This is a genomic window from Streptomyces sp. NPDC019396, assembly GCF_040632375.1.
Classification (GTDB): domain Bacteria; phylum Actinomycetota; class Actinomycetes; order Streptomycetales; family Streptomycetaceae; genus Streptomyces.
Genome location: NZ_JBEYBS010000006.1, coordinates 1 through 112,321, shown reverse-complemented (window position 1 = coordinate 112,321; position 112,321 = coordinate 1). Strand labels below are relative to the sequence as shown.

General features: G+C 70.7%; 104 protein-coding genes, 1 pseudogene and 1 riboswitch (1 of these 106 cut by a window edge). Of the genes and pseudogenes, 50 read left to right on the top strand and 55 right to left on the bottom strand.

From position 1 onward, the window contains the following. On the bottom strand, positions 1 to 553 hold the 5' portion of the coding sequence (locus tag ABZ532_RS09025; RefSeq protein WP_361280606.1) for an SGNH/GDSL hydrolase family protein. Its footprint begins 239 nt before the window's first position; 553 of the gene's 792 nt are visible here — the first part of the coding sequence; its start codon is at positions 551 to 553; its stop codon lies off the left edge, out of view. Between the two features lie 187 nt (positions 554 to 740). Then, a complete protein-coding gene (locus tag ABZ532_RS09020; RefSeq protein WP_361280605.1) occupies positions 741 to 1,715 on the bottom strand; it encodes a LysM peptidoglycan-binding domain-containing M23 family metallopeptidase in 975 nt (324 codons plus the stop codon). A gap of 4 nt (positions 1,716 to 1,719) precedes the next feature. Beyond that, positions 1,720 to 1,873, bottom strand: a riboswitch (cyclic di-AMP (ydaO/yuaA leader). A 408-nt stretch (positions 1,874 to 2,281) separates the two neighbouring features. On the opposite strand from ABZ532_RS09020, the gene ABZ532_RS09015 reads away from it, so the two are divergent. Next, the gene (locus tag ABZ532_RS09015) at positions 2,282 to 3,097 is read left to right on the top strand and encodes a tyrosine-protein phosphatase (protein ID WP_361280604.1); all 816 of its coding nucleotides are present in this window, start codon (positions 2,282 to 2,284) and stop codon (positions 3,095 to 3,097) included. 21 nt (positions 3,098 to 3,118) lie between these two features. Here ABZ532_RS09015 and ABZ532_RS09010 read toward each other — a convergent pair whose 3' ends face one another. The 17 genes from ABZ532_RS09010 to ABZ532_RS08930 form a co-directional block, all read right to left on the bottom strand. Continuing rightward, the gene (locus ABZ532_RS09010) at positions 3,119 to 3,259 is read right to left on the bottom strand and encodes a DUF6126 family protein (protein ID WP_361280603.1); all 141 of its coding nucleotides are present in this window, start codon (positions 3,257 to 3,259) and stop codon (positions 3,119 to 3,121) included. Between the two features lie 10 nt (positions 3,260 to 3,269). Next, positions 3,270 to 3,875 carry an XRE family transcriptional regulator gene (locus ABZ532_RS09005; RefSeq protein ID WP_361280602.1) on the bottom strand — a complete coding sequence of 202 codons (606 nt, stop codon included), beginning with the start codon at positions 3,873 to 3,875 and terminating at the stop codon, positions 3,270 to 3,272. A 72-nt stretch (positions 3,876 to 3,947) separates the two neighbouring features. Further along, positions 3,948 to 5,333, bottom strand: coding sequence for an aspartate aminotransferase family protein (locus ABZ532_RS09000; protein WP_361280601.1), 1,386 nt, complete (start codon positions 5,331 to 5,333; stop codon positions 3,948 to 3,950). A gap of 26 nt (positions 5,334 to 5,359) precedes the next feature. Then, positions 5,360 to 6,379: an adenosyl-hopene transferase HpnH gene (gene hpnH, locus ABZ532_RS08995; RefSeq protein WP_361280600.1), complete on the bottom strand. Its 1,020-nt coding sequence runs from the start codon at positions 6,377 to 6,379 to the stop codon at positions 5,360 to 5,362. Between the two features lie 5 nt (positions 6,380 to 6,384). Further along, positions 6,385 to 7,005 carry a 1-hydroxy-2-methyl-2-butenyl 4-diphosphate reductase gene (locus ABZ532_RS08990; protein WP_361280796.1) on the bottom strand — a complete coding sequence of 207 codons (621 nt, stop codon included), beginning with the start codon at positions 7,003 to 7,005 and terminating at the stop codon, positions 6,385 to 6,387. Between the two features lie 92 nt (positions 7,006 to 7,097). Continuing rightward, positions 7,098 to 9,146 carry a squalene--hopene cyclase gene (shc, locus tag ABZ532_RS08985; RefSeq protein WP_361280599.1) on the bottom strand — a complete coding sequence of 683 codons (2,049 nt, stop codon included), beginning with the start codon at positions 9,144 to 9,146 and terminating at the stop codon, positions 7,098 to 7,100. A gap of 197 nt (positions 9,147 to 9,343) precedes the next feature. Next, complete coding sequence (locus tag ABZ532_RS08980) at positions 9,344 to 10,444, bottom strand: polyprenyl synthetase family protein (protein ID WP_361280597.1); 1,101 nt, start codon at positions 10,442 to 10,444, stop codon at positions 9,344 to 9,346. Further along, positions 10,441 to 11,832 carry a hydroxysqualene dehydroxylase HpnE gene (gene hpnE, locus ABZ532_RS08975; RefSeq protein WP_361280595.1) on the bottom strand — a complete coding sequence of 464 codons (1,392 nt, stop codon included), beginning with the start codon at positions 11,830 to 11,832 and terminating at the stop codon, positions 10,441 to 10,443. The genes ABZ532_RS08980 and hpnE overlap by 4 nt, the downstream gene beginning before the upstream one ends. Positions 11,833 to 12,142: 310 nt before the next feature. Further along, the gene (gene hpnD, locus ABZ532_RS08970; RefSeq protein ID WP_361280594.1) at positions 12,143 to 13,075 is read right to left on the bottom strand and encodes a presqualene diphosphate synthase HpnD; all 933 of its coding nucleotides are present in this window, start codon (positions 13,073 to 13,075) and stop codon (positions 12,143 to 12,145) included. A gap of 26 nt (positions 13,076 to 13,101) precedes the next feature. Continuing rightward, positions 13,102 to 14,040, bottom strand: a complete 939-nt coding sequence (gene hpnC / locus ABZ532_RS08965; protein ID WP_361280593.1) for a squalene synthase HpnC — start codon at positions 14,038 to 14,040, stop codon at positions 13,102 to 13,104. 321 nt (positions 14,041 to 14,361) lie between these two features. Next, positions 14,362 to 15,156 (bottom strand): ABC transporter ATP-binding protein, encoded by a 795-nt coding sequence (locus tag ABZ532_RS08960; protein ID WP_361280592.1) that lies wholly within the window; start codon positions 15,154 to 15,156, stop codon positions 14,362 to 14,364. Beyond that, complete coding sequence (locus tag ABZ532_RS08955; protein WP_361280591.1) at positions 15,149 to 16,078, bottom strand: ABC transporter permease; 930 nt, start codon at positions 16,076 to 16,078, stop codon at positions 15,149 to 15,151. Before ABZ532_RS08955 ends, ABZ532_RS08960 begins: the two co-directional genes overlap by 8 nt. A gap of 95 nt (positions 16,079 to 16,173) precedes the next feature. Next, entirely contained in the window at positions 16,174 to 17,052 is an 879-nt protein-coding gene (locus ABZ532_RS08950; RefSeq protein ID WP_361280794.1) for a glycosyltransferase, read from the bottom strand. 16 nt (positions 17,053 to 17,068) lie between these two features. Next, the gene (locus ABZ532_RS08945) at positions 17,069 to 17,848 is read right to left on the bottom strand and encodes a CDP-alcohol phosphatidyltransferase family protein (RefSeq protein ID WP_361280590.1); all 780 of its coding nucleotides are present in this window, start codon (positions 17,846 to 17,848) and stop codon (positions 17,069 to 17,071) included. Continuing rightward, positions 17,826 to 18,890, bottom strand: coding sequence for an iron-containing alcohol dehydrogenase family protein (locus tag ABZ532_RS08940; RefSeq protein WP_361280588.1), 1,065 nt, complete (start codon positions 18,888 to 18,890; stop codon positions 17,826 to 17,828). The genes ABZ532_RS08945 and ABZ532_RS08940 overlap by 23 nt, the downstream gene beginning before the upstream one ends. Beyond that, entirely contained in the window at positions 18,878 to 19,615 is a 738-nt protein-coding gene (locus tag ABZ532_RS08935; protein ID WP_361280586.1) for a phosphocholine cytidylyltransferase family protein, read from the bottom strand. Before ABZ532_RS08935 ends, ABZ532_RS08940 begins: the two co-directional genes overlap by 13 nt. Next, positions 19,612 to 21,519 carry a DUF5941 domain-containing protein gene (locus ABZ532_RS08930; RefSeq protein WP_361280793.1) on the bottom strand — a complete coding sequence of 636 codons (1,908 nt, stop codon included), beginning with the start codon at positions 21,517 to 21,519 and terminating at the stop codon, positions 19,612 to 19,614. Before ABZ532_RS08930 ends, ABZ532_RS08935 begins: the two co-directional genes overlap by 4 nt. Positions 21,520 to 21,743: 224 nt before the next feature. On the opposite strand from ABZ532_RS08930, the gene galE reads away from it, so the two are divergent. The 4 genes and pseudogenes from galE to idi all read left to right on the top strand — a co-directional run bounded on the left by galE (position 21,744) and on the right by idi (position 25,155). Continuing rightward, positions 21,744 to 22,727, top strand: a complete 984-nt coding sequence (galE, locus tag ABZ532_RS08925) for a UDP-glucose 4-epimerase GalE (protein WP_361280585.1) — start codon at positions 21,744 to 21,746, stop codon at positions 22,725 to 22,727. 169 nt (positions 22,728 to 22,896) lie between these two features. Further along, positions 22,897 to 23,835 carry a cation diffusion facilitator family transporter gene (locus tag ABZ532_RS08920; protein WP_361280582.1) on the top strand — a complete coding sequence of 313 codons (939 nt, stop codon included), beginning with the start codon at positions 22,897 to 22,899 and terminating at the stop codon, positions 23,833 to 23,835. Positions 23,836 to 23,935: 100 nt separating this feature from the next. Continuing rightward, a pseudogene (locus ABZ532_RS08915) lies at positions 23,936 to 24,427 on the top strand (N-acetyltransferase); the annotation flags it as partial. Positions 24,428 to 24,561: 134 nt separating this feature from the next. Beyond that, entirely contained in the window at positions 24,562 to 25,155 is a 594-nt protein-coding gene (idi, locus tag ABZ532_RS08910; protein ID WP_361280581.1) for an isopentenyl-diphosphate Delta-isomerase, read from the top strand. Here idi and ABZ532_RS08905 read toward each other — a convergent pair. Further along, positions 25,130 to 25,615 (bottom strand): ATP-binding protein, encoded by a 486-nt coding sequence (locus tag ABZ532_RS08905; protein ID WP_361280580.1) that lies wholly within the window; start codon positions 25,613 to 25,615, stop codon positions 25,130 to 25,132. The genes idi and ABZ532_RS08905 overlap by 26 nt on opposite strands. Positions 25,616 to 25,846: 231 nt before the next feature. Between ABZ532_RS08905 and ABZ532_RS08900 the strand changes: the two genes are divergently transcribed. Then, positions 25,847 to 26,620, top strand: coding sequence for an enoyl-CoA hydratase/isomerase family protein (locus tag ABZ532_RS08900; RefSeq protein ID WP_361280579.1), 774 nt, complete (start codon positions 25,847 to 25,849; stop codon positions 26,618 to 26,620). A gap of 102 nt (positions 26,621 to 26,722) precedes the next feature. Here ABZ532_RS08900 and ABZ532_RS08895 read toward each other — a convergent pair whose 3' ends face one another. Then, the gene (locus ABZ532_RS08895; RefSeq protein WP_361280577.1) at positions 26,723 to 27,367 is read right to left on the bottom strand and encodes a DJ-1/PfpI family protein; all 645 of its coding nucleotides are present in this window, start codon (positions 27,365 to 27,367) and stop codon (positions 26,723 to 26,725) included. Positions 27,368 to 27,421: 54 nt separating this feature from the next. Beyond that, the gene (locus ABZ532_RS08890; protein ID WP_361280575.1) at positions 27,422 to 28,465 is read right to left on the bottom strand and encodes a GlxA family transcriptional regulator; all 1,044 of its coding nucleotides are present in this window, start codon (positions 28,463 to 28,465) and stop codon (positions 27,422 to 27,424) included. 110 nt (positions 28,466 to 28,575) lie between these two features. On the opposite strand from ABZ532_RS08890, the gene ABZ532_RS08885 reads away from it, so the two are divergent. Both ABZ532_RS08885 and ABZ532_RS08880 read left to right on the top strand, forming a co-directional pair. After that, on the top strand, positions 28,576 to 29,439 hold the full coding sequence (locus ABZ532_RS08885; protein WP_361280574.1) for a hypothetical protein: 864 nt from the start codon (positions 28,576 to 28,578) through the stop codon (positions 29,437 to 29,439). 147 nt (positions 29,440 to 29,586) lie between these two features. Next, positions 29,587 to 31,995 carry a Tex family protein gene (locus ABZ532_RS08880; protein ID WP_361280573.1) on the top strand — a complete coding sequence of 803 codons (2,409 nt, stop codon included), beginning with the start codon at positions 29,587 to 29,589 and terminating at the stop codon, positions 31,993 to 31,995. Positions 31,996 to 32,254: 259 nt separating this feature from the next. Here ABZ532_RS08880 and ABZ532_RS08875 read toward each other — a convergent pair whose 3' ends face one another. From ABZ532_RS08875 to ABZ532_RS08865, 3 genes are all read right to left on the bottom strand, one after another. Further along, the gene (locus ABZ532_RS08875; protein ID WP_361280571.1) at positions 32,255 to 32,656 is read right to left on the bottom strand and encodes a hypothetical protein; all 402 of its coding nucleotides are present in this window, start codon (positions 32,654 to 32,656) and stop codon (positions 32,255 to 32,257) included. Next, positions 32,656 to 34,293, bottom strand: a complete 1,638-nt coding sequence (locus ABZ532_RS08870) for an ABC-F family ATP-binding cassette domain-containing protein (RefSeq protein ID WP_361280570.1) — start codon at positions 34,291 to 34,293, stop codon at positions 32,656 to 32,658. The genes ABZ532_RS08875 and ABZ532_RS08870 overlap by 1 nt, the downstream gene beginning before the upstream one ends. Positions 34,294 to 34,442: 149 nt before the next feature. Continuing rightward, on the bottom strand, positions 34,443 to 35,801 hold the full coding sequence (locus ABZ532_RS08865; protein WP_361280569.1) for a M14 family metallocarboxypeptidase: 1,359 nt from the start codon (positions 35,799 to 35,801) through the stop codon (positions 34,443 to 34,445). Positions 35,802 to 36,114: 313 nt separating this feature from the next. Here ABZ532_RS08865 and ABZ532_RS08860 point away from each other — a divergent pair, with 313 nt between their 5' ends. Beyond that, a complete protein-coding gene (locus ABZ532_RS08860; RefSeq protein WP_361280568.1) occupies positions 36,115 to 37,632 on the top strand; it encodes a M1 family metallopeptidase in 1,518 nt (505 codons plus the stop codon). A gap of 312 nt (positions 37,633 to 37,944) precedes the next feature. Here ABZ532_RS08860 and ABZ532_RS08855 read toward each other — a convergent pair whose 3' ends face one another. Beyond that, complete coding sequence (locus ABZ532_RS08855) at positions 37,945 to 38,808, bottom strand: oxygenase MpaB family protein (protein WP_361280567.1); 864 nt, start codon at positions 38,806 to 38,808, stop codon at positions 37,945 to 37,947. A gap of 248 nt (positions 38,809 to 39,056) precedes the next feature. Between ABZ532_RS08855 and sph the strand changes: the two genes are divergently transcribed. Beyond that, positions 39,057 to 40,049 (top strand): sphingomyelin phosphodiesterase, encoded by a 993-nt coding sequence (gene sph / locus ABZ532_RS08850; protein WP_361280566.1) that lies wholly within the window; start codon positions 39,057 to 39,059, stop codon positions 40,047 to 40,049. A gap of 91 nt (positions 40,050 to 40,140) precedes the next feature. Here sph and ABZ532_RS08845 read toward each other — a convergent pair whose 3' ends face one another. The 3 genes from ABZ532_RS08845 to ABZ532_RS08835 all read right to left on the bottom strand — a co-directional run bounded on the left by ABZ532_RS08845 (position 40,141) and on the right by ABZ532_RS08835 (position 42,153). After that, the gene (locus ABZ532_RS08845; RefSeq protein ID WP_361280564.1) at positions 40,141 to 40,602 is read right to left on the bottom strand and encodes a hypothetical protein; all 462 of its coding nucleotides are present in this window, start codon (positions 40,600 to 40,602) and stop codon (positions 40,141 to 40,143) included. A gap of 61 nt (positions 40,603 to 40,663) precedes the next feature. Continuing rightward, complete coding sequence (locus ABZ532_RS08840; RefSeq protein WP_361280563.1) at positions 40,664 to 41,143, bottom strand: macro domain-containing protein; 480 nt, start codon at positions 41,141 to 41,143, stop codon at positions 40,664 to 40,666. Between the two features lie 188 nt (positions 41,144 to 41,331). Beyond that, complete coding sequence (locus ABZ532_RS08835) at positions 41,332 to 42,153, bottom strand: class I SAM-dependent methyltransferase (protein WP_361280562.1); 822 nt, start codon at positions 42,151 to 42,153, stop codon at positions 41,332 to 41,334. Between the two features lie 273 nt (positions 42,154 to 42,426). On the opposite strand from ABZ532_RS08835, the gene ABZ532_RS08830 reads away from it, so the two are divergent. The 3 genes from ABZ532_RS08830 (at position 42,427) to ABZ532_RS08820 (ending at position 44,486) form a co-directional block, all read left to right on the top strand. Beyond that, a complete protein-coding gene (locus tag ABZ532_RS08830; protein WP_361280560.1) occupies positions 42,427 to 42,804 on the top strand; it encodes a VOC family protein in 378 nt (125 codons plus the stop codon). Positions 42,805 to 43,079: 275 nt separating this feature from the next. Then, entirely contained in the window at positions 43,080 to 43,853 is a 774-nt protein-coding gene (locus ABZ532_RS08825) for a MerR family transcriptional regulator (protein ID WP_361280559.1), read from the top strand. Between the two features lie 54 nt (positions 43,854 to 43,907). After that, a complete protein-coding gene (locus ABZ532_RS08820) occupies positions 43,908 to 44,486 on the top strand; it encodes a hypothetical protein (protein ID WP_361280558.1) in 579 nt (192 codons plus the stop codon). A 77-nt stretch (positions 44,487 to 44,563) separates the two neighbouring features. Here ABZ532_RS08820 and ABZ532_RS08815 read toward each other — a convergent pair whose 3' ends face one another. The 5 genes from ABZ532_RS08815 to ABZ532_RS08795 all read right to left on the bottom strand — a co-directional run bounded on the left by ABZ532_RS08815 (position 44,564) and on the right by ABZ532_RS08795 (position 51,028). Beyond that, positions 44,564 to 46,744 carry a 3-hydroxyacyl-CoA dehydrogenase NAD-binding domain-containing protein gene (locus ABZ532_RS08815; protein ID WP_361280557.1) on the bottom strand — a complete coding sequence of 727 codons (2,181 nt, stop codon included), beginning with the start codon at positions 46,742 to 46,744 and terminating at the stop codon, positions 44,564 to 44,566. Positions 46,745 to 46,794: 50 nt separating this feature from the next. Then, positions 46,795 to 48,009 carry an acetyl-CoA C-acetyltransferase gene (locus ABZ532_RS08810; protein WP_361280556.1) on the bottom strand — a complete coding sequence of 405 codons (1,215 nt, stop codon included), beginning with the start codon at positions 48,007 to 48,009 and terminating at the stop codon, positions 46,795 to 46,797. A gap of 126 nt (positions 48,010 to 48,135) precedes the next feature. Then, positions 48,136 to 49,278, bottom strand: a complete 1,143-nt coding sequence (locus ABZ532_RS08805) for an acyl-CoA dehydrogenase family protein (protein ID WP_361280555.1) — start codon at positions 49,276 to 49,278, stop codon at positions 48,136 to 48,138. A gap of 88 nt (positions 49,279 to 49,366) precedes the next feature. Next, positions 49,367 to 50,515, bottom strand: coding sequence for a CaiB/BaiF CoA-transferase family protein (locus tag ABZ532_RS08800; protein ID WP_361280553.1), 1,149 nt, complete (start codon positions 50,513 to 50,515; stop codon positions 49,367 to 49,369). A 126-nt stretch (positions 50,516 to 50,641) separates the two neighbouring features. Continuing rightward, the gene (locus tag ABZ532_RS08795; protein ID WP_361280551.1) at positions 50,642 to 51,028 is read right to left on the bottom strand and encodes an MmcQ/YjbR family DNA-binding protein; all 387 of its coding nucleotides are present in this window, start codon (positions 51,026 to 51,028) and stop codon (positions 50,642 to 50,644) included. 143 nt (positions 51,029 to 51,171) lie between these two features. On the opposite strand from ABZ532_RS08795, the gene ABZ532_RS08790 reads away from it, so the two are divergent. Both ABZ532_RS08790 and ABZ532_RS08785 read left to right on the top strand, forming a co-directional pair. After that, positions 51,172 to 52,362, top strand: a complete 1,191-nt coding sequence (locus tag ABZ532_RS08790; protein ID WP_361280550.1) for a saccharopine dehydrogenase NADP-binding domain-containing protein — start codon at positions 51,172 to 51,174, stop codon at positions 52,360 to 52,362. A gap of 67 nt (positions 52,363 to 52,429) precedes the next feature. Next, complete coding sequence (locus tag ABZ532_RS08785; RefSeq protein ID WP_361280548.1) at positions 52,430 to 52,921, top strand: GNAT family N-acetyltransferase; 492 nt, start codon at positions 52,430 to 52,432, stop codon at positions 52,919 to 52,921. 3 nt (positions 52,922 to 52,924) lie between these two features. On the opposite strand, the gene ABZ532_RS08780 is transcribed toward ABZ532_RS08785, so the two are convergent. After that, positions 52,925 to 53,605 carry an endonuclease V gene (locus ABZ532_RS08780; RefSeq protein WP_361280547.1) on the bottom strand — a complete coding sequence of 227 codons (681 nt, stop codon included), beginning with the start codon at positions 53,603 to 53,605 and terminating at the stop codon, positions 52,925 to 52,927. A gap of 174 nt (positions 53,606 to 53,779) precedes the next feature. On the opposite strand from ABZ532_RS08780, the gene ABZ532_RS08775 reads away from it, so the two are divergent. After that, on the top strand, positions 53,780 to 54,085 hold the full coding sequence (locus ABZ532_RS08775; RefSeq protein WP_361280546.1) for a YciI family protein: 306 nt from the start codon (positions 53,780 to 53,782) through the stop codon (positions 54,083 to 54,085). Positions 54,086 to 54,268: 183 nt separating this feature from the next. On the opposite strand, the gene ABZ532_RS08770 is transcribed toward ABZ532_RS08775, so the two are convergent. Then, entirely contained in the window at positions 54,269 to 55,390 is a 1,122-nt protein-coding gene (locus ABZ532_RS08770) for an oxidoreductase (protein ID WP_361280545.1), read from the bottom strand. Positions 55,391 to 55,571: 181 nt separating this feature from the next. Between ABZ532_RS08770 and ABZ532_RS08765 the strand changes: the two genes are divergently transcribed. From ABZ532_RS08765 to ABZ532_RS08750, 4 genes are all read left to right on the top strand, one after another. Next, the gene (locus tag ABZ532_RS08765; protein WP_361280544.1) at positions 55,572 to 55,991 is read left to right on the top strand and encodes an SsgA family sporulation/cell division regulator; all 420 of its coding nucleotides are present in this window, start codon (positions 55,572 to 55,574) and stop codon (positions 55,989 to 55,991) included. Between the two features lie 272 nt (positions 55,992 to 56,263). Next, positions 56,264 to 57,904, top strand: coding sequence for an ATP-binding cassette domain-containing protein (locus ABZ532_RS08760; RefSeq protein ID WP_361280543.1), 1,641 nt, complete (start codon positions 56,264 to 56,266; stop codon positions 57,902 to 57,904). A 219-nt stretch (positions 57,905 to 58,123) separates the two neighbouring features. Continuing rightward, entirely contained in the window at positions 58,124 to 58,900 is a 777-nt protein-coding gene (gene ddaH, locus ABZ532_RS08755) for a dimethylargininase (RefSeq protein WP_361280542.1), read from the top strand. Between the two features lie 187 nt (positions 58,901 to 59,087). Continuing rightward, positions 59,088 to 60,062: an acyl-ACP desaturase gene (locus tag ABZ532_RS08750; protein ID WP_361280541.1), complete on the top strand. Its 975-nt coding sequence runs from the start codon at positions 59,088 to 59,090 to the stop codon at positions 60,060 to 60,062. Between the two features lie 24 nt (positions 60,063 to 60,086). Here ABZ532_RS08750 and ABZ532_RS08745 read toward each other — a convergent pair whose 3' ends face one another. Further along, on the bottom strand, positions 60,087 to 61,490 hold the full coding sequence (locus ABZ532_RS08745) for an SDR family NAD(P)-dependent oxidoreductase (RefSeq protein ID WP_361280539.1): 1,404 nt from the start codon (positions 61,488 to 61,490) through the stop codon (positions 60,087 to 60,089). A 55-nt stretch (positions 61,491 to 61,545) separates the two neighbouring features. After that, on the bottom strand, positions 61,546 to 61,845 hold the full coding sequence (locus tag ABZ532_RS08740) for a WhiB family transcriptional regulator (RefSeq protein ID WP_361280538.1): 300 nt from the start codon (positions 61,843 to 61,845) through the stop codon (positions 61,546 to 61,548). A 282-nt stretch (positions 61,846 to 62,127) separates the two neighbouring features. Between ABZ532_RS08740 and ABZ532_RS08735 the strand changes: the two genes are divergently transcribed. Further along, positions 62,128 to 62,616, top strand: coding sequence for a hypothetical protein (locus ABZ532_RS08735; RefSeq protein WP_361280537.1), 489 nt, complete (start codon positions 62,128 to 62,130; stop codon positions 62,614 to 62,616). Positions 62,617 to 62,640: 24 nt separating this feature from the next. Here the strand turns inward: ABZ532_RS08735 and ligD are convergent, their stop codons facing one another. After that, positions 62,641 to 63,651, bottom strand: coding sequence for a non-homologous end-joining DNA ligase (ligD, locus tag ABZ532_RS08730; RefSeq protein WP_361280536.1), 1,011 nt, complete (start codon positions 63,649 to 63,651; stop codon positions 62,641 to 62,643). A 61-nt stretch (positions 63,652 to 63,712) separates the two neighbouring features. On the opposite strand from ligD, the gene ABZ532_RS08725 reads away from it, so the two are divergent. Continuing rightward, complete coding sequence (locus ABZ532_RS08725; protein WP_361280535.1) at positions 63,713 to 64,780, top strand: ATP-dependent DNA ligase; 1,068 nt, start codon at positions 63,713 to 63,715, stop codon at positions 64,778 to 64,780. 168 nt (positions 64,781 to 64,948) lie between these two features. After that, the gene (locus ABZ532_RS08720) at positions 64,949 to 65,206 is read left to right on the top strand and encodes a hypothetical protein (RefSeq protein WP_361280534.1); all 258 of its coding nucleotides are present in this window, start codon (positions 64,949 to 64,951) and stop codon (positions 65,204 to 65,206) included. Here ABZ532_RS08720 and ABZ532_RS08715 read toward each other — a convergent pair. After that, positions 65,164 to 66,168, bottom strand: coding sequence for a helix-turn-helix domain-containing protein (locus ABZ532_RS08715; RefSeq protein ID WP_361280533.1), 1,005 nt, complete (start codon positions 66,166 to 66,168; stop codon positions 65,164 to 65,166). The two genes, ABZ532_RS08720 and ABZ532_RS08715, sit on opposite strands and share 43 nt — an antisense overlap. Before the next feature lie 184 nt (positions 66,169 to 66,352). On the opposite strand from ABZ532_RS08715, the gene ABZ532_RS08710 reads away from it, so the two are divergent. Next, entirely contained in the window at positions 66,353 to 66,802 is a 450-nt protein-coding gene (locus ABZ532_RS08710) for a hypothetical protein (RefSeq protein WP_361280531.1), read from the top strand. A gap of 8 nt (positions 66,803 to 66,810) precedes the next feature. Here the strand turns inward: ABZ532_RS08710 and ABZ532_RS08705 are convergent, their stop codons facing one another. Continuing rightward, positions 66,811 to 67,254 (bottom strand): YchJ family protein, encoded by a 444-nt coding sequence (locus ABZ532_RS08705; protein ID WP_361280530.1) that lies wholly within the window; start codon positions 67,252 to 67,254, stop codon positions 66,811 to 66,813. 95 nt (positions 67,255 to 67,349) lie between these two features. On the opposite strand from ABZ532_RS08705, the gene ABZ532_RS08700 reads away from it, so the two are divergent. The 10 genes from ABZ532_RS08700 to ABZ532_RS08655 all read left to right on the top strand — a co-directional run bounded on the left by ABZ532_RS08700 (position 67,350) and on the right by ABZ532_RS08655 (position 78,423). Then, on the top strand, positions 67,350 to 68,678 hold the full coding sequence (locus ABZ532_RS08700) for a 6-phospho-beta-glucosidase (protein ID WP_361280528.1): 1,329 nt from the start codon (positions 67,350 to 67,352) through the stop codon (positions 68,676 to 68,678). A gap of 11 nt (positions 68,679 to 68,689) precedes the next feature. Continuing rightward, positions 68,690 to 71,824 (top strand): glycoside hydrolase family 38 C-terminal domain-containing protein, encoded by a 3,135-nt coding sequence (locus tag ABZ532_RS08695; protein ID WP_361280527.1) that lies wholly within the window; start codon positions 68,690 to 68,692, stop codon positions 71,822 to 71,824. A 130-nt stretch (positions 71,825 to 71,954) separates the two neighbouring features. Beyond that, positions 71,955 to 72,614, top strand: a complete 660-nt coding sequence (locus tag ABZ532_RS08690) for a hypothetical protein (protein ID WP_361280525.1) — start codon at positions 71,955 to 71,957, stop codon at positions 72,612 to 72,614. Between the two features lie 73 nt (positions 72,615 to 72,687). Further along, a complete protein-coding gene (locus tag ABZ532_RS08685; protein WP_361280524.1) occupies positions 72,688 to 72,876 on the top strand; it encodes a hypothetical protein in 189 nt (62 codons plus the stop codon). 187 nt (positions 72,877 to 73,063) lie between these two features. Then, on the top strand, positions 73,064 to 74,128 hold the full coding sequence (locus ABZ532_RS08680; protein WP_361280523.1) for an NAD-dependent epimerase/dehydratase family protein: 1,065 nt from the start codon (positions 73,064 to 73,066) through the stop codon (positions 74,126 to 74,128). Further along, positions 74,125 to 74,874, top strand: a complete 750-nt coding sequence (locus ABZ532_RS08675; RefSeq protein ID WP_361280522.1) for a glycosyltransferase family 2 protein — start codon at positions 74,125 to 74,127, stop codon at positions 74,872 to 74,874. Before ABZ532_RS08680 ends, ABZ532_RS08675 begins: the two co-directional genes overlap by 4 nt. After that, entirely contained in the window at positions 74,871 to 75,506 is a 636-nt protein-coding gene (locus ABZ532_RS08670; protein WP_361280520.1) for a DUF2064 domain-containing protein, read from the top strand. Before ABZ532_RS08675 ends, ABZ532_RS08670 begins: the two co-directional genes overlap by 4 nt. Then, positions 75,503 to 76,243 (top strand): class I SAM-dependent methyltransferase, encoded by a 741-nt coding sequence (locus tag ABZ532_RS08665; RefSeq protein WP_361280519.1) that lies wholly within the window; start codon positions 75,503 to 75,505, stop codon positions 76,241 to 76,243. The genes ABZ532_RS08670 and ABZ532_RS08665 overlap by 4 nt, the downstream gene beginning before the upstream one ends. Then, positions 76,240 to 76,749, top strand: a complete 510-nt coding sequence (locus ABZ532_RS08660; protein ID WP_361280518.1) for a DUF664 domain-containing protein — start codon at positions 76,240 to 76,242, stop codon at positions 76,747 to 76,749. Before ABZ532_RS08665 ends, ABZ532_RS08660 begins: the two co-directional genes overlap by 4 nt. Before the next feature lie 93 nt (positions 76,750 to 76,842). Continuing rightward, the gene (locus ABZ532_RS08655) at positions 76,843 to 78,423 is read left to right on the top strand and encodes a glycosyltransferase 87 family protein (protein ID WP_361280517.1); all 1,581 of its coding nucleotides are present in this window, start codon (positions 76,843 to 76,845) and stop codon (positions 78,421 to 78,423) included. A gap of 30 nt (positions 78,424 to 78,453) precedes the next feature. Here the strand turns inward: ABZ532_RS08655 and ABZ532_RS08650 are convergent, their stop codons facing one another. The 3 genes from ABZ532_RS08650 to ABZ532_RS08640 form a co-directional block, all read right to left on the bottom strand. Continuing rightward, entirely contained in the window at positions 78,454 to 79,263 is an 810-nt protein-coding gene (locus tag ABZ532_RS08650) for an SAM-dependent methyltransferase (protein ID WP_361280516.1), read from the bottom strand. Positions 79,264 to 79,423: 160 nt separating this feature from the next. Further along, the gene (locus ABZ532_RS08645) at positions 79,424 to 79,660 is read right to left on the bottom strand and encodes a DUF397 domain-containing protein (RefSeq protein WP_361280515.1); all 237 of its coding nucleotides are present in this window, start codon (positions 79,658 to 79,660) and stop codon (positions 79,424 to 79,426) included. Further along, positions 79,661 to 80,521: a helix-turn-helix transcriptional regulator gene (locus ABZ532_RS08640; RefSeq protein ID WP_361280514.1), complete on the bottom strand. Its 861-nt coding sequence runs from the start codon at positions 80,519 to 80,521 to the stop codon at positions 79,661 to 79,663. Between the two features lie 418 nt (positions 80,522 to 80,939). Between ABZ532_RS08640 and ABZ532_RS08635 the strand changes: the two genes are divergently transcribed. The 4 genes from ABZ532_RS08635 (at position 80,940) to ABZ532_RS08620 (ending at position 84,721) form a co-directional block, all read left to right on the top strand. Beyond that, positions 80,940 to 81,287, top strand: coding sequence for a hypothetical protein (locus ABZ532_RS08635; RefSeq protein ID WP_361280792.1), 348 nt, complete (start codon positions 80,940 to 80,942; stop codon positions 81,285 to 81,287). A 143-nt stretch (positions 81,288 to 81,430) separates the two neighbouring features. Continuing rightward, positions 81,431 to 82,252, top strand: a complete 822-nt coding sequence (locus tag ABZ532_RS08630) for a metallophosphoesterase (RefSeq protein ID WP_361280513.1) — start codon at positions 81,431 to 81,433, stop codon at positions 82,250 to 82,252. Positions 82,253 to 82,544: 292 nt separating this feature from the next. After that, a complete protein-coding gene (locus tag ABZ532_RS08625; RefSeq protein WP_361280790.1) occupies positions 82,545 to 83,036 on the top strand; it encodes an NUDIX hydrolase in 492 nt (163 codons plus the stop codon). Positions 83,037 to 83,047: 11 nt separating this feature from the next. Further along, the gene (locus ABZ532_RS08620) at positions 83,048 to 84,721 is read left to right on the top strand and encodes a sigma-70 family RNA polymerase sigma factor (protein WP_361280511.1); all 1,674 of its coding nucleotides are present in this window, start codon (positions 83,048 to 83,050) and stop codon (positions 84,719 to 84,721) included. A gap of 71 nt (positions 84,722 to 84,792) precedes the next feature. Here the strand turns inward: ABZ532_RS08620 and ABZ532_RS08615 are convergent, their stop codons facing one another. Then, positions 84,793 to 85,992 (bottom strand): alpha/beta fold hydrolase, encoded by a 1,200-nt coding sequence (locus tag ABZ532_RS08615; protein ID WP_361280510.1) that lies wholly within the window; start codon positions 85,990 to 85,992, stop codon positions 84,793 to 84,795. A 622-nt stretch (positions 85,993 to 86,614) separates the two neighbouring features. Here ABZ532_RS08615 and ABZ532_RS08610 point away from each other — a divergent pair. From ABZ532_RS08610 to ABZ532_RS08595, 4 genes are all read left to right on the top strand, one after another. Then, complete coding sequence (locus ABZ532_RS08610) at positions 86,615 to 86,842, top strand: type A2 lantipeptide (RefSeq protein WP_361280789.1); 228 nt, start codon at positions 86,615 to 86,617, stop codon at positions 86,840 to 86,842. A 112-nt stretch (positions 86,843 to 86,954) separates the two neighbouring features. Then, entirely contained in the window at positions 86,955 to 87,803 is an 849-nt protein-coding gene (locus tag ABZ532_RS08605) for an HlyD family efflux transporter periplasmic adaptor subunit (protein WP_361280509.1), read from the top strand. After that, positions 87,800 to 90,028 (top strand): NHLP family bacteriocin export ABC transporter peptidase/permease/ATPase subunit, encoded by a 2,229-nt coding sequence (locus ABZ532_RS08600; protein WP_361280508.1) that lies wholly within the window; start codon positions 87,800 to 87,802, stop codon positions 90,026 to 90,028. The genes ABZ532_RS08605 and ABZ532_RS08600 overlap by 4 nt, the downstream gene beginning before the upstream one ends. A gap of 61 nt (positions 90,029 to 90,089) precedes the next feature. Further along, positions 90,090 to 92,963, top strand: a complete 2,874-nt coding sequence (locus ABZ532_RS08595; protein ID WP_361280788.1) for an NHLP bacteriocin export ABC transporter permease/ATPase subunit — start codon at positions 90,090 to 90,092, stop codon at positions 92,961 to 92,963. 69 nt (positions 92,964 to 93,032) lie between these two features. Here ABZ532_RS08595 and ABZ532_RS08590 read toward each other — a convergent pair whose 3' ends face one another. Then, positions 93,033 to 95,120 carry a hypothetical protein gene (locus tag ABZ532_RS08590; protein ID WP_361280507.1) on the bottom strand — a complete coding sequence of 696 codons (2,088 nt, stop codon included), beginning with the start codon at positions 95,118 to 95,120 and terminating at the stop codon, positions 93,033 to 93,035. 81 nt (positions 95,121 to 95,201) lie between these two features. Further along, a complete protein-coding gene (locus ABZ532_RS08585; protein WP_361280506.1) occupies positions 95,202 to 95,696 on the bottom strand; it encodes an ATP-binding protein in 495 nt (164 codons plus the stop codon). Between the two features lie 136 nt (positions 95,697 to 95,832). On the opposite strand from ABZ532_RS08585, the gene ABZ532_RS08580 reads away from it, so the two are divergent. From ABZ532_RS08580 to ABZ532_RS08570, 3 genes are all read left to right on the top strand, one after another. Beyond that, the gene (locus tag ABZ532_RS08580) at positions 95,833 to 97,134 is read left to right on the top strand and encodes a VWA domain-containing protein (protein ID WP_361280505.1); all 1,302 of its coding nucleotides are present in this window, start codon (positions 95,833 to 95,835) and stop codon (positions 97,132 to 97,134) included. Continuing rightward, positions 97,134 to 97,913: a hypothetical protein gene (locus ABZ532_RS08575; RefSeq protein WP_361280504.1), complete on the top strand. Its 780-nt coding sequence runs from the start codon at positions 97,134 to 97,136 to the stop codon at positions 97,911 to 97,913. The genes ABZ532_RS08580 and ABZ532_RS08575 overlap by 1 nt, the downstream gene beginning before the upstream one ends. Positions 97,914 to 98,002: 89 nt before the next feature. Further along, entirely contained in the window at positions 98,003 to 98,800 is a 798-nt protein-coding gene (locus ABZ532_RS08570) for an N-formylglutamate amidohydrolase (protein WP_361280503.1), read from the top strand. Here the strand turns inward: ABZ532_RS08570 and ABZ532_RS08565 are convergent. Further along, positions 98,710 to 100,188 carry an amidohydrolase family protein gene (locus tag ABZ532_RS08565; RefSeq protein ID WP_361280502.1) on the bottom strand — a complete coding sequence of 493 codons (1,479 nt, stop codon included), beginning with the start codon at positions 100,186 to 100,188 and terminating at the stop codon, positions 98,710 to 98,712. The genes ABZ532_RS08570 and ABZ532_RS08565 overlap by 91 nt on opposite strands. Before the next feature lie 206 nt (positions 100,189 to 100,394). On the opposite strand from ABZ532_RS08565, the gene ABZ532_RS08560 reads away from it, so the two are divergent. After that, entirely contained in the window at positions 100,395 to 100,661 is a 267-nt protein-coding gene (locus ABZ532_RS08560; protein WP_361280501.1) for an Atu4866 domain-containing protein, read from the top strand. Between the two features lie 31 nt (positions 100,662 to 100,692). Here ABZ532_RS08560 and ABZ532_RS08555 read toward each other — a convergent pair whose 3' ends face one another. Beyond that, positions 100,693 to 101,592: a helix-turn-helix transcriptional regulator gene (locus ABZ532_RS08555; RefSeq protein WP_361280500.1), complete on the bottom strand. Its 900-nt coding sequence runs from the start codon at positions 101,590 to 101,592 to the stop codon at positions 100,693 to 100,695. A gap of 105 nt (positions 101,593 to 101,697) precedes the next feature. Here ABZ532_RS08555 and ABZ532_RS08550 point away from each other — a divergent pair, with 105 nt between their 5' ends. Together ABZ532_RS08550 and ABZ532_RS08545 are read left to right on the top strand one after the other, a co-directional pair. Continuing rightward, positions 101,698 to 101,985, top strand: a complete 288-nt coding sequence (locus ABZ532_RS08550) for a ribosomal protein L7/L12 (RefSeq protein ID WP_361280499.1) — start codon at positions 101,698 to 101,700, stop codon at positions 101,983 to 101,985. Between the two features lie 278 nt (positions 101,986 to 102,263). Next, on the top strand, positions 102,264 to 103,826 hold the full coding sequence (locus tag ABZ532_RS08545) for a serine/threonine-protein kinase (RefSeq protein WP_361280498.1): 1,563 nt from the start codon (positions 102,264 to 102,266) through the stop codon (positions 103,824 to 103,826). A gap of 227 nt (positions 103,827 to 104,053) precedes the next feature. Here the strand turns inward: ABZ532_RS08545 and ABZ532_RS08540 are convergent, their stop codons facing one another. Both ABZ532_RS08540 and helR read right to left on the bottom strand, forming a co-directional pair. Beyond that, complete coding sequence (locus ABZ532_RS08540; protein WP_361280497.1) at positions 104,054 to 104,533, bottom strand: hypothetical protein; 480 nt, start codon at positions 104,531 to 104,533, stop codon at positions 104,054 to 104,056. Positions 104,534 to 104,907: 374 nt separating this feature from the next. Further along, on the bottom strand, positions 104,908 to 107,082 hold the full coding sequence (gene helR / locus ABZ532_RS08535) for an RNA polymerase recycling motor ATPase HelR (protein WP_361280496.1): 2,175 nt from the start codon (positions 107,080 to 107,082) through the stop codon (positions 104,908 to 104,910). A 339-nt stretch (positions 107,083 to 107,421) separates the two neighbouring features. On the opposite strand from helR, the gene ABZ532_RS08530 reads away from it, so the two are divergent. Further along, positions 107,422 to 108,081: an HAD-IA family hydrolase gene (locus ABZ532_RS08530; RefSeq protein ID WP_361280494.1), complete on the top strand. Its 660-nt coding sequence runs from the start codon at positions 107,422 to 107,424 to the stop codon at positions 108,079 to 108,081. Positions 108,082 to 108,109: 28 nt separating this feature from the next. Here ABZ532_RS08530 and ABZ532_RS08525 read toward each other — a convergent pair whose 3' ends face one another. From ABZ532_RS08525 to ABZ532_RS08510, 4 genes are all read right to left on the bottom strand, one after another. Then, positions 108,110 to 108,553, bottom strand: a complete 444-nt coding sequence (locus ABZ532_RS08525; protein ID WP_361280493.1) for a VOC family protein — start codon at positions 108,551 to 108,553, stop codon at positions 108,110 to 108,112. A gap of 318 nt (positions 108,554 to 108,871) precedes the next feature. Then, the gene (locus ABZ532_RS08520; protein ID WP_361280787.1) at positions 108,872 to 109,864 is read right to left on the bottom strand and encodes a Dyp-type peroxidase; all 993 of its coding nucleotides are present in this window, start codon (positions 109,862 to 109,864) and stop codon (positions 108,872 to 108,874) included. 227 nt (positions 109,865 to 110,091) lie between these two features. Beyond that, the gene (locus tag ABZ532_RS08515; protein WP_361280491.1) at positions 110,092 to 111,099 is read right to left on the bottom strand and encodes a DUF3710 domain-containing protein; all 1,008 of its coding nucleotides are present in this window, start codon (positions 111,097 to 111,099) and stop codon (positions 110,092 to 110,094) included. Further along, positions 111,062 to 111,628 (bottom strand): polymorphic toxin-type HINT domain-containing protein, encoded by a 567-nt coding sequence (locus tag ABZ532_RS08510; RefSeq protein ID WP_361280490.1) that lies wholly within the window; start codon positions 111,626 to 111,628, stop codon positions 111,062 to 111,064. Before ABZ532_RS08510 ends, ABZ532_RS08515 begins: the two co-directional genes overlap by 38 nt. A gap of 110 nt (positions 111,629 to 111,738) precedes the next feature. Between ABZ532_RS08510 and ABZ532_RS08505 the strand changes: the two genes are divergently transcribed. Beyond that, complete coding sequence (locus ABZ532_RS08505; protein ID WP_361280489.1) at positions 111,739 to 112,209, top strand: hypothetical protein; 471 nt, start codon at positions 111,739 to 111,741, stop codon at positions 112,207 to 112,209. Positions 112,210 to 112,321 lie beyond the last annotated feature (112 nt).

Here is a 112,321-nt window from a genome sequence, read left to right as displayed (position 1 = left end):
GGTGGAGGCGGTCATCGTCCCAGGCCCGGCGGTCCTGTACGGACCTGAGCGACCAGAGGTCCAGTACGGGGCAGCCGTGGCGGTCGGCGATGGCCCGTACGTGGGCGGTGTACGTAGCGATCTTGCCGCGCAGATGGCGGAGCACCGGCACCCCCCGGGTGTCGAATCCGGTGGTCACCATGACGGTGCCGACGGATGCGCGGAGGTCGGCCACTGCGCGTTCGAAGCGCTCGGCGACGTCGTCGGGGTCGGTGCCGGGCCGGATGATGTCGTTGCCCCCCGCGCAGAACGTCACCAGGTCGGGGGCGAGTTCCTTCGCCCGGGGAACCTGCTCCTCCACGATCTGGTCGAGCAGCCGGCCGCGTACGGCGAGGTTGGCGTAGCGGAAGGTGTGCTCCGGTACACGGTCGTCGAGCAGCACCGCGAGGCGGTCTGCCCAGCCGACGAACTGCTCGTCGGGCCCCGGATCCCCCACGCCCTCGGTGAAGCTGTCACCGATCGCCGCGTACGACCCGAATAGTGTGTCTGTTGTTGATCTCGAATCGTCTGCCACGTCACGACATCTTTCACCGCGCGAAGTGACCTACGCCACCGTAGGAGGGGTTGACGGGGCGTGACATAGACCACCGAGCCGGTTTCCGGCGGACGGGAATACCGGCGGCACACAGACGTCCGCCGCTCCCCGCGTCAGGTGGGGAGCGGCGGACGTCACTGACGTCACGTCAGTTGGAGGGAGTGGTTCAGAGGCTCACACCGTGCTGGCGGAGGTAGGCCAGCGGGTCGATGTCCGATCCGTAGTTCGGGGTGGTGCGGATCTCGAAGTGGAGGTGCGGACCGGTGGAGTTGCCGGTGGATCCGGAGAGGCCGATCTGCTGTCCGCCACTCACGCTCTGCCCGGCCGAGACGGAGAGGGAGGAGAGGTGGGCGTACTGGGAGTAGGTGCCGTCCGCGTGCCGGATGACGACCTGGTTGCCGTACGCGCCGGCCCATCCGGCCGAGGCGACGGTGCCGGGGCCGACGGACTTGACCGAGGTGCCGACGGAGGCGATGAAGTCGAGACCGGTGTGGTAGCCGCTGGACCACATGGCACCCGGGGTGCGGTAAGCGGTGCTGATGCCTCCGGCGACCGGAGCGGAGTAGAAGGACTCCTTGCTCTTCACGGACGGGGCCTCGGCAGCCGCGGGGGCGGCGGCCTCGACCTTGGCCTCGGCCTTGACCCTGGGGGCGGCCGGGGCGGCCTTGGGGGCATCGGCGGTACGGTCGGCCGACCGCGAGGCTCGCTCACTCTTCGCCGGCGCCTGGGCGGGGCGCTCGGTCGGCGGCGCGGCCTTCGCCGCGGTGCCGAGGGCGAGCTTCAGGCCCGGGTGGATCAGTGAGGGGTTCTCGCCGACGACCTCGCGGTTCTCGGCGTACAGCTTCTTCCAGCCGCCGCGGACTTGCTGCTCTTCGGCGATCTTGGACAGATAGTCGCCGGACACGACCGTGTAGGTCCTGGGCGGCTTCGCAGCGGCCACCGACTGCGGGGCGGCGGCCTGTCGGGCGACTGCGGCGGTGTGCTCGGCGGTGGCCGCGGGAGCGGACTTCCCCGTGGCGTGCGCCGCGCCTGCGGCGCCGATGAGCGGGAGTGCGATGGCGGCGCCACCGGTTCCCGCGGCGACGAATCCGCGAGCGAGCGGGCTGGTCTTGGGTCGGCGGTGCTTACCCCGTCCGGGCATGGCGAATTCCTCTCCGGCGCCTGCGAGGTGAGCTGTCGGGTTCGGGCTGGAGCTGCCCGGCCGTGCGATGGCACGGCTACACCCCGAGCCGTCCGGAATCCCGGGACGGCGACTTACCTGGGTCCCCCGCTCCTGCCACGCGTGGGTGTGTGCGGAATTCCGGACGGCGGCAGGATTCGGCGGTCCGACCGGATTGCGGCGACCGTAGGCGAGTCGGGCGAGCGGTACAAGCAGTCCTATTCGGTCGGCATTCACCCGTGCGATATCAACGGGGATTTTCCGGTCACCCTGCGTGGATTACGGATCTTTGATTGCCTTATACGCAAAGGGGTTTGATGGGGAGACACGGCAACGGACCGTCACGAATATGATCCCGCTCACGACGGGAATCCCATCTCATTCCTTACCGGTGCACCCTTCCCCAATTCATCAAATCGGACAGAACCGGCATTAACCTCAGACAGACCCACTTCGGGCAGGGTGATTTCCCGAGGAATCCATGTCGTATGGTCAGGTGCACGCCGTCGTCGGCGCGCGACGCCAACCGCAGACACGGAGGAGCCCCCGTGACGCAGCAGCTGCCCCAGGTCCCTTCGACCGAGCCCGAGCTCTCGGGCGTGCGCAACTTCCGGGACGTGGGCGGTCTGCCGACCGTGGACGGGCGCCGGGTGCGGCACGGCAGACTGTTCCGCAGCGGTCACCTCGCCCACGCCACCGCCGACGACGCGGTGTTCCTCGCGTCCCTGGGGCTCCACACGATCTTCGACTTCCGCAACGCGGCCGACCACAAGCTCGAGGGGGCCGACGTCGAGCTGCCCGGAGTGCGGAACGTGAACATCCCGCTCAGCGACCCCGCCGACGGCGCCGAGTTCTGGATGATGGTGCGCGACGGCAATCTCGAACAGCTGCGCTCGATCCTCGCCGACGGCAAGGCGGCCGGCCGGATGTCCGACTCGTACCGGAAGATGATCAAGGAGCGGACCGAGGAGCACAGCAGCGTGCTGCACTCCCTCGCCGAGGACAGTGTCCCCGCCCTGATGCACTGCGCCGCGGGCAAGGACCGCGCGGGCCTGTCGATCGCGATCTCCCTGCTCGCGGTGGGCGTCGAGCGGGACGCCATCGAGGCCGACTACCTGAAGTCGAACGATCCGCACCGCCGCTACAAGGTGCGCCGCAGCGACACCTCGTCCGCCGGCATGTCCCCCGAGGTCATGGACCTGCTCAACCCGCTCTTCGATGCCCGCGCGGAATACCTGGCGGCGGCCTTCGAGACCATCGAGGAGACCTGGGGCGGCCCCGAGCGCTATCTCTCCGAGGGGCTCGGCATCGCGCCCGAGACCCGGGAGCGGCTGCGCGACCGTCTGCTGGACGGCGCGGCCTGATACCTCCGCGCGCCCCCGGCCTCACTGCCCGCCGACCGTGAACAGCAGGTAGAGGAACGCCGCGAACAGGTGGCCCGCGACCAGGTAGGCGAACAGCCGGACGGCCAGGCCTAGCGGGAACTTCTGGTCGCTCGGCGAGGACTTCTCAAGTGCATCGGGCATGCGGGTCTCCTCAGGTGTGCGGTCGCGCGTGCGGATCGGGGCTCTGGAGCAGGGTGTGGACGAACAGCAGCTCGACCCCGCCTGGTGTGGCGGAGGCGATACGGTGCGGGGTGAGCGAGTCGAAGTGCGCGCTGTCCCCCGGGGCGAGCTCATGGACGGTGTCCCCGAGGCCCAGCCGGAGCCGGCCGTCCAGGACGTAGAGCCACTCCTCACCCGGATGGACCCGCACCAGATCACCCTGGGCCCCGTGGGGCACCCGCACCCGCAGGGCCTGCATGGCGCGGCCCCGGCCGCCGGCCTGCCGGTAGCTCCAGCCGTCGGCCTCAGCGGGTCCCATCCCGCCACCGCGGATGACGGAGTCGCGTTCCGGTGGGTGCTCACCGAGCAGCTCTGCGACGGTCGTGCCGTAGATCCTCGCGAGGGCGAGCAGCATCGGGAGCGAAGGCTGCCGATGGCCGGTCTCCAGCCGGGAGAGATGCGCGGGTGACAGGCACGCACGCCGGGCGGCTGCCTCCAGGGTGAGACCGCGGCGGCGGCGAAGGTCGCGCAGCCGCGGGGCCATATCGGGCAGCTCGCCCACCGGCTGCCCCGGAGGCTCTGAGGCGGAAGGACTCATGCGTCCATTGCGCCAGGATCTTCCCTCTGGGGCAAATTTCTTGCCTCAGAGGCAAAGCGGCTCCCGGGGACGCTAGCGCTGGGCCACAGCCTGCTTCACCAGCGTCCTGCCGAAGTCCCACATCAGCCCGCCGCCCCCGTGCGCCTCGTCCATCACGGCGGTGAACGCCGCAACGAACCGGTCGACCTCCGCCTCTCCGATGACCAGCGGTGGAATCAGCTTGATCACTTCCATATGGTCCCCGGAGACCTGGGTGAGGATCCGGTGCTTCTGGAGCAGCGGCACCACCACCATCTGCGCGAAGAGTCCCTTGCGCGCGGCTTGCAGCATGGTCCACCGGCCGCGCAGTCTCAGCGAGGACGGCCTGCCGAACTCGATGCCGATCATCAGGCCCCGGCCGCGGACCTCCTTCAGCAGCTCGTAGCGGTCCACGAGGGCGGTGAGCCGCGACTTCAGCAGTTCACCGATGGCCCTCGCGTTCGCGACGAGCTGCTCGTCCTCCAGGACCGCGAGCACCGCGAGCCCCGCGGCCATCGCCTGGGCGTTCGCGCCGAAGCTCGCCGAGTGCACCAGCACCCGGTCCATGGACGAGTAGACCTTCTTGAAGATCCAGTCCCTGCCGAGGGTGGCGCTGACCGGGACACAGCCGCCCGAGAGCGCCTTCGCCACACACACCAGATCGGGCTCCACCCCGGCTTCGTGCTGATACGCGTAGAAGTCCCCGGTCCTGCCGAGGCCGGTCTGCACCTCGTCCACGATCAGCAGGGCTCGGTGCCGGCGCAGCAGTTCCTGTGCGGCGGGCAGGAAACCGGGCGGGGCCTCGTGCACGCCCTTGCCCTGGATGGGCTCCACGACGAAGGCCGCCACGTCCCCGCGTCCCAGCTCCCGTTCCAGCGCGGCCAGATCGCCGAGCCCGACGGCCGTGTCGGGGAGCAGCGGGGCGAAGCCGTCGCGGAAGGCCGCCTCACCGTTGACCGAGAGGGAACCCGTGGTCAGCCCGTGGAAGGCATGGGCGCAGTACAGGACCCTGGGTCTGCCCGTGGCGTACCGGGCGAACTTCAGGGCCGTCTCGACGGCCTCCGTACCGCTGTTGCCGAAGTACACCCGGTCCAGGTGCGGGCTGTGCGCCAGCAGCTGCTCGGCCAGCAGCCCGGGAAGGGGTGAGCAGTCGAAGCGGGTGAGATCGGGGAGCGAGGCGTCGAGCACGTCGTGCAGGGCCTTGCGCACGACGGGGTGGTGCCGGCCGAGACCCATGACGCCGAAGCCGGCGAGCATGTCGAGGTAGTCGTTGCCGTCCGTGTCCCAGAAGTACGCGCCCTCACCGCGCTCGTACACCTTGTCGAAGCCGATGGTGCGGAGCATGCGCGGCAGCTGGTGGTTGAGATACCTGCCGTGCAGCTCGTAGCGTTCGCCGCCGCGCTCCGCGAGCAGGCGCCCGAGGTCGAACCCTTCGCTCATCGCCCGTACCCCTCGCTCTCTCCCCGTCAGCGGTTGCCGGACACCGTCTCCCGGGCGGCCCTCAACGACTCCTTGAGGGAGCCCATGGTGGCGAGTACCGCGGTCGGTTCATAGCCGCAGTGCGCCATGCAGTTGGCACAGCGCGGGTCCTTGCCCCGGCCGTACTTGCTCCAGTCGGTCTCCTCCACGAGCTGACGGTACGTCGGCACGTAGCCGTCGCTCATCAGATAGCACGGCCGCTGCCAGCCGAAGAGCGAGTAGTTCGGGATCGCCCATGCCGTGCACGGGAAGTCGACCCTGCCTTCGAGGAAGTCCAGGAATAGCGGTGAGTGGTTCAGCCGCCAGCGTCTCCGGTTGCCTCCGGCGAAGGCCTTCCGGAACAGCTCGCGGGTCTGCTCGACCCCGAGGAAGTGCTCCTGATCGGGTGCCTTCTCGTAGGCGTAGGCGGGCGAGATCATCATCTCGTCGACCTCGAGCTCGTCGTTGAGGTAGTTCAGCACCTCGATGACGGTCTGCGGGGTGTCGGTGTTGAAGAAGGTGGAGTTGGTGGTGACCCGGAAGCCGCGCTGCTTGGCCTCCTTGATGGCCGCCACGGCCTCGTCGAACACGCCCTCCTTGGCGACGGACTCGTCATGGCGCTCACGCAGCCCGTCGATGTGGACGGCGAAGGCGAAGAACGGGGACGGGGTGAATTCGTCCATCTTCTTGCGCAGCAGCATCGCGTTGGTGCACAGGAAGACGTACTTCTTCCTCTTGACCAACTGGCTCACGATCTCACTGATCTGAGGATGCATCAGCGGTTCACCACCGGCGATCGACACCATCGGCGCCCCGGACTCCAGCACGGCGCCGACCGCCTGCGCGACGGGCATGCGCTGCTTGAGCACGCCCGCCGGATGCTGGATCTTCCCGCATCCCTCGCACTTCAGATTGCATGCGAACAACGGCTCCAGCTCCACGATCAGCGGAAACTTCTCCCGCCTGCGGAGCTTCTGTTCGAAGAGGTAGGTCCCGACCCTGATGGATTGGCGGAGCGGCATGGCCATCTGGCTCACCTCCTGGGGAGCAGCGAAGAACGGTGCCATTCATGGAAAGCCGGAAGCACGGCACGCAGGACACGGATTGCCGATATTCCACCGCGGACCGTGCCGATGCGTACCAGTTCATGCTCTGGAGCGTCCACGACCACCCGGACGGCCGCAACGGGGCGCACGCCCGCGCTCAGAGCGCTGTGGAGCGTGGCGGCGGACTCCATGTCCGCCGCGATCGCCCCGGTGGCGGCCAGCGCCGTGCGCTCCTGGCCGCGCACCACGTGATCGGAACCGGTCAGCGGGCCGCAGTGGACGGTGCGACCGGGTACGGCACGGGACAGCTCCCGGACCAGCAGCTCGGCGCCGTCGCAGGTGGTGGCCCCCCAGGGGCCGCGGGTCTCGGCCGCCACCACCAGGTCGCCCGGGTGCATGCCCGGGACGAGCCCGGCGCAGAAGCCGGAGGCCAGGACCGCGGTGCCGGTGCCTCGCCGGTCGAGGAGCGCACGGCTGACGGCCCGCTGCGCGTTCGCCGGGCCCATACCCGTACGGAGTACGGTCACCGGTCCGGGCGCGCCGGCACGGCGTTTGCGTCCGCCGCGCAGGGCGAGCTGCTCGATGCCCAGCGCACAGGCGATCAGCAGCTCGGACGGCCCGCCGCCGGACTGCCCGCGCCCGGACTGATCGGCGGGGCCGGCGGGGGCGGTGCGGCCTGCGGAATCCGAGGCGTCCACGGTCAGACCCCGTTCCGGCGGGCCGAAGGCTCGCCGTGCACGTAGCGGCCGAGTGCGGTGAGCGGGAAGACCTGGCGGTAGAGGTGGTAGTTGATGGAGAAGTCCCAGGGGAAACCGGTGCCGGTGAAGTGCGGCTCGTCCCAGGAGCCGTCCGGGCGCTGGGTGTCGGTGAGGAAGGCGATGCCGCGCTCGGCCGCCTTGCCGTCCCGCTCCCCCGCGGCCAGCAGGGCCATCAGGGCCCATGCGGTCTGCGACGCGGTGGACACGCCCTTGCCGACGGACGCGGTGTCGCGGTAGGAGCGCAGATCCTCCCCCCAGCCGCCGTCCTCGTTCTGCACGGACTCGAGCCAGCGGACGGCACGCCGGATGGCGGGGTGCCCGGTGGGCAGACCCGCAGCGGTGAGCGCCGGTACGACCGAGCCCGTTCCGTAGAGGTAGTTGACGCCCCAGCGCCCGAACCACGCTCCGTTCGGCTCCTGTTCGGCGAGCAGCCATTCAAGGCCGGCGCGGGTACGGGGGTGGTGGGCGCGCCCCTCGTGGGCGAGCATCTCCACGACATGGGCGGTGACATCGGCGGACGGCGGGTCGATCACCTCGCCGAAGTCGCAGAACGGCAGCCGGTTGGGCAGCCCGCTGGTGTTGTCGGCGTCGAATGCCGCCCAGGCGCCGTTCTTCGACTGCATCCCGAGCGTCCAGTTGCCGGCTCGTGCGATCGCGGCCTCGACGCGCTCCGGATCAGGGTGCCTGACCCTGCGCAGGGCCAGGATGACCTCGGCGGTGTCGTCGATGTCGGGATAGTTGTCGTTGTGGAACTCGAACGCCCAGCCGCCAGGGGCGAGCCGGGGTTTGCGCACGGCCCAGTCGCCGCGTTTGACGACCTCCTCGGCGAGCATCCAGTCGGCGGCCTTCACCAGGGCCGGATGGTCGGGGGGCAGTCCGGCGTCGGCGAGGGCGATGGTGGCGAGGCAGGTGTCCCAGACCGGCGACTGGCAGGCCTCGATCATCCGCACGGGGCCACCCCCGTGGCCGCCCTCCCCCGGCGTTACGTCCTCCCGCCAGACGGCGAAGCGGTCGAGCGACTCGAGACCCGAGCGCATCACGGGATGCCGAAGGTCGTAGCCGAGCAGATGCAGCGCGATCAGCGAGTAGACGGCGGGCGGCTGGATACCGCCCCAGCAGCCGTCGTTCTCCTGCCGCTCGACGATCCAGCGCGCCGCGGCGTTCAACGCCGCACGCCGCAGGGGACGAAGGGCGACCTTGCGGTAGCCGTGCAGCACCTTGTCGAGGCGCTGGAAGACTCCGTCCCAACTCGCTGCGGGCGCAAGGGGCCTGGGCGGACTGGGGCAGCGGCGGTCGGTGTGCAGCTCATCGAGCGGGAACGGCGCGGGGCGCACGGGCCGCTTGGCGGAGACGATGGTGAGCGGGACGATGGTCTGCCGGGCCCAGCAGCCGAAGTCGTAGATGTTGAGCGGGAACCATGAGGGCAGGAAGATCAGTTCGGGCGGCAGTTCGGGCAGGTCCTCCCACTTCCACCAGCCGAAGAGCGCCAGCCAGATGCGGGTGAAGACCCGGCTCGCCGCGATCCCGCCCCGGGCACGGATCCAGGCCGCCGCACGGTCCATGTGCGGGTCACCGGGGCGGTCGCCCGCAAGGCGCAGCGCGACATAGGCCTCCACGGTGGCGGAGATCTCTCCGGGACCGCCGTGGAACGTGGCCCATGCGCCGTCGTCACGCTGCTTGCCGCGGATGAAGCGGGCCGTCGCAAGGGTGGTCTTCTCGTCCTGGACACCCAGGAACTGGCGGAGCATCAGATCCTCGGCGTCCATCGTGACATTGGTCTCGAGGTCGCCCTTCCACCAGCCCCCGGCGTCCTGGATGTCGAGCAGGTACTCCGCGGACCGCTGCGCCGCCCGCTCGGCGGCGAAGAGCGCATCGGCCCCTGGAGCAGGGTCGCCGGATGAGGGTGGGTCGGTAGGCGTGGAGGTCGGTTCGCTGGCCGCGGCTGCGCGGGGTACCGGGGCCCCGGAGCTTCCGTCGGTCGTCGCTGTCATGGCTTCCCCTTCGTGCAGTCGGATCTCTGCTGCTGCGGGTCTGCCGTCGGCCGGTGCCGTCAGGGGCACCGGCCGGCGACTGCGAGCTCATATGCGATTGAGGGTGATCATCTCTCGCGCGGTGTTCTCTCTCGCCTGATCGGCTCCGCGACCGGCCGTGTGACCGGCTGCGTGAGGGGCGCTCCGTACCGCTGTCGTCATCTCTTGCGTACGACCACGAAATCGGCGAGCGCGACGAGCTGCGCCCTGACCCGGTCCGGCATCTCGATACGGTCCAGCGCGCCCACCGCGATCGCGTGCTGCCTGCGGGCCTCGTCGGCGGTCCACTCGCGACCGCCGGCTTCCTCGATCAGAGCCGCCCTGGTGGCGAACTCCTCCTCGGAGAAGCTGTCGAAGTCGCTGCTCTTCGCGTCGGCGGCAAGCAGTTCGCCCAGCCGCTCGGACGCGGGGCCGCCCGCAGCGAGCGCGGCGACGACCGGCAGCGACTTCTTGCGCTGACGCAGGTCGCTCCAGGTCTGCTTGCCGGTCGACTCGGGGTCGCCCCAGATGCCGAGCAGGTCGTCCACGGCCTGGAAGGCGAGTCCGAGGTGGTAGCCGTAGGTCTCCAGGGTGTCGGCGGTGTGGTCGTCGGCGCCGCCGAGCACCGCGCCGATCGACACCGCGCAGGCGAGCAGCGCGCCGGTCTTGTTGCCCTCCATCTCCAGGCACTCCTCGACGGTGACCCGCTCGCGGTGCTCGAAGGAGATGTCCTGGGCCTGGCCGTCGATGAGCCCGCGGGTGGCCGCGGTCAGCCTGCGGGTGGCACGCCCCGCCTCGACCGTGCCGAGTTCCAGCAGGATCTCGTTGGCCAGTGCGAAGAGCGCGTCGCCGACCAGGATGGCCTGGGCCGGTCCGTGCACCTTCCACACCGTGTCGCGGTGGCGGCGCTGCTCGTCACCGTCCATCAGATCGTCGTGGAGCAGCGAGAAGTTGTGCACCAGTTCGACGGCGACGGCACCGGGAACACCGACTTCGGGGGCTGCCCCGGCCACCTCGGCGGACAGCAGCGCGAGGGCAGGCCTTACGGCCTTGCCGCCGTCGCCGTCGGCAGGGCGTCCTTGGGCGTCGATCCAGCCGAAGTGGTAGGCGGCGACGGTGTCCATGGGCTGCGCGAGCCGGTCCACGGCAGCGCGCAGCACCGGGGTGGACAGGGTCCGCCCGCGCTCGAGCAGCGCGGTGACGTCCACGGTGTCAACAGCCGGGTTCGCCGAGGGCGCAGTCGGCACTTTCTCTCCTCTGGTTCCAGTGCTCGGTGTCATGCCGCCTCCTTGAGCGGATGTTCATGGGGGCGGCCGAGATCGGTCAGCGCGGCGGCGGCGGCGCTGATACCGCTGCGCACAGCGCCTTCCATGGTCGCGGGCCAGCCGGTGGCGGTCCAGGAGCCGGCCAGGTACAGGCCGGATGCGCGGGTGCGCGCGGCGGGCCGTAGCCTGCCGACGCCTGGGGTGGGTGCGAAGGTGGCGGTGCGCTCCCGGGTGACGAAGAAGTCCCGCACCTCCGCGCCGTGCGCGGCGGGCAGCAGCCGTTCCAGCTCGGGCAGATAGCGTTCGCGCAGCGCGGTGACCGAGGCGTCGATCTCGTCGTGTGCGGCGGACTGGGAGAGGGCCAGATACTGGCCTTGGGCGAGTCCTGAGGCGTCCGTGCGGTCGAAGACCCACTGGATGGGACTGCCCAGTGCGGCGAAGAACGGCCGGCGCAGCACCTTGCGGTCGTAGACCACATGGATGTTGAGGATCGGTGCGGTGCCGATGTCGAGCAGCCGGTCCGGCTGGTCGAGGGTGCCTTCGGGCAGCAGGGCGTGCGTCTCGCGCTGGGGCACGGCCAGAACGACGGTGTCCGCGTCGAGACTCAGGGTGCCTGCTGTGACGTTCCAGCGGCCTTCCTCGGTGCGGATGACGGCACTGGCACGAGTACGTAGTTCGGTGCGCACGCCGGCGCAGTCGAGAGCCTTGCGGGTCAGCGTGTCATGGAGGTCACCGAGCGGGACCCTGGCCCAGCCGATGTCGGCGGCGCCCGGTGCGGAGAGCAGTCCGGTCTTGAACACCATCGCGGCGAGGCCCAGGGACGCGTGGTCCGCCGTGGCGTTGAGGGTCGCCACGCCGACGAGGTCCCACAGGGCCTCGATGGCACGCCGGGACTGGCCGTGCCGGCCGAGCCAGGTGGCGAAGTCAAGGGTGTCCAGGGCCGGGTCGGCGGGGTCGAGCCGCCCGAGCGCGAGCGCGGCCCGACCGACGGCCGCCCGCTCGGCGAGCGAGAGGTGCGGATACCCGGCCAGGCTGCCGGCGAGGTGCAGCGGCACGGGCAGCGCGGTGCGGCGCAGGTGCCCGAGGCGCGGGCGGCGTGGATCGGCGACATCGAGTACGGGGACGTCGAGCCGGTCCTGGAGCGGGGCCAGACGTGCGCCATCCACCCGGTCGAGGAACCAGCGGTAGGCGGTGCAGCACCGCAGATACACGTGCTGGCCGTTGTCGACGCTCAGCTCACCTCGCCGGAACGAGAACGCGAGACCGCCCAGGCGCGGCCTGTTCTCGACCAGGGTGACGCGCAGTCCCGAGTCGGCGAGCCGCAGGGCGGCGGTGACGCCCGCGAGTCCACCACCGACCACCACCGCATGCGGCTGTGCCGCCGCGGCGCCATGTGCCGTCATGGGCCCTCCCCGTCCTCGAAGCACGGGGGGTACGACCGCGATGCTCCGGCCCGCGTGTCCCCCGTCGTGGTTCCCCGCATCGCACTGGACAAAGACGCGGCGATATCGCGGAGGGTTGCACCCCGGTTACCGGTGTGCGGGGGACACGGTACACAACGAGCTACCCAGCGGGCACTGAGAGCACGGCCGTCACAGGGGTCACCGGGTTCACGGCGGGAGTGGCGGCCCCGGCGGCTCCCGGGGGGAAGGGATGCACGGGCACCACGGACGGCGCGGATGGTACGGGGCTGACCGGAAGCACGGGGCCGCATCAGGTGCGCCTCCTGACGGCCTGCGGCAGGACGCTCCGGGAGACATGCCGGGCGTCGAAACCCGACAGTCCACGGACGGCCACGAAGGCCTTCTCCCGGCCCGGCAGCGAGACCCGGCCACGCAGCACGGCCTCGGGGTCGCGCTCGATGCGGTCGAGCAGCCGCCGGTAGATCCCGGCCATGGCCGCCACACAGGCCCCGCTGCGCCGGTCGAGCATGGGCAGCAGCCGGTAGCCCTCCACGAACAGGCCCCGGGCACGCCGCACTTCGTAGTGCACGAGGCCGGCGAAGTCCGCGCCGTCGGGCGGCACCGGGCTGCTGAGGCCCGTGGAGCAGCCGAACTTGGCGAGGTCGTCGGAAGGCAGATAGGTGCGGCCGCCCGCCGCGTCCTCGCGGATGTCGCGGAGGATGTTGGTGAGCTGGAGAGCGAGCCCCAGCGTGTCGGCGTACTCGGATGCGCGGTCGGCGCCGCGCGCGCCGGGCTGCGTGCCGAACACACCGAGCGACAGCCGGCCGATGGCGCCCGCGACACACCGGCAGTAGACCTTGAGGTCGTCCCAGGTCTCATAGGTCTCGCCGCGGACGTCCATGAGGACCCCGTCGATCAGCTCGTCCAGCCCGCCGAGCGGGATCGGGAAGCGGCGCGCCGCGTCGGCGAGCGCCACGGCCACCGGGTCGGTGTCGTCCTCGTCGACCTTGTCACCGCGGATCCTGCTGAGGAGTTCACGGGTCGACTCGAGCCGCTCGTGTTTCGCCGGCTCGCCGAGGCCGCCGTCACCGATGTCGTCGACCCGGCGGGAGAAGGCGTACAGCGCGGACATGGCCTGCCGCTTGTCCGGAGGCAACAGGCGGATCCCGTAGGCGAAGTTCCGTGCCTGCTGCCCGGTGACGGCCTCGCAGTAGCTGTACGCGGCCCGTACCGGCGCGGACATGGGCGGGTGTCCCTCCATGTTTCGGCTCACCCCTCTCTACTGGCTCTGCGCACGACAGCTGCCACTTCGCGCACGAGTCCCGCCCTGGTCGGTGCGGGTGGTCCGGGGAGTACGTCATACCCGGCCGCCTCGATCGCCGCGAGGGCGGCGCGCCCACCGCCCACGAATCCGGCGAGCAGCAGCCTGAGCCTGCCGTGCACGGAAGCCACGAGCGGAATGCCCTCGTCGAGCAGCCGCCCGGCGCGCCCGGCCTCGAACGCGACGAGCTCGCGCACCCGCTCGCTCGCGGTCGGCGCCGCGAGATCGGCCTCACTCACCCGGAACCGTTTCATGTCGTCGGCGGGGAGGTAGATCCGGTCGGCGGCCAGGTCCTCCGCGATGTCCTGCAGGTGTTCCACGATCTGGAGCGCAGTGCAGACGGTGTCGGACAGGCGGATCCGCTCGGGGCTGGTGGTGCCGGTGACGGCGAGCACGAGCCGGCCCACCGGATTCGCGGACAGGGCGCAGTAGGCGACGAGGTCCTCGTAGGTCTCGTAGCGGCTGACGAACTGGTCCTGGCGGTTTGCCTCGATCAGTCCGGTGAACGGCTCGGGGGTGAGCGCGTGGCGGCGGACGGTGGGCACCAGGGCCCGGAGCAGCGGATGACGCGGGGGGTCCCCGCCCTCCACGGAGCCGTCGCCGTCCCGGAAGACACGCCGCAGATCGGCCTCGAGGGCGTCCAGCATCATGATCCGGTCCTGGGCCTGCCCCGGGTCGAGGCCGAGGTGGGCGGCGTCCGCCCCACCGGGTACGAGGTCTCCGTCACCGATGTCGTCGACGAGCCGTGCGTAGCCGTACACGGCCATCAGATGGTCGCGCCAGGCCCGCGGGAGAAAGAAGGGGGCCACGGGAAAGTTCTCGTGGGCGGCCTTGTCCAGTGTGGTGCGCGGGGCGGCGTCGGGGCGCACCTGCCGGGTTCCCGTCACGTCGGGCTGCCCGCTGCGGGGACGGCGCCGTACACGCGGAGCTGGAGATCTTCCGTCATAGCCGTCACATCTCCCGTTCTACACTGCCGACCCAATACATCCTATTTCGGACACGCCGCCGTGAATCAGCACCGTTACAGCTTACGTTGTACAGCCCCCGACTCCGGGACGGGGTGCTGCGAGCGTCACAAGAACACTGCGATCCGCGACCAACCACCCCAGGGGGCACAGGAATTGACGGCTCTTTGAGCCACCGACCCGGTGCGGGGCCCCACCGGATCGCTCCGGTGGGGCCCCGCTGCCGTGCTCGCCCGACCGGGGCTACTTCCCGGTCTCCTTCTCGTACGCCTTGAGGACCTCGGCGGTCGGCCCGTCCATCAGCAGCTCGCCCTTCTCCAGCCACAGCACCCGGTCGCAGGTGTCCCGGATGGAGCCCAGGCTGTGGCTCACCAGGAAGACCGTGCCCGCATGCTCGCGCAGCTCGCGGATGCGCTCCTCCGAGCGGATCTGGAACTTGCGGTCACCGGTGGCCAGCGCCTCGTCGATCATGAGGACGTCGTGGTCCTTGGCGGCGGCGATGGCGAACCGCAGACGGGCACCCATACCGGAGGAGTACGTGCGCATCGGCAGCGTGATGAAGTCGCCCTTCTCGTTGATACCGGAGAAGTCGACGATGCCCTCGTAGCGCTCCCGCACCTCCTCGCGCGACATGCCCATGGCAAGACCACCGAGGATGACGTTGCGCTCACCGGTCAGATCGCCCATGAGCGCCGCGTTCACGCCCAGCAGGGACGGCTGGCCGTCGGTGTAGACCTTCCCGCTCTCCGTGGGCAGCAGTCCGGCGATGGCACGCAGCAGGGTCGACTTGCCGGAGCCGTTGGTGCCGATGAGCCCGATGGCCTCGCCTCGGTAGGCGGTGAAGGTGACACCGCGCACGGCGTGCACCTTGCGCACCCCGCGCGCCTCCTCGCGGTCGCGCTTGAGTATCCGGCTCAGCGCGGCGGTGGCACTGCCGCGCCCGCCGCTCGCGCCGTTGACGCGGTACACGATGTGGACGTCGTCGGCGATGACGGTGGGCACTCGTGCGCCACTCGGGGTCCTGATCTCGTCAGCCACGGCCGTACCGCTCCTCAGCCTTCCAGAAGTACACGAACCCGACGACGCCCAGCAGGACGGCCCAGGCCAGGGCCGCGAACCAGACGTGCGACGGCAGGTTCGACTTGTCGTACCCGTCGATCAGGGCGAACCGCATCAGGTCCATGTAGACGGCCGCCGGGTTGTACATCAGCACGTCGGCGATCCAGCTCGGCTTGCCCTTGAGCATCTCCTGGATCGAGAACATCACGCCGGAGCCGTACATCCAGGTACGCATGATGAACGGCATCAGCTGGGCCAGGTCGGGGGTGTTGCTGCCCCAGCGGGCCATGATCAGCGCGAGGCCGACGTTGAACACGAACTGGAGGGCGAGCGCCGGAATCACCAGCAGCCAGCTGAGCGAGGGGTAGCTGCCGAACGCGACCGCGACGAGCACCAGCACGATCATCGAGAACAACAGCTGCTGGAGCTGCTGGAGCGCGAAGGAGATGGGCAGCGAGGCACGCGGGAAGTGCAGGGCCCTCACCAGGCCCAGGTTTCCGGAGATCGCCCGTACGCCCGCCATCACCGAGGTCTGGGTGAAGGTGAACACGAACACACCCGTCACCAGGAACGGGATGTAGACCTCCTTCGACATCCCGCGCCCCGCGCCGAGGATGAGCCCGAAGATCAGGTAGTAGACGAACGCGTTGAGCAGCGGTGTCGCCACCTGCCACAGCTGGCCGAGCTTGGCCTGGCTGTACTGGGCCGTGAGCTTCGCCGACGAGAAGGCGAGGATGAAGTGGCGGCGGCCCCAGAGCTGCCTGACGTACTCGAAGAGCCCCGGTCGGGCACCGCTCACCGTGAGGCCGTACTTGGCGGCCAGCTCCGCCGGCTTCAGCCCGGCGTCGGGAGATGGCGGGGCGGCCGTCACGATCGCACCGTCATGGGTTGTGTCACTCACAAGTTGAAACTTTCGTGTTCAAGATGCGCGTCAGTTGGGGGCTCAGGTGGCGGCCAGGGCCCGGATCGCGCCCGATGCTCTCAGACCGCGGTCCGTCACACGACGGGTGGTCGGCCCAGCCTTGTCAGCCGCCATACCGTACGCCACTTCATGGGCCTGCGGGGCCCGCAGGGAGTCGTCCAGCCCTCCTTGAATCCACCGAACCACGCCTTGAGCGCCGACAGCGAGGGACGCCTGGCGAGTGTGAGAAGAATCCAGACACCGAGGTACAGCGGCACCAGCGGCGCGGGCAGATTGCGACGAGCCAGCCACACCCGGTTACGGGCCACCATGCGGTGGTAGACCGCATGCCGCGAGGGCGGGGTCGGCGGGTGGTTCAGCACCATGTCGGAGCGGTAGTCGATCATCCAGCCGGCATCCAGGGCCCGCCAGGCGAGGTCCGTCTCCTCATGGGCGTAGAAGAACTCGTCCGGGAGCCCTCCGACCTCGGCGATGACCTTGGTCCGGACGGCGTTGGCACCGCCCAGGAAGGTCGTCACCCGCGAGGAGCGCATCGGGTCGGACGCCCTCAGCCGCGGCACGTGGCGACGCTGGGTGGCACCGGTCTCCGGGTCGGCGATCCGGAAGCTGACGATGCCCAGGGCCGGGTCGTCGGTGAACGCCCGGCGGACCAGCTCCGCGGTGTCGTTGTTCGGCAGCAGACCGTCGTCGTCGAGGAAGAGCAGCGCGTCGACCTCCGTACCGGACGGCCCGAAGGCTTCGATACCCACGTTCCGCCCGCCCGGGATGCCCAGGTTCTCGGGCAGGTCCACGGTCCGTACGAAAGGGAAGTCGTCCACGCCGGTCACCGGAGCGCCGTTGCCGACCACGATCACCTCGACGGGGTCGCCCTCCTGCTTGGCGACGGAGTCCAGCAGGGCGCGCAGGTCGTCGGGCCGGTTGCCCATCGTGATGACGACCGCACCGAGTTTCATGCTGTTGGTCATACGCTCACCTCAGCCTGCTGGAGACGAGGATGGACACCAGGTGCAGCACCGTCTGGAGCAGCGCGATGGCGGCCAGCACGGCGACGCCGAGGCGGGAGAAGAACAGATCGCCCCGGATCTGGTCGGCGATGGCGAGCACCAGGATGAGCAGCGAGGCCTCGATGCCGAGTACCAGCCGGTGGAACTTCAGCGCGGCGGCCGCCCGGCGGGCGAGCGCCATCCCGGACGAGCGCGGCTCGGCCGCCGCGTCCTTCACCGGCTCCATCCCGGCCTGGTGCCGGGCCACCCCGACCAGGTCGGTCTCGGCCTTGATCAGGATGGCGCCGAGCGCCGCGAGAGTGCCGAGGAAGGCCCACAGCCAGTCGATCCCGCCGCCGCTCCACAGGTCAGCCGCGCGCAGGCCGAAACCGACCAGGACCGCGGCGTCGCACAGATAGGCACCGACCCGGTCCAGGTATACGCCGGACAGGGAGTACTGCTTCTTCCAGCGGGCGACCTCGCCGTCCACGCAGTCCAGCAGCAGGTAGAGCTGGACCATGACGACGCCGAGCACGGCGCCCCAGATGCCCGGCACCAGGAGGGCGGGCAGCGCCAGCACACCGGCGACGGTCATCAGATAGGTCAGCTGGTTCGGGGTGACCTTGGTGGTGACCAGCAGGCGGGTGATGCGCAGCGAGATCTCCCGCATGTAGAGGCGTCCGCCCCAGTGCTCGCCGCTGCGCCGGTCCTTCACACCCGCCGGGTGCACGACCGGGCGGAGCTCAGCTACGGATGGTCTTGGCATAGTCGGCGTACGCGTCCCTGATCTGGTCGGTGGACAGGTCGAGGTGCTCGAGGATGGTGAAGCGTCCAGGGCGGGTCTGCGGCGCGTACTCGACGGCGCGGACGAACTCCTCGGACGAGAAGCCCATCTCGTCGGGCAGCACCGGCAGCCCGTGCCGGCGGAGCACCTCGGCGAACAACGCGGACTGCTCATGGGCGCCGCGCAGGTGCATCGCGAAGGCGGCTCCGAGGCCGGCCTGCTCGCCGTGGCTGGCGGCCCGCGTGGGGTAGAGCAGGTCGAAGGCATGGCTGATCTCGTGGCAGGCCCCGGAGGAGGGACGCGAGTCGCCGCTGATCGACATGGCGATACCGGAGAGGACGAGCGCCTCGGCGAGCACCGTCAGGAACTCGTCGTCGCCGACGCCCCCGGGGTGGCGCAGCACGGCCTCGCCCGCGGTCCGGGCCATGGCGGCGGCCAGTCCGTCGACGGACTCCCCGGTGATCTTGTGGGAGAGCTCCCAGTCGGCGATCGCGGAGATGTTGGAGATCGCGTCACCGATGCCCGAGCGGACGAACCTGACCGGGGCCTCGCGCACCACGTCCAGGTCGATCACCATCGCGATCGGCGAGGGGACTCCGTACGAGCCACGCCCGTTGTCGTTGTCCAGGATGGAGATCGGCGAGCACAGACCGTCGTGGGCGAGGTTGGTGGCAACCGCCACCAGGGGCAGGCCGACCCGCGCCGCAGCGTACTTCGCCACGTCGATGATCTTGCCTCCGCCGAGACCGACTACCGCGTCGTAGCGGCGCTTGCCCTTGATCTCGTCGGCCAGCCTGACCGCCGAGTCGATGGTGCCGTCCGCGACCTCGTACCAGTCGGCGCCGGGCAGCACCGGGGCGAGCCGCTCGCGCAGCGCCTGGCCGGAGCCGTTGCTGATCGCGAACGCCAGCTCGCCCGACGCGGAGATCCGCTGGTCGGCCAGCAGGCCCGCCAGATCGTCCATCGCCCCGCAGCTGATGTCGACGACGACCGGCGAGGGAATGAGCCGGGTCAGTACTGGCACGCGATCTCACGGCCCTTCGCGAGGTCGTCGTGGTTGTCGATCTCGACCCACTTGACGTCACCGATCGGCGCCACGTCGATCGTGAAACCGCGGTTGACGAGCTCCTGGTAGCCGTCCTCGTAGTAGAGGTCGGGGTCGCGCTCGAAGGTGGTCCTCAGCGCGTCGGCGAGCTCTTCGGCGGCATCGGGCTCGATCAGGGTGACGCCGATGTACTCGCCCGTGGCGGTGGCCGGGTCCATCAGCTTGGTGATCCTCCGCACGCCCTCGCCGTCGGCGGTGATCACCTTCATCTCCTCGTCGGCGAGCTGCTTCACCGTGTCGAGGGCGAGGATGATCTTCTGGCCGCTGCCACGGGCGGCGAGCAGGGTGTGCTCCACGGAGACCGGGTGCACGGTGTCGCCGTTGGCGAGGATCACGCCCTGCTTCAGCACGTCACGGGCGCACCACAGGGAGTAGGCGTTGTTCCACTCCTCTGCCTTGTCGTTGTCGATCAGGGTGAGCTTCAGGCCGTAAGTGGCCTCCAGCTCGTCCTTGCGTGCGTACACGGCCTCCTTGCGGTAGCCGACGACGACGGCGACCTCGGTGAGGCCGATCTCATGGAAGTTCCGGAGCGTGAGGTCGAGGACCGACAGGTCCCCGTTCACGGGCACGAGGGCCTTCGGAAGCGTGTCGGTGTACGGACGCAGACGCCGTCCTGCACCGGCTGCCAGTACGAGGCCGATCATGCGGGTTCTCCTTCGTCATGTACGGCGGGTGCTCCGGCGGAGACCCAGAAGCGGATGGACTCCACGAGCACCACCAGGGCCACGACCACCGCGAGCACCGTGAGCGCGACGGTGAAGCCGGAGCCCTGCGCCACCAGTGCGGCGGCGAGGACCGACACCGCGAGTGTGCGGCCCTCGTGGCCGCCGATGGTACGCACCAGCCAGGCAGGCGGCGCGCCGGTGCCACCGCGGATGCGGTACACCGTGTCGTAGTGATGGTAGGCGACTGCCGCGACCAGCCCGAAAGCCGCAGGCAACGCCCCGTTCGCCTCGGACCGGGCGGCGAGCAGCAGGATCACGCCGTACTCGGTGGCCCGGAAGACCGGGGGAACGAGCCAGTCGAGGGCTCCCTTGAGAGGGCGGGCGACCGCGAGGCCCGAGGTCGCGACGTACAGCGCGGCCGCGGCGACCGGCCACCAGCTGCCGGGGGTGCTGAAGGCGGCGGCGCACACGACGACGGCGCCTCCGGCCGTGGCGATCAGCAGGGTCGCGATGCCGGGCAGGCCGCGCGCCACCCCCGCGAAGGCCGCCGCGAAGCTCTCGGCGAGCCGGCCTGAGTCGGCGAGGTCCGCGAGGGCCTGGGCGGCGCGGTCGGTCCTGGTCGCCTTGCGGGTCACCGAGCGGAGCACCCGGCCGGCGGTGGTGTACAGGGCGGCGAAGGAGCAGCCGACGAGCAGCGCGTAGAAGACGATCCGGGGCGTGGTCACCGCCGTCAGCACAGCGATCATGGCCCACCGCTCCCCGATCGGCAGCACGATCATGCGGCGTACCCAGACCGTCCAACCGACGCTGTCGAGCCGGTCCGAGAGCGCGGCCGTGGGACTGGTGTTGGCGGTCGCGTCGTGATTGGCCTCGTTGAACGAGAAGTCCACCACGTGCCGGCAGGTCTGGAGCACCATCGCGCCGAGGGCCAGGGCCCAGACGTCGTCCCCGTTCCTGGCGGATCCGAGGGCGAGGCCCGCGTAGAAGGCGTATTCCTTGGCCCGGTCGAAGGTGGCGTCGAGCCAGGCCCCCATCGTCGAGTACTTCAGGGCGTAGCGGGCGAGCTGTCCGTCCGTGCAGTCCAGGACGAAGGAGAAGAGAAGCAGGAAGCCGGCGGCGACATAGCCGCCCCGGGTGCCGGTGGCGGCGGCGCCCGCCGCTATCAGCGCGGTGATCAGCGAGGCCGTGGTGACCTGGTTGGGGGTCAGTCCGCGGCGGGCGCACCAGCGGGCGACGTAGCGCGAGTACGGGCTGATGCAGAAGGTGGTGAAGAAGCCGTCGCGGGACTTCACCGCCGTGCGCAGCCGTACGGCCTCGTCGTCCACGGCGGCGATCGCCTGGCGGGCCTCGTTGCGGGCCTGGGGGTCCTGCGGCACGGTCGAGACGAGCGAGCCGAGCTCGGGCCGGTGCGGGGTGACTCCCTCGGCGGCGAGCGCGTCGGCGATCCGGTCGGCGAGCACGACGGCCCGGTCCGTGGCGGGGTGTGCGGTGTCCGCCCCGGTGGCGGACGGGGCCTCGCCCGAGGACGCGGAGGTCTCCCCGGCCACCACGCGCGTGGCCTCGCCGGTGGACGCGGAGGTCTCCCCGGCCGCCGCGCGCAGGGCGCTCAGCAGCGCGGTACGCGCTTCCGGCTGGGCCGTCACCGCACCCGGCACGGCAGCGGCCGGGAAACGGGGGTCCGTCAGGCCGAGACGCAGGGCATGCACATGGCCGACGAGTCGCGGGTCCACGACGGCGACCCGTTCGCCTGCCGGGACGGCGGCGACGAGCGCTGCGGTTCCGTCGGCGCCGGAGGCGGTACGGACTTCGAAGCCCAGCGACCTCAGATCGCCTTCGAGCGGCGATCCGGGTACCGGCGTGCCGGTGAGGATGGCGGTCGACAGACGGACTCACTCCTTGGCGCTGATCGGTGAACGTGCACGGCGGCCCGGTACCCGGACGGCGGCATGTCGGCTGAGGCTATCGGATGCCCGGAATCCCGAGCTCACCGAGGTTTGGGTGCTGTGGGGCCGTCTAGACCCCACTCCCCTAGATCATCAACGATCGGCACCCCGACCGACAAACGCGCACGGTCGGGCCGGTGCGGCCGGGCCGTAGGGTGGCGGCCATGACATGGCTGATTACAGGTGGAGCGGGCTATATCGGGGCCCATGTGGCGGGCGCCATGGCCGCGGCCGGGGAGCAGGTCGTCGTACTCGACGACGTCTCGACCGGAATCCCGGGGCGGCTTCCCGACGGAGTGCCCCTGGTGCGAGCGTCGGTGCTGGAACGGGAGGCCCTCGACCGGGTGCTCGCCGAGCACGCGGTCACCGGTGTGGTGCATCTCGCGGCGAAGAAGCAGGTCGGGGAGTCCGTGGAGCAGCCGCTGCGCTACTACGCCGACAATGTGCACGGACTGACGGTGCTGCTCGATGCCGTGGTCGCCGCGGGCGTGCGGCGCTTCCTGTTCTCCTCGTCCGCCGCTGTATACGGGGTGCCCGACACGGAGCTCATCACGGAGGACACCCCGGCCGTGCCGATCAACCCGTACGGCGAGACCAAGCTCGCCGGTGAATGGCTGGTCAGGGCGGCCGGGCAGGCCCACGGGATCGCCACGGCCTGTCTGCGGTACTTCAATGTGGCGGGCACCGCCAGGCCCGAGCTCGCCGACACCGGGGTGTTCAACATCATTCCGATGTTCTTCGACCGGATCACCCGTGGTGAGGCTCCACGGATCTTCGGTGACGACTACCCGACCCCGGACGGCACCTGCATCCGCGACTACATCCATGTCGCGGACCTGGCCGACGCGCACCTGACGGTGGCCCGCCGGCTGACCGCGCAGCAGGGAGCGGGCGACCTCACCGTGAACGTCGGCCGCGGTGAGGGCGTCTCGGTCCGGGAGCTCGCCCGGCTGGTGGCCGAGGTGACGGGGCACGGCACCCCAGCGGTCGTGGCGCCGCGCAGGCCGGGTGACGCCGCGCAGGCCGTGGCCTCGGTCGAACGGATCGGCAGGGAGCTGGGCTGGACGGCCGGGCGCGGGGTGCGCGAGATGGTCGAGTCGGCCTGGGACGGCTGGCTGCTGCGCCACCCCGAAGCCGCCGCCCGCTGATGGTCACCACGCTCTGACCTGCGGACGTAACCGCAGGTCAGAGCATATGACAACGGTGTTCAACGTCGTGTTGCCCGATACCCCCCACCCGTAGTTCACTGGGCCCCGGCTGGCCAATCGGACAGATCACTCTCCGACTCATCCGACGACGACCCGGGAGGCTGCACTCATGGGGGCTGGGCACGACCACGGCCATACGCACGGCGCACCGCCGACAGGCACCGCGGCCGCCGCCTACAAGGGGCGGCTGCGGGTCGCGCTGGCGATCACGCTGAGCGTGATGACCCTGGAGATCGTGGGCGGGATCCTGGCCGACTCGCTGGCGCTGATCGCCGACGCCGCGCACATGGCCACGGACGGCCTGGGTCTTGCCATGTCACTGCTGGCGATCCATTTCGCCGCCCGCCCGGCCGACTCCCGGCGCACCTACGGCTTCGCCCGCGCCGAGATCCTCGCCGCGCTGGCCAACTGCCTGCTGCTGCTCGGCGTCGGCGGTTTCCTGCTGTACGAGGCGGTGCAGCGCTTCATCACCCCGGCCGAGACCAAGGGCGGGCTCGCCATCGCGTTCGCTCTCGTCGGCCTGATCGCCAACATGGTGTCGCTCTCCCTGCTGGTCCGCGGCCAGCGCGAGAGCCTCAATGTGCGCGGGGCCTATCTCGAGGTACTCGCGGACGCGCTCGGTTCGGTGACGGTGCTGGCCTCGTCGGCCGTCATCGTGGCCACCGGCTGGCAGTCGGCCGACCCGATCGCCTCGCTGGTGATCGGCCTGATGATCGTGCCAAGGACGGTCAAGCTGCTCAGGGAGACGCTGAACGTGCTGCTCGAAGCGGCGCCCAAGGACGTCGACATGGCGGAGGTACGCGAGCACATCAGGGCCCTGCCGGGTGTGGAGGACGTCCATGACCTGCACGCCTGGACCATCACCTCGGGAATGCCGGTGCTCTCGGCCCATGTGGTGGTCGCACAGGAGGTGCTCGACACGGTCGGCCACGAGAAGATGCTGCACGACCTCCAGGGTTGCCTCGGGTCCCACTTCGACGTCGAGCACTGCACGTTCCAGCTGGAGCCGGGGGGCCACGCGGAGCACGAGGCGAGGCTGTGCCACTGAAGGGCTCCGCGAGCGAGACCAGGACCGAACGCACAGGTGAAGGAGCGCATCCATCGTGACGCAGAGCGGTGTTCTCGACAACGGCGGCGGCTGGCGGGCACGCCCGGAGACGGCGGCCGACCGTCCGGCGGTCCGCGCCGTGAACGCGGAGGCGTTCCCGACCCGCGACGAGGCCGACCTCGTGGACGCGCTGCGCGAGGACGGCACGGCGTGGCTTCCCGGTCTCTCGTACGTGGCCGAGGCGCCGGACGGCTCGATCGCGGCGTACGCCCTCCTGACCCGTTGCCGTGTCGGGGACGCGCCCGCGCTCGCGCTGGCACCGTGTGCCACCGCGCCGCGGTTCCAGCGGCAGGGTGCGGGGTCCGTGGTGATCAAGGCACTGCTGGACGCGGCACGGGCTCGCGGGGAGCGTCTGGTCGTGGTGCTGGGCCATCCGGAGTTCTACCCCCGGTTCGGCTTCGCCCCGGCCTCACGGCTGGGTATCGCACCGGGGTTCGAGGTGCCCGACGAAGCGATGATGGCGCTGGTCCTGGACGGTTCCACCGACGTGCCGCGGGGCATGATCGAGTATCCCGAAGCCTTCGGGGTCTGATCCCCGTCCGTGCCCGCCGCGCGGCCGCGTGACGGGCTCGGACATGCCTCAAGAGCGGTGAAGTACGGACAAGCCGCTTTTTTACGGCAGACTGAGCTGGCCCCCAGGGCCGTGGACCGAAGCGAAGGATGGCTATGCCGACCACACCCGCCACCGCGGCGAACAGCTCGCCGAACGGCACGATGCAGCCGATCTTGCTCGAACTCGTCGACGAGAGCGGTCAGACCATCGGCACCGCGGAGAAGCTCTCCGCCCATCAGGCACCCGGTCAGCTGCACCGGGCCTTCTCGGTGTTCCTCTTCGACGAGCAAGGGCGGCTGCTGATCCAGCGCCGCGCCCTCGGGAAGTACCACTCCCCCGGTGTCTGGTCGAACACCTGCTGCGGGCACCCGTACCCGGGTGAGGCGCCGTTCACCGCCGCCGCCCGGCGCACCTTCGAGGAGCTGGGCGTGTCGCCTTCACTGATGGCGGAGGCGGGTACCGTCCGCTACAACCACCCGGACCCGGACTCCGGCCTGGTCGAGCAGGAGTACAACCACCTCTTCGTGGGCATGGTGCAGGCTTCGCTGCGCCCGGACCCGGAGGAGATCGGCGAGACGGCGTTCGTGAGCGCGGCGGAGCTGGCCGAGCGGCACGGCCGGGACACCTTCTCCGCGTGGTTCATGACGGTGCTGGACGCCGCACGCCCGGCGATCAAGGAGCTCACGGGTTCGGCCAGCGGCTGGTAGCCCACGGGTCGGGGGACTCCAGGGGCAGCATCGCCCAGATGACCTTCCCGCCGGTCGTGGTGTGCTCCACGTCGCAGCTGCCGCCCGCCTCGCGGGCGATCTCCCTGACAAGCAGCAGACCGCGGCCGCCGGTCTGCGCGTAGTCGGTCTCCAGCGCCCTGGGTCGGTACGGGTGGTTGTCCTCGACGGCCACCCTGATCCAGTCGGCGCCGATCGCCACCTCGACCGCGAGTTCGGGTGAGAGCAGGGCCGCGTGCCGTACGGCGTTGGTCACCAGCTCGGAGATGATAAGCAGCATTCCCTGGAGCAGTTCGTCCCGTACCGGCACGCCCTGGCGATGGATCAGATCACGGACGGCGTGCCGTGCCTGGGGCACGGACACCTCCACTGCCGGTGCGGTGAACCGCCAGACGCCTTCGTACGACAGTGACCGCGCCGGGACGCTCCCGGGGCTCTCCATAGTCCCGCACCCACCCTCGTGAATCGTGGTCAGGGAAAACCTGATCAGGCCCGCCGGGCTGGTCAGGGAACCTGTTGACCTGGCGTGTGCCACGAGTGTTGGGAACGGGTTGGTCCATACCGAGGCGCTGACGACAAGTAGACGGCTATCGATGAATTCCGACCGTGTCAGCCCGATCTTGTCGGTTGCCCGACCGATCCTGGCCAGGTGTCGCCCGATAGCATCCGGCCCATGGACCGAACGGAGCCGCAGCAGGGGCAGATCTCCGCGGAGGTGACGGACTCAGTCGCCACCGTCGTCATCGGCAACCCCGGCAAGCGCAACGCGATGACGGCCGCGATGTGGACCGCGCTGCCGACCGTACTCGAACGGCTCGCACAGGACCCCGGAGTGCGGGCGCTGGTGCTGACCGGCGCGGGGAGCACCTTCTGTGCCGGTGCGGACATCTCCTCGCTGCGCGCCCACTCACCCGGTGCGGACGAGGACCCGCAGAGTCTGGCCGTACGGGCCGAGGAGGCACTCGCCGCCTTCCCCAAGCCGACCATCGCGGCGGTGCGCGGGTACTGCGTGGGCGGTGGCTGCCAGCTGGCAGCCGCCTGCGATCTGAGGTTCGCCGGGGAGGGAGCCTCCTTCGGCATCACCCCGGCCAAGCTGGGGATCGTCTATCCGGCGTCTTCCACCCGGCGGCTGGTGGGCCTGGTCGGGCCGGCCACGGCGAAGTACCTGCTGTTCTCGGGCGAGTTGGTCGGATCCGAGCGGGCGCTGCGCACCGGCCTGGTGGACGAGGTGCTGCCCGAGGGCGAGCTGGGCAAGCGGGTCGCCGAGTTCACCCGCGTACTGGTGAGCCGGTCCCAGCTGACCCAGGCGGCGGCGAAGGAGTTCGCATCGGGGCGCACCGACCGGGACGCCCACTGGACCGCCCAGGCGCGCGCCAGCGGCGACTCCGCCGAGGGAATCGCCGCTTTCCTGGAACGCAGGCCGCCCCGGTTCACCTGGACGGTGTGACGAAACGGCCGGTTCCTGCGCGGCGTGCCGGCACGGACCGGGCGGCGCGCCGGCGGCCGCGAGTGCGGGTCGGTGTACCGGCCCGCTGCGCGGGTGTGGACGTCAGCCCGCTTCGACCACCGCCCGCCCCGGGCCGCCGCGCCAGTAGGCGACGACATCCGCTGGCGCCTTCTCGGGCGAGCCCGCGTCGTAGGGCGGCTGCGGGTCGTACTCGGTGAGCAGCTGCACGGTCTGGGCGACCTGGTCGCCCGCGATCCGGCCGAGCAGATGCAGCGCCATGTCGATACCGGAGGACACTCCGGCAGCGGTGACGTACTTGCCGTCGAAGACGACACGCTCGCCGGTCGGCCGCGCACCCAGTGCGCGCAGATCGTCGAGTGCCAGCCAGTGGCTGGTGGCCCGGCGCCCCTCGAGGAATCCGGCCGCTGCCAGGACGAGGGATCCGGTGCACACGGAGGTGGTCCACGTGCTGGTGGCGTCCACGGCCCGCAGCCAGTCGAGGACCGCGGGGTCCTTCATCGCGTCACGCGCTCCCGGGCCACCTGGTACGAGGACGAGGTCCGCGGCGGTCACCTCGGTGAGGTCCCGGTCGGCCACCAGGGTGAGGTTGTCCTGGTCGTTGCGCACCGGACCAGCGCTTTCGGCCACGAAGAGGGTCTTCGCGTCCGGCAGGCGGCTGAGCATCTCGAACGGGCCGACCGCGTCCAGGGCGGTGAAGCGGTCGTAGAGCAGGATGGCGATCTGCATGATGGGGGGGCTCCTCCATGTGTCGGTGTGCTGGTGCCGGTGTGTCGGTGGTGATCAGCGGTGGAACGCCCTCGTCGTGTGTGCGGTGCGCGGGGTGCTGAAGCGGCGGCGGTACTCGGCGGGCGCCGTCCCGATGGCCTTGACGAACGCGCGCCGCATCGTCTCCGGCGTTCCGTAGCCGCACGCGCGGGAGATCTGCTCGATACCCTCGTCCGTGTCTTCCAGGAGCCGACGGGCGTGCTCCAGCCGCACCCGGTCGACATAGTGCCCCGGGGTCGTACCGGTCTCCGCGCGGAACGCGCGGGCGAACTGACGGGGTGAGAGCCGGGCACGGGCGGCCAGGGCCTCGACCGACAGGTCGTCGTCGGGGTGCTCGGTGATCCACTGCTGTACGTCGCGCAACGGATCACGTCGGGCGGTCTGTGCGGCGAGCTGCGCGCTGAACTGCGCCTGGTTTCCCGGGCGGCGCAGGAACACCACCAGATGGCGGGCCACGGTCAGGGCGACGTCCCGGCCCAGGTCCTCCTCGACCAGCGCGAGGGCCAGGTCGATACCCGCGGTGACGCCGGCCGATGTGGCGATCCGCCCGTCCCGTACGAAGATCGGGTCCGGGTCGACAGCCACCCGTGGATGGTTGCGGGCGAGGTGGTCACAGACGGACCAGTGCGTGGTCGCGCGGTGCCCGTCCAGCAGCCCGGCCTCTGCCAGCAGCAGCGCACCACTGCACACGGAGACCAGCCGCGCCGCCGCGGGCGCGTGGACGCGCAGCCAGTCGACCAGCCGGGCGTCCGAGTGCCTGGTGCCCTCTCCTCCCGGGACGATCAGCGTGCCGGGCGGTCCGCCGTCGCCGAGAGCACAGTCGGGCACCAGAGTGAGCCCGCTGGAGGTACGGACGGGTGCACCGTCGAGGGAGGCGGTGCGGATGCGGTACGCGAACGCCGCGCCGGGAGCCTTGCCCGCGCCCGCGAAGACCTCCAGAGGGCCGGTGACATCAAGGCTCTGCACTCCGTCGAAGAGCACGACCAGCACGGTTCTCCGGATGTGATCCGGTTGATCGGGTTCGTCAGGTCGGCCGGGTTGGCCGGGTCGCTCGGGCATGTGTCCATGGTCGGCGCCGAGCCGTACGACCGCAATGACGAGAAGCCCACCTTTCCTGCCATGCACACCCTCCCTTCCGGTCATACCAACCAGTCGGTAGCCTGCGGTTCATGAGCTCTCTTCCCCCGCGCACGGGACGCCGCTGCGCCAGCGCCCTCAATTCGACGCACTCCATCGTGTACTTCTCGCCCGACCTCCCCGAGGCCTTCGCCGGGATCGGCATCGAGGACCGCAGCGCCGCCGCCCTCTCCGGGCGTGCCGCCGCGCTGGGCGCCGTCGGGCCCGGCACGGTCGCGGCTGCGTTCTCCAACTACAACCACGAGCTGCTGGCCCGTCACTTCCCCTCGGTGTGGGAGACCGCCTCCCCTGCCACCGTGCTGGCGGCCAGGCTGCGCACCGCCGACTCCACCCTGCGCAGGCTCCTCGGTGACGAGGGGGTCGAGTCCAAGGAGATGGCCGAGGCCGCGGGACTGGCGCTGCGCGCCGCCGAGGCGTGCACCCGCCACGCGCGCCCGCTCTACTCGGCGCACGCCGACCTGCCCGTACCGGACGAACCACACCTCGCCTACTGGCACGCGGCGACCCTGCTGCGCGAGCACCGCGGCGACGGGCATCTCGCCGTGCTGCTGTCGGCCGGACTGGACCCGCTGGAGGCCATGGCCAGCCACACCGCGACGGGCAAGGGCATGTCCCCCCGCTGGGCCCTCGCCACCCGCGGCTGGCGGCGCGACGACTGGGACGCGGCACAGGAGCGGCTGCGCGAGCGCGGGCTGCTCGGCGCCGACGGCGAACTGACCGCGGAAGGCAAGGCGTTGCGCGAGGAGCTGGAAAACGGGACCGACCGACTCGACGCAGCCCCGTACGAGCACCTCGGCCAGGCGTCCGTCGAACGCCTCACCGAGCTGGCCTACGGCTTCCTGGGCACTGCGGTCGCTGCCGGTGCGTTCCCCGCCGATCTGCTCGGCAAGGACTGACCTCCGGCCAGCGCGCCGGAGGGGGCACGCGACACGGCGCCCGGCCACCCGGCAGAATGCAGGCAAAGGGGTCGCGGTCCTGCGCCGCACGGACAGGACCGCGCGGCCCCCAGGCACAGCCAGCATCAGAAGGCGAGTCGGGAAACCGTGACGACGTCCATCGAAGGCAGGATCGCCGAGGAGCTCGGCGTACGCGAGCGGCAGGTGAGGGCGGCCGTCGAGCTGCTCGACGGCGGGTCCACCGTGCCGTTCATCGCGCGCTACCGCAAGGAAGCGACCGAGATGCTCGACGACGCGCAACTGCGCACGCTCGAGGAGCGGCTGCGGTATCTGCGGGAGCTCGAAGACCGGCGCACCGCGGTCCTGGAGTCCGTACGGGAGCAGGACAAGCTCACGGCCGAGCTCGAAGCGCAGATCCGGGCGGCCGACACCAAGGCCCGCCTCGAGGACATCTACCTGCCGTTCAAGCCCAAGCGGCGCACCAAGGCGCAGATCGCCCGCGAGGCCGGTCTGGAGCCGCTCGCCGACGGACTGCTCCGCGACCCGTCCGTCGAGCCGCTCGCCGCCGCCTCGGCGTTCGTCGACGCGGACAAGGGGGTCGCCGACCCGGCCGCCGCGCTGGACGGCGCCCGGGCCATCCTGACCGAACGCTTCTCCGAGGACGCGGACCTCATCGGAGAACTGCGCGAGCGGATGTGGACGCGTGGGCGGCTCGCGGCGAAGGTCCGCGAGGGCAAGGAGGAGGCGGGCGCCAAGTTCGCCGACTACTTCGACTTCGCCGAGCCGTTCGCCGAGCTCCCCTCACACCGGGTGCTGGCGATGCTGCGCGGTGAGAAGGAGGAGGTACTCGACCTGGTCCTGGAGCCCGAGGAGCCGTCGGACGAGCCCGGGCCCTCGACGTACGAGGGCATGGTCGCCCGCCGCTTCGACGTGGCCGACCGGGGCCGGCCGGCCGACAAGTGGCTCGCGGACACGGTTCGCTGGGCCTGGCGCACCCGGATCCTCGTGCATCTCGGCATCGATCTGCGGACGCGGCTGCGGACCGCTGCCGAGGACGAGGCGGTGCGGGTCTTCGCGACCAACCTGCGGGACCTGCTGCTCGCCGCCCCGGCCGGCACCCGGGCCACACTGGGCCTGGACCCCGGTTTCCGCACGGGTGTGAAGGTCGCCGTGGTGGACGCCACCGGCAAGGTCGTCGCCACGGACACGATCTATCCGCATGTCCCGGCGAACAAGTGGGACGAGTCGCTCGCGAGGCTGTCGCGGCTCGCCGCGGAGCACGCGGTCGATCTGGTGGCGATCGGCAACGGCACCGCGTCCCGTGAGACGGACAAGCTCGCCAGTGACCTGATCGCCAAGCACCCCGAGCTGAAGCTGACCAAGGTGATGGTGTCCGAGGCCGGTGCCTCCGTGTACTCCGCCTCCGCGTTCGCCTCCCAGGAGCTGCCGGGACTCGATGTCTCCCTGCGCGGCGCGGTCTCGATCGCCCGCCGGCTCCAGGACCCGCTCGCCGAGCTGGTGAAGATCGACCCCAAGTCGATCGGTGTCGGCCAGTACCAGCACGACCTGTCCGAGGTGAAGCTGTCCCGTTCGCTGGACGCGGTGGTCGAGGACTGTGTGAACGGCGTCGGTGTCGACGTCAACACGGCGTCCGCGCCGCTGCTTTCGCGCGTGTCCGGCATCGGCACGGGACTCGCCGAGAACATCGTGGCGCACCGCGACGCCAACGGCCCCTTCCGCTCCCGCAAGGAGCTCAAGAACGTGGCCCGGCTCGGCCCCAAGGCCTACGAGCAGTGTGCGGGCTTCCTGCGGATCCGTGGCGGCGACGACCCGCTGGACGCTTCCAGCGTGCACCCCGAGGCGTACCCGGTGGTGCGGCGGATGGTGAAGAACACGGGCAGCGAGGTGGCCGGGCTGATCGGCAACACCGCGGTGCTGCGCTCGCTGCGCCCGGATGACTTCGTGGACGAGACCTTCGGTCTGCCGACGGTCAGCGACATCCTGCGTGAGCTGGAGAAGCCGGGGCGCGACCCGCGACCCGCGTTCAAGACGGCGACGTTCAAGGACGGCGTCGAGAAGATCGCGGACCTGGCGCCGGGAATGGTGCTGGAGGGCGTCGTCACCAACGTGGCCGCGTTCGGCGCGTTTGTCGACGTCGGTGTGCACCAGGACGGTCTGGTCCATGTGTCGGCGATGTCCCGCACCTTCGTCAAGGACCCGCGGGATGTGGTGAAGTCGGGCGACGTGGTGAAGGTGAAGGTGCTCGACATCGACATCCCCCGCAAGCGGATCTCCCTGACGCTGCGTCTGGACGACGAGGCAGCGCAGAACGCTCCGGGTGGCGGCGGTCAGCGCCGTGAGCGCGGCCAGGGCAGCCGACCGCCCCAGCAGCGCCAGGGCGGCGCCGGACGCGGAGGCAACGGCGGCGGCGGGCGCGGCGGCAGCGGCGCCAGCGCGGGCGGGGGTCGCCCTGCCCAGGCAGCGGCGAACAGCGCGATGGCGGACGCACTGCGCAAGGCGGGCCTGCTGGGGCCGAACAAGGGCCGGGGCGAGTAGCGGCGACGCCGGCCGGGGTGCCACGGGCTGTGCCGCCGCACCCCGGCCTGTCCGTTCACTAAGGCAAGGGCAGTCCCGTGATCCCCAGTGGATGGGCGTGCGGCGTCGGATGCGTGGGGGGCTCCCCCTGCCCCCTGCCGTCCTCCGTACCGGGCGTATCCGGATGCCCGGCACCGCGGCATTGGCAGAACCCCGGCGAAGCCAGGGGGAGAGTGCCGTAGCCGGCGTCGCGCGCCCGCAGGGAGCTACGGGACAGCCCTCAGGGGGTGAACCTCAGCGCCCATTCCGCACGGTCGCGTACGGCGGGGTCGCCGTCCCGGGTCAGCGGCTCGAGCAGGGCGCGGGCGCGGGCCGGGTCCGTATGCACCAGGTCGACGATCTCGGTCGCCAGCCCGTCCTGGTCGTCGCCGAGGTCCACGGCGGAGGCCCGCAGCAGCACCGGCAGGGCACCGACACCTCCGATTCCCGCGATCACCCCGCCGAGCAGCTCACGGGCGTAGGAGTTGCGCGCGCCGACACTGCGGTCGAGCTCCGCCTCCAGGCGCGGCAGCAGAGCCGTGTCACCGGACGCCGCGATCTCGTCGGCCAGGTCGATGGTCTGGTCGACATCGGCGTCCAGGTCGTCGACGAGTGCGCACAGCCGGGTCAGTGCATCGGCCATCAGAACTCCGTCACCTTTCCGTCCGCCACCTCGACGCGGCGCGTCGTACGGACCGCTTCCAGCATCCGCCGGTCGTGTGTGACCAGCAGCAGTGTGCCGCCGTACGAGTCCAGCGCGGACTCCAGCTGCTCGATGGCGGGCAGGTCCAGGTGGTTCGTGGGCTCGTCGAGGACCAGGAGGTTGACCCCACGGCCCTGGAGCAGGGCGAGGGCCGCACGGGTGCGCTCGCCCGGGGAGAGGGTCACCGCCGGACGCAGCACGTGGACGGCCTTGAGGCCGAATTTGGCCAGGAGGGTACGGACATCGGCGGGCTCCATGTCGGGGACCGCCGCGCAGAAGGCGTCCAGCAGCGGCTGTGTGCCGTGGAAGAGCCTCCTCGCCTGGTCGACCTCTCCGACCACGACCCCGTTGCCCAGCGTGGCGTGACCCGCGTCCAGCGGCAGCCGGCCGAGGAGGGCCGCGAGCAGGGTCGACTTGCCCGCGCCGTTGGCGCCGGTGATGGCGACCCGGTCGGCCCAGTCGATCTGGAGTGACGCCGGCCCGAACCGGAAGCCGCCACGTCGCAGCTCCGCCTCGCGCAGGGTGGCGACGACGGCGCCGGAGCGGGGTGCGGTGGCGATCTCCATCCGCAGTTCCCACTCCTTGCGGGGTTCCTCGACGGTATCGAGGCGTTCGATCATCCGCTGGGTCTGGCGGGCCTTGGCGGCCTGCTTCTCGCTGGACTCGCTGCGGAACTTGCGGCCGATCTTGTCGTTGTCGCCCGACTTGCGGCGCGCGTTCTTGACGCCCTTGTCCATCCAGGAGCGCTGCATCTGGGCGCGGCCCTCCAGCGCGGCCTTCTTGTCGGCGTACTCCTCGTAATCCTCGCGGGCGTGCCGGCGTGCCGTGTCCCGTTCTTCCAGATAGGCCTCGTAGCCGCCGCCGTAGAGGGTGATCTGCTGCTGGGCGAGGTCCAGCTCGAGCACCTTGGTGACGGTACGGGCGAGGAACTCGCGGTCATGGCTGACGACCACCGTGCCCGCACGCAGTCCCTGGACGAACTTCTCCAGCCGTTCGAGACCGTCCAGGTCCAGATCGTTGGTGGGTTCGTCGAGGAGGAAGACGTCGTAGCGGGAGAGCAGCAGCGAGGCGAGACCCGCACGGGCGGCCTGGCCGCCGGAGAGGGATGTCATGCACTGGTCGAGCCCGACGGTCAGCCCGAGCGAGTCGGCGACCTCGTCGGCACGCTCGTCGAGGTCGGCCCCGCCGAGCGCGAGCCAGCGCTCCAGGGTGGCCGCGTATGCGTCATCCGCGCCGGGGGTGCCGTCCACCAGGCCCTGTGTCGCCTCGTCCATCGCGGCCTGCGCCGCGGCGACGCCGGTGCGCCGGGCGAGGAACTGCCGCACGGTCTCGTCCGCGCGCCGCTCCGGCTCCTGGGGGAGATGGCCGACGGACGCGGTGGGCGGCGAAAGGCGCAGCGTGCCCTGCTCGGGTGTGTCGATCCCGGCGAGCAGCCTGAGGAGGCTGGACTTTCCGGCGCCGTTGACACCGACGAGACCGATGACGTCACCGGGCGCGACCACGAGGTCGAGACCGGAGAACAGTGATCGCTCGCCGTGCCCGGCGGCGAGTTCCTTGGCGACGAGGGTTGCACTCATGAGGAGGCCGATTCTATGGGTCCCTCCGGGCCCCGGGACGCCAGAGGACCCAGGGCGCCGTCCAAGCGATCCTCAAGGACTGCCCGGCCAGGACCTGGGCACGACGCGGTGTGAGTGCCGTGTCGCGCACAGTGTCGTGCCGCGCGGGGTCAGCACTCCGCAAGCGGCTGCCCCGCGGTGAGGTGGTGGGCCGCACGCTCGTCGAGCAGCAGGGCGACGAGGTCCCGCTGGGACTGCCGCAGGGGTACGTACGCTCCGTCACGGCCATCCGGCCCCGCCGGCAGGGCAGCGACCCCGTGCAGTGCGAGTTCGTCCCTGACGTCCGCGTACTGTGCGGCGGACAGCCGGTAGCCGCAGGGCGGGTCGGTGAGCGTCTCTCCGGGGGTGGCCGGGTCGTTGTCGGCCCCGCCCAGATACACCGGCCCCCGGTCGGTGAAGCCCGCGAGCCTGGCGCGTCCCGTGGTGGCCTCGATCCTTGCCCGCCGCTCGCCGACATAGCGGAAGGCGCCGCCCAGCGCGGCGAGTTGGCTGTGCACCCGGCGCCGGTTGTTCAGTGCCGGGTCCTGCTTCTCGGCGTCGGTGAGTGCGTCCACCCGGGTCTCCACGAGCAGCCCGACGGAGTGCTTGATACCGGCGGTGTTGCGCAGGATGCGTTCCTGGCCGTCCCCGGCGACCTGCTTCACCGGCTCACCGGTGACGGGATCGGTCCAGATCCCGTAGATACCGCTGCTGTATCCCGCCTCGTGGGCGGCGGGGCGTACGAAGGTCTCGGAGAGTGCGTGCGCCTCGTCGTGCACCTTCGGGTCGGTGTTGAGGTTGCGCGGCCAGAGGGAGAGCAGGTCCTTGTCGTAGTACCGCGCCGTGGCCCCGTACTCGTGCAAGTCATAGACGACATCCGGCCGTTCATCGCGGAGGACGGCGGCCATGGTGCGGCCCTCGGCGGTCCTGAGGGCGATGTGGTCGCGGTTGATGTCGACGCCGTCCGCGTTGCCGCGGGTGTCGGCGGCGCGGCCGTCCGGGTTGGCGGTGGGGATCACAAGCACGGTGGTGCGGTCCAGGAAGCGCCGGGTGGCGCTGTCACCGGCCGCTGCGAGATCGCGGATCGTGGTGAGGCAGGCTTCGCGGCCGGAAGGCTCGTCGCCGTGCTGACTGCAGATCAGCAGCATGGTGTTCGCGGTGGGGTGGCCACTCCCGATGCGCACGAGCTGGAGGGGGCGGCCCTGTCCGGTGGTACCGATCGTGCGCAGCGATACCCGCCGGCTGGCCCGGTCCACGGCTGTGAGGAAGACCTCCTCCTCCGGCTGGCTGGTCCAGCGCGCACCCCGGGACTCCTCGAATCCGGTACGCGGCAGCAGCCTGCCGGGCGACCGGGCACCACCCTCTTCCTGTCCGGCTTGCTGCCTGATCGGTGCCGCGTGGGCGGCAATGCTCATCTGTGGGGCGGCGAGCGCGGCGCAGAGGGCCAGAGCGAGCGGCAGGCGACGGCTGTACCGGGCGGGTATCGGCATGCGCGCACGGTACGCCGGGCAACTCCTGGGCGACAGGGGGCGCCTGGGTGACTGGGCGGTTCCCGGCCGGAATCGAACGGGCCCGGACGAGCCCGGGGGTGCCCGAGCGGGCCGGACAGGTCCGGGCAGGCTGGACAGACCTGGGCGGGCAGGGTCCACGAAACCGCAGCGTCCCCCGCACACCGGCGAGCGGCATGTCGGCTGGATGGCATTCGTGTGACATCAGGGGCCATGGACACGACTGCACTCACAGGCGTGAATAGGGTCCGAAGAGTCCGAAGAGATCACCGGCCCCGACGACTTGGAGCACTTCGTGCAGCGCAGAATCCTCCTCCCGAGCGCACTCGCGGCCACGCTGATGCTGGCGATCCCGGCATCGGCGGCCGACTCCGCACCCGGGGCACCGGGGATCGGAGACCCCTACTACCCGGCCAGCGGCAACGGCGGATACGACGTCTCGCACTACGATCTGCGGTTGAGGTACCAGCCGCAGACCGACCTGCTGGAGGGCACGGCGACCCTGCTCGCCACCGCCAGGCAGAACCTGTCCCGGTTCAACCTCGACTTCGGGCTGAAGGCCAGTGAGGTCAGGGTCAACGGGAAGAAGGCGGCCTTCGCCGCCACCGGCGCCCACGAGCTGGAGATCACCCCGTCCGCACCGCTGGCGAAGGGCGCACCGGTCTCGGTGGTGGTGAAGTACGCCGGGAAGCCGTCGGAGCTGAAGATCGACGGCTACACCGCATGGCTCCGCACCCCTGACGGGGGCGTCGCCGCGGGTGAGCCGGAATCGTCCGTGTGGTGGTTCCCAGCCAACGACCATCCTCTGGACAAGGCGACGTACGACATCTCGGTGTCCGTGCCGGACGGGACACAGGCGATCAGCAACGGTGTGCTGCTGTCCCAGTCCTCACGTCTGGGCTGGACCCGCTTCAACTGGCGGTCGAACAAGCCGCAGGCGACGTATCTGGCCACGCTCGCCGTCGGCAAGTTCGACATCACGACCGACAAGACCGCGAAGGGCCTCCCGGTCGTCAACGCCTACAGCGTGGACCTCGGCGACAACGCGGGCGCGGCACGCGCGAGCGTCGAGCGCACCGTCGAGGCGGCGGAGTGGCTGGAGGAGGTCTTCGGCCCCTATCCGTTCAACGCTCTCGGCGGCTATGTGCCGAACGTGCCCACCGGATACGCCCTGGAGACGCAGACCCGCCCGTTCTACAGCCCGCGCCAGTTCGCGAACGGCGCGAACGTCTCGGTGGTGGTGCACGAGCTGGCCCACCAGTGGTACGGGGACAGTGTCTCGGTCAAGGGCTGGAAGGACATCTGGGTCAACGAGGGCTTCGCGCGCTACAGCCAGTGGCTGTGGTCGGAGAAGGAGGGCGAGGGCACGGCGCAGGAGCTGGCGGACTACGTCTACGCCCAGCATCCGGCGGACGACCCGTTCTGGACGGTGAAGCCGGGTGATCCCGGCGCGGAGAAGCAGTTCGACCTCGCGGTGTACGACCGTGGCGCGGCGGCGCTCCAGGCTCTGCGGGTCGAGATCGGCGACGAGGACTTCTTCGCCGTCCTCAAGGGCTGGCCGACGGCGAAGGCGAACGGGAACGCGGAGGTCGCCGACTTCGTGGAGTACGCCGAGAAGGTCTCGGGCAAGCCGCTCGCCGCGCTCTTCGACACCTGGCTGTACCAGCCTTCCAAGCCCGCCCAGCCGACCGGGGGTGCGGCCTCGGCGCGGGCTGCGCGCAAGGACGCGGGTACCGCTCACCAGCCCAGGTCCTGGAAGCAGATCGCGTCGACGAACACGGTCCACGACCACGGTGGGCGGCACGGCCGCTGACGACCGTGGAGCTCAGGCGTCGTCGGGCCCGGTCCGGGTTCGGCGACGCCTCGCCTGTGGCGACCGGGATCCTGGTCGCGACAGCAGCGGGTGCCGGGTAGCGCACTCCGTGCGCGCGACATCGCCGTAGGCGCCGATGCGCCGTCCGCCGCACAGCCGGCCGGTTCACCGATCGGCCGGCCCGCACTGTTGTCGCTGGGCACCCACGGCGCGGGCGACGCGAATCCGTCAGCCGTGGCGCGTCCGTTTCCCGCACGCTCGGCTTCGGCATCACGACGCCTCAGGGCCGTGCAGGTGCGGCGGTCCTCGTGTTCACGAAGCCGCCCGCGCACCGAGCCGGGCCGCCCGGCGCGCCTCGCGGGCGAGGGGAAGATACCGAAGTCTTTCGGGAAGCAGGGGCACCACGGCCCGTACGGCGCGGCCGAGCCGACGCAGCCGTCGCTCCTGCCGGTCCGTCCATGGCAGACCTATCGCCTCGCGGGCGTCGGGTGGCATCAGCCCGATGGTGACGAAGCGCCGGAAGCGCGCGAACCCCGGCCTCAGTACCGGCCAGCCCCACCTCAGCAGCAGTCGCAGCGACAGCGGGCCCCGGTCGACGGGCGGAATGGGACGGTCGGTGGCGACGAGGTCGCGGACGACGGCGGTGGCTTCGAGCTCGTCGGCGAGGACCTTGCGGTAGTAGGGCCAGAACTCCTCGACGGTGCCTGGCATATCCCGGTCGTGGATGCCGAGGATCCGGCCGACCTGGAGCCACTCCGCGTAGAGCCGCCGCTCCTGTGCGCCGGTGAGCGGGCGGTACAGATAGCGGCAGGCGTGCTGGTAGACGGGGAAGCCGGTGGCGTGGACCCAGGCGTAGTTCTCCGGACTGAGCGCGTGGTAGCGGCGGCCCCGGCTGTCGGTGCCCTGGATGGTCCGGTGCAGCGCGCGCAGCCGCCGGCCTTCCTCCGCCGCCGCCTCGCCGCCGTACACCCACAGCTGGAGCGAGCGCAGGGAGCGCTCGCCCCGGCCCCAGGGGTCGGTGCGGAAGACGGAGTGCTCGTCGACTCCGGCGCCCACAGCGGGGTGCGCGACCTGCATGGTCAGCGCCGCCGGCAGCATCAGCAGGCCGCGGATGTCTCCCGTGAGGCTCCACAGCATCCCGCCGACGGGTGGTGGCACCGGATCCGGCCTGCGCATCCCGGGCCTCCCAGGGTGGGTCGTCGGGCGGGCCCGCGGGCCCGGCCCCTGTGGTTCCAGTATGCGATCACACGGCGCTCACGGCCGCCGCTCAGGGGTATCCGGAGTTGTCCGGACAAGTTCGCTTGATCGAGATGCTTCCGCAAGAAAACCGGTGCCTGGAGGCTACCCCGAAGTAACTGCCGCTGCTTTGATGTGCGCGCTGGTTCATCTCCAGCCAAACCCCCCACCCATAAACGGGAGTTCATGTGGCGCGTTTCTCGCTTCGCCGTGTCTGCGGCGCTGCCCTCTCCACGGCCCTCACGGCCGTCGCCCTGGCCGCGGCCACCCCGTCGGCCGAGGCCTCGGCCGGCGCCGCCGCGGCGCCTTCCATGAAGGTGCTGACGTACAACGCCTTCCTGTTCAGCAAGACTCTGTACCCGAACTGGGGCCAGGACCACCGCGCCCGGGCGATCCCCGCGGCCTCCTTCTTCCAGGGCCAGGATGTCGTCGTGCTCCAGGAGGTGTTCGACAACTCCTCCTCCGAGGCGCTGATGCGGAACGCGTCCGCGCAGTACCCGTACCAGACCCCGGTGCTCGGCCGCTCCAAGAGCGGCTGGGACGCCACCGGCGGTTCGTACTCGTCACTGACGCCGGAGGACGGCGGTGTCACGGTCCTCAGCAAGTGGCCGATCCTCCGCAAGGAGCAGTACGTCTACAAGGACGCCTGCGGTGCCGACTGGTGGTCCAACAAGGGCTTCGTCTACGTCGTCCTGAACGTCAACGGCGCGAAGGTGCACGTGGTCGGCACACATGCGCAGTCCACGGACCCGGGCTGCGGCTCCGGCGAGGCGGCCATGATGCGCAGCCGTCAGTTCAAGGCGATGGACGCCTTCCTCGACGCCAAGAACATCCCGACGTCCGAGCAGGTCATCGTGGCGGGTGACTTCAACGTGGACTCCCGCACCTCCGAGTACGCCACGATGCTCAGCGACGCCGGCCTGGCCGGCGCGGACGCCCGCACCGGCCACCCGTACTCCTTCGACACCCAGGACAACTCGATCGCCGCCGACCGCTACCCGGACGACCCGCGCGAGGACCTGGACTACGTGCTGCACCGCACGGGCCACGCCAGGCCGTCCGGCTGGACGAACGCGGTCGTCAAGGAGCAGACCGCGCCCTGGACGGTCACCAGTTGGGGCAAGGACTACACCTACAGCAACCTCTCGGACCACTACCCCGTGACGGGGTCCGCGTCCTAGGACGCCGAGGGCCGCCACAGCCGAAGCGCCTCTCCCGCTCCCGGGCGGGAGAGCCTTCGGCGGCGGTGCGGACGAACCGCGGTGCGGTCGGCTACCGGTATACCAGCGCGACGTTGCAGACATAGAGCCCCACCACGGCGATCACGCACAGCAGCACCACCCAGGAGCCGACGCCCGTGTGCCGGCGACTGCCCCGGTACCGCGTCTCCAGGGATCGCTCGGGCCGCGCGGAACGCCTCGGGACCGGCGCGGATGGCGTGGTCTCCACCGCGGCCTCGGCCAGCAGCCGACGGCATATCGCCGCCAGTGCGGCCGTCCCCGCCGTGAGACCGGCGACCGCCTCCGAGCGCGCCGGCGCGGTGGTGCCACCGTCCAGGATGCGGCCCGCGCGCAGCAGTATCTCGTCCCGGCCGCCGCTCGGCGCGAGGCTGATCCAGCGCTGGACATGGTCTCCCCGGATGACCACGCCCCCCGCGCGGTCCCGGTACACCGTGTGCTCACGCCACAGGACGTCGGCCAACTCCGTCGCGGTCTCTCTCAGTTGCGCGCTCATGCGCCGCCTCCCCCTTCTCTCCGCCCCATCGGCACGGCCGAGCACCGCACTCTAGCGCCCCCTACGGCTCGTGGTCGTAGACCGTCACGGCGATACCCCGTGCCATGAGGCGCTGCTCTATCAGCGGCTCCACCCTCGCCCATGAGCCACCCGCGAGGCCACAGCCGATACGGGGCATATGAGCCGAGGCCCCGAGCCTGGCCGCCTCGTCGGCCAGCGTCCCGAGTGCCGTGCCGATGGCCTCGTACCGCACCGGCGGGCCCTTGCTGCCCGTACGTATCCCCCGCTGTCCGACCATGTTCGCCACCCATGTGTACGTGCCGACCTGGACGAACTGCACCGCCCCCAGCCCGAAGTCGTTGCCGGCCCGCCCGCGGTGCCAGCGCCGGTAGGCCGCCTCCGGCTCCGGCCAGCGGCGGGACAGCGCCAGGACGAAGCCCTTGCCCCAGCCGCCCAGGTCGTTGCAGACATGCGCGATGACCTTGACTCCCCTGCCGTGCGGCACGGTCGCATCGCCCCGCACATACGTGATCGCCGTCATCCTCACCTCCCCAGTGTGCGGCAACCATACGGAGCACCACTGACATCCCGAGGCGCACTTCTAGAGCCCCCTCCTCGGGCCGCCCGGACATGGACGGCAGCCGTACACGACAGGCCGGTTGGTGCGGCATCGCCTGTGGATTTCCGGGTCGGTCCCAACCACCCTGGCCGAGCGCCGTAGATGGTCAGTCAGGCAGGGCGAGACTCGGGTTTCCGGCCCCAGGCGGTCAGCATGCCGCCCGAGAGGGCGGCGCATTCGTCGGAGTCCAGGTATCCGATGGCCTTGTCGATGCCTGCCTCGTCGACCAGGCCGGTGGCGAGCATCGCCGCTCTGCTCCGTTCCCACGTGTCCGCCCAGAATCGGCTGATGGGGCTGCCCGTCAGCAGCGGGGGCACATGGATCTCGGCGGCGACGGGTACGAGACCCGCCCCGCGCAGCAGGTGCGGGTACGACGGCACCCAGGAGACATCGGTGCCGATGGTGTCCCGCAGCCCCTGCCACATCGCCCGCATCACCGCGGTGTACGGCGTGCCGGGGGTGCGGTCGCTCGTCAGGTCGACGGCGTCGCTGAGCACCAGCACACCGCCGGGCGCGACGAGTTCGGTCAGCGCCGTGATCACGCGGTCGTGCTCGGGCAGGTGCATCAGCACGAAGCGCGCGTGGACGAGCCGGAAGCGTCCGGGGTCGAAGTCCGGGGCGGTGACATCGGCTTCCAGCACGTCGAGCCCGGGTCGCCGGGTGAGGAAACGCGGGTCGCGGTCCACGGCCAGCACGTTCGCCACCCCGGCCTCGTCCAGAAGCCGGCGCGCGACCGTGCCCGTGCCCGCACCCACGTCGAGGCAGTGCCACCCCGGGCCGACCCCGAGTGCTCGCAGGCGCGCCATGGTGATGTCGTCGTAGGCGAGGGCGCCGAAGTCGATGCGCGCACCCTCACCCTCCTGATCGGGCCGGAAGACGGCCCGGCCGTACCGGCCGTCACTCCGCGCGTCGTCGTGCGGGGCGGGAGTCACGCCGCCGAGGTCACACGGCGGGCGGCGCCGAGCCCGGGGCGCCGGACCGGCATGTCGTCGAACGGCTTCATGGCCGGGCCTCTTCACGCGATGGGGCGGTGCCGGGCGGCCGTCCCGAAGCGGCCACCGCACCGATCCTCCACCGGCGGCCACGCGGACGGCCGAGGCGCGCCGTGCCTGAGCCGATCGGCCCAAGGGCCGCTCACGTTCAGCGGGGCCGCCTGCCTTCGCCGTCCCCCTCGGCCGTCGGGTCGGCTACGTACACTGACGGGCATGGCATGCCGCATAAGTGAGCTGGTCATCGACTGCGCCGACCCTGACCGGCTCGCCGCGTTCTGGAGCAAGGTCCTCGGCTATGCCGAACTCGGTCGCGAGGACGACGGAAGCATCGAGATCGGGCCGCAGGACGCCGCACACGGCCTGCCCACCCTCGTCCTCAGCCCCAGCAGCGCCCCGCGGACCGGGAAGCTCCAACTGCACATCGACGTCAGTGCCACCGACCGCGACCAGGACGCCGAGTTGGAGCGGCTGCTCGTTCTCGGCGCCAGACCCGTCGACGTCGGCCAGACCGGCGCCGAGAGCTGGCACGTCCTGGCCGACCCGGAAGGCAACGAATTCTGCCTCCTGCGCACCCGGCTCCAGCCCCTCTGACCACGTGCCTCCCGTCGCCGGACCGCGCGGCCGTCCGCGTGGGGGGCAGCACGGCCGTACGAGCGCAGCACGGCCTCGTCGAGGAGCACCCCCCAGTGCCCTCCACCGCCTCGGTGAGGGGGCTCGCCACAGTCGAGCGCCACATCGGGCAGCGCACCGACGGGCCGCGGCCACCGGTCACACCCGGCTCGAGCCTGTCCCAGCACTTTCACAACACTGGTGAGACAGCAATACTGTTCCACTGCGACCGGAACGTGCGCGGAACGAGGGAGACCATGGCGACCGAGACCGATGAGCCGACGCTCACCGTCGACGAACTGGCCGCCCGCGCCGGGGTCACCGTGCGCACCATCCGGTTCTACAGCACCCGTGGACTGCTGCCGCCCCCGGTGATCGGCCCCCGCCGCGTCGGGCACTACGGGTCCGGCCATCTCTCGCGGCTGGCGCTGATCGAGGAGCTCCAGCACCAGGGGATGACGCTGGCGGCGATCGAGCGCTATCTCGAGCAGCTGCCGGCCGATCTCAGCGCGCGTGATCTGGCGATCCACCGGGCCCTGGTGTCGTCGTGGACGCCGGAGTCTGCCGACGAGGTGTCCCGGGAGGATCTCGAGCAGCGGGCGGGGCGGGGTCTGTCGGACCAGGACATCGGTCGGCTGGCGGCCATGGGTGTGCTTGACCGCACGGCGGAGCCCGACGTGTACCGGCTGGACGGGGGTCTGCTGAGGCTCGGGATCGAGCTGCTGGACGTACCCATCCCCCATGAGACGCTCCTGGCAGCCCGCACGGCCCTGCTCGAGCACGCCCGTGCCGCCGCGCACGAGATGAGCCGTCTGTTCCAGGACGAGGTGTGGAGTCCGTACCGTGAGCGTGAGTCGGACGCCGATCATGTCGCCGCGATGAAGTCGCTGTCGGCCCATATGCAGCCGATGGTGGTCCAGGCCCTGGTGACGGCCTTCCAGCGCTCGTTGCGCCAGGAACTGCGCGAGGCGTTCGGCACCGGTCCGACCCGCTCGCGGCCGGCCGGGCCCGCTGTCAGTGGTGACCTCTAGTGTCGTGATCGACAGGGGCAGGCGTCCGGTCGGCCCCAGGGCGAGGGGGGCACCATGCGGTTCGCACAGCTGACGCCCGGTGGGCTCTATGTCATGCGGACGTACCGTCCGGACTGGGAGCTGACCCTGATCCGGGTGAGCTCGTCCCCGCATCTGTGGCGGTGGAACGAGAAGCGGTGGTCCTACGAAGTGGCCGAGGACGCCCGCAGGGTCGACCTCAGGAAGCGTGTCGGCTATCTCGCCGTGGCGCCTCCGGCCGCGTGGCCGGAGAGCGACGGGGTGGGCGGGATGCTGCGCCGGGGCATCCAGCGCTGGGCCCGCCCGATGGCCGCGCTGCGCTTCCCGCTGCCGGATCCCTCGGTCAGCCGTGTGGCCTGGCATGATCTGCCGACCCACGAGGAGGAGATGTCCTGGATGGTCTTCGCGCCAGGGGACATCGTCTGCCCGTACACCTCACCGGAGGAGTTCGAGCAGCGCATACGGGACCGGATGACGGTGCTGGGTGCGGCACAGGGGCCGGTCTTCCAGCCGCCTCCCCCGGGCAGCCTCGCACCCACCGACGTCCACCGCGCGGCGCTTCGGCTGGATGTGCTGGCGGAGCTCCTTGAGCGCATACCCGACCCCCAGCCCTGACGGGCGTTCCGCACACGGCGGAGGACGGACCCGCGGTGAGGCAGGTCCGTCCCTCGCTACGCGGCAGGTGAGCCCTGTCAGGCGTCGATGAAGGTCTCGCCCTTCTCCGCCTTCTCGACGAGCAGCGCGGGCGGTGCGAAGCGCTCGCCATACGTCGTCGCCAGCTCGCGCGCCCGGGCTACGAAGCCGGGCAGGCCGCCCTCGTAGCCGTTGATGTACTGGAGCACGCCACCCGTCCAGGCGGGGAAGCCGATGCCCATGATGGAGCCGATGTTGGCGTCGGCGACCGTGATCAGTACGCCTTCCTCAAGGCAGCGGACGGTGTCCAGCGCCTCGGAGAAGAGCATCCGCTCCTTCATGTCCTTGAACGGGACGTCCACACCCGGCTTGCCGAAGTGCTCCCGCAGGCCGGGCCAGAGCCCGGCCCGCTTGCCTTCGGCGTAGTCGTAGAATCCGGCGCCACCGCTGCGGCCGGTGCGGCCGAACTCGTCCACCAGACGGTCGATCACGGCGTCCGCCGGGTGCCCGGTCCAGGTGCCGCCGGCCTCCTCGACGGCCCGCTTCGACTCGTTGCGGATCTTGCGCGGAAGCGTCAGCGTCAGCTCGTCCATCAGGGACAGCACCTTCGCCGGGTAGCCGGCCTGCGCCGCGGCCTGCTCGATCGACGCGGGCTCGATACCCTCGCCGATCATCGCGACGCCCTCGTTGATGAACTGACCGATGACGCGGGAGGTGAAGAAGCCGCGGGAGTCGTTGACGACGATCGGGGTCTTGTTGATCTGGCGCACCAGGTCGAAGGCACGGGCCAGCGCCTCGTCACCGGTGCGCTCGCCCTTGATGATCTCGACCAGCGGCATCTTGTCGACGGGCGAGAAGAAGTGCAGTCCGACGAAGTCGACCGGGCGGTCCACGCCCTCCGCGAGGAGGGTGATCGGCAGCGTGGAGGTGTTGGAGCAGAGCAGGGCGTCCGGCTCCACGATGTCCTGGATCTCCTGGAACACCTTGTGCTTGAGCGACGAGTCCTCGAAGACCGCCTCGATCACCGCGTCGCAGCCCGCGAGGTCCGCCGGGTCGCCGGTCGGGGTGATCCGGGCGAGCAGCGCGTCACGCTTGGCCTCGGTGGTGCGTCCACGGCTCAGTGCCTTGTCGAGCAGCTTCACCGAGTAGTCCTTGCCACGCTGGGCGGCGTCGATGCCGACGTCCTTGAGGACGACCTCGATACCGGCCCTGGCGCAGGAGTACGCGATGCCCGCGCCCATCATCCCGGCGCCGAGCACGGCCACCTTGCGGACCTGGCGCGGCTCGATGCCCTTGGGCCGGCTGGCGCCGGAGTTGACGGCCTGGAGGTCGAAGAAGAACGCCTGGATCATGTTCTTCGCGGTCTGGCCGGTGAGCAGCTCGGTGAAGTAGCGCGCTTCGATGACCTGGGCGGTCTCGAAGTCCACCTGGGAGCCCTCGACCGCGGCGGCGAGGATGTTGCGCGGAGCCGGGTAGGGGGCGCCGTTCAGCTGCTTCTTCAGGTTGGCCGGGAAGGCGGGCAGATTGGCGGCGAACTTCGGGTTCGACGGCGTGCCGCCCGGGATCTTGTAGCCCTTGACATCCCAGGGCTGCTGCGACTCGGGGTGCGCGTCGATGAAGGCCCGTGCCTTGGCCAGCATCTCCTCGGGGGTGGCGGCGACCTCGTGGACGAGGCCGTTCTCCAGCGCCCGCTGCGGCGCGTACTGGGTGCCCTGGAGGAGCACCTTCAGCAGCGCGTCGGCGATGCCCATGAGCCGTACGGTGCGGGTGACACCGCCACCGGCGGGAAGCAGGCCGAGGGTCACCTCGGGCAGGCCGAGCTTGGAGCCGGGCGCGTCGAGGGCGATGCGGTGGTGGCAGGCGAGGGCGATCTCGTAACCGCCGCCGAGCGCGGTGCCGTTGATGGCGGCGACGACGGGCTTGCCGAGGGTCTCGATGCGACGCAGGGCATGCTTGATGCCCATGCCCCGGTCGAAGGTCTCCTGTGCGTGCTCGGGGCCGACCTGGATCATGTCCTTGAGGTCGCCGCCCGCGAAGAACGTCTTCTTGGCGGAGGTGAAGATGATGCCGCGGATCGCGTCCTTCTCGGCCTCAGCGCGGTCGGCGATGGCCGCGATGGACTCCTGGAAGGCCCGGTTCATGGTGTTGGCGGACTGGTTGGGGTCGTCGAGGACGAGGGTGACGACCCCGGTCTCGTCCTGCTCCCAGCGGATGGTGGAGCTCGTCGGCGTTGCTGTCATTGCTGCTTCTCCGTATGCGGGAAGGATCAGGGGCGGGAGGGACGGGACGCTCAGATGCGCTCGACGATGGTGGCGATGCCCATGCCGCCGCCGACGCACAGCGTGGCCAGGCCGTAGCGCTTGTCCTGGCGCTCCAGCTCGTCGATGAGCGTGCCGAGGATCATCGCCCCGGTGGCGCCCAGGGGGTGGCCGAGCGCGATCGCTCCGCCGTTGACGTTGACCTTGTCCAGGGAGAGCCCCATGTCCTCGACGAAGCGCAGGACGACCGCGGCGAACGCCTCGTTGATCTCGACCAGGTCGATGTCGTCGATGGTCAGCCCGGCCTTCGCGAGAGCCTTGCGGGTGGCGGGCGCCGGTCCCGTGAGCATGATGGTGGGCTCGGAGCCGGAGACCGCGGCCGAGACGATCCGGGCGCGGGGCCTGAGCCCGTAGCGCTCGCCGACCTCCTTGGAGCCGATCGCCACGAGCGAGGCGCCGTCCACGATGCCGGAGGAGTTGCCCGCGTGGTGGACGTGGTCGATCTTCTCCACCCAGTGGTATTCCTGGAGCGCGACGGCGTCGAACCCGCCCATGTCGCCGATCGTCGCGAACGACGGCTTGAGCGAGGCCAGCGAGTCCGCCGTGGTGCCCGGGCGCATGTGCTCGTCGTGGTCGAGGACGACCAGCCCGTTGCGGTCCTTGACCGGGACGACGGACCGGTCGAAACGCCCGTCCTTCCAGGCCGCGGCGGCCCGCTCCTGGGAGAGCGCGGCGTACTCGTCGACGTCGCGGCGGGTGAAGCCGCCGATGGTCGCGATCAGGTCGGCGCCGATGCCCTGCGGGGCGAATTTGGTGTCGAAGTTGGTCATCGGGTCGGCGAACCAGGCGCCGCCGTCCGAGCCCATCGGCACGCGGGACATCGACTCGACCCCGCCCGCGAGCACCAGGTCCTCCCAGCCGGAGCGGACCTTCATCGCCGCCATGTTGACGGCTTCCAGGCCCGAGGCACAGAAGCGGTTCTCCTGCACGCCGGCGACGGTGTCGGGCAGTCCGGCGGCAATGGCGGCGATCCGGGCGATGACGGAGCCCTGGTCGCCGACCGGGCCGACGACACCGAGCACGATGTCGTCGACGGCGGCGGGGTCCAGCGACGGGAAGCGGGCCTGGATCTCGTGGATCAGGCCGACGACGAGGTCGATCGGCTTGGTGCCGTGCAGGGCGCCGTTGGCCTTGCCGCGTCCGCGCGGGGTGCGGATCGCGTCGTACACAAACGCTTCGGTACTCAAGACAGAGCCTTTCGCATCACGACTGCGGGGTGCGCAGTCGGGGCGGTCGGGGGTGAGGGTGAGGGTGAGGGGTCGGAAGGCGGATGAGCCGGTACGGCGGGAGAAGCCTGGAGAACGGCACGGCGGTCACGCGAGCAGGGAACGGCCGATGATCTCCTTCATGATCTCGGTGGTGCCGCCGTAGATGGTCTGGATGCGGCCGTCCGTGAACGCCTTGGCGACGCGGTACTCGGTCATGTATCCGTATCCGCCGTGCAGCTGGAGGCAGCGGTCGGCGACCCGCTTCTGCAATTCGGTGGCCCACCACTTGGCCATCGACGCGTGCACGGCGTCGAGTTCCCCCTTGGTGTGGTCCACAATGCAGCGGTCCAGGAACGCCCGCGTGACGGCGCACTCCGTGGCGATCTCCGCGATCTCGAAGCGGATGTGCTGGAGCTTGGCCAGCGGCCGTCCGAAGGCCTCGCGCTCCTTCACGTACCGCGTGGTGATCTCCAGCAGGTTCTCGGCGGCGGCGATTCCGGCGACGGCGATGTTCAGTCGCTCCTGGGCGAGGTTGGTCATCAGATGTCCGAACGCGCCATTGAGCTCCCCGAGCAGGTTCTCCTTGGGCACCCGTACGTCGTTGAAGAACAGCTCGGCGGTGTCCTGCGCCTTCTGGCCGATCTTGTCGAGGTTGCGACCCCGCTCGAAGCCCTCCATACCCCGCTCCACGACCAGCAGGGACAGTCCTCTGGCCCCGCCCTCGGGGGTGGTCTTCGCGACGACGATCACGAGGTCGGAGAGGATGCCGTTGGAGATGAACGTCTTGGAGCCGTTCAGCAGCCAGTGGTCACCGCGGTCCTCGGCCATGGTGCGGATGCCCTGGAGGTCGGAGCCCGCGCCCGGTTCGGTCATGGCGATGGCGGTGATGATCTCGCCGGTGCAGAACCCCGGCAACCAGCGCCGCTTCTGGTCGTCGGTGGCCAGGGAGGTGAGGTACGGGCCGATGACGTCGTTGTGCAGGCCCACGGCGAGCCCGGCGACACCGGCCCGGGTGAACTCCTCGGCCAGTACGGCGCTGTAGCGGAAGTCCGTGGTCCCGCCGCCGCCGTACTCCTCGGGCACGGCGAGACCGAGCAGTCCCTGCCTGCCCGCGGCCAACCACGCGGCGCGCGGGACGATGCCGTCCTGCTCCCACTGCTCGTAGTGCGGCAGCACCTCCTTGCCGAGGAAGGTGCGGACCGTCTCGCGGAATGCGTCGTGCTCGGCGCCGAAGATCTGCCGCTTCATCGCGCTGCCCCCAGTTCCACCAGGTCGTTCGTCGGTTGCGTCGGTTCCACAAGGTCGTTCGTCTGCTGCGTCGGTCGCGTCAGCCCCATCACTTCGCCCCGCCCCGGTCCAGGACGCTCGGTACGTCCCAGTCGCGTGCGACCTCCTCGGCGTCCGCGCCGGGCTGGGCCGGCCCGCGGCGCACCCCGCCCGGTGTGGCGGAGAACCGGGGAGCGGGAGCCGGCTGGGTGATGCCCGCGTGGTCGGTGAAGGTGCCACGGGCCGCCAGATGCGGATGGGCCGGTGCCTCGCGCAGGGAGAGCACGGGCGCCACACAGGCGTCGGAGCCCTCGAAGACGGCCGTCCATTCCTCGCGGGTCCTGGTGCGGAAGCGAGCGGCGACGGCTGCGCGCAGGTCGTCCCAGCGGTCGAAATCCTTGCGGGCGGGGACCTCGCCGGTCAGACCGAGCAGCTCGATGAACTCGTCGTAGAACTGCTGCTCGAGGGCCCCGACGGCCATGTACTGCCCGTCCGCGGTCTCGTAGTTCCCGTAGAACGGGCAGCCGCCGTCGAGGAGGTTGCTGCCGCGGCGGTCCTGCCAGCCGCCCGCCGCCACCATTCCGTGGATCATGGTGGCGAGATGGGCCGCCCCGTCGACGATTGCGGCGTCCACCACCTGGCCCGAGCCTCCTGGGGTGCGGGCGTGCTGGAGTGCGGCGAGCAGGCCGATGACGAGGTAGAGCGAGCCTCCCGCGTAGTCGCCCACGAGGTTGGCGGGCAGGACGGGCGGCTCGTCCGGTTTGCCGATCATGCCGAGGGTGCCGGTGATGGCGATGTAGGAGATGTCATGACCGGCCCGCTGAGCGAGCGGGCCGTCCTGGCCCCAACCGGTCATCCGTCCGTACACCAGCCTGGGGTTACGGGCGTGGCAGTGGTCGGGGCCGACACCGAGGCGCTCGGCGACGCCTGGCCGGTAGCCCTCGATCAGCACATCGGCGCGCTCGACCAGATCGAGCACCCGCCCGGCACCGCCATCTGCCTTGAGGTCGATCAGTACGGACCTTTTGTTGCGGTTCGTGAGGTCATATGCCGGGTCGATGGCCAGTCCCGCACCGCCGGGGCGGTCGACCCGTACGACATCGGCACCGAGGTCGGCGAGCAGCATCGCGGCGAACGGACCGGGTCCGATTCCGGCCAATTCGACCACACGCACCCCTGCGAGCGGTCCGCCCTGCGGACCGTTCTCTGTGGCTGCCATCAAGCCCCCAGCACTATGACACAACTGATGTAACATCAGTGATGTTAAGAACGTGTTCCACTCCGCACAAGCCCCTGAGGCGAGCAAGCGCTTGGTTTTTCTCGGGCCCGGGCCGGATCCCCAGGGTCAGCGGGCCGCGTCGAGCTGAGCGACCAGCTTCTTCGGAGCGATCGCGCGATAGCTCTCCCCCACCCAGTCGCACAGCACCTCGGCAGTGGGAGCGCCCTTCCCGCCCAGCGGGACCTGCACCCAGCCGGCTTTGCCGAGGCCGTAACCGGACGGCTGGGCTCCCGGGCAGGACAGGGCGTGCGCATGCAGGACCTCGTCCTTCAGCTTCACCCCGACGCCCAGCGGATGACTCCCGTCGGTCACCCCTATGAAGACGAAGACCTTCTTGTTGACCTTCGCCACCGTCTCACCCCAGGGGAACTCCTCGGTGGCCCCGGGCAGGCCCAGGGCAAAGGACCGCACCTTCTCCCATTTCGCCATCGCCGTCTTCGGTGGTGCCGCCATCTGGTCCTCCCGGTCGCGCGGACGCGCACGGCTCACGCTAGCCTCGCCCATCGGCATCGGCGCGGGGCATAGCCCCGTGTCCGTTCGATCAGCCCGTCGGGATCGGCCGGACGAGGCCCGGAGCAGCAGCTGAAGGGGTCAGCGTGAACAGGCAGAACGAGTCGGAGCGGCCGTACGACATCGTGCTCTTCGGAGCGACCGGCTTCGTCGGTACGCTCACCGCCGAGTACCTCGCCGCACACGCGCCGCAGGGCTGCCGCTGGGCTGTCGCCGGACGCAGCCGGGCCAAGCTGGAGCAGCTCCGCCATCGACTCGCGGAGGTCCACCCCGGCTGCGAGGACCTGCCCCTGATCGTCGCCGACGCCTCGGATTCGGCGGCGCTGCGTGAGCTCGCCGAGTCCACGCACGTGGTGGCCACGACCGTGGGCCCGTACGTCTGGTACGGAGAGCCACTGGTGGCCGCCTGCGCCGAGGCGGGCACGGACTACGCCGACCTCACGGGTGAGCCCGAATTCGTGGACACGATGTTCGTGCGGCATGACGCCAGGGCCCGTGAGACCGGGGCCCGGATCGTCCATTCGTGTGGATTCGACTCGGTACCGCACGACCTGGGGGCGTATTTCACGGTTCAGCAGCTGCCCGAGGACGTGCCGTTGCGTGTGGACGGATTCGTGCGCGCGGGAGGGCTGATCTCCGGTGGCACCCTGGCCTCCGCGATCACCGCGATGGGGCGCCAGCGCCATGCTCTGAGTGCCGCGCGTGAGCGGCGGCTGCACGAACCCCGGCTGGTGGGCCGCAGGGCGGGGTCCCCGCCGGCCGTACCCCGGTTCAGCAAGGAGACCGGCACCTGGGCGCTGCCGCTGCCCACCCTGGACCCGCAGGTGGTGACCCGCTCGGCACGGCGGCTTCGCCGCTACGGTCCCGACTTCCAGTACCGGCACTACGCCTCGGTCAAGACGCTCCCCATGGCACTCGGCGCCCCCCTCGCACTCGGCGCCCTCGCGGCGCTGGTCCAGATCCCGCCCGCCCGCACCTGGCTGATGAGCCGATACGAGCCTGGGCGCGGACCGAGCGCCGAGCAGCGTGAACGGAGCTGGTTCCAGATCCGCTTCGTCGGCGAAGGCGGCGGGCAGCGGGTCTTCACGGAGGTCTCGGGCGGCGATCCGGGCTATGGCGAGACGGCGAAGATCCTCGCCGAGTGCGCCCTCAGCCTCGCGTTCGACGAACTGCCGCCGGCCGCGGGCCAGGTCACCACAGCAGTCGCGATGGGCGACGCACTGCTGGAGCGGCTGCGCGCGGCGGGAATCACCTTCCGGGTCGCCGACCGGCGCTGAGGGGCAGGCCGCTGCGGGTGGGCGGGACGCCGGGAAACCCCTTGATCCACTCTTCTACTCTGGAGGGATGACACCAGAGCTCCGACTGGAGAAGATCACCGCAGCGAACATCGACACCGCTCTCGGCATCCGGGTGCGCCCGGACCAGGAGCACCGGGTCGCTCCGGTGGTGAAGTCGCTCGCCGAAGCCTATGTGCACCCGGAGGCCTGGCCCCGGCTGATCGTCGACGGCGACCGGGCGGTCGGGTTCCTCATGGCCTTCTTCGACACCGACTGGACCGCCGGCGGAACAGGCACCGACATACGCTCGGGGCTCTGGCGCCTGAACATCGCCGCCGGTGAACAGGGCCGTGGCTACGGGCGCTTCGCGGTCGAGTCCGTGGCCGCCGAGATCCGCCGCCGCAGCGGCAGCCGCCTCACCACCACCTGGCACCCCGGCGAGGACGGCCCCGGAGCGTTCTACCTCGGGCTCGGGTTCCGGCCGACGGGCGAGGATAGCGGCGGCCAGACCGTCGGCGAGCTTGATCTGACGGCCTCCCCGGCAGCTGACGGGGCGTAGCGTTCAGGCTGTCGCCGCGCGCAGGGCGCGGCGGCACAGCGCATCCGCCCGCCGGGTCGACTCAGGGAGCCGGAAGTCCCGTGCCAGGGCGAGCGTATGGGTACAGGCGTTGTCCAGTGAGACGCGGTGCCCGACGGACACGTAGACCGGTTTGACACCGTCCTGGGTGCGCAGTGCCCGTCCGAGTTCCTCGCCGTCGTCCGCGAGCAGCGGTGAGGTGTCCCCGCGGCGGGGGCCCGGGGCGGCGGCAGCGAAGGTGAACGGGTTCTTGGCGACCCCGATCGCGGGAAGGTCCGTCAGCACGCCGAGATGGCTGGCCAGCCCGAAGCGGCGCGGATGCGCGCGGCCGTAGCCGTCGCAGACGACGAGGCCCGGGTCGCTCTTCAGCGACTCCAGGACGGCCAGCACGGTCGGGACCTCGCGGAAGGCAAGCAGCCCCGGTATGTAGGGGAAGTCGACCCGGCCCGTCGCGGTGGCCTCCTCGACCACGGTGAGACTGCCGGCGTCGAGCACCACGGCAGCCGCCACGACGACATCACGCTCGTCGTCATATGCCACGTCGACCCCGGTGACCCGTCCCGTCCCGGGCGGCGGGCCGGTCTCGTCGAGCACGACCCGGGCGCGCAGTTCGTCCTGGATGGCGCGGGCCTCGGCCTCGTCGGCGGGTGTCCTCAGCGTGGTCATGATGGCTCCAGCCTAGGCCGTGCCCGAGCCATGACGCCGCCCGCCCGGGGGGCCGGGCCCGCGGGCGGGACTTCCCGCCCGCGGCCTGGTGCCCCATCAGGCACGAGGGTGTCCTGCGGATCCTGTGCGGCTCGCGCGTGATCCGGTCCCCCGGCAACCGCTAGCCTTCCGATCATGTTCGTACTGGAACTCACCTATACCGCGCCCGTCGAGCGGGTCGACGAACTCCTCGGCGCGCATGTGGAGTGGCTCGACGCCCTGTACCGGGACGGTGTCGTCATCGCCTCCGGACGCAAGAACCCGCGTGACGGCGGGGTGCTGATCGCCGTCGGGGACGACCGCGCACACGTCGAGGAGCTCGTCCTGGCCGACCCCTTCATCAGCGGAGGGGTGGGCCGGTACCGCATCACGGAGTTCTACGCGACGAAGACGGCTCCGGAGCTCGAGCCGTACCGGCAGCGACTCCCGGACAGGGCCTAGCGTTCCGGCTCTCGCCCGGGACTGCGTCCCGGGGAGCTAACCGCGGAAGCCGTCCCGGATGATGCGGCGGGCCACTGAGGCGCGGGCTCCGGCGAGTTCGGCGGCGATGCGCCGGCCCCGGTCGTCGTCCAGCACCACCGCGGCGCCGTGCGAGGGCCCGACAAGCAGGCAGGCACGCCTGAGTCACGAACTCCCCGGATTCGCCGGGCTCCCCGGCTCCAGCCGGGCGACCCTGCCCTTCTCACCCGACGCCCAGCACCCGAAGTCCGGCGTGCAGTCGACGGTGTCGAAGGACCCGGTGTCGACGGTACGCCAGTTGCGGCCGCCGTCCGTCGTCAGGTCCGTGCCGGTGGGGCCGACGGCGAGGGCCGCGAAACGGCTGTGCGGGAGCCAGGCGACACCCGAGCGGTACGCCGCGGGGGGTGTGGTTGCCTGCCGCCAGCTCCGGCCGCCGTCTCCGGTCACCGCGCCTGCCTGCGGTGATGCCTGGCCGGTGCGGTAGTCGCCGCCGACCGCGAGCCCGTGCCCGCGGTCGCGGAAGGCCAGCGCGAAGACCCCACGTGCCGGGTCCCCGGCCGGAATCGTGGACTCGGACACGGTCCAGTGCAGCCCGCGGTCGGCGGAATGCATGACGCGGGCGGTGGCACCGCCTCCGGTGGCCAGCCACACGTCCTTCGGTCCTGAGCTCACCAGGCACTGGCCGCTCGCCGCGAAACCCGCCTCACCCGGCTGGGCGGCGGGCATACCGGTGCTCGGCAGCACCTTCCAGGACTTCCCGCCGTCGCCGGTCGACAGGATCCGGTACGCGCCGTCGACCGGGTCACTCATGGCGAGACCGTGGCGGCTGTCGAAGAAGGTGAGGCAGTCGTAGAACGCCTTCGGGTCGGTGTTGCGGAACGACTCGGTCCAGGTGGTCCCTCCGTCGCTGGTACGCAGTACCCGGGACGCCTCCCCCTCGCCGATGGCAAGCACCACGGCGCGCCGGCCGTCGAAGGCCTCGACGTCCCGGAATTCCAGCTCGCCCGCGCCGGGCGGTGAGACGTTGCGCCAGCTGCGCCCGCCGTCCGTGGTGCGCAGCACCGTGCCTTTGGAGCCCGCGGCCCAGGCGGTGTTCCGGCTGACGGCCGCGAGCCCGCGGAACCGTGCGTCCGTGCCGGTCTGTTTGAGCTCCCAGTGCGCCGGGACCGCTGCTCCCACCACCCGCGCCTGCGCCGGTGCGGCGAGGACGGCGGCCAGCGCCGCACCGCACAGTCCCACGGAAATCATTCGTCTCGTCGTCCCCTGTGACTTCCCCTGTGAGGTCATGGCGCGCGAACGTAGTGCACCCGAGGCGGCGGGTCCAGACCGCCTCGCTGACCGTGGCTCCGGCCGGTGACGCAGCTCACGCGGCCGACATCGCCCGGCCGATGCACGGAATATGCCCCGACGTCGTCTTCCTGTGCGCGAAGAGGCGTCGCCGCGCCGCAATGACGAGAGGAAGCAGGACGTGTCCAGCATCATCGAGCAGGCCGTTCAGGCCCGACTGGTCGCGTCGGCCCCGAAGATGGAGTCCGTGCCCACCACTCTTCGCTACGACCGTGCGGATCCGTTCGCGGTGAGCATGGAGTTCCCCGCTCCGGCGACCCTGGAGGGCACAGAGGTGTCCTGGGCCTTCTCGCGCGAGCTGCTCGCCGCGGGCATGGAGGAACCCGCGGGTGTGGGCGACGTACGGGTGCGGCCGTACGGGTGGGACCGGACCGTGGTCGAGTTCCACGCCCCCGAGGGCACCGCGATGGTGCACATCCGCACCTCCGAGCTGCGGGAGTTCCTGCAGCGGGTCGACGGGCTGGTCCCGCAGGGCCATGAGCACCTGTTCCTCGACCTCGACGGGGATCTCGCCGAGCTGATGGGCGGCGGCACCTGCTGACCTTTCCCGGTCCCCGGCTGCCCGGTTAATTCGGTTGCCCGGCCGCCCGCCCGGGCGTAGCTTCCTCATCGTCCCTGTTGTCACTGATCGGAGAAGGACGTTGCTCGTCTGAGGTCTTGAGACACCGTGCGACGCGGCTTTTGCCCGCGTGCCGTGTGCGACCTCGGCGTACGAGCCGTATCGTCCCGTTTCTCCGGACCAGGGTTCCCGCGTTGCCCGACCGGTGTCTCACCCGTTGCTCACCCTCCTTCCACCGCAACAGGGAGACCCGTATGTCTACTTCTGCTACTTCCATCACCTGCACCTCGCTGTCCTTCGTCTGGCCCGACGGCACCCCGGTCTTCGAGGACTTCCACCTCGCGGCCGGACCCGGCAGGACAGGTCTGATCGGTCTCAACGGCTCCGGGAAGTCCACCCTGCTACGGCTGCTCGCGGGTGAGCTCACTCCTGCGGAGGGCTCGGTGCGCGTGGCCGGTGAGGTCGGCTATCTACCGCAGAACCTGGTGCTCGACACGGCGCTGCGCGTCGACGAGGCGCTCGGGATCGCGGCCACCCGCGCCGCCCTGAACGCCATCGAGTCCGGGGATGCCCGCGAGGAGCACTTCACCACCGTCGGCGACGACTGGGACGTGGAGGAGCGGGCCTGCGGCACGCTCGACCGGCTCGGGCTCGGCCGCGTGGGACTCGACCGCACCATCGGTGAACTGTCCGGCGGCGAGAGTGTCCTGCTGCGACTGGCGGCCCTGCTGCTGGCACGCCCGGACGTGCTGCTCCTCGACGAGCCCACCAACAATCTGGATCTGTACGCACGCGGCCGGCTGTACGAGGCGGTGGAGTCCTGGTCCGGGGTGATGATCGTGGTCAGCCATGACCGTGAACTCCTCGAACGGGTCGACCAGATCGCCGATCTCCGCGAGGGGGAGGTCACCTGGTACGGCGGCGGCTACTCGGACTACGAGGGCGCCCTGGCGGTGGAACAACAGGCCGCCGAGCGCATGGTGCGCGTCGCGGAGGCCGACGTGCAACGTCAGAAGCGGGAACTGGCCGATGCCCACATCAAGCTGGCCCGCCGCAAGCGCTACGGGCAGAAGATGTACGACAGCAAACGCGAACCCAAGGTGGTGATGGGAGAGCGCAAGCGGCAGGCCCAGGTATCGGCGGGCAAGCACCGCATCATGCACACCGGGAAGCTCGACGAAGCGAAGGGACGGCTCGCCGAGGCGGCGGAGGCGGTGCGTGACGACGACGAGATCCGTATCGAGCTGCCCTGCACCAAGGTGCATCCGGGCCTGGGGGTGCTGCGGCTGACCGACGTGGAGCTCGCGCACGGCACGCGGATCGCGGGTGGGTTCGAGCTGCGCGGCCCGGAACGTATCGCCCTCGTCGGTCGCAACGGCTCAGGGAAGACGACACTGCTGCGCACGATCTCGGGGGAACTCGATCCGGTCGCCGGCGAGGTGGAGACGCAGGTGCCGTGGCGTTTCCTGCCACAGCGGCTGGATGTGCTCGACGACGAGCTGAGCGTGGTCGAGAACGTGGCCCGCTTCGCCCCCGCGGCGACGGACAACGCGATCCGGGCGCGGCTCGCGCGGTTCCTGTTCAAGGGGGCGCGGGCGGACCGCGCCACGGGCACGCTCTCGGGCGGCGAGCGCTTCCGGGCCGCGCTGGCCGCGCTGCTGCTCGCGGAGCCCGCCCCGCAGTTGCTGATGCTGGACGAACCGACGAACAACCTGGACATGGCGAGTGTGCGCAGTCTGACGGCGGCACTGGAGGCGTACGAGGGTGCGCTGATCGTGGCCAGTCACGATGTCCGGTTCCTGGATGCCCTGGGGATCACTCGCTGGCTGCTGCTCGACGGTGAGCTGCGACCCACGACCCGGGAGGAGGTGTGGGCGGACCCGGCGGCGCAGTAGCGGGCGCGAGCCGGCCCGAGGGGCGCCGGAACGGCGCGAGGGCGGTGCGTCCGGCGGACCGTGCGGGTCGCGCCGTGCGGGTGCGCATCGCGCAGTCCGGGTGTCACGTCACGGCTTCACCTCGCGGCTGTACCGGTACGGGTCTTTACTCGAGCGGGCAGGTGCGGCTAATGATGGGCGGGCGCGCCCCGTCCGCCCCGAGCCCGCTCAGGAGACTCCGTGCCGAGCAGAAAAGCCCTGATCCGACGCCCGAGTCCGCGCCTGGCCGAGGGACTGGTCACCCATATCGAGCGTCGCCCCGTCGACTCGGCGGCGGCGCTCGCCCAGTGGGAGGCCTACGCGGACGCCCTGCGCCGGCACGGCTGGGAGACGGTCGAGACCGAGGCCGCCGACGACTGCCCCGACTCGGTGTTCGTCGAGGACACCGTGGTGATGTTCCGGAATGTGGCGCTGATCGCCCGCTCGGGGGCAGAGTCGCGCAGGCCCGAGACGGTCGCCGTCGAGGAGACCCTGGCCCGGCTCGGCTGCTCGGTGAACTGGGTGTGGGGGCCGGGCACCCTCGACGGCGGCGATGTGCTCAAAGTCGGCGAGACGATCTATGTGGGCCGCGGTGGCCGCACCAACGCCGACGGGGTCCAGCAGCTTCGAGCCGCCTTCGAGCCGCTCGGCGCACGTGTGGTGCCCGTGCCCCTCTCGAAGGTGCTCCATCTGAAGTCGGCCGTCACCGCGCTGCCGGACGGCACCGTCATCGGGTACGAGCCCCTCGTGGACCAGCCCGCTCTTTTCCCCCGGTTCATGCCTGTGCCGGAGGAGCCGGGGTCGCATGTGGTGCTGCTCGGCGGCGACAAGCTGCTGATGGCGGCGAGCGCCCCGAAGACGGCGGAATTGTTCGCGGATCTCGGCTACGACCCGGTTCTCGTCGACATCGGTGAGTTCGAGAAGCTCGAGGGCTGCGTGACCTGCCTCTCGGTGCGGCTCCGTGACCTGCATTCCTGACCTGCTGTAACAGTACATAACGGACACGGGCTTGGCCGTCGGCCGACCGTGTGCTTAACCTACGGTTTCGTAACCTACGAAGCCGTAGGTAGCCATCCGTGCCCGCGCGCGGTGGATCGCCTGCGGCCGCACGCCCCGCTCACCCCCCGAGCATCCCCGAGCACTCTCCGCGTCCCCAGGAGCACCCGTGACGATCACCTCTCCCCATCTCGGCAGTTCGGAAGCCTGGACGGACGCCCGGCTGCTGTACGCGCTGGAAGAAGTGGTGGAGAAGGAGCTCAACCGGCACCTCAAGGCCACCAAGGACTGGATGCCGCACGAGTACGTGCCGTGGAGTGACGGGCGGAACTTCCCGGGCTTCTTCGAGGACGGCGAGCCCTGGGACCCGAGCCAGTCCAAGGTGACCGACATCGGCAGGATCGCCCTCGTGGTGAACCTCCTCACCGAGGACAACCTCCCGAGCTACCACCACGAGATCGCCTCGCTCTTCGGCCGTGACGGCGCCTGGGGCACCTGGGTGCACCGCTGGACCGCCGAGGAGGGCCGGCACGGCATCGTGATGCGGGACTACCTGCTCGCCTCACGGGCGGTCGATCCGGACAAGCTGGAGCAGTTCCGGATGGCGCACATGTCCGAGGGCTTCGAGTCCGACAACCGGCACTCCATGCTGCACTCCGTCGCGTATGTCTCCTTCCAGGAGCTGGCGACGCGGATCTCGCACCGCAACACCGGCCACCGGTCGGGCGACCCCGTGTGCGACCGGATGCTCGCGCGGATCGCCACCGACGAGAACCTGCACATGGTCTTCTACCGGAATCTGCTGAGCGCCGCCTTCGAGCTGGCGCCCGATCTCACGATGCAGGCCGTGCGGGACGTCGTGGTCAACTTCAGGATGCCGGGACACGGAATGCCCGGTTTCGAGCGGGCCGCGGCACAGATGGCGATCGGCGAGATCTACAACCTGCGCATCCACCATGACGACGTGCTGCAGCCGGTGCTGCGCTTCCTGAAGGTGCTGGAGATCGACGGCCTGGGTCCCGAAGGCCGCAAGGCCCAGGAGGAACTGGGCTTCTACATGGGCGGTCTGGACGCGGAGGCCAGCAAGTTCGACGAGAAGCTGGCGGCACGCAAGGCCCGGGTGGCGGCCCGTGCGGCGGGCTGACCCGCCGCACGGACTCCCTTCGGGTCACCAGGCGGCCTCCTGGTAGTCCTTGAGGAAGACCCCGGACACCGGAGCCCCCGCCTCACCTCGCACGATGGGGTCGTACACCCGCGCGGCGCCGTCGACGACGTCCAGCGGCGTGCGGGTGCCGGCCGCCGCGATGCGCGCCTTGCGCGGGGCGGGGTTCTCGTCCGTGATCCAGCCCGTGTCCACACTGCACATGTGGACGCCCTGCGCGGCGAGTTCGCCGGCACTGGTGCGGGTGAGCATGTTGAGTGCCGCCTTGGCCATGTTGGTGTGCGGATGCCCGCCGGTCTTGTTGCGGACGGCGAAGCGGCCCTCGACCGCCGAGACGTTGACGATGTAGCGGCGCGGGTGCGGTGCGGCGAGCAGCAGCGGCAGCAGCCGGTCACAGAGCAGCGCCGGCGCGAGGGCGTTGACCAGCTGGGTCTCCAGAATCTCGGACGGGTCGAGCTCACCGATGCGCGCGGACCACGAGTTGACCGGGGAGGGGTCGGGCAGCAGCCCGGCCTCGTCCATGCCCACTGCGTCGACCGTGCCTGCGATGTCCACCGTGCCCCCCGTGCCCGCTGTGACTGCTGATGTGCCCGCGTCGGCGAGTAGCAGCTCCAGGGAGCCCGACGGCCCGGCCACGGCCGTCACCGTGGCGTATCCGGGCGCGGCGAGCACGCCGGGCGAGGGTGCGCTTCCCTCGCCCGCCGCGAGCAGGGCGTAGGACTCAGGGGGTCTGCGTATCGTCTGGGCCGCGTTGTTGACGAGGATGTCCAGGGGCCTGCCGTCCGCGCGCAGCAGATCGCACAGCCCGAGCACCTGGCGTGGATCACGCAGGTCGACAGCGGCGACGGTCAGTCGCCCCATCCACTCCTCGCTGCCGTCGGCGGCTTCGAAGCGGCGCAAGGTGTCCTGCGGGAAGCGGCTGGTGACGATCACTTCGGCGCCGTCGCGGAGCATCATCAGCGCGAGCTGGAATCCGATCTTCACCCGCCCGCCCGTGAGCAGGGCCCTGCGGCCGGTCAGGTCGGTGCGCATGGTGCGCCGGGTCGCGTTGTCCCGGGCGCAGGAGGGGCACAGACGGTGGTAGAAGGCATCAGCCTGCCGGTACAGCGACTTGCAGACGTAGCAGTGCCGCGGTTTCAGGAAGTCACCGGGACTGCCCGCGCGCATCGCCAGCGCGCTGTCCTCACGTCGGTCGAGCCCGCCGGTCGCGGTGGCGGCGCTGAGCACGGCATCGGCGTCGGAGCGCGCCTGCCGAACGGCCTTGCGCCGCTTGTTGCGGCTCTCCCTGGCGAAGGTCGCGGCAAGTTCCTCGCCACGCATCCGCCGGGGGTCGTCCAGGGGCAGTGCTCGCAGTCGTCCGACGACGCCGGCGAACGCCGCCAGCTCCTCGTCCGTGATCCGGTCCGTCATACCCGTCGATCGTAATGAGGCGCACCGGCGCTCGGCACCCCGTTATTCCCGGCGGCTACCGCGGCGCCGGCGCGTGCGCGCCGACCCGGTTCTGGGCACGCCGGAGCCGTCCCCGCTCCTTCTCCGACAGACCGCCCCACACCCCGAACCGCTCGTCGTTCGCCAGCGCGTACTCCAGGCACGCCACCCGTCCTTCGCAGGCTCCGCAGAGCTGCTTGGCCTCGCTGGTGGAGGAACCGGGGGCGGGGAAGAACAGCTCGGGGCCGACTTGGGCGCACAGGGCCGTTTCCTGCCACTCGAGTTCGGTGTCGATGGCGGTGATGGTGGCGGTCGTCGTCGTGGTGTTGATCGGCATGCCGCACACACTGCCGGGGGGCGATAAACAAGTCGTCAACAAGTGCTCAACGAACAGGCGTCCACCGCGAATTCCACCGCCCGTACGACGGCGTCCACGGTCAGTGACACCAACGGGACCCTACCGCCGGGCCGTTCGGCTTGCGAGACGTTCGTGTCCGTGTCGTGCGGCTGCCCGTGGCCGCCCGTCCGGTCATGGGTACACGTCCGTCCGGTCACCCGTCATGGTGGTCCCGCCGGGAGCCGCCACCGTGCACGGCCCCGGTTGCGGCAGGCTGGACGCATGCGCCTGCGGATCATTCCCGTCACCTTCGCCGCCCTCTTCTCCGCGACCGGCTGTGTCTCCGTGTCCGGCACTCCGCACCCCCCCGTGCCAAGCACGGCCGCCGCCCCGGCATACGCCGGTACGCAGGCGTCACCGGCACCCGCGCCCGTGCGCCCGTCGGTGCGCGAGGAACTCGCGAGCACCGCACCGGAGCAGGACTCCGCGGCGCGGCAGGACGGCGCGGAGCCAGGGGCCGTGGACGCGGCGCCGCGACAGGGGGCGGCCCGGCAACCCGGCCGGGTGCCGGACCGGCACGGCGCACAGCCCGCAGGCCCGCGCCGCACCCCTGCCAAGGCGCGCCCACCTCGGGTCGGCGCTCCACAGCACACCGGGCGTCCGCACCCCGTACCCCGGCCGGGGTACGGCATGGGCAATCTCTGCGAGGAGTCCGACGGGGTCACCGACCCCACCCTGACGGCCTTGTGCCGTGAGACCTACCGCCGCTGACGTGCCATCACCGGGAGGCGGGGCTCAGCTCTCACGCTTGGCCCGGCTCGGCTGCACCCGCTTCGGCTCGCCCGGCATCTTCGGGTACTCGGGCGGGTAGGGAAGATCGCCCAGACCGTGTTCGGCCTCGTCCCGGCGTGCCAGTTCGAGCAGGCTGTCCAGGCTGAAGCGGTGGTCGTCCATGTCGGCGTGGACGTCGCCGACTTCGGCGTACCGCGCGGGCACGGTCATGATGTCGAAGTCCTCCGGCACAGCGTCGTCGATCTCCTCCCAGCGCAGGGGTGCGGAGACCGGGGCGTTCGGACGGGGCCGTACGGAGTAGGCGGAGGCGATGGTACGGTCGCGGGCGGTCTGGTTGTAGTCGACGAAGATCCGCTCGCCGCGCTCTTCCTTCCACCACTTGATGGTCACCCGGTCCGGCATACGGCGCTCCAGCTCGCGTCCGCAGGCGATCGCGGCCCGCCGCACCTGGGTGAAGGTCCAGCGCGGTTCGATCGGGACGAAGACATGCAGTCCTCTGCCGCCCGAGGTCTTGGGCCAGCCCCGCAGTCCGGCCTCGTCCAGAACGGCACGCAGCTCGTGGGCCGCACGGACGGCGTCGGCGTAGTCGGTGCCCGGCTGGGGGTCGAGGTCGATGCGCAGTTCGTCCGGGTGGTCGGTGTCGTCGCGGCGTACGGGCCAGGGGTGGAAAGTGACGGCTCCGAGGTTGGCGGCCCAGACCACGGCGGCCGGCTCCGTCGGGCACAGCTCGTCGGCGGAGCGACCGCTGGGGAAGGTGATGTGGGCGGTGGGGATCCAGTCGGGGAGGTTCTTGGGAGCCCGCTTCTGGAAGAAGGACTCTCCGTCGACTCCGTCGGGGTAGCGCTCGAGCGTGGTGGGGCGGTCGCGCAGGGCACGGGTGATGCCGTCGCCGACGGCGAGGTAGTACTGGACCATGTCGAGCTTGGTGTAGCCCCGCTCCGGGAAGTACACCTTGTCCGGATTGGACACACGGACGGTCCGCTCCCCCACGTTCAGTTCCACCGCTGCGGCCATGTCCGCCAGAGTAGGTCGTGCCGACTTTCCTCGCATAGCGGGCATACCGGACAATCACCCTATGGACCTGCCGGTGATGCCACCCGTGAAGCCGATGCTCGCCAAATCCGTGGCCGGGATCCCGCCGGGGATGCAGTACGAGGCCAAATGGGACGGCTTCCGCGCGATCGTCCACCGGGACGGTGAGGAGGTCGTGATCGGCAGTCGTACCGGAAAGCCGCTCACCCGCTACTTCCCCGAGCTGGTCGAAGCGCTGCGCGGCAATCTGCCCCGGCGGTGCGTCATGGACGGCGAGATCGTGATCGCGTACGGGGGCCGGCTGGACTTCGACCGGCTCACCGAGCGCATCCACCCGGCCGACTCCCGGGTGCGGATGCTGGCCGAGACCACCCCGGCCAGCTTCGTCGCCTTCGACCTGCTCGCGCTCGGCGACCGCTCCCTGCTGGACACTCCTCTGACGGAGCGCCGCGGCCTGCTCGCCGAGGCACTGGCCGACGCCCGTGAGCCGGTCCATCTGGCGCCCGCCACCACGGACGCGGCGGTCGCGGCGGAATGGTTCGAACGCTACGAGGGAGCCGGGCTGGACGGGGTGATCGCCAAGCCGCTCGATCTCCCTTACCGTCCGGACGCGCGCCTGATGTACAAGATCAAGCACGAGCGCACCGCGGACGTCGTCGTGGCGGGCTACCGCCACCACAAGAGCGGGCCGGTCGTCGGCTCGCTGCTGCTCGGTCTCCACGACGACGCCGGCGTGCTCCAGCATGTGGGTGTCTGCGCCGCGTTCTCGATGAAGCGTCGCGAGGAGCTGGTGGCGGAGCTGGAGCCGCTGCGGATGGAAGATGCTGCGGGGCACCCCTGGGCACGCTGGTCGGACGAGTCGGCGCACCAGTCAGCCAGGCTCCCCGGCGCTCCGAGCCGCTGGTCGGGCAGGAAGGACCTGTCGTGGGTGGCGTTGCGGCCCGATCGGGTCGTGGAGGTCGCGTACGACCATATGGAGGGTGACCGCTTCCGCCACACCGCCCAGTTCCGGCGATGGCGGCCGGACCGCAATCCGGACAGCTGTACATACGCGCAGCTGGAGGAGCCCGTACGCTACGACCTGTCCGAGGTGTTGTCAGGATCCGGTTGACCGGGGGTCAGTGGTCCACTCCTGTACCAGCAACTAGGGAGCGGCGGCAAACGGTTGCAGCAATAAGACATCCCGGAGGGCAAACCGTGAAGCCCTTCCGGTACGTATAGAGGGCGACAACCACCGCGCCCGGCGACCCCGGCGCACCCCTCAGCAAAGGACCCCCACGTGACCGCGTCGAACCTCGTCCCCGTCCCGATCCCCGACGGGGTCGCAGCACTGATCGGGTCCTGCATGCCGCTCGGCGTCCTTCAGGCGGAGATCGAGGCCGAATGCGCGGCTCGCGAGGCGCGTCGTTTCCGCGCCCCCTTCTGCGCCGAGGACCAGGCGGACCGCGAGCACGCGCTCGCCACCCTGGCCAGGGCGAACAAGGTGCTGGCGGCCTACAACCCGGGGCTGGTGCTGCGGCCGGGGCGAGGTTTCTGACCTCCCGGCGGTGTCAGTCCGCCGCCGCGGAACGCCCGGCGGTACGCCTGCGGGCTGGTGCCGACCTGGCGCTTGAAGCGTTCACGGAAAGCGGTCGGTGAACCGAAGCCGACCTGCGCGGCGATCCGGTCGACCGGGTGCGCCGTGGTCTCCAGAAGGTGCTGGGCCTGCCGGATACGGGCCCGGTGGAGCCACTGGAGCGGAGACGTGCCGGTCTGCTCCCGGAAGCGTCGGTTGACCGTGCGGGTGCTCACGCCCGCGTAGGAGGCGATGTCGGCGAGCGTGAGCTCGCGACCGGCGTTCTCCTCCATCCAGCGCAGCAGCGGCTCGAGCGCCGCACCCGCGGGTGCCGGGGGGTGCTCGTGGACGATGAACTGCGCCTGTCCTCCCTCGCGTTCGAGGGGCATCACCGCGAGACGGGCGGAGTCGGCGGCGACCGCCGAGCCGTAGTCGCGGCGGATCATGTGCAGACAGAGGTCGAGTCCGGCCGCGGCCCCCGCCGAGGTCAGGAACTGACCGTTGTCGACATAGAGGACGTCGGGATCCACCTCGATCCTCGGGTACATCCGGGCGAGTTCGGCCGCCCCGAGCCAGTGGGTGGTGGCCCGCAGACCGTCGAGCAGTCCGGTCGCCGCGAGGACGAAGGCGCCCACGCACACCGAGGCGATGCGCGTGCCGTTCGCGGCGGCCGCGCACAGGGCGCCGGCCACTTCCGGGCCCACCGCCGCCGACGGGTCGGCGCGGCCCGGCACGATGATCGTGTCCGCGTCGGCGAGCGCCTCCAGCCCCCAGCGCGCCCGGAGGGTGAAGTCGCAGGCGTCGACCTCCCGCTCCGGGGCGCAGACCCGCACCCGGTAGGCGGGACGGCCGTCCGGCAGGCGCGCCCGGCCGAATGCCTCGACCGGGGTGGACAGATCGAAGGGGATGACGCCTTCGAGGGCGAGTACGGCCACCGTGTGCATGACCACAAGGTAGGCGACAGCCGGATTCCCGCCAGCGACGACGAGCGGCCGCCAGGCGCTCCCCCTTGCGCCGGCGGTGCCGTGACGGTCGCGGAACGGCCGCACGGAGGCCTGGCGGGAATCCGTTGGGAACTGGCATTCTCGCCACTGTTCCGCCCTGGGCATCCGCCGCTAGCGTCGGCCCATGCCCAAGATCCTTCTCATCGTGCATGTGCTGGCCGCGATCATCGCCATCGGCCCGGTCACCGTGGCCGCGAGCATGTTCCCCGCAGCGGCACGCGAGGTGATCGCCGCCCCCGACGACGAGCGCGGTCGGGCGGTGCTGCTCAACCTGCACCGTGTCTGCCGGGTGTACGCGGTCGTGGGCGTAGCCGTCCCCGTGTTCGGTATCGCCACAGCCAACAGCCTCGGAGTGCTCGGTGACACCTGGCTGATCATCTCGATGCTGCTGACCGCCGGGGCCGCGGCGGTGCTCGCCGCGCTGGTGCTGCCACGTCAGAGCACGATCCTGACCGGGCCGGCGGGAATCGCGGACACCAGACGGCTTGCCATGTACACAGGGGTGTTCAACCTTCTGTGGGCCACGGTCACCGTCCTGATGATCGTACGGCCGGGGTCGACGACCAGCGTCTGACCGGCCACTCAGGCGTCGGTGTCCTCGGAATCCCCGAAGGCGCCGTCCACGTACACCCAGGCACCGTCGGAACGCGCGAACCGGCTGCGCTCGCGCAGCGCCCCCGGCGTGCCACCGTGGGTGTAGCGGGCCACGAACGTGACGGTTCCCGTGGCATGGAAAAGACTGCCGTCAGCCGTCTCCAGGATCTCCAGGCCGCTCCAGCGCATCGCCGGGTCGAAGTCCACGGACGCCGGGCGGGTGGTGGGATGCCAGGTTCGCAGCAGATAGGCCTGGTCGCGCACGACGAAGGCGCTGTAGCGGGAGCGCATCAGCAGTTCGGCCGTCGGAGCGGTGTCCTGACCGCTGTGGAAGCGTCCGCAGCACGCGCCGTACGAAGCGGCCAGCCCACAGGGGCACGGCGAATCGGCGGGGAGCGAGGGACTTGCGGGGCGGGTGGTACGTCGGGCCATGGCCCCATTGTGCCGTGCGCGCCTGTCACGGAAGTGACAGCGTGGCGAGACGGGGAACGCTAGAGAGAGGCGTACGGCATGAGGGCGGTCGGAGTATGAGGCTGACGATTCTGGGCGGTGGCGGATTCCGGGTGCCACTGGTGTACGGAGCGCTGCTCGGCGACCGCGGCGATGGCCGGGTCACCCAGGTCACTCTGTACGACCCGGACCCGTCCCGGCTCACCGCCATCGCGGGTGTGCTGGCCGAGCAGGCGTCCGGCCTCCCCGACGCGCCGGCCGTCATCGCGACCACGGAGGCGGACGACGCCCTGCGCGGCGCCGACTTCGTGTTCTCCGCGATCAGGGTGGGCGGCCTCGACGGCAGGGCCACGGACGAAAGCGTCGCGCTCGCCGAGGGAGTGCTGGGCCAGGAGACCACCGGCGCGGGCGGGATCGCGTACGGGCTGCGGACGGTACCCGTCGCGATGGGCTACGCCCGGCGGATCGCCGCGCTCGCACCGGATGCCTGGGTCATCAACTTCACCAATCCGGCAGGGCTGGTCACCGAGGCGATGTCCCGGCTGCTGGGCGACCGGGTCATCGGCATCTGCGACTCCCCCGTCGGGCTCGGCCGACGGGCCGCCCGGGCAGTCGGCGCCGCACCCGGCGAGGCGTGGATCGACTACATCGGCCTCAACCACCTCGGCTGGCTTCGCGGGTTGCGGGTCGCCGGGCGGGACCAGCTTCCGCGGCTGATGGCCGACTCCGAAGCCATCGGCTCCTTCGAGGAGGGGCGGCTGTTCGGCGCCGAATGGCTGCGCTCGCTGGGAGCGGTCCCCAACGAGTACCTGCACTACTACTACTTCAACCGCGAGACCGTCCAGGCCTACCGCTCGGCCGTGCGGACCCGCGGTGCCTTCCTGCGCGACCAGCAGGCCGCCTTCTACGCGGACCCGTCCCTCAAGAGCTGGGATGCGACCCGGTCCGAGCGCGAGGCCACCTACATGGCAGGCAGCCGCGACGTGGCGGGCGCCGGTGAGCGCGCCGCCGACGACCTCGGCTCCGGGGGGTACGAACAGGTGGCACTGGCGCTCATGCGCGCCATCGCCCGCGACGAGCGCGCCACGCTGATCCTCAACGTCCGCAACCGCGGCACCCTTTCGGAGCTCGACCAGGACGCCGTGATCGAAGTGCCCTGCCTGGTCGACGCGAACGGCGCCCACCCTTACGCGGTCGACCCGCTGCCCGGTCACGCGGTCGGCCTGGTCACCGCGGTCAAGGCCGTCGAGCGGGAGGTGCTCGCGGCGGCGGACAGCGGCTCACGCGCCACCGCCGTGAAGGCTTTCGCCCTGCACCCACTGGTCGACTCCGTCGCCGTCGCCCGCCGTCTTGTCGACGGCTACACCCAGCAGCACCCCGGCCTCGCCTATCTCAACCGGAAGTAGGTGTCTGTCCGATGCACGACGAACGCCCCAGGATCGAGCAGCGCGTGGAGCGGGTACTTGAGCAGCGGATCCGGCCCCTGGTCCACTCGGCCGCCGTGCCGCTGACGGTCGAGTCCTGGCAGGTGCCGGACGAACCGGTGCCGCTCGGGCAGGTGCTCGAGCGAGTACGGGACACGGACTTCGAGCCCTTCGCGATGGGCACGCCCTGGGGCCCTCCCTGGGGCACCACCTGGTTCCGGGTGCGGGGTGAAGTGCCCGCCGACTGGGCGGGCCGCCGGGTGGAGGCGTGGTTCGACCTGGGATTCGTCAGCAGCTGGCCGGGCAACCAGGCGGAGGCTCTGGTGCATCTGCCGGACGGCACCCCGCTCAAGGCGGTCAACCCGCAGAACCAGTACGTCCCCGTCGCCTCGCCCGCGGCCGGTGGGGAGCGGGTCGCGTACCTCATCGAGGCCGCCTCCAACCCGGACATCCTCGCCGACCGCTTCCGCCGCCCAACCGCGATGGGCGACAGGCACACCGCGTGTCGTGATCCGCTCTACACCTTCGCGCGCGCCGATCTCGCCGTGCTCGACGAGGAGGTCTGGCATCTGTCCCTGGACGTGCAGGTGCTGCGGGAACTGATGCTGGAGCTCGACGAGCACGATCCGCGCCGGCACGAGATCCTGCACACCCTTGACCGGGCCCTGGACCGGCTCGATCTGGACGACGTCCCCGGCACGGCCGCGGCCGTGCGCACCGTGCTCGCGCCCGCCCTGGCTTCGCCCGCGCACGCCGGTGCGCACACCCTGTCGGCCGTCGGGCACGCGCACATCGACACCGCCTGGCTCTGGCCGATCCGCGAGACCAGGCGCAAGGCCGCGAGGACCTTCGCCAACGCCACCGCTCTGGCGCGGGAGTACCCGGAGTTCGTGTTCGCCTGCTCCCAGGCGCAGCAGTACGCCTGGGTGCGCGACGGCCACCCGCAGGTGTGGGCCCGTATCCAGGAGGCGGTGAAGCGGGGGCAGTGGGCCCCGGTCGGCGGCATGTGGGTGGAGGCCGACGGCAATCTGCCCGGTGGCGAGGCACTGGCCCGCCAGTTCGTCCACGGCAAGCGCTTCTTCCTCGACGCCTTCGGGATCGAGACGGAGGGGGTGTGGCTCCCCGACTCCTTCGGCTACACGGCCGCGTTCCCGCAGCTCGCGAAGCTCGCCGGGATGAAGTGGTTCCTCACCCAGAAGCTGTCCTGGAACCAGAGCAACAAGCTGCCCCACCACACCTTCTGGTGGGAGGGCATCGACGGTTCGCGGATCTTCACCCACTTTCCGCCGGTGGACACCTACAACGCCGTGTTCTCCGGGCGGGAGCTGGCCCACGCGGTGCGCAACTACCAGGAGAAGGGACGCGGTACGCGCTCGCTCGCACCGTTCGGCCACGGCGACGGCGGAGGCGGCCCGAACCGGGAGATGCTGGAGCGGGCGCGGCGGCTGGCCGATCTGGAGGGCTCGGCGAAGGTCGTGATCGAGCACCCCAACGCATTCTTCGCCGCGGCGCAGGCGGAGTACCCGGACGCTCCGGTGTGGTCGGGCGAGCTCTATCTGGAGCTGCACCGGGCCACGTACACCACCCAGGCCCGCACCAAACGGGGCAACCGCCGCAGTGAACACGCTCTGCGCGAGACCGAGTTGTGGGCGACGGCGGCAGCGCTGCGGGTGCCCGGCTACACGTATCCGTACGCGGATCTCGACCGGCTCTGGAAGACGGTGCTGCTGCACCAGTTCCACGACATCCTGCCCGGCTCGTCGATCGCGTGGGTGCACCGGGAGGCGGAGGAGGAGTACGCCCGGGTCGCGGCGGAGCTCGACGCGCTGACCGCGCAGGCGCTGGAGGCCGTGGGTGGGACGGGCCCGCTGGAGGTCTGGGCGTACAACGCGGGTCCGCGGCCACGGTCGGAGGTGGTGCGGGTGCCATCCGCACTGGCGGGCGTGTTCGACCCCGGGCTGCCCCGGCTGTCGGACGGCACGATCGCCGTCCTCGCCGACGTGCCCGCCGCGGGCTGCGCGCCCGTGGCAGCGGGCGTGCCCGCGCTGCCACCGGTCAGGGTCATCGGCCACCAGATCCTCGACAACGGACTCGTACGGGTCCAGCTGGCGGACGACGGCACCTTCGCCTCCGTGCGCGATCTGGGAGCGGACCGCGAGGTGCTCGCACCGGACGGCCGGGGCAATCTGCTGCGGCTGCACACGGATCTCCCGAACTACTGGGATGCCTGGGACATCGACAAGCACTACCGGCACCGCTGGACGGATCTTCTGGAAGGCGTGGTGGTCACGGCCGCCGAGAGCGATCCGCTGCTCGGGTCGCTGCGTGTGGAGCGGTCGTTCGGCCAGGGCTCGCGGATCGTGCAGACCGTGACCCTACGGGCCGGGAGCCGCCGGATCGACATCGCCACCGAGATCGACTGGCACGAGAAGGAGAAGATCCTCAAGGCCGGCTTCCCGCTCGACGTGCACGCCGACCGGTCCACGGCGGAGATCCAGTTCGGTCATGTGCACCGGCCCACCCATACCAACACCAGCTGGGAGGACGCGCGTTTCGAGGTCTATGGGCACCGCTGGGTGCACATCGGCGAATCCGGCTACGGCGTCGCGCTCCTCAACGACGCCACCTACGGCCACGACGTCTCCCGGACCACCCGGGAGAAGGACGGCGGTACGACCACGACCGTACGGCTCAGTCTGGTGCGCGCGCCGCGAGTGCCGGACCCGGGGGCCGACCAGGGGCCGCATCAGTTCACCTACTCCTTGCTGCCGGGTGCGACGATCGAGGACACGATCGCCGAGGGCTACGCCCTGAACCTGCCGCTGAGGATCGGCCCCGGCGGTGCGGCCGTGCCGCCCGTCGTCACCACGGACGGGCCGGCGGCCCTGGTCGAGGCGGTGAAGCTCGCCGACGACGGGTCGGGCGATGTGGTGGTGCGGCTCTACGAGTCGCTGGGCGGGCGGACGACGACCACCCTGCGCACCGGCTTCCCCGCCGCGAGCGCGGTGATCACGGATCTGCTGGAGCGCCCGCTGCCGGAACAGCCGCGGCTCACCGTCGAGGACGACGCTGTGTCGGTGGCACTGCGGCCCTTCCAGATCATGACGCTGCGCCTGGGCCGCCGCTGATCAGGGTGCCTTCGTCAAGGGGGTCGTCAAGGGGGTCTTCAAGGGCCCTCACCGCGTGTGGTGGACCCGGCCCACGGGAAGTAGGGCGGAAGGCACCGAGGGGGCCGCAGCTCGGCAAAGGGGGTAGCACATGGGCGGGTACGTGGGCTGGATCATGGTGATCGCCGTGATGGCGCTTCCGATCGTGATCGGACTGACACGGGAGACAGGCCATTTCCGGCGCGTGACCAGAGCGGACCGCGCGATGCGCGAACTCGCGACCGCGCCCGGGTGGGAGCTCCATGACCGGTCAGCCGGTCGATGGAGCGGATATCTCTATCACTTCCCGTTGGTCGACGGGCTTCCCGCCAGGGTGCTGCACGGTTCGTACGAGGGTCACGAGGTCACGGTGGCACGTCTCCAGAGACTCGAGCAGCGGCGGGGGCTGCACTGGCTCTCGGTGTCCTTCCGGCTCCCTCGGAGGTACCCGATGCTGCGCCTGGAACGAAGCTGGAGCGCGGCCCACACGGGTCTTCCCGTGCCCGGCAACGCCTTGTACGTACCCGTCGCCTCCGACGTCAACGCCGTCGCGGGGCCCATGGAGTCCGCGCGGCTGCCTCAACGGCTGCTGGCGCTGGGGGCACCGGCCGTCTCGCTGGGCGGCGATGAGATCCTCTTCCTCTACCACCCGATGCCCGACGTACCGGACCTGCCCGCCCTCGTCGCCCGACTGGCCGCGCTGCTGCCCGACGTGCTGGGGGCGAGCGAGCTGCTCCGCGAGGACCCGGCTGCCCCCGAGGACGCGTCGTGACAAGGCCGTCCGGTCCCGTCCCGGCGATCTGTGCGAAGGCGGCAACTCCTGGACGAGGGCGCAGGGGTGCAGTGTGAGCAGCGACTACGAGAACCGCGACGACCTCCACGAGCGCGACGAGCGCTCCAAGCGCCGGATCGAGACGCTCTGGCGCGTCGGCACCGTGCTCGCCCTCGTCGTCTGGCTTGTCTTCCTCGTCTCCATCATCGAGGACAACCCCGGACCGGTGTGCGGTACGGGCCAGGACAAGGGCCCGTGCTGAGCGCTCCTCCCCACCCCGCCTCGGGTGTGCCCCGGCGGGCTCGGACCGTGCCGGGTCGTCGAGGTCACGGCGGACCGTGCGAGGCGTGGCGTGGTGTGCCGGCAGGTGGCGGGCCAGTCCTTACGGACCTGTGACGCCGTGGCCGTGGGCGGGGGCAGATCGTGATCCTCGCCGTAGCGTCGGCGGCATGCGAGTTCTTGTCACTGGAGGCGCGGGATTCATCGGCACGTACATCGTGGCCGCCCTCGCCGCACACGGCCACGATCCGGTCGTCCTCGATGCCCTGCTGCCCGCGGCGCACCCCGGTCCTCCCCCGTCGTCCCCCGGTCGGGTGCCCGGCGCCATCCACGCCGACCTCCGCGACCGCGAGGCGGTCGACCTCGCGCTGCGCGGTGTCGACGCGGTCTGCCACCAGGCGTCGATGGTGGGTCTCGGAAAGGACTTCGAGGACGCCCCCGCCTACGTCTCCTGCAACGACCAGGGCACGGCGGTGCTGCTCGCGGCGATGGCGCGGGCCGGGATCCGCGATCTGGTGCTGGCCGGCTCGATGGTGGTCTACGGCGAGGGCCGCTACGACTGCCCTTCGCACGGCACGGTCCGCCCGCGACCACGACCCCTCGCCGCGCTGGAGGCGGGCCGCTTCGAGCCCGACTGCCCCAGCTGCGGCCGGGAACTGACACCGGGCCTGGTCGACGAGGACGCCGCCACCGACCCGCGCAGTGTGTACGCCACGACGAAGCTCGCCCAGGAGCATCTGGCGGCGTCCTGGGCGCGGGCGACCGGCGGCAGGGTCACGTCCCTGCGCTACCACAATGTGTACGGCCCGGGGATGCCCCGGGACACCCCGTACGCCGGAGTGGCCTCCTACTTCCGTTCGGCGCTGGAGCGGGGCGAGGCTCCGAGGGTCTTCGAAGACGGGGGCCAGCGCCGCGACTTCATCCACGTCGGCGATGTCGCGGCGGCCGGCACGGTGGCGCTGGAAGCGCTCGCGGGCCGAGCGCCGGGCAGCGTCACCGCCTACAACACCGGCAGCGGTACCCCGCACACGGTCGGCGAGATGGCGGCCGAGCTGGCCGCGGCGTACGGCGGGCCGGCGCCGGTGGTGACCGGGGAGTTCCGGCTCGGCGACGTACGGCACATCACCGCCGACTCGCGGCGCCTGATGGCCGACCTGGGGTGGCGTCCGGCCGTCGGCTTCACGGAGGGCATGGCGGAGTTCGCGGCGGCGGGTCTGCGGGGTGCGGCGGCATGAGCGTCGCGAACAAGCACGTCCTGAACGGCGTGAACACCATCGGCGGCACGAGTGCCGGGAATGCCGTCGCCGACGTTGTGCTGCCCTGTCTGGACGAGGCCGAGGCGCTTCCCTGGGTGCTGGCGCGGATCCCCCGGGGCTGGCGGGCCGTCGTCGTCGACAACGGTTCCACGGACGGGTCGGCGGATATCGCCCGGGGCCTCGGGGCGACCGTCGTCACCGAGGCGAGGCGCGGATTCGGCGCCGCCTGCGATGCCGGACTGCGCGCCACGAGCGCCGAGTTCGTGTGCTTCTGCGACTGTGACGCGTCCCTCGACCCCGGGCTGCTGCCGGGACTGGTGCGGCGGGTCGCGGACGGGGAAGCGGACCTGGTGCTCGGCCGCCGACGGCCCCGGGAGAGCGGGGCGTGGCCACTGCACGCACGTGCCGGGAACGCGGCGCTGGCGCGGATGCTGCACCGCCGCACCGGACTTCGGCTGCACGACCTCGGACCGATGCGGGCCGCGCGCCGCTCCGACCTGCTGGGCCTGAAGCTCAACGACAGACGCTGCGGCTATCCGCTCGAGATGGTCGTCCGCGCGGCGGACGCCGGCTGGCGGGTCGAGGAAGCGGATGTGCCGTATCTGCGCCGTGTGGGCGCGTCGAAGGTGACCGGCACGTGGCGGGGCACCTGGCAGGCGGTGCACGACATGCGGCAGGTGCTCTCGGCGCCACCGCTCCTGCCCGCGGTGCGGAGCGTCTCATGACCACTCTGCTGGTGATGGCCAAGGAACCCGTGCCCGGCCGGGTGAAGACCCGGCTGACATCCCTGTACACACCGCGGGAAGCGGCGGCGCTGGCCGAGGCGGCGCTCATCGACACGCTGGAGACCGTCCGGGCCACCCCCGCAGGGCGCAGGGTGCTGGTGCTCGACGGCGCCCCCGGCCGCTGGCTGCCGCCCGGAATCGAGGTCGTAGCGCAGGCGGCGGGCAGCCTGGACATGCGGCTCGCCGCCGCGTTCGCCGGCTGCTCGGGACCAGCCCTGCTGATCGGGATGGACACTCCCCAGGTCACACCCGGGATGCTGGCGGACGGGCTGCGACTCGCCCCCGGTCGGGCGGTGTTCGGTCCTGCGGACGACGGCGGCTTCTGGGCACTCGGGCTGGCCGAGCCCGATCCGGACCTGGTCGCCGGGGTGCCGATGTCCGTGGCGCGCACCGGGGCCGTACAGCGGCTGCGGTTGGAGGAGGCGGGGCTCTCGGTACGGGAACTCCCCCGGCTGACGGACGTGGACACACCCCGGGACGCGGCGCTGGTGGCCGATGGCGCTCCGGACACCCGGTTCGCCGCGGAAGTCCGGCGGCTGGCACGCCTCCGAGCGGGAGCGGGGGCACGATGAGCCTCACGACGGAAGCGACGGAAAGCGCTGCGGCTGGCGAGAACACTGCGGCGGGCTCCCTGGCGGCATGGCGGGCCGATCCGTACGCGGACGCCCTGCGCACCGGGTGCGGGCCGCTGTTCCTGCGCCGTCCGGACGGCTGGCTGCTGCCTCTGGACGTCGAGCGGTGGTGCGCTCCGGCCGACGAGGCCGATCGCACGGTGCTCGAACGCTGCCGCGGCCCCGTGCTGGACATCGGCTGCGGCCCCGGCCGGCTGGTCGCCGCACTGGCGGAGCGGGGCCGGCCCACGCTCGGTGTGGACGTCAGCCCGGCCGCGGTCGCCCGCACGGTCGGCTCGGGTGGCAGCGCGCTGTGCCGCTCGGTCTTCGAACCCCTCCCGCAGGAGGGCAGTTGGGGTACGGCGCTGCTGATCGACGGCAACACGGGCATCGGGGGCGACCCACGCGCGCTGCTGTCCCGTGTCGCCGAACTCGTCTCCTCCGACGGTCTGCTGATAGCCGAGGCCGCACCGGTGGAGGTGGACGAGTGCGTCGATGTCCGGGTGGTCGACGGCAGTGGGGGGCTCGGCACTCCGTTCCCCTGGGCCCGGGTGGGGCCGTCGGCGCTCATCGGCCACGCGGTGGCGACCGGGTGGGGTCGGCCGCAGCGGTGGACGGCCGGGGGGCGTACGTTCGTGTGTCTGTCCCGTGGTGTCGTCGCCCGCCGGATCCGAGCACACGGTTCACTCGTCGTGTGAACACGGGAGAGGTGCTGGTGGACGCCTTCGGGCGCGTCCAGGAGGCGGTACACGAAGCGGTCGAGGGTCTCTCGGCGGACGAGCTGCACGCCCGGCTCGATCCCGGTGCCAACAGCATCGCCTGGCTGGTGTGGCACCTCACCCGGATCCAGGACGACCACATCGCCGACGCGGCCGGGCGGGAGCAGGTGTGGCCGGCGCAGGGCTGGGCCGAGCGGTTCCAGCTCCCGTTCCACGAGCGCGAGACCGGCTACGGTCACTCCAGCCGAGAGGTCGCCCAGGTCCGGGTGGACTCCGCCGGGCTGCTGCTCGGCTACTTCGACGCCGTGCACACGCAGACGCTGGCGTTCGTCGGCGGGCTCAAAGGCGCGGCCCTGAACCGGATCGTGGACGAGGCGTGGTCACCGCCGGTGAGCCTGGGCGTCCGGCTGGTGAGCGTCATCGCCGACGGCCTCCAGCACGCGGGCCAGGCGGCCTTCGTCCGGGGCGCGCTCGAGCGACGCTGACCGCCCGGCCCTCGATTGCCCCGGACCTTACGGATCGCTGACGGTGGTGCCCGACGTGCGGCACGGGGCCGCTCCGGCTGACACGCTGAACGGGTGATCAACCCGCGCACCTTCGCCACGCCTGGGGCCGTCCTGGCCCTCACCGCCCTCGCCACCGTGCTCGCCCTGACCGTCCGGGGAGACCGCTACTACTCGGACCCGGTCGGCCTGGCGTGCTGGTACGGAGCCTGCTGGCTGCTCTTCGCGGCGGCGGTGCGGTGCCTGCGCGGGGTCCCGGTGCGCCGGGTTGCTGCGCTGGTGCTCGGCGGCTCGGTGATCGTCGCGGCGACCGGCCTGCTCGCTCCCCCGCGCACCAGCTCCGACATGTACCGCTACGCCTGGGACGGCCGGGTCCAGGCATCCGGTGTCTCGCCATACGACCATGTGCCCGCCGACCCGGCGCTGGCCGGACTCCGCGACGGCTGGCTCTTCCCGACGGGCCCCGGGTGCGAGGGCCCCGAGCGGGCCCGGATCGCCACTCCCGGGGAACAGGGCGAGCGGTCCTCCGGGAGCGCTCAGGTGCACTGCACGCGGATCAACCGGCCGGGTGTGCCGACGATCTACCCGCCGCTGGCCGAGGGGTACTTCCTGCTGGTGCACGCCCTGTCGCCGGACGACGGCCGCGCCCGCCACAAGCCGCTCCAGACAGGTGGCGCGCTGCTCTCGGTGGGTGTGACGGGCGTGCTGCTGCTGGTGCTGCGGCGGCGGGGAGCGGATCTCCGGTATGCCGCCTACTGGGCATGGTGCCCGGTCGTCCCACTCGAAGCGGTCAACAACGCCCACGCCGATGTCCTGGGTGTGCTGCTCGGAGTAGCCGGGCTCGCCGCCGTGGTGCGCCGCCGGACCACCGGGGGCGCGCTGCTGGGCGCGGCCGCCGCGACGAAGCTGATCCCCGCCGTGCTGCTGCCCGGTGCCCTGGCGGGCGTGCGCCGCTGGCGTGACGCGGCCACGGTGCTGGTGCCCGCGGGGGTCGTCATGGGGCTGGTCTACCTGCCGTACATCCTGCTCTCCCGTGGTTCGGTCCTCGGCTACCTGGGCGGCTACGTCGAGGAGGAGGGGTACGACGACGCCTCCGCCGGCAGCAGGTACGCCCTGTTGCGGCTGGTGCTGCCGGACGGCTGGGTGACCTGGGCGATGGCGGCGGGGGTGCTCTGCGCGGTGGTGCGTGTCCTGCTGCGCGGCGACCCGCAACGGCCTTGGAGCGGCGCGCTGTTCGTGACCGGCACGGCGTTCCTGCTGCTGACGCCTTCGTACTCGTGGTACGCACTGCTGCTGGTCGCGTTGGTGGCTCTGGACGGGCGGTGGGAATGGCTTGCGGTGGCCCTGGCGGGAGCCGTCAAGTACGTCATGGGCCAGTGGGACGGCAGCGGGTTCGTGATCAGCGCGACGGCGTACGGGATCGCGGCCTGCGTGGTCCTGGCCGGAGCGGTCCTGCGTGAGCGGGCCCGGGACAAGGCGGTCGCCCTCCGGGTCGGTGGAGCTCGCGAGCACCAGGACACCGAGTCCGGGGCGCCCGCTGAACCGGGTGCTGGTGCTCACTCCGGCACGGTTTCCGCGCCCGTCGCCCCGCGTCCGCCGACGGGGCCGGACTCGAAGAGGTCATCCGCGACTTCTTCCGAGGGATCGGCCCCGTGACGGGTCGCAGCGAGTGGTTGGCGGAGGCCGTCAGCCGACGCGGGCCACGCCCGCGTAGCCCGGGATCGGTTCGTCGCCCGTGACCGCGACGGCCTCACCGAGCTCAGGGTGCCAGTCGGCGGTCAGCGAGACGCCGGGCCCGACCAGTTCGAGCCCGTTGAAGAACCGGGCGAACTCCTCGCGGGAGCGGAGCCGCAGGGTGAGTCCGCGCGCCGAGTACATCGCGCGGGCCTGCACGGCCTTCTCGGGGTCGAAGTCCCCCGTGGTGTGTGACAGCACCAGGTAGCTGCCGGGCGCCAGCCGGGCGACCAGCCGCTCCACCAGTTCGTACGCCCCGTCCTCGTCGTCCACGAAGTGCAGCAGCGCGAGCATCGACAGGGCGACCGGCCGGGAGAAGTCGAGGACCTTGCCCGCCGCCTCCAGGATGGTCCCGGGGTCGCGGGCGTCGGCCTGGATGTAATCGGTGGCGCCCTCGGGAGAGCTGCGCAGCAGCGCCTCGGCATGGGCCAGCACGATCGGGTCGTTGTCGCAGTAGACGACACGGGAATCCGGGGCGACCCGCTGGGCTATCTGGTGCAGATTGGGCTCGGTGGGGATGCCGGTGCCGATGTCCAGGTACTGGCGGATGCCGGTATCACCGAGCCAGTGCGTGGCGCGGTGCATGAAGGCGCGGTTGACTCGCGCCATGTCCCGTCCGCGCGGCTCGAGCGCGAGGAGCTGCCGGGCCATCTCCTCGTCCACCGGGTAGTTGTCCTTCCCTCCGAGGAACCAGTCGTACATCCGGGCGGGGTGCGGCTTGCTGGTGTCGATCCGTACGACGGCGGGGTCTTGCCCGGTCATCTGGCATCTCCTGGAGTCAGCGGACAGTGACAGAGGGACGAACGGAACTGTACGCAATCCGCAGGCAGTTGAGCAGGCATCAGGCCGACGGGGCGGATCAGCCGCCCGGTCGGCCCCAGCCGGCTGCCGGATCAGGGCAGGCCAGTGCGACAGGGTCAGTTCATCTGAGGAGGAAATCCGCCTGCCCGGACTTCGCCCCCTGGATGAACGCGGCGATCTCGCCGTGGGTGTAGATGAGCGCGGGGCCGTCAGGATCGGCGGACTGGCGCACGGCCACCCTGCCGTCGGCCAGCTTCATGGCCTCGAAGCAGTTGCCGCCGTTGCCACCGCTCCACGGCTTGTGCCAGCCTTCCGAGCCGAGCTCCCGGGCGGGCATGCCGTTGTATATGCGATCCATTCACAGCTCCTTGCGGACAGCCCTGAGGATGTCCTTCGTGCGTTGTGCGGTGGCGGCCTGGGCCGCCATGCGGTCCATGACCTCGAGGTGGGACGCCACCTCGGGGCGCGCGTCGAGGTAGACCGCGCCGGTCAGGTACTCGCTGTAGACCATGTCGGGCAGCTCGGGCATCGCGAACCGGAAGAGCACGAAGGGCCCGTAGGTACCGGGGTGCGGCCCGGTCGCGAACTCGGCCAGCTGGAGGGTGACATTGGGCAGTTCGGTGGCTTCGAGAAGCCGGTCCAGCTGATCCCGCATCACCTGGGCGCCGCCCACCGGCCGCCTCAGCACGGTCTCGTCCATGACCACCCAGAATCTGGGCGCGTCGGCCCTGGTGAGCAGGGCCTGCCTCTCCATCCGCAGCGTGACATGACGTTCGACGTCCTCGGCGCTGGTGGCGCCGAGGGCTCCGCTGCGCATGACGTCATGGGCGTACTCCCGGGTCTGGAGCAGTCCGGGGACGAAGTGGGGTTCATAGGCCCGGATCAGGCTCGCGGCCCCTTCCAGACTGACGTACATGCTGAACCAGTTCGGCAGCACATCGTGGTAACGCTGCCACCAGCCGGGCCTGTTGGCGTCCTCGGCGAGCCGGAGGAAGTTCTCGGCCTCCTCGTCCTCGACCCCATAGGCCCGCAGCAGCAGTTGTACGTACGGGATCTTCAGCGCGACCTCGGCCAGCTCCATCCGGCGGATGGTGGCGGGAGCGACATGGAGCACCTTGGCTGCCTCTTCGCGCCTCAGTCCCGCTCGCTGCCGCAGCTCCTGGAGCCGCTTGCCCAGCACGACCTGACCCACGGTGGGGGCGGACCGCGGCTCACTCACTACGACCTCCCCTGCGCCCCGTTCTCGACGGAGACGAGTGTGCCATGAGACCGCATCCCAGAACCGGCCACTCTGCAATTTTCATAGTGCCCCTTGCCAAGTGTCATCTTCCGGAGGAGAGTGGCTCACTGAACCAGTTCACGAGGCTGCCGCGCTCTGCCCGGGGAGAGGCGTGACGGCACCGTTTCCCCACCGTGAAGGATTGGTCGTGGCACCTGGTAACGCGCTCAGCCCACAGCTCGCCGCCCCCTTCGCTTCACCGTCGGCCGTCCGCCGATTCGGCCGCTCCGGGTTCGAGCAGCCGGCCCCTCTCCGGGGGCACGGGCCAGCCGCCCGCGAAGCCCGGGGCAGCCGCGGAACCCGCGGCAGGAACAGGGGCCTTGAAGGGCCCGATGGGGCACACGAGGGACACCTCGACATCCCCGCGGAGCTGTCGGCCTCGCTGGGCTGCGACGCGGTGGGAATTCCCGCACGGCACGCAGCGCGAATGCTCACGCGACTGCCGCACACGGGCTGCGTGTTCTCGGACACCGACTGGTGGTGGTGGATCGTGCCCGAGGGCTCCGACCTGGAGCTGACCTGGCCGCTACCCTCCTACTACTCCCGTGGCGCCCGCGTGCCGACGCCGTCCGCGCGCCTGATCCACTGGCCGGTGGACGCCAGTCCCTACACCCCGCCGATCCCGCTCTATCTGATGGTGTGCCAGATCACGGGAATAGCGCCCGCGTGGTCCCGCTACGAACCCCGAAGCGCACAGGAAGTCTGAGCCCCGGCCCGGCACCGCACCCGACAGGTCCTTGAGCGGCGCTCGCCGCTCTGCGGCAACCGGGTGACGGGTAAGGACAGTTGCCGCTACGGGTGGAAGGATCCCCGGGATGTCCGGCAAACCGTCCACACACGGGGGTCACCTTGTCTCTGCTCGCCATCAGCGATCTGCATGTCAACCATCCGGAGAACCGCAAGCACGTCGACAGCCTGCGTCCGGAATCCGATGACGACTGGCTCCTGGTCGCGGGAGACGTCGGCGACCTGGTGTCGGACGTGGAATGGGCGCTGGCGCTGCTGCGTGAGCGGTTCGCCGAAGTCGTCTGGGCGCCCGGCAACCACGAGCTGTGGACCGTGCCCGCCGACCCGGTGCAGGCCCGGGGCGTGGAGCGCTACGAACTGCTCGTGGATCTGTGCCGTGGACTCGGCGTGCACACGCCCGAGGACCCGTATCCCGTCTGGACGGGCGATGACGGGCAGCCGGTCGCCGTCGCACCGCTCTTCCTGCTGTACGACTACACCTTCCGCCCGGACGGGACGACCACCCGGGACGAGGCACTGGACCAGGCACGCCGCGCCCATGTCGTCTGCACCGACGAGCGCTTCCTGCACCCCGACCCCTACCCCAGCCGGGACGCGTGGTGCCGGGCCCGGCTGGAGCTGACCCGGTCACGACTGGCGGAGATCCCCCCGGAGCTGCCCACGGTGCTGGTCAACCACTATCCGCTGGTCCGCGAGCCGACCCGGGTGCTGCGGTATCCGGAGTTCGCGCTGTGGTGCGGTACGGAGCAGACGGCCGACTGGCACCTCGACCACCGGGCACGGGCGATGGTCTACGGGCACCTGCACATCCCCCGCACGACCGAGCACGACGGGGTGCCGTTCCACGAGGTGTCGGTGGGCTACCCCCGTGAGTGGCAGCCCCGGAGCGGGGGCCCGGCACAGCCGACGCGTGTCCTGACCTGACGCGTGTCCTGACCTGACACGTGTGCCGACCTGACACGTACCTCACCTGACGCCTGCGCCGACCTGCCGATGACATGGCGGGACCTGGTGGCGCCCCGGGGACGCCGACTGCCGACTACGTCACAGCGGCTGCCGGTACCTCCCCGTACGATCGGGCACCGCCGCCCCTGGCCGGGTGCGGAGCGATACGCACGAAAGGTCCAAGGTGCCCGATTTCGCCAGCAGTTCCACGCCGTCCGGCGAGGCGGGCGGGGCCCAGCGCCCCGCCCGCGCCTTTCCCACCCCCAACGGGATGACCGGCATCGGCATGATCGTGGTCGATCCGGACGGCCGGATCCTGCTCGGCCTCGGGCACGACGGCCGCTGGGAGCTCCCCGGAGGGAAGGTCGACCCCGGGGAGAGCTTCGAGCAGGCGGGCGCACGCGAACTGGCGGAGGAGACGTCACTTCAGGTCGCCGAGGACGAGGTGTCGGTCATCGCCGTCGTCCTGGACGGCGAACAGGGCATCCCCCGGATCTCGGCCGCGGGCCTGGTCCGGAATACCGGCGGCGAACCCCGGGTCACGGAGCCGGACAAGATCGTGCGGTGGCAGTGGCACCAACCCGAGGACATCGGGGATATTCCAGGCGGACTCTTCGTACCGTCGGCCGGAGTGCTGCGGGCCTGGCGTCCAGATCTAACACTTCCGAGGGTTCATACGTACTCCTATCCGATTTCTGTTATCGGAGCGGAGGCAGGGCGTCTCCCCTGTGACGGACGAAACAGGCCCGAGCCCAGGAAGTGAGTGGACACAGCGTGAGCAGCGAACGCGAAGCCCGGATGGTCAAGGCAGCGCAGGCCGGAGACCAGCAGGCGCAGGACCGGCTCGTCGCCGAGTACCTTCCACTGGTCTACAACATCGCCGGCCGGGCCCTCAACGGCCACGCGGATGTGGACGACGTGGTGCAGGAGACCATGATCCGCGTCCTCGGCGGCCTGGACGGGCTGCGCAGCCCGGAGAGCTTCCGCAGCTGGCTGGTCGCCATCACCATGAACCAGATACGCGGCCACTGGCGGGAACGCCGTTCGGAGGCGATACCCACCGGTGACGGCCTGGGCGACGCACACGACGACGTCGACCCGGGGGCCGACTTCGTCGATCTGACCATCCTTCGCCTCGGGCTCTCCGGCCAGCGCCGGGAGACCGCCGAGGCCACCCGCTGGCTGGACGAGGACGACCGCGCCCTGCTGTCCCTGTGGTGGCTCGAGGCCGCGGGAGAGCTCTCGCGCGGCGAGGTCGCCGAGGCCATGGAGCTGACGCCCCAGCACACCGCGGTGCGCGTACAGCGGATGAAGGCCCAGCTCGAGGCCGCGCGCGTGGTGGTGCGGGCACTCGACGCCAACCCGCGCTGTGTGCTGCTGGAGCCGATAGTCGCCTCCTGGGACGGCATACCCTCGGCCCTCTGGCGCAAGCGCATCGCCCGCCATGCCCGCGACTGCACGGTCTGCGCGGGCCACTGGTCGAATCTCGTGCCCGCCGAGGGCCTGCTCGTGGGGCTCGGACTCATCCCGGTGGCGGCCTTGCTCGCGGGCAAACTCGCCGCGCCGGGCTTTGTCGCCACGGCCTCCGCACACGCCGCCGACACCATCGCCGCGCCCGGCCTCGTCACCACGGCCTCCGCACACGCGGCCCCTGCCCGGGCAGCCGGTCGCAGGGGCGACCACTCGGACGGTGCTTCCTCCGCCCCCTCCTCCCGGACCCAGGCAAGGCTGGAGCGGGCGAGCCGTCGGCGCCGTGCCACGGTCGTGGCGGCCGGTGTCGCCGTCCTGGTCGCCGGTGGTGGAGCGGTCAGCATGCTGAACGGCCCCGATCGTGAGGTGGTGGAGCCTTCGACGGCCGCGGCCCCGGCCGCCCCGTTGCTCCCCTCGGCCTCCGAGAGCCCGTCCTCCTCCCCGACGCCTTCCGCCTCGGCCTCCCCGAGCCCCAAGCCGAGCCCGAGCAAGTCCTCGGCGAAGCCGTCGCCGAAGCCGAGCCCGGTGCGGCCCAAGTCCCAGCCGAAGCCCGCCCCGAAGGCCCCGGAACCGGACCCTCAGCCGGCCACCGGAGGCAGCACCGCCGAGCGGGTCATCGCGCTGGTCAACGCCGAGCGCGCCAAGGCGGGCTGTGGTCCCGTGAGCAACAACGGCCAGCTCGCCTCAGCAGCCACGAACCACTCCGACGACATGGCCGACCGCGGCTTCTTCGACCACACCAACCCGGACGGCGAGGACCCCGGCGACCGGATCACCGACGCCGGCTACCGCTGGAGCACCTACGGCGAGAACATCGCACGCGGCCAGCAGAGCCCCGAGTCGGTGATGGACTCCTGGATGAACAGCTCAGGACACCGCGCCAACATACTGAACTGCTCCTTCAAGGAGCTGGGCGTGGGCATCCACAACGGGTCCGGCGGGCCCTGGTGGACGCAGGCGTTCGGCTCACAGCTCTGACCTGACCGGCGCGGCTCGCGGACGGGGGGCCGCTCATGGCGGACCCCCGTCCCCTCCGGCGGCACAGGGACTCATGAGTTCTCCCCGCCCCGCAGGGTGACATCCAGCCAGTCGAACGCCCGCTGGTCGAACAGCGAGCGGTTCCACCCCTGGCAGTGCCCCCGTGCTCCGTCCTCGGCCCGGAAGCGCAAGAGTGTCCGGGGGCCGCCCAGGGCGTCGAGCAGCGGCTCGGCCTGGACGGACAGCGGGTCGTCGTCGTTCGCGATGACGAGAGTCGGGCAGGTGATGCGACCGGCGACCCCGGACAGCCGGTAGCGGTCCATCTCGATGACGTACGCGCCCAGCGAGTCGAGCCCGTGCACCCACAGGGCCCGCTGGACCATCCGCCAGCGCATGACCGGGTCGTCGGCGACGGGGGCAAGGTACTCGTCCAGGGCCTCTGGGCCGATGTCGGGCAACTGGTCCCTGAGCGCGGGCGGCAGGGGGAGCACGTCGACGGGGTCGTAGAGCCCGGGGTCGGCGATCAGCGCGGCGACCCGGTCATCGCCCGACACCCCGCGTGGAGCGAGATAGCCCCCGAAGCTCCACCCCATGACGGCGATACGTCCGGCGTCGATCTCCGGCCTGCCGGTCGCGTAGTCGATGACCGGGCGCAGCACGGTCTCCCAGTCCGGCCGCATCCGCAGCCCCTGCTGCACCAGCGCCCGCCCCTGGCCCGGACCGTCCACGAGAAGGCAGGCATAGCCGCGGCGCACCGCGGGCAGGGCATGGGCCCAGTACATCTCGTGGATGTTGGAGTCGTAGCCGTTGACGCCGACCAGCGTCGGACGCGCGACGCCCCGGTCGTCGTCGGGCAGGCAGAGACATCCCGGCAGCGTGGTGCCCTCGAACGGGACCTCGACCAGCTCGACGGGCCGGGACGCCAGCGCGGCGTACCGGCTGAAGCACTCGCGCTCCCGCTTGAACGCGGCCTCGAGCAGCGGGTCCACGGGTGAGCCGAACAGCGGCTGGTAGGACATGCGGTTGTAGGTGGTGGCCCGCCAGAACCCGCCGGCCGCGCTCACCCGGTGGCCCCGCTCCGCGCTGTGCTCGGCCGCGGCGGCCACCCGGGACGCGGTGGCCGACCAGGCGCGGTACCAGGATTCCCGGTCGCCGGCGCGGATATGGCCGGCCGTGGTGGCGCACTCGCCGTACTCGGCGCCGCCGCGCGCGATCAGCATCAGCGCCCGCTCGGCGTGCATCTGGAACAGCGGGTCGTCGAAGAGGTGCATGCGGATCCTCAGGCCGGGACGGGAGACGGCACCGGACCGCCTCTCGGCCGATCCTTCACCGGTCGCGGGCCACATGCCCGAGGCGCGCCGTGCACGGGGCCAACCGGGTCGCGCTCCGGAGCGCGCGCACCCCGGTGGCGCATGCGGGGCACGTCCGCGACACGGGCGAACCCAGGGCTGCGCTCAGACCGGAACGGCATCTTCCGTAAACCTACACATTGAACACTCAACCAATGCAGGGGAGCTGAGTGCCGCTCAGCGCGCGCGGGCCGCTTGGCGCCTTGACTGGCCATTGGGGCGGGAGTGTCCGATTCGGCGCACCACCCCCAGCCGCCCTGAGAAGAATTCGGCCCGTGAAGCTTGTGCAGATCTCGCCACCAACACGTGGACACGCCTGCACGCGGATTTAATTCCGTGACCGACCAAGGGCTCAAGAACCGTTGCCGGATTGGCTGCACAGCGTCTCCACGTGCTTTGATCCAGCGCACCGCAAGAGTGACACCGAGGGTTCTCGATGAATCGGGTATCCGAGGCACACACGCTCGCGGAAGCGGTCGGTGCATTTCCCGGCGGGGCCCGGCCGCGTCCTTTAAGAAATATCCACATGAAGGGAAACTCGATCATGGACTTCACCCCCCAGGTTGAGACCGCGGAGATCTCCGACGCCGACCTCGACAACGTGTCCGGCGGCCTGCACAGCGCCGTTGTCACCGGTGTCGCGGGCAACGTGACCTCCACCCTCGACTCTGTCGCCCCGGTCTCCGGCCTCCTCGGCACGGCCGTCGGCACCGTCGAGGGCGCCACCGGCCTCAACACCGGCGCCGTCACGGGCCTGGTCGCCGGTCTCTGAGCCGGTCAGTGTGGGCCCCGGAACCGTTTACGTTCCGGGGCTTGCCGCAGTTTTCCCGCAACATTCCCGACCCGTTTCCGACTTGCACTTGTGCACGCGAGGGAAGAGTCCCGTGCAGTTCCGCCAGAAGGCACTTTCCAAGCTGCAATCGCCCGAGGAAATCGATCTCCCGGTCCGATTCGCCCGTCCACAGGGCTGGCTCGTCCTCAGCGTCACCATTGTCGCGATGGTCGCTTCGGGCATCTGGACGGTAAAGGGTTCCGTTTCGTCCACTGTCAGCGCACCCGGGATTCTCACGCATGCGCAGGGCAGTTATGTCCTCCAGAGTCCGGTTGGCGGGCAGGTCACCGAGGTGCTCGCCCAGGAGGGCAAGCGACTCCCGGCCGGCGCTCCGCTGCTGAAGGTGCGAACAACACCGTCCGACGGGACGCCGGAGGCGGACGGGGAGCCGGACGCGACGAAGGACACAGTCATCCGCACCCTCGCCGCGGGCCGGGTCACCGCACTCTCCGTCGGCATCGGTGCCGTCGTCACCACCGGTGCCGACGTGGCGGTCGTGGAACGCGTCGACAAGGCCGCCGCCCCGTTGCGCGCGATGCTCTACATGCCCGCCGACAACGGCTCGGCGGTCCCTCTCGGCGCCCGTGTCGACCTGACCGTGCAGTCCGTGCCCGCACAGCGGTACGGGGTACTGCGCGGACGGATCGAGGCGGTCGGCCGGAATTCCCAGACCCGTCGGCAGATCGCCGGTTTCCTCGGCGACGACCAACTCGGCGAGCAGTTCTCCCGGCAGGGGCGTCCGCTCGCCGTCCTGGTGCGCCTCGAACCGTCCGCCGGCACCCCGTCGGGCTACCGCTGGTCCTCACAGGACGGCCCCGCGCACGCACTCGACTCCATGACCCTGGTCACGGGGGCCGTGCACCTGGCCGACCAGCACCCGATCGACTGGCTGCTGCCATGACCCGGACATCACCACCGCGCACGAGCGGCCACGGCCGCCGTCGCGCGAGGCCCGCCCCGCCCGCACCGCGCAGGCAGAAGCCCGTCCGCACCCCCACCGTGCTCCAGATGGAGGCCGTCGAGTGCGGAGCCGCCGCACTCGCCATGGTCCTGGCCCACTACGGCCGACACGTCCCGCTCGAGGAACTGCGTATCGCCTGCGGGGTGTCCCGGGACGGCTCCCGCGCCAGCAACATCCTCAAGGCGGCCCGCAGCTACGGCCTCCAGGCGAAGGGCATGCAGATGGAGCCCGCCGCGCTGGCCGGGGTCCGCCCGCCCGCCATCCTCTTCTGGGAGTTCAACCACTATGTCGTCCACGACGGCATCGGCCACCGCCTCGGCCGCCGTGGTGTGCACATCAACGACCCCGACAAGGGCCGCCGCTTCGTGCCGATGGAGGACTTCGACACCAGCTTCACGGGCGTCGTGCTGGTCTTCGAGCCCGGCAGGGACTTCCGCGAGGGCGGCAGGCGGCCCGGAGTGCTGCGTTCCGTCCCCGCACGGCTGCGCGGGACCACAGGCACCATGGTCGCCGCGCTGCTGGCCAGCCTGCTGCTCGTCGCGGTCGGCTCGGCGCTGCCCGCGCTGAGCCGTACGTACATCGACCTCTTCCTGGTGGGACGCCAGACCTCGCTGCTCGGTGTCCTGTTCGCCGCCATGGCGTCGATGGTGGCGCTGACCGCCGTGCTCACCGGTCTCCAGCAGGCAAATCTGCTGCGCGGCCGGATCATCTCGTCGACGCTGAGCGGTGCCCGCTTCCTCCGCCATCTGCTGCGGCTGCCCGTGACGTTCTTCGCCCAGCGCAGCCCCGCCGATCTGGTGCAGCGGCTCCAGTCCAACGACACGGTGGCCGAGACCCTGGCCAGGGACCTCACGGCTTTCGGCGTCGACGGGATCGTGGTGGTCCTCTACGCGCTGCTGCTGTGGACGTACGACCCTCAGCTCACGGTCGTGGGTGTGCTGATCGCCCTGCTCAACGTGGTCGCGATGCGGGTGGTCGTACGGATGCGGGCGACCCGTACGCAGAAGCTCCGCGCCGACAGCGCCCGGCTCACCAACACCTCGTACACCGGTATCCAGATGATCGAGACCCTGAAGGCCACCGGTGGCGAAGCGGGCTACTTCCGGCGCTGGGCCGGCCAGCACGCCGTGACGCTGGAGGAACAGCAGCGGCTCGGCGTGCCCAGTGCGGCACTGGCCGTCGTGGCGCCGACCCTCGCGACGCTCAACAGCGCGCTCATCCTGTGGATCGGCGGACTGCGCGCCGTGGAGGGCCATATCTCGATCGGTCTGCTCGTCGCCTTCCAGGCGCTGGTGACCCGGTTCACCGCGCCGATCACCCGGCTGAACGGCATGGCGGGCCGGATCCAGGACTTCGCCGCCGACGTTGCGCGGCTCAAGGACGTGGAGAACTTCCCCGCGGACAGCCTCTACACCCGTCCCGAACCCCCCGCGAGCACCCGCAGACTGCTGGGTCACGTCACGCTGGACGACGTCACCTTCGGCTACAGCCCGCTCGACAAGCCCCTGCTCACCGGTTTCTCGCTCGCGGTCGGGCCCGGGCAGCAGGTCGCTCTCGTCGGCGGCTCGGGCAGTGGCAAGTCGACGGTCTCGCGGCTGATCGCCGGTCTGTACAGCCCTTGGGAGGGGACCATCCGGATCGACGGCCGGCGCCTGGACGAGATCCCGCGCGGGGCCCTCGCCGCCTCGGTGTCCTTCGTGGACCAGGATGTCTTCCTCTTCGAAGGAACGGTCCGCGACAACGTCGCGCTCTGGGACCCCTCGATCCCCGACGACGCGGTGGCCGAAGCGCTCAGGGACGCGGCGCTGTACGACGTGGTCTCGCGGCGGCCCGGCGGCATCCACGGGCGGGTCGAGCAGGACGGGCGCAACTTCTCCGGCGGGCAGCGCCAGCGACTGGAGATCGCCCGCGCGCTCGTGCGCCGGCCCAGCGTGCTGGTGCTCGACGAGGTGACCAGCGCTCTGGACGCGGAGACCGAACAGCTCATCATCGACAATCTGCGGCGGCGCGGCTGCGCCTGTGTGGTGATCGCCCACCGGCTGAGCACGGTGCGCGACAGCGACGAGATCGTGGTGCTCGACCATGGCGTGGTGGTGGAGCGTGGCCGCCACGAGGAGCTGGTCGCACGCGGTGGCGCGTACGCCGACCTGGTCAAGGAGCACTGAGGTGATCCCCACTCAGCCCGGCGGACCCGTCCAGCAGGGCATTTCAGCCCATCCGGACGACATGGTCCTGACAGCACTCGGCGCACTCGGCACACCGGTCGACTGCGACGGACTGCGCAGCCTGTCGCTGGAAGGGCCGCAGGTGCTGTGGCTCGTCATGGGCGGCTCGCTCGACCTGTTCGCCGTGGACGCCGCCCAGCAGGGGCACTGGCACTTCCTGGGCCGTCTGGAGCGGGGCACACTGCTCCTCGGCCCCGTCGAAGGCCCCCGGCACACTCTGGTGGGCAGGCCGTCCCAGGGCTGCGTACTGCGCCGGATCCCGCTGCGGGAGCTGTACCCGGCGCAGGAGTACGCGGAGCCCGGAGCGTACGGCGGGTACGGCGGGTACGGCGGGTACGGCGGGTACGAGCAGCAGTACCGCAGCCAGTACGACAGCCAGGACGGCACGCTCAGCCTGCTGGAGCACGCCTTCGCGCTCGGCGTGGGCCGCGGCCAGCGCGTGCTGTTCGAAGCGCCGCTCGACGGACGGACGACGGACGACGAGTCGTCGGTCGGCGACGAGGACGTGCTGTGGCTGCCGGTCTTCCCCGGCAGCGTGCGGTACGGGGCTGAATACAGCACCGATGCCACCGCCGACCTGCTTGTCGACGGCGCTCTGTGGCAGCAGATGGTCAACCAGCAGTACCGCCTGCTGTCGGCGCTGGACGGCTGGATCGAGCGGTTGGAACGCGCTCACGAGGATCGTGCGGCGGCGGGCATGAAGGCGGGCGAGGCCGTCCGGCAGGGCGCCGACCAGGCCCTCCTGGCCTCCATCGGGCGCTCCCGCGGCACATCGGCGGCACGCGCGGGACAGGGTGTCTCCGACGACGCCGCGTACGCCGTGTGCCGGCTGGTAGCCGCCGCGACGGGCATCGCCCTGCCCGAGGCCGGGCCATCCGACTCCCCGGCCCCTTCCACGGCGTCCGACCGCACCGGACCCGTCGAACGCTTCGCGCTCGCGTCCCGGGTCCGGGCCCGTACGGTCCGGCTCGACGGCCGCTGGTGGCGGGAGAACTGTGGCCCGCTCGTGGGGCACCGGGCCAAGTCCGGCGCGCCGGTCGCACTGCTCTGGCGCCGCGGCGGCTACCAGGCGGTCAATCCGGCTACGGGCAGCCGGATGCGTGTCGACGGGGACAGCGCGGAGGAGTTCGAGCCGCGCGCCGTCATGTTCCACCGGCCGCTGCCCGAACGGCCCGTGAACGTCTGGCGGCTGCTGCGGTTCAGCCTCCACGGCACCCGCCCCGACCTCGGTGCCCTGGCCATCGCCGGTCTGGTGACGGTCACCCTGGGCGCGCTGGTCCCGATCGCCACCGGGAAGGTACTCGGCGAGTACGTGCCCAGGGCCGAGACCAGCCTGATCGTGCAGGTCTCAGTGGCCGTGATGGTCGCGGGCCTGGTCTCGGCCGCGTTCATGCTGCTCCAGAACCTCACCCTCCTGCGGATGGAGGGCCGCATCGAGAGCACACTCCAGCCCGCCGTATGGGACCGGCTGCTGAGGCTGCCGACGCGGTTCTTCGCCGAGCGCTCGACCGGAGAGCTCGCCAGCGCCGCCCTGGGCATCAGCGCGATCCGGCGGCTGCTGTCGGGTGTGGGGCCGGTCGTGGTGCAGGCGTGCACCGTCGGGACGATGAACATGGTGCTGCTGCTCGTCTACAGCGTCCCCCTGGCGCTCGCGGCGATCGGGATGCTGCTCGTCATCGGCCTGGTGTTCCTGGGCCTCGGGCTGTGGCAGTTGCGCTGGCAGCGGCGCCTGGTCGAGCTGAACAACAAACTCAACAACCAGGCGTTCCAGACCCTGCGAGGGCTCCCCAAGCTCCGGGTCGCGGCGGCCGAGAGCTTCGCGTACGCGGCGTGGGCGCGGCAGTTCGCACGGAGCCGTGAACTCCAGCGGCGGGCGGGGCGGATCCGGACCCTGACCACGGTGCTGGACGCCGTCTATCTGCCGCTCGCCGCGCTCATCATGTTCATGTTGCTCGCGGGCCCTGCGCGGGGGAGCCTGTCCGCGGGTGACTTCCTCACCTTCCACACGGCCGTGACGATGATGCTGACCTCGGTGACTCAGCTGACGGGCGCGCTGGTGTCGGCGGCGGCCGTGCTCCCGATGTTCGCGCAGATCAAGCCGGTCCTGGAGGAGGCTCCGGAGGTGCGCGGAGCCAGCACCCGGCCCGGGGACCTGTCCGGGGCGATCGAGACCCGCGCACTGTCCTTCCGCTACAGCGACGACGGCCCGCTTGTGCTCGACGACGTCTCGCTGTCGGTCCGCCCGGGTGAGTTCGTCGCGATCGTCGGCCCCAGCGGCTGCGGAAAGTCCACCCTGCTGCGGCTGCTCATCGGCTTCGACAAGCCGGAGTCGGGCAGCGTCCTGTACGACGGCCAGGACCTCGCCGCCCTCGACCAGGCGGCAGTGCGCCGCCAGTGCGGAGTGGTCCTCCAGAACGCCCAGCCGTTCACCGGCTCGATCATGGACTGCATCTGCGGGGCGGAACCGTTCACCCAGCAAGAGGCCTGGGAGGCGGCCGAGATGGCCGGCCTCGGCGAGGACATCCGCCGTATGCCCATGGGCATGCAGACCATGATCGCCGGATCGGGCGCCGTGTCCGGTGGCCAGCGCCAGCGGCTGATGATCGCCCAGGCGCTGATCCGCCGCCCGCGCATCCTCTTCTTCGACGAGGCGACGAGCGCGCTGGACAACGCGACCCAGCGCACCGTCACCGAAAGCACCCGCGCCCTGCACGCCACGCGTGTGGTGATCGCCCACCGGCTGTCGACGGTGCTGGACGCGGACCGCGTCGTCGTGATGTCGGAAGGACGCGTGGTCCAGGAGGGCCCGCCCGCGGCCCTGCTGGCGGACACGGGCGGGCGGCTGCACGAGTTGGTGCGACGGCAGCTGATATGAGCGTCCGGCGCGCGGAACCCCGCCCCATGAGGCCGCTTCCCGGCGCGCCCACTGCTTCCTGACTCGTACTCAGGGGCGTGTATCAGGTGTCTCCAGTGCCCTCAGCGCGGCCACGAGCTCCCGTCCTCCGGTACACAGCGGTTCGAGCTGGTCGACGACCTCCTGGCGCGCCCTGTTCTCCGGCTGGGCGATGCGCTCCCGGATGAAGTCGCTCGACTCTTCGAGGTGCTCCCGGTACCGGTCGAGATTGTCCGTCAGATGGTCGACGACCTCGGTCGCCTGCACGCTGATGGCCAGTGTGAACTGCTGCCGGACCGCTGTCGCCTCCGCGTCGACGGCCTGGATCCATTCCTCGCGCAGTACATCGAGCGAGCTGGCGCGTCCCTTGCGGATCTGGATGCCGAGGTAGACGAGTCCGGCGACCCCGGCGACCAGACCCGCGGGCGGCAGCAGGGTGCCCGCCGCCGCGAGACCGTACACCCAGCCGCCGCTGGCCACCACCGGTGTGACGATGCCGACCAGCGCTGCCGCCCGCTGCACGACGTCGTGCGTGGTGGCCCTCCGCCGCGTACGCCCGGGAGCGGACACATCGTTGACGTCGAAGGCGAACTCGGGCAGCCGGCTCGCGAGTTCCCTGTCACCGAACACCCGGTCGACCGTGCGGACGACGTCCTGCTTGAACGCCTCGTACTCCTGGTTCCACAGGGTGACGGGACCACTGGGCGACTCCAGCCAGGCGCGCAGGGCCTGCGCCTTGGAGACCTGGATCTGGTTGGCCTGCGTCAGTTTGTTGAGGTCGGCGCCCCGGATGACGGAGTCGAGTACGGAGTGCAGATGGCCGGCGAGGCGGTTGAAGGGGCGTGCGGCGCGGTCGACGCGGTCGAGCAGCTTGCGTCCGAGTTCCTCCCGTACCGCGGGCAGCGCCGTGTCCAGCAGTTCCACCCGGCGGCGCTGGAGGTCCAGGCGCTCCTTCAGCTCGTCGATCTCCAGGCGTTCCGTCTGCAACCGCTGCTCGAGCACACGGTGCCGCTGACCGATCAGATAGCGCGCCTCGGCGGCCATCGCGGAGATGTGCCGCGTGCCTGTGCCCGTGCTGATGAGGTCCTCGATCGCGCCACGGAGCTCGTCCATGTTGCTCTTGTTGCGCTGGCGGTGGGCCGCGGCTTCGGCTCCCTCGGCGTCCAGCTTGGCCGCGGAGGCCTCCCAGGCCGGGGAGACGGCGATGAAGCCCTCACCGATGAACTCGAGATCGGGGCGGCCGTCGGGCAGTTTGAAGTTGTCCCTCAGATACTGGTTGTTGCGGGCGACCGTCGCCTTCCACTCCGGCTGGTTGCGCAGGTCGAGGTGAGAGGCGGTGTCGATCGCGGTGACCACCCACACGACCCGCTTGCGCTGGCTGTTCTGGCCCGACAGCAGGCAGTGGTCGTAAAGGACACGGATGAGCGACAGATCCGTCTCCGACAGAGTGCGGCCCGCCGGGGTCACGTAGAGGTAGCAGTCGGCGTCGAGCAGAGCCCGCCGGACGATCCTGTCGTGGGTCGTGTTGGACGAGCCGACTCCGGGCAGGTCGTAGAACTTCGCCGGCAGCAGCGCTTCCGCAAGCAGCAGCTCCGCCTCCGCCACCTCGCGCCCCCGGTGCGGACGCAGCCGGTTGACCACATCGCCCTGCTCCATGGCGTACGCCTCGACCACCGCGGGTGCCGGCGAGTTCCCCACGTTCTCCCATTCGTCCGGGGGTGCGTCGGCGAACCGCACACGCAGGAATCCCGTGCCCGAGGCGTCGACTCCGCTCTGCGGGTCCACGGGAACCACGCTGAACGGCCAGGATGTCGTCGGCACCGGTGAGGACGGCAGCAACCCGACGAACTTCTCGCCGGTCTCACCGGTCTCCGTGATCGCCTCGACGAGTTCGAGCCCGCCCTGAAGTCCGCTGAGCAGAAAGCTCTTCCCGGACGAGAAGTAGCCGAGCAGCGCCACATTGATCAGAGCCGAGGCCGCGCGCGTTCTCAGCCGCCGCACCGCGTCCGCGTCCTCGCGCAGCCCCTGCAACCACGCCTCGGAAGCATCCGGCGCCGTGACCGCCGACTCCAGCCACGACTCGCACTCGTTCAAGGTGACGCGCAGAGCGTCACGGGTCTCGCTTACGTCCCTTGGCACCGTCACAGCTCACGTATATCCCAACCACGGGGAGTCAACAGGCAGTTCGACGGAATCCACTCACTCCTCCAGCGATCCCCCTCATCGCGGCCGCAGACCGGGCGCCCGCGCGGCACCCGGAGCCACCGCCGCGGCTGGTCGCGAGGCGATGCGGGAGCCCGGCGGCCGTCCATGCCGACGACCCGCTTCGATGTCCGCCCACACGGTCTTCCCCGAAGGGGGATGCGGACGGACGCCCCAGCGCGCGGCGAGCGCCGCGACGATCACGAGCCCGTAGCCTCTGCCGATCCCCGGCTCACCCAGGTCCCCACCGACCTCAGGACGCCGTTCCCCGCGGGCATCGGTCACCTCCACCCTCAGCCTCCCCGGCTCCAGCAGCAGACTGAGCCGGAACCCCCGCCCCGAGAGCCGGGCGTGGCCGACCGCGTTGGCGGCCAGCTCCGCGACGACCAGCGCGGCCGTCTCGGTCCGTTCACCGCTCCTGGCCCATCCCCATTCGACCAGCTGCTCCACGGCGAGCAACCGGGCCAGCCTGGCACCACGCCGCGTCGAGCTCAGCAGCTGGGTGAATTCCATGACCGGTGAACCTGGTTGCGGCATGCCCGTACATACGGATTCACACATCGCGGCATTCAGCCGGGCCGACGGCGCATACGCGGCAGCGCACGATGCCGAATTGGGCCCCGCTCCCCGGGCTCACTATGATCCGCCGATGATCACACGAAAGCGACTGGCGGCCGCTCTCTGCGGCGCGCTGCTGGTCACCTTGACCGGCGGCCTCCTCCCGGCCGCCGCCACCGCCGACTCCGGCGGGCCCGAGGGCGGGCAGGCGAAGGAACCGCCCAAGGTCGAGCTCGTGCTCGATGTGAGCGGTTCGATGCGCGCCCGGGACATCGACGGGCAGTCCCGGATGTCCGCCGCCAAGCAGGCGTTCAACGAGGTGCTGGACGCGGTGCCGGAGGAGGTGCGGCTCGGGATACGTACCCTCGGGGCCAACTATCCGGGCAACGACCGGAAGGAAGGCTGCAAGGACACCCGCACGCTCTACCCCGTCGGCGAACTGGACCGGACCGAGGCCAAGACGGCGGTGGCGACGCTGGCTCCGACCGGGTGGACGCCGATCGGCCCGGCGCTGCTGGGAGCCGCCGACGACCTCAAGGGCGGGAACACCACCCGCCGGATCGTGCTCATCACGGACGGCGAGGACACCTGCGCCCCGCTCGACCCGTGCGAGGTGGCCCGCGAGATCGCGGCCAAGGGCATCAACATCACCATCGACACACTCGGTCTCGTCCCCAACGCCAAGATGCGCGCGCAGCTGATGTGCATCGCGGAGGCGACCGGCGGCACGTACACCTCCGTGCAGCACAAGGAGGAGCTGTCGGACCGGGTCAGCCAACTGGTCGACCGGGCGGCCGAGCCCGTCGTCACCCCGGTGGCCACGCGGGGCACCGACGGCTGCCAGGACGCGCCGCAGCTCGAGGCGGGGCTCTACAGCGACCGTGAGGTCTTCGGCCAGCACCGCTGGTACCGCGTGGATCTGCTGCCCGGGCAGGAGCTGCGGGCCTCGGTGAGTGTCGCCGCGGACCGGGCCGTCAACCGTGACTACGGTGTGCTGTTGCGGGCGTCGACCGTGCGGGGCCGGGAGATCGTACGCGGCGAGGCAGCGGGGGACGGGCGCACCGATGTCATATCGACCGGGCTGCGCTACCCGAAGCCCGGCAGCGACGACGCCGACTCCGACGACGTCGACGTCAAGCCCGCGGCGGAGACGGTGTGCCTGCGGGTGAGCAACTCCTTCTCCGCGCCGGCCTCCGTCAAGACCTCCCCCGGTCTGCCCGTCGAGCTGACCGTCGACGTCGTGGACGGCCCCGACGACGCCGGTGACGTGGCCTACTTCGGCCTGGGCCGCGGCTGGTGGCTGCTCGGCCTGCTGGCGCTGACGGGCTTCCTCGCCGGTCTGATCTGGGGCTGGATCTCACGCTGGCGTATCGCCGTCTGGAGGACCAACTGATGCGTACCCTGCGCACTTTCGCCGCCGCGCTCGCAGCCTGTGCGGCTCTGTTCGCGCTGCCAGGGACGGCCGCGGCGGACACCCCATCGCCCACCGCCTCCGGCGACGCGGAGGAGGCACCGGCGCCGACCGAGGCCGGTACGTCGTTCCGCACCGCGACGGTCGTGCGTCCCGGCCAGCGGGCCACGGCGCAGGGGTCCACCGGTGACTACCTGTACTGGCAGTTCCCCGCCGACGCCGGGGAGCGCCCCACGGTCAGGGCCACGGTGAAACGGCCGGACACGAAGGCCGGACACGGCGCCCACACCTGGCGGCTGGAGGTGTACGACGGGCTGCGCCGGCGTCAGGCCTGCCGCTTCGGCAGTGACACCACGACGGCTTCCGCCGACGCCGCCACGGTGGAGTTGTCGTGTGCGCTGCGTACGGTCAGGGCCTGGGCGGAGCCCGCGGCCAACGACCCGCTGCCCGGCACGTACTACGTGCGTCTGACCGTCGTCGGCGCCCCCGCCGACGACCTGGGTGAGTCCGTCGACACCTCGCTCGAAGTGACCACCGCCGACGCCGGGGGTGCCGCCGACGCGGACGGCGCCCTGGGCGCACCGCTGGTGCCCGCGTCCGGCCCGCAGGTGGAGCCGGACGGGGGCTGGGCCTCCGGCTGGTGGTCGTCCCGGCTGCTGTGGACGACGGGTGGCGCCGTACTCGCCGCCCTGGCGGGAATCTGGGGCTACCGCCTCACCCGCGGCAACGGCCGCCCGGGGCACGTACCGCCCGTGGCCTGAGCCCTCGGGGGGTCTCCATCGACCCTCCCGGTGCCGCCCGCCTCACCGGGCGGGCGGCACCGGGCTCCCCGCGCTCAGAAAGGACAGTGATGAACCAGGCACCCCGTTCCTTCCAGCTGGTCCCCGGAGCCACCGCCTCGCCGGTGATCCTCCATGTCCCCCACGCGTCACGCACCATCCCCCCGGACGTCCGCGACGGCATCCTGCTGGACGACCACGCGCTGGCACGCGAACTCGACCACGTCACCGACGCCCACACCGCGGAGATCGCCGCGGAGGCGGCCGCGGCGGCTGCCGTGACTCCCTGGCAGTTCGTCAACCGGCTGTCCCGCCTGGTAGTCGATCCGGAGCGCTTCCCCGACGAGCGTGAGGAGATGCTGACGGCCGGCATGGGGGCGGTCTACACGCGGACCACACGCCGCGAGCCACTCCGCCCCACCGCCCTGGACCCCGCGCCACTGCTCGACCGCTACTTCCACCCGTACGCCGCCGCGATGACCCGGGCCGTCGCCGACCGGCTGGACGCGGCCGGCCGCGCCGTCGTCATCGACGTGCACTCCTACCCGACGCACGCGCTGCCGTACGAGCTGCACGGCGACGCCCCGCGCCCGCCGATCTGCCTGGGCACGGACCCTCACCACACCCCCGGTGAGCTCCTCACCGTGGCGCGGAGGGCATTCGCGGGATTCGGCGGTACCGCACTCGACACCCCGTTCGCCGGGACGTACGTACCCCTGCAGTTCCACCGCAGGGACCCCCGGGTGAGCGCCCTGATGGTCGAGATCCGCCGTGATCTCTACATGGACGAGCCGGGCGGCACGGCAGGGCCGGGCCTGGAGCGGCTCGCCTCCGCGTTGGCGGACCTGGTGGCGGCGTCGACGATGTGATCGCGCGACGCGCGGACCTGTCCGCGCAGGTCGCCGATGTCGGTGCCGAGGACCCGTCCGCCCCATTTGCGGGGCTCCCCGTCGATGAGCACCGCGCTGATGTTGCGCGCGTCGGTGCCCAGGACGACCGTGCCGACCGGATCGTTCAGCGGCATGTTGTTGATGTCCTCGGCCTGGATGACGAGGAGGTCGGCCTTCTTGCCGGGAGTGAGGGAACCGGTGGTGTCTCCGAGACCGATGGTGCGGGCGCCCTGGAGGGTGGCGAAGTCGAGCACGTCACGGGTGCCGATGCGTGCCGCTGCCTCACCGGATTCGCTGCCGTACGAGCCGTTGACCGCACGCATCCGCTGGATGGTGTGCAGGGCCCGCATCTGGGTGAACATGTCGCTGGCCAGGGCGACTTCGACGTCCACGCTCAGCCCGGGGCGGATACCGACGGCGAGGGCCTCGTCGATAGCGGGTATCGCCGTGTCCAGGCCGATCTGGGAGTCGGATGTGGGGGCGAGTGCCACGGTGGTGCCCGTGTCGGCCATCGCCCGCCAGGCCTCACCGGTCAGTCCGGTGCTGTGGATGAGCATGACGTCGGCTCCGAGTACGCCTTCCCGCGCCCAGCGCAGTACGGCCTCCGATGACGACGCCCCGATGACGGCGTCCACGGCCACACCTATGCCCAGTGTGTCGGCGACATGCCGGAGCCGGGGGCCGTAGGCGAGGGACGGCCCGGCGATCTCGTCCGTGGCCAGGGCCGCCAGACGCAGGGTCAGCAGCTGGCCGTCGCTCGGGAAGTACCGTTCCCTCAGCCGGGTGAGGTCGCCGGGCCACTGCTGGTCCCAGTCACCGAAATGAGGGCCCATCGAGGCATGGACGCCCCGGATTCCGGTGTCGGTGAGCGCACGGATCGCCGCGTCGGAGTGTTCGGCGGTACGGGAGTTGTGGGAGAAGTCGAGCAGTGTGGTGATGCCCCCGTCGATGGCGGTGAGGGCGGCCAGCTTGGTGCCGGTGTACATGTCCTGCGGCCGGTAGACCGTCGCGTACCCCGCGAGCGTGGCGGCCACATAGCCCGCCAGGTCGTCGACATCCGGCATGATCCGGCGCAGCTGGGCCTCCCAGGCATGCCGGTGGGTGTCGACGAAGCCGGGGGTGAGGACCGTGCCCGTCGCGTCGACGACCACGGCGCCCTCCACGCTCGGGGACGGGCTCAGGTCCGGTCCGACGGCGGCGATCGTCGTCCCCTCCACGAGCAGGTCCCCGTGCTCCAGCACGCCGAGGGACGGATCCATGGTGACGACGGTGGCGCCCCGGAAGAGGATGCGGCGTTCGCGGTCGCCGGACCGGCGCCGGATCTGCTCCAGTAGGGCAGTGCTGAAGGTGTCGTTGGGGTGGTTCACTGTTCTGGTCCTCACGGAGATGAATGCCGCCCAGCGGGTGTACGTCTGTGCCGCTGCGCCGTGACCAGGTTCGGGCCGCTGTGCCAGGGGGGACCAGGCCCGTCCGCACCGGGGGTCGGCGTACCCTGGTGCGCCACTCCCCTGATTCCCCCACCCAGGAGGAGGGCGGCCTGGTCCCCCTGGCACGGCGGCCCGAAGGTGGGGGCATGACGAACGACGACACCGCTCCGGGCGGCCACTCCCATCCGTACGTCGGCATGTGGGTCACTGCCGACGGTTTCATCCGCCAGGAACTGCTGCCGAACGGCCGCTACGACGAGGCCCGTGGGACGCGGGCGAGTGCGTACACGGGCTCGTACACGGTGACCGGCAGCCATATCGACTACGTGGACGACACCGGTTTCACCGCGACGGGGGATGTGCGCGAGGGCGTGCTCTACCACGAGCACCTGGTGCTCCACCGGGAAGACTGAGCCCTGCCGCACGGACCCCCCGGACGTACTCCTACCGCCCGGACATGCTCCCGATCGGGGACGGGCACGTGACCGGGGGCGCGTTGAGCGACGCGAGCAGGGTGAGGGCACAGGCCGAAGGCGATCCGGGTTCGGGCTGGTAGACGACGAGTTGCTGGGTCGGCGCACCGGCGACCGTGAACACCTCGGCGTGCAGATCCAGATCGCCGACGACGGGGTGCCGCACGCGCTTGGTCTCACGGTCCTTCCCGTGTACGTCATGGCGGTCCCACAGGTCGCGGAACTCCCTGCTCCCGGCGCACAGTTCATCGACCAGGCGCGCGAGCCGCGGATCGTCCGCATCGGTACCGGCCGCCTGCCGCAGGGCCGCCACGGACGATGCGGCGGCGCGGTCCCAGTCGCGGAAGAAGTCGTGGGCGGCCGGATCGAGGAACACCATGCTCAGCAGATTGCCACGCACGGTGAAACCCGCGAACAGAGCATCGGCGACATGGTTGCGGGCGAGGAAGTCCAGGGAGTGTCCCAGCACAAAGGCGGGTGTGTCCGTCCAGCCGTCGATCAGCCGACGGAGTCGGGGGCTGAGAGGCTCGGCCCGGGGAGTTCGGGAAGCACGGCGTGTCCCGGATACGGCGAGCCGGTGCAGATGGGCCACCGCAGGGTCACCCAGCCGCAGTGCCCGGCCGACGGCATCGAGCACCTGAGGCGACGGGTGCCGCTCCCGCCCTTGTTCCAGCCGCATGTAGTAGTCGGCGCTGACCCCGGCCAGCAGGGCGACCTCCTCACGCCGCAGACCGGGGACCCTGCGGCGCCCGGTGGCGGGCAGTCCCGCGTCCTCGGGCCGCAGCTGGGCGCGCCGGGCACGCAGGAAGTCGCCCAGGCCGTTCGCTGCTGCCTGTCGTTTGCCGCTGACCCTGCCACCACCACTGTCCATGGGACCAGGCTATTCCGGCCCCCTTGCCTGGGACAGCGCTGATCCTGGGTGCTCCACACCCAGACGGACGCGGGCTCGCCCGGCCTGCCGGTACCATCCGAGATCATGGAAATTGCAGTGCTGTTGGCAGTCATCGGAGTCCTCCTGCTGAGCGGTTCCATCGATCTCAAACTGAGCCGCATGGACCGCCGGGTCGCGCGGCTCGAGCGCAAGATCGACCTGGTCCTTGACCACATGGGCGCGAGCGAGCCGGCCGACCCGCGGCTCGAGCGGGTGACCGCGCTGCTGCGCGAGGGCAAGAAGATCGAGGCGATCAAGGTCTACCGGGAGGTGACCGACGCCGACCTCAAGGAGGCGAAGGACGCCGTGGAGCGTATGGAAGCCGGCGACTGAACCTCGCTGAGCTCCCCCACCGCGGGAGGGCGTTCGGCCCTCGACACCGCCACCTGCTCCTGAGAGCCACGGGCGCGGCACTCGCGGACGTCAGGGACGCTGGAGCCCGGGAGACCGCGCGTGCTCGGGTACGCGGACACCCGCCTGCCCGAAGCGGCGGGGCGGCCACGGTTCCGCGACGGGTCACCGTACGGGACCGGGGGCGGCGCGACTCGCGTCCGCCGGTACTGTGAGCGGGCTTCGGCCCGTGGGACAGGCGAACAGGGGGGCACGAGTCGGTGGAGTCTCTGAGATCTCATGACCCGCCGCAGATCGGGGGGTACCGGCTGCTGGCGCGGCTCGGCGCAGGCGGCATGGGCGAGGTGTTCCTGGCCCGGACGGCCTCGGGGCGCGCGCTGGCGGTGAAGACCGTGCATCCCGATGTGAGCCGTGAGCCGGGGTTCGCGGAACGGTTCGCCCGCGAGATCCGTACCAGCGACCGGGTCCGCTCCCCGTGGACGGTCACGGTCGTGGACTTCAGCCCACCGGGGCAGGCCCCGCAGTGGCTGGCGACGGAGTACGTCCCCGCGCCGTCGCTGGGCGACTGGGTACAGCGCTACGGCCCGCTACCGGAACCGGCCGTGCGGTGCCTGGCCCGGGAGCTGTCGGCCGCGCTCGTGGCCGTCCGCGAGGCGGGCGTGGTCCACCGCGACATCAAACCGGGCAACATCCTGCTGGGGCCCGAGCGTCCCCTCCTCATCGACTTCGGCATCGCCCGCGCCGTCCGCGACGCACGCCAGACGCAGACGGGAGCCGTGATCGGCACACCCGGGTTCCTCGCGCCCGAGCAGGCGACCGGAGCCGTGGCCGGACCGCCCGCGGATGTCTTCTCGCTCGCCGCGGTCCTGGTGTACGCGGCCACCGGCCGGGGCCCCTTCTCGGCGGCCGGCGAGGAGCCGCAACTACCCACGCTCCTGTACCGGATCGTCCATGACGAACCCCTGCTCGATGGGATACCGGCATCCCTGGCGCCGCTGGTGAAGGAGTGCTTGGCCAAGGCCCCGGACGAGCGCCCCACCGCCGATGACGTACGGGCGCGGCTCGCCGCTCTCGGTACGGAGAGCTGGACCGGGGCTGCGCCCTCGGCCCTGGTGGCGGAGACCGGCCGCCGCGAAGCCGGACTCCGGCACCTGCTGTCCGCGCCCGAGCCGACGGCGACGGCAACAGTGCCGCCACCCGCTGCGGGCGTCACAGCGCCGCCGTACCCGGCGTCACCGCCGCCGCCGCACGGCGCACGGCGGACTCGTCGTCTCCGTACGATCGCCGCCGCGACCGGTGCCGCCGTCCTGGCGGCAGCCGCCATCGTGATCCTGCCCCGCCTTCCCTGGAGCGACGGCGGCGGAAGCACGGCCACACCCGAGGGCCCCTCGCCGAGTGCCGCTTCCTCCTCCGCCGCCACGAGCACCCTGCCCGCCGCCTGGGTCGGTACGTGGTCGGGTGTCGGTCCCGGAACGCCTGACGCGGACGGCATCAGCCGGCCGCGGACGCGGGAGTTCTCCGTCACGGTCACCCTTCATGAAGGCGCTGTGGGCGATCTCATCGGACGGCAGGTCAGTGACGTGGAGGACATCGGCACCGGGCGCAACCTCGGCTGCACCGAGGCCCTTGAACTACGGCAGGTCCGCGGGGACACCATGATCTTCGCAGCGCTCACCAGCCGCCCGACCGACCCTTCGGGCTCCTTCACCTGCCGCCAGGGCAACATGTACATCGTCACGAAGTCGGGTGCGGACCGGCTCACCCTCGCGCTGGAGGGGGCACAGTCGGCCGGTGCTCCTTCGGCGCTGACGCGTAGCCGCTGAATACCGGGGACGGCCCTCAGCCCCGTCCCGCGCGGTGCAGGGCCGCGACGTCCTGGCTGGGCGGGGCGCCGAAGAGGCGGCGGTATCCCGGCTCAAAACCGCAGCCTGACAGTCTGTTTCCGAGCCTCCGGCACGGCGATCACGGGTGTTCTGCCGATGCCACGCCGACGGCCCGCACTGTGACTGATCGCCGCCGGCGCAATCCTGACAGCTTCTCCGGCCGGTGGTCATTCGATCCCGAGGGGTCCGATGCCCAGATCCTCACGCATGCGGCGGCGCATCTCAGCCATGGCCGTGCGGCGCTGCTGGATGAAGGCCGTGTCCTCGGCGGAGCCGATGGCCACCCCGCTGGCATAGGCGTCGCGCATCCGGCGCAGGCTGTGAAACGCATCGTTCCCGGCCGCGACAACGAGCGGCGGACCCACGAGCCAGAGCTGCTCGCTTGCCGTGTGCAATCCGGTCCCGCGGAAGGCTTCGCGCACCGCCGCGTCACGCGCTGAATCGGACAGGTGATCGCCCAGGGCGACAGCCCGTATCTCTTCCCCCGCGTCTTTGAGGGCGGAGGCGTACTCGGTGTACACGGCGCGTCGCACTTCCAGAGCGTGTCGCGCTTCCTCGCGCCGCCACCTGTTGCGATCGGCGATCAGGGTCGCGGCGATGCCGATAGCGGCACCGGTCATCGTGGAGAGCAGAGGCATCCAGTCCATGTGCCGCATGCTGTCCCAACCACTGCCGCGACACCAGCGGCTCTCCCTATCCGGCATGGGATCACGGGCCTCTTGCCGAGTGCCAGGCCGACGAGCCGCGCTGGTGACCGCCGGCGCACGGACCACGAGGGGCATGCCCGTGGTCGTCGACCTGTCCGTGGACAGCCGCTCTCCTATGGACGCAACGCCGTCCGGGACCTCCTTGACCGAAACGTCCTGGCGAAACGGTGACTTCTGAGCCAGGGAACCACCCAAGGCCTGGCCTGCCGCGCTGAAGTTGGACAGCGCGCACCGACCACCCGGGCGAACTCATGCGGTCGCAGGACCAGCGGGGTCGCCGGACGGCACGCCCGGTTCCGGACGAGCGTGACCCGTCAGGAGCGCGTGAGGACGACGAGTTGCCTGGTCGCCCGGGTCATCGCGACATAGCGGTCCACAACGCCCTCGACGCCCTCGACGCCCTCCCCGAACGACTCCGGGTCGACCAGGACGACCAGATCGAATTCAAGGCCCTTCGACAGTTCGGGAGTCAGCGACCGGACCCGGGAGGTGGCCCGGAAGGCGGAGTCGCCGATGACGCAGGCGGTGCCCTCCGCATGTGTCCGGAGCCAGGTGTCCAGGGTCGATTCCAGATCCGCGACTGGTCCATGGACGACGGGAACTCCGCCACTGCGGACCGAAGTCGGCACATTGGCGTCCGGGAGCACCGCCCGGATGACCGGTTCCGCTTCCGCCATGACCTCTTCCGGGGTGCGGTAGTTGATGCTCAGGGAGGCCACGGCGATCCGGTCGAATCCGACCCTCTGGAGCCGCTCCCGCCATGAGTCCGTGAACCCGTGCCTGGCTTGGGCACGGTCCCCGACGACGGTGAAGCTCCGTGACGGGCAGCGGGACAGCAGCATCTGCCACTGCGCGTCCGTCAGTTCCTGCGCCTCGTCCACGACGATGTGCGCGAACGGGCCGGCGAGCCGGTCCGGGTCGGCGGCGGGCAGGGCGGACGCGTCGATCAGGCTGTCCTGGAGGTCCGGTCCCCGCAGCATCGTCACCGCGCCTTCGCCGTCGTCGTCGGCCGCGAGCACGTTGTCGATCACTGCGGCCATGCGCTCGCGTTCGGCGGCGACGGCAGCTGTGTGGCGGCGCTTCCGCCGTGCCGCCTCCGGGTCGCCGAGCCGCTGCCGTGCCGCGTCCAGGAGCGGCAGGTCGGAGAGCGTCCAGGCCTGGGGCTCGTCGCGCTGGAGTTTTCGCACCTCTTCGGGGCTCAACCAAGGAGCGCACATCCGAAGGTAGGCGGGTACGGTCCACAGGTCGCCGACGAGGTCGGCCGCTTCGATCAGCGGCCATGCCCGGTTGAGGGTGGTGACCAGCTCTTCGTCGTGCAGCAGGGCCCGCCGGAAGAGGTCGGCCGGTACGTCGCCCCCGTGCTCGTCCATCCCGTCCATCTGGTCCATGAGGATCGCGAGCAGCTCCTCCCAGATCTGCTCGCGCGCTTCGTTGTGCGGCGTTCCCGGTTCCGGTGCGCCGAAGGCCTCGGCCCAGTCGTCGGCGCTCAGCCAGAGGTCGGACCAGTCGGTGCTGACCGTCATGCCCTCGGCAGGCGGCTCCTCGTAGAACCTGACGGCCGTCTCGATGGCGCCCACCATGTCCGCGGACGACTTGAGGAGCGCCACGTCCGGGTCGGTATCGGTCGCCGCTCCCGGGCCCTCGGCGACCAGGTCCCGCAGGGTGCAGGTCTGTACACCCTCTTCGCCGAGGCTGGGCAGGACGTCGGCGACATAGGCCAGGTAGGGCTGGTGCGGGCCGACGAACAGCACGCCGCCGCGACGGTGACCGAGGCGGGGGTCGGAGTAGAGGAGATACGCGGAGCGGTGCAGCGCGACGACGGTCTTGCCCGTGCCCGGACCACCGTCGACGACGAGCGCACCGCCGGATCCGGCGCGGATGACGGCATCCTGGTCGGCCTGGATGGTGGCGAGCACGTCGCGCATCCGGGCCGACCGGTGGCCGCCCAGACTGGCGATGAACGCGGACTGATCGTCGAGGGCGGTGTGTCGCTCCAGCCCGTCGGGGGTGAACACCTCGTCCCAGTAGTCGCTGACCCGGCCGTCGCTCCAGCGGTACCTGCGTCGGCTTGCCAGCCCCATCGGATTGGCGTGGGTCGCCGCGAAGAACGGCTCGGCGGCCGGGGAGCGCCAGTCGAGCAGCAGCCGGCGTCCGGTGCGGTCGGTGAGTCCGAGCCGTCCGATGTACGCCGGCTCGGGCTGGTCCTCGCTGACGACGCGTCCGAGGCACAGGTCCAGACCGAAGCGCCGCAGGGCTCGCAGCCGCGCACTCAGCCGGTGGACCTCCATGTCGCGCTCCATCGCCTCCCGGCCCACACCTCCGGGCGCCCTGAGCCTGGCGTCGAGGAGGTCGGACAGTTCGGCGATGGACTGCTCAAGAGCCTCCGCGATCGCGGCGAAGTGCCGCTCGTCGTCGGCGACGAGCGCCCGGTCGGCTTTGTGGGCGAGGCGGTCGAGCAGGTCGAACGCCTTGGTGGTCAGGGGGTTCACGGCATCAGCTCCGATCCGGCCTCGCGCACTCGGAGACCGGCGGCGGTTACGCCGGTGGGCCCGGCTCCACTCCCCGATCCGGCGTCACCGCACAACACGTGATCCGACAACAGCGCACGCACTTCGTGAATCTCCAATTGGCGCAGGTTCTGGCTACGGCCTGCGATTTTGCGGCACGACCCGGGCCTTGCCGCAAGCCCCCCGGTGCGCTATACGTTGAGAGTGGCGAGGAGTGTGGCTCCCCTTCTCGTCCACCGCTTGCCTGCCCCCCCCCCCGCTTGATCGTCCGGACTCCGGGGCGGCTTCGGCAAACCCTTCAACGCCTGACATGATCGGCGTGTGACCAGCACATCAAAGTTTGTCCTGTTCGATGTCGACGGCACCTTGGTGGACGCGGTGAGCAACCAGCGCCGGGTGTGGCGGACATGGGCGGAGCGCTACGGGGTGGACGGGGACGAGGTGTACCAAGTCGCCCTGAGGACACGTCCGATGGAGACCTTCGCACTCGTCGCGGCGGACCGCGATCCACACGAGTGCCTGGCGGCACTGCACGCACTGGAGGACGAGGACGTACGGTCCGGTGTCTACTCAGCCTTTGACGGGGCGTCGGAACTGCTGCACGGGCTGCCGTCGGGTTCCTGGGCGCTCGTGACATCGAACTACGAGCACCGGGTGCGGGGCCGTTTCCAGCGGACGGGGCTGCCGGTTCCGGGTCTGGTCGTGGACGCCGCGGCTGTCGAGGAGGGCAAGCCCTCCCCCGTTCCGTATCTGAAGGCCGCCGCACTTCTGGGCGCCGCACCCGGAGACTGCCTGGTGATCGAGGACGCACCGTCCGGGGTCCAGTCAGGGCTTCGGGCCGGGATGACGGTGTGGGGTGTGAACGCCGCGGTCGCGGTCGACGGTGTGCACCGGCACTTCGCCAGCCTGCGTGAGGCGGTCCCGCACATCCTGGCCTTCGTATCCGGACCATCCGGATCCCGGGCGGGTGCAGCGGCCTGAGCCGGCTCCTGGCACGAGGCGGGCTCGATCAGCGACCGGGGAGGCGTTCGGTGATCTCCTGAAGGACCCAGCCGTTGCCGTCGGGGTCGCTGAAGGCGGCGAAGGAGCAGTAGCTGCGGCGTTCCGGGTCAGGTCCGGGGACCCGGTTACGCGCTCCGGGGCGGTGGAACACACCGTCGGCGTCGTGGAACACCTCGCCGACCTCCGCTCCCCGTTCGAGGAGTTCCGCGCGAGCCGCCTCGATGTCCGGGACCACCAGGTACAGTCCCTGCGCCGATCCGGGCGCCGCGTCGCTCACCCCCTTGCCGAAGATCACCGAGCCGGGAGAGCCGGGCGGAGTGAACTGCACGGCCCTGAAGTCGTCCCCGAGCGGGAAATCGGCGTCCTCCCGCCAGCCCAGCGCCTTGTAGAAGGCTTTGGCCCGGTCCACATCCGCGACGGGGAGCACCGCGATCTCGAACCTCATATCCATGACACGGCACCCTTCTTTGCGCCGGGGGAATGCGGGCGACGACGGACCAGCCGCACCGGTGAGGACCTCACCACTCATGATGACCCCGGATCCGGCATGCCGCAGACGCACTCAGCCGGGGATCAGGTCCCCGACGGCGTCCAGCGCCAGCATCCACATGGGCTGCGCCCCGGTGCCGAAGGCCACCGCAAGGGCGTACCCGACAGCGGCCTCCACGGGCGCGCCCGATCGGGAGCGACCATTCTGCCCAGTCGGAACGCCTCGACGATGTCCGAGCCTTCGCGTCGTGAACCGCCGTCTACTGCGAGCGTTGCAATCTCATTGGTGGAATGCTCTGTCGATCCAGTCGTCGCCGGGTGGCGGCGCGAAGAAGTACCCGCCTCCGGTGGTGAGCAGGTACTTGGCCATGGCCTCGCCCTCGAGACGCTTCTGTACCGCTTCGAAACCCTTGGTGAGATCACGCTGGAAGCAAGAAAAGATCAGGCCCTTGTCGCCATTGCCGCGGTCGTAGCTGTAACCACGTCGCACGATCGGCGGCGGATTCCGACGGTCAGGGGCGGCAAGGCGCACGTGCGAGTCAAGCGGAGTCAGCTTGCCTTGAGGGTCAGTAGCAAAGTTCGGGTCCTCCCCTACAGGCGTCCCGTCCAGCCAGCGCCCATCTCGGCGACGTCCGATGATCTTTTCCTGATCTTCGACCGAATCCCTGTCCCACAACTCAATCGCGAACCGGATGTTCCGCACAACCTGGTAGCTGCCGCCAACGGCCCAGTCGGGCTCGCCCTGGTCGGCGCGTACCAGGGCCCGGTTGGCTATCTCGCGCTCGGTGGCGGGGTTACCGAACCCTTCGGTGAAGTGAAACGGATTGCGCGCAAGCCCGCGCCCGCCCTCAACACGGTTCTCGGCCCGGAAGCCGTCGATCCACCACCTCGCCCGCCAGCTTGGTAGAGAGGCAACGAGTTGCCCAGCCGCCGCTTCCACCGCGGCGGCCGTGCGGCCTCCCAGCTCCACCAGCACGTCCCCGTGCGACACCGAGACGTCCAGCACGTCCCCCGCGAAGGCCGGCATCTCCCTGAGCTGACGCGGCCGCAACGATCCTGCTCCGAAAACACCACTCCCCAAGGCAAGGCCGACAACGACTTCGCGGCCGCGAGTTGTTGCCGTCGCATTTGCGAGCTCACGCAGTGCTGGAGCGCCGGGGGCACGCCCGCGGACCGTCCGGTCAAGCGCGAGGAAACGCTGATGCACGGGAAGACTCGCCCCCGACACAAGACTGGACACCCCGCCCACTGGAGCATGAGCATCCCCCGACATCGACATCACAAGGCCACCTGCCCCCGCTACCAACGTCGCCCCCAGCGCCCCCGCCTCGAGCACCGTCCGTCGACTCGGTCGCATCAGCAGTCCCCCTTCCGGAGGTTGCGGCGATGAGGGAGCAACCTACGCGTCTTCTTCATCACGCCTCATTGCAATCCCGCGCGCCCCACCCTCAGCAGACAAGCGAGACGGCGAGCGATAGCGACGCGCTTTGCTCTCCAGGTTCATGGTCCAGATGGGGGCCACCGAAGAACTACTGATGATGCCCCTCCGGAGTACCGGAAAGATGGATCCACGACCGTTCCCGAGAACACCTCGTACGCCCATTCTTCGTCACTTTCTACAGCGGCACCGGCTCCGCTGATGATTCCGCGGAGTACCCATCCTGGACCATCAAATCCCAGCACTCGAACATTCTTGACAGTTGACCCGCGATGGGCATCGGTTGCCGATACGACGGCCCTGATCTCAATCCCAGCCTTACCCGCCCACTCCCGCGCACTGCTTCCCTGAGTTCGCAACCTGCTCAACATTTGCGCGCGAATCGATCCCCAGGAGGACCCTTGAATAGATCGAAATGCCTGCAGTTGGATAGCTGTTCTCGCCTGCACTGCCGTGACCGCCACGACTTCGCCACCGGCTCTCATCGGCTGGAGATCCATCTCTGCCAGCGAGGGGATCCTCAAGCCACCCAGGTCAATGAGATAGGCATTCGACAGATCGACTTCGCCGATGTCCCTCGGGCCGTAGGCACCGCCACGACTTGTTCGGAACTGCGACTCATCGCATCGAAGCCTAAGGGCTTCCTGACAGCTTTGCTCCGCATCCCCGAAAAGTCGATCGAGTTCCCCATCGGACATTGATTCCGCGCTGGTCACGAATGAGAGCATCCGGACGACGGTCTCCAGCGAAATCAGACCACGTTCCACAACCTCTTCAACTTCTGAAACGTCTCCGCGTAGCGCATTGACAACCCGCTTCATTTCCTCAGGCCTGATCTCTGGAACCGACTCTGCAGGAATCGCTTCATCGGTGCGGGTACCGTTCTCCCAGCGAAGGCGAAGAACAATCTGGAGACCGACCAGCATGACCCAGCCGGGTGTGATCCGATCCCATACCCCAAACTCCGCACAACTCACGTTCTCCAGGGCAATGGCACCGTCACGTTCGAATTGTCTGATGATCCGCCTCGCGTCACGGCGTGCCTTGGTTCCGCCACCACTTTCGGGCATGCTGCCACCCCCTCGCTACGACTATTGCAGCAGCTACGATGGCCTCCGCAGGGCCGTGAGCGCCAGGCGCCTGAGGGCCATCCACCATCTTCTGCACTGTTGTGGGAGCGGAGCCAACCTTGTCGCGCCGGTTCTCGGCTTCCTCTGCCACTTCTTCGGCGGCCTTCTGGGTCTTCCCCGACTCGTCTGCCGCCGCTCCGGGCCCCCGGGGCCTGACGTAGTTCCCACTGTCCGGATCCAGAAAGTCCGGCAGATCCGCTGGGTCTGTTGACCCCCGACCGCAGTTGTGAACGAGCGTTGCGGTGTTGCCAGCCAGCGCGTAGTACGTGTGCAGTTCGTCAACCGTGAGGTTGTATACGGTCGCTGTAGCAACTCGGCTGTGTACCGCGCTGATCTGGGTCCAAGTCCCGGCACTGGTCTGGAGCCATTGGCCAGCCTTGAGTTCGTCAGCTTCAAGCCACATACGAAGCTCGGGAACCCAGAAGGGGTGGCCGGTTGTGGCTGTGAGGGTGCTGGTCTTAGACGCCATCCGCTTTCCGAACGTGATCGTTTAGTTCGGGCTGGGTGGGCATGAACTCCGGTTGGCGGCGGGAGAGATGGGCGTGGTTCGTCCGTTCGTCTCGCTTGTGGAGGTGGCTGGTGCCGTCGGTGCTCGGTCTGCTGGAGGCCCGGGAGAAGAGAGTCCGGGAAGAGGTGGCACGGTTGCGGGAGGAGGCCGAGCGGGTGCAGGCCGCCCTCGGCGAGGCAGAACGCGCACTTCAGCGTCTTGCGGATGCCCGTGTGACGGTGGCCGAGGTGCTGGCCGAGCCGCCGTGTGCGGTCGTGGAGCCGGTGGTGAGTGCGGTGGCGGGGGCGGTGGTGCCGCGACGGGCCGAGGGCATGACAGCGTCGGTCCTGCCTGCCGACTACCAGCGGATCACGTCCGTGCTGGAGTCGGATGCGGCCCGGGAGGGTATGCGGTGCCAGCAGCTGGCCGCGGCCCTGGGCCTTCAGGCGGTCCCGGCGAAGGTCGAGGGGCTGCGGTCGAAGGCGAAACGCCTGGTGGAACGAGGGTGGGCGCTCCAGACGCGGCCGGGGGTATTCACTCCGCTCGGGGCACCGGCCGGCTGAAGGCGCCGGGGCGGCGTCCGGCCAGGCGGCTGCTCATGAGCATGGTCATCGACCACAGCACCATGGCCTCGTGCATGGCGGGCAGCGTCTCGTAGTCGCGCACCAGGCGACG

Coding starts and splice junctions, on each gene's coding strand:
- ABZ532_RS09020 (WP_361280605.1), bottom strand. CDS start 1,715: ATGCCCGGACGGGGTAAGCACCGCCGACCCAAGACCAGCCCGCTCGCT.
- ABZ532_RS09010 (WP_361280603.1), bottom strand. CDS start 3,259: ATGCCCGATGCACTTGAGAAGTCCTCGCCGAGCGACCAGAAGTTCCCG.
- ABZ532_RS09005 (WP_361280602.1), bottom strand. CDS start 3,875: ATGAGTCCTTCCGCCTCAGAGCCTCCGGGGCAGCCGGTGGGCGAGCTG.
- ABZ532_RS09000 (WP_361280601.1), bottom strand. CDS start 5,333: ATGAGCGAAGGGTTCGACCTCGGGCGCCTGCTCGCGGAGCGCGGCGGC.
- hpnH (WP_361280600.1), bottom strand. CDS start 6,379: ATGGCCATGCCGCTCCGCCAATCCATCAGGGTCGGGACCTACCTCTTC.
- shc (WP_361280599.1), bottom strand. CDS start 9,146: ATGACAGCGACGACCGACGGAAGCTCCGGGGCCCCGGTACCCCGCGCA.
- ABZ532_RS08980 (WP_361280597.1), bottom strand. CDS start 10,444: ATGACACCGAGCACTGGAACCAGAGGAGAGAAAGTGCCGACTGCGCCC.
- hpnE (WP_361280595.1), bottom strand. CDS start 11,832: ATGACGGCACATGGCGCCGCGGCGGCACAGCCGCATGCGGTGGTGGTC.
- hpnD (WP_361280594.1), bottom strand. CDS start 13,075: ATGTCCGCGCCGGTACGGGCCGCGTACAGCTACTGCGAGGCCGTCACC.
- ABZ532_RS08950 (WP_361280794.1), bottom strand. CDS start 17,052: ATGAAACTCGGTGCGGTCGTCATCACGATGGGCAACCGGCCCGACGAC.
- ABZ532_RS08945 (WP_361280590.1), bottom strand. CDS start 17,848: ATGCCAAGACCATCCGTAGCTGAGCTCCGCCCGGTCGTGCACCCGGCG.
- ABZ532_RS08935 (WP_361280586.1), bottom strand. CDS start 19,615: ATGATCGGCCTCGTACTGGCAGCCGGTGCAGGACGGCGTCTGCGTCCG.
- galE (WP_361280585.1), top strand. CDS start 21,744: ATGACATGGCTGATTACAGGTGGAGCGGGCTATATCGGGGCCCATGTG.
- ABZ532_RS08920 (WP_361280582.1), top strand. CDS start 22,897: ATGGGGGCTGGGCACGACCACGGCCATACGCACGGCGCACCGCCGACA.
- idi (WP_361280581.1), top strand. CDS start 24,562: ATGCCGACCACACCCGCCACCGCGGCGAACAGCTCGCCGAACGGCACG.
- ABZ532_RS08905 (WP_361280580.1), bottom strand. CDS start 25,615: ATGGAGAGCCCCGGGAGCGTCCCGGCGCGGTCACTGTCGTACGAAGGC.
- ABZ532_RS08900 (WP_361280579.1), top strand. CDS start 25,847: ATGGACCGAACGGAGCCGCAGCAGGGGCAGATCTCCGCGGAGGTGACG.
- ABZ532_RS08895 (WP_361280577.1), bottom strand. CDS start 27,367: ATGCAGATCGCCATCCTGCTCTACGACCGCTTCACCGCCCTGGACGCG.
- ABZ532_RS08890 (WP_361280575.1), bottom strand. CDS start 28,465: ATGCCCGAGCGACCCGGCCAACCCGGCCGACCTGACGAACCCGATCAA.
- ABZ532_RS08885 (WP_361280574.1), top strand. CDS start 28,576: ATGAGCTCTCTTCCCCCGCGCACGGGACGCCGCTGCGCCAGCGCCCTC.
- ABZ532_RS08875 (WP_361280571.1), bottom strand. CDS start 32,656: ATGGCCGATGCACTGACCCGGCTGTGCGCACTCGTCGACGACCTGGAC.
- ABZ532_RS08870 (WP_361280570.1), bottom strand. CDS start 34,293: ATGAGTGCAACCCTCGTCGCCAAGGAACTCGCCGCCGGGCACGGCGAG.
- ABZ532_RS08865 (WP_361280569.1), bottom strand. CDS start 35,801: ATGCCGATACCCGCCCGGTACAGCCGTCGCCTGCCGCTCGCTCTGGCC.
- ABZ532_RS08855 (WP_361280567.1), bottom strand. CDS start 38,808: ATGCGCAGGCCGGATCCGGTGCCACCACCCGTCGGCGGGATGCTGTGG.
- ABZ532_RS08845 (WP_361280564.1), bottom strand. CDS start 40,602: ATGAGCGCGCAACTGAGAGAGACCGCGACGGAGTTGGCCGACGTCCTG.
- ABZ532_RS08840 (WP_361280563.1), bottom strand. CDS start 41,143: ATGACGGCGATCACGTATGTGCGGGGCGATGCGACCGTGCCGCACGGC.
- ABZ532_RS08830 (WP_361280560.1), top strand. CDS start 42,427: ATGGCATGCCGCATAAGTGAGCTGGTCATCGACTGCGCCGACCCTGAC.
- ABZ532_RS08825 (WP_361280559.1), top strand. CDS start 43,080: ATGGCGACCGAGACCGATGAGCCGACGCTCACCGTCGACGAACTGGCC.
- ABZ532_RS08820 (WP_361280558.1), top strand. CDS start 43,908: ATGCGGTTCGCACAGCTGACGCCCGGTGGGCTCTATGTCATGCGGACG.
- ABZ532_RS08815 (WP_361280557.1), bottom strand. CDS start 46,744: ATGACAGCAACGCCGACGAGCTCCACCATCCGCTGGGAGCAGGACGAG.
- ABZ532_RS08805 (WP_361280555.1), bottom strand. CDS start 49,278: ATGAAGCGGCAGATCTTCGGCGCCGAGCACGACGCATTCCGCGAGACG.
- ABZ532_RS08800 (WP_361280553.1), bottom strand. CDS start 50,515: ATGGCAGCCACAGAGAACGGTCCGCAGGGCGGACCGCTCGCAGGGGTG.
- ABZ532_RS08795 (WP_361280551.1), bottom strand. CDS start 51,028: ATGGCGGCACCACCGAAGACGGCGATGGCGAAATGGGAGAAGGTGCGG.
- ABZ532_RS08785 (WP_361280548.1), top strand. CDS start 52,430: ATGACACCAGAGCTCCGACTGGAGAAGATCACCGCAGCGAACATCGAC.
- ABZ532_RS08780 (WP_361280547.1), bottom strand. CDS start 53,605: ATGACCACGCTGAGGACACCCGCCGACGAGGCCGAGGCCCGCGCCATC.
- ABZ532_RS08775 (WP_361280546.1), top strand. CDS start 53,780: ATGTTCGTACTGGAACTCACCTATACCGCGCCCGTCGAGCGGGTCGAC.
- ABZ532_RS08770 (WP_361280545.1), bottom strand. CDS start 55,390: ATGACCTCACAGGGGAAGTCACAGGGGACGACGAGACGAATGATTTCC.
- ABZ532_RS08760 (WP_361280543.1), top strand. CDS start 56,264: ATGTCTACTTCTGCTACTTCCATCACCTGCACCTCGCTGTCCTTCGTC.
- ABZ532_RS08745 (WP_361280539.1), bottom strand. CDS start 61,490: ATGACGGACCGGATCACGGACGAGGAGCTGGCGGCGTTCGCCGGCGTC.
- ABZ532_RS08740 (WP_361280538.1), bottom strand. CDS start 61,845: ATGCCGATCAACACCACGACGACGACCGCCACCATCACCGCCATCGAC.
- ABZ532_RS08735 (WP_361280537.1), top strand. CDS start 62,128: ATGCGCCTGCGGATCATTCCCGTCACCTTCGCCGCCCTCTTCTCCGCG.
- ligD (WP_361280536.1), bottom strand. CDS start 63,651: ATGGCCGCAGCGGTGGAACTGAACGTGGGGGAGCGGACCGTCCGTGTG.
- ABZ532_RS08725 (WP_361280535.1), top strand. CDS start 63,713: ATGGACCTGCCGGTGATGCCACCCGTGAAGCCGATGCTCGCCAAATCC.
- ABZ532_RS08715 (WP_361280533.1), bottom strand. CDS start 66,168: ATGCACACGGTGGCCGTACTCGCCCTCGAAGGCGTCATCCCCTTCGAT.
- ABZ532_RS08710 (WP_361280531.1), top strand. CDS start 66,353: ATGCCCAAGATCCTTCTCATCGTGCATGTGCTGGCCGCGATCATCGCC.
- ABZ532_RS08705 (WP_361280530.1), bottom strand. CDS start 67,254: ATGGCCCGACGTACCACCCGCCCCGCAAGTCCCTCGCTCCCCGCCGAT.
- ABZ532_RS08700 (WP_361280528.1), top strand. CDS start 67,350: ATGAGGCTGACGATTCTGGGCGGTGGCGGATTCCGGGTGCCACTGGTG.
- ABZ532_RS08695 (WP_361280527.1), top strand. CDS start 68,690: ATGCACGACGAACGCCCCAGGATCGAGCAGCGCGTGGAGCGGGTACTT.
- ABZ532_RS08690 (WP_361280525.1), top strand. CDS start 71,955: ATGGGCGGGTACGTGGGCTGGATCATGGTGATCGCCGTGATGGCGCTT.
- ABZ532_RS08680 (WP_361280523.1), top strand. CDS start 73,064: ATGCGAGTTCTTGTCACTGGAGGCGCGGGATTCATCGGCACGTACATC.
- ABZ532_RS08675 (WP_361280522.1), top strand. CDS start 74,125: ATGAGCGTCGCGAACAAGCACGTCCTGAACGGCGTGAACACCATCGGC.
- ABZ532_RS08670 (WP_361280520.1), top strand. CDS start 74,871: ATGACCACTCTGCTGGTGATGGCCAAGGAACCCGTGCCCGGCCGGGTG.
- ABZ532_RS08665 (WP_361280519.1), top strand. CDS start 75,503: ATGAGCCTCACGACGGAAGCGACGGAAAGCGCTGCGGCTGGCGAGAAC.
- ABZ532_RS08650 (WP_361280516.1), bottom strand. CDS start 79,263: ATGACCGGGCAAGACCCCGCCGTCGTACGGATCGACACCAGCAAGCCG.
- ABZ532_RS08645 (WP_361280515.1), bottom strand. CDS start 79,660: ATGGATCGCATATACAACGGCATGCCCGCCCGGGAGCTCGGCTCGGAA.
- ABZ532_RS08625 (WP_361280790.1), top strand. CDS start 82,545: ATGACCGGCATCGGCATGATCGTGGTCGATCCGGACGGCCGGATCCTG.
- ABZ532_RS08615 (WP_361280510.1), bottom strand. CDS start 85,992: ATGCACCTCTTCGACGACCCGCTGTTCCAGATGCACGCCGAGCGGGCG.
- ABZ532_RS08610 (WP_361280789.1), top strand. CDS start 86,615: ATGGACTTCACCCCCCAGGTTGAGACCGCGGAGATCTCCGACGCCGAC.
- ABZ532_RS08600 (WP_361280508.1), top strand. CDS start 87,800: ATGACCCGGACATCACCACCGCGCACGAGCGGCCACGGCCGCCGTCGC.
- ABZ532_RS08595 (WP_361280788.1), top strand. CDS start 90,090: ATGGTCCTGACAGCACTCGGCGCACTCGGCACACCGGTCGACTGCGAC.
- ABZ532_RS08585 (WP_361280506.1), bottom strand. CDS start 95,696: ATGGAATTCACCCAGCTGCTGAGCTCGACGCGGCGTGGTGCCAGGCTG.
- ABZ532_RS08580 (WP_361280505.1), top strand. CDS start 95,833: ATGATCACACGAAAGCGACTGGCGGCCGCTCTCTGCGGCGCGCTGCTG.
- ABZ532_RS08575 (WP_361280504.1), top strand. CDS start 97,134: ATGCGTACCCTGCGCACTTTCGCCGCCGCGCTCGCAGCCTGTGCGGCT.
- ABZ532_RS08570 (WP_361280503.1), top strand. CDS start 98,003: ATGAACCAGGCACCCCGTTCCTTCCAGCTGGTCCCCGGAGCCACCGCC.
- ABZ532_RS08560 (WP_361280501.1), top strand. CDS start 100,395: ATGACGAACGACGACACCGCTCCGGGCGGCCACTCCCATCCGTACGTC.
- ABZ532_RS08555 (WP_361280500.1), bottom strand. CDS start 101,592: ATGGACAGTGGTGGTGGCAGGGTCAGCGGCAAACGACAGGCAGCAGCG.
- ABZ532_RS08550 (WP_361280499.1), top strand. CDS start 101,698: ATGGAAATTGCAGTGCTGTTGGCAGTCATCGGAGTCCTCCTGCTGAGC.
- ABZ532_RS08540 (WP_361280497.1), bottom strand. CDS start 104,533: ATGGACTGGATGCCTCTGCTCTCCACGATGACCGGTGCCGCTATCGGC.
- ABZ532_RS08525 (WP_361280493.1), bottom strand. CDS start 108,553: ATGGATATGAGGTTCGAGATCGCGGTGCTCCCCGTCGCGGATGTGGAC.
- ABZ532_RS08520 (WP_361280787.1), bottom strand. CDS start 109,864: ATGTCGGGGGATGCTCATGCTCCAGTGGGCGGGGTGTCCAGTCTTGTG.
- ABZ532_RS08515 (WP_361280491.1), bottom strand. CDS start 111,099: ATGCCCGAAAGTGGTGGCGGAACCAAGGCACGCCGTGACGCGAGGCGG.
- ABZ532_RS08510 (WP_361280490.1), bottom strand. CDS start 111,628: ATGGCGTCTAAGACCAGCACCCTCACAGCCACAACCGGCCACCCCTTC.